The organism is Pseudomonas sp. xss_2 (assembly GCF_043104195.1).
Classification (GTDB): domain Bacteria; phylum Pseudomonadota; class Gammaproteobacteria; order Pseudomonadales; family Pseudomonadaceae; genus Aquipseudomonas; species Aquipseudomonas urmiensis.
Genome location: NZ_JBICKL010000043.1, coordinates 1 through 100,452 on the forward strand (window position 1 = coordinate 1; position 100,452 = coordinate 100,452).

The 100,452-nt window shown below is 61.5% G+C and carries 99 protein-coding genes, 4 tRNA genes and 1 pseudogene; 51 read left to right on the plus strand and 53 right to left on the minus strand.

Going from position 1 to position 100,452, the window contains the following annotated elements; all coding sequences use genetic code 11:
• Window positions 1–51: 51 nt before the first annotated feature.
• Window positions 52–1,026 (plus strand): 2-hydroxyacid dehydrogenase, encoded by a 975-nt coding sequence (locus ACF8K2_RS06780; protein ID WP_392464030.1) that lies wholly within the window; start codon window positions 52–54, stop codon window positions 1,024–1,026.
• Between the two features lie 98 nt (window positions 1,027–1,124).
• Here ACF8K2_RS06780 and ACF8K2_RS06785 read toward each other — a convergent pair whose 3' ends face one another.
• Window positions 1,125–2,027, minus strand: coding sequence for a DMT family transporter (locus ACF8K2_RS06785; RefSeq protein ID WP_186553796.1), 903 nt, complete (start codon window positions 2,025–2,027; stop codon window positions 1,125–1,127).
• A gap of 232 nt (window positions 2,028–2,259) precedes the next feature.
• Between ACF8K2_RS06785 and ACF8K2_RS06790 the strand changes: the two genes are divergently transcribed.
• Window positions 2,260–3,135, plus strand: coding sequence for a helix-turn-helix domain-containing protein (locus ACF8K2_RS06790; protein ID WP_186553795.1), 876 nt, complete (start codon window positions 2,260–2,262; stop codon window positions 3,133–3,135).
• Here the strand turns inward: ACF8K2_RS06790 and ACF8K2_RS06795 are convergent.
• From ACF8K2_RS06795 to ACF8K2_RS06820, 6 genes are all read right to left on the minus strand, one after another.
• Complete coding sequence (locus ACF8K2_RS06795; protein ID WP_392464031.1) at window positions 3,132–5,534, minus strand: TonB-dependent siderophore receptor; 2,403 nt, start codon at window positions 5,532–5,534, stop codon at window positions 3,132–3,134. The genes ACF8K2_RS06790 and ACF8K2_RS06795 overlap by 4 nt on opposite strands.
• A 134-nt stretch (window positions 5,535–5,668) precedes the next feature.
• Window positions 5,669–6,652, minus strand: a complete 984-nt coding sequence (locus tag ACF8K2_RS06800; protein WP_392464033.1) for a FecR family protein — start codon at window positions 6,650–6,652, stop codon at window positions 5,669–5,671.
• The gene (locus ACF8K2_RS06805; RefSeq protein WP_392464034.1) at window positions 6,652–7,224 is read right to left on the minus strand and encodes an RNA polymerase sigma factor; all 573 of its coding nucleotides are present in this window, start codon (window positions 7,222–7,224) and stop codon (window positions 6,652–6,654) included. The genes ACF8K2_RS06800 and ACF8K2_RS06805 overlap by 1 nt, the downstream gene beginning before the upstream one ends.
• A 4-nt stretch (window positions 7,225–7,228) precedes the next feature.
• Window positions 7,229–7,555 carry a DUF3325 domain-containing protein gene (locus tag ACF8K2_RS06810; RefSeq protein WP_392464035.1) on the minus strand — a complete coding sequence of 109 codons (327 nt, stop codon included), beginning with the start codon at window positions 7,553–7,555 and terminating at the stop codon, window positions 7,229–7,231.
• A complete protein-coding gene (locus tag ACF8K2_RS06815) occupies window positions 7,549–9,129 on the minus strand; it encodes a PepSY-associated TM helix domain-containing protein (RefSeq protein WP_392464036.1) in 1,581 nt (526 codons plus the stop codon). The genes ACF8K2_RS06810 and ACF8K2_RS06815 overlap by 7 nt, the downstream gene beginning before the upstream one ends.
• Window positions 9,126–9,431, minus strand: a complete 306-nt coding sequence (locus tag ACF8K2_RS06820) for a DUF3649 domain-containing protein (RefSeq protein ID WP_392464038.1) — start codon at window positions 9,429–9,431, stop codon at window positions 9,126–9,128. Before ACF8K2_RS06820 ends, ACF8K2_RS06815 begins: the two co-directional genes overlap by 4 nt.
• A 179-nt stretch (window positions 9,432–9,610) precedes the next feature.
• Between ACF8K2_RS06820 and ACF8K2_RS06825 the strand changes: the two genes are divergently transcribed.
• The 5 genes from ACF8K2_RS06825 (at window position 9,611) to ACF8K2_RS06845 (ending at window position 14,395) form a co-directional block, all read left to right on the plus strand.
• Window positions 9,611–10,105 (plus strand): sigma-70 family RNA polymerase sigma factor, encoded by a 495-nt coding sequence (locus tag ACF8K2_RS06825; protein WP_392464039.1) that lies wholly within the window; start codon window positions 9,611–9,613, stop codon window positions 10,103–10,105.
• A complete protein-coding gene (locus ACF8K2_RS06830) occupies window positions 10,102–11,031 on the plus strand; it encodes a FecR domain-containing protein (protein WP_392464040.1) in 930 nt (309 codons plus the stop codon). The genes ACF8K2_RS06825 and ACF8K2_RS06830 overlap by 4 nt, the downstream gene beginning before the upstream one ends.
• 88 nt (window positions 11,032–11,119) lie before the next feature.
• Entirely contained in the window at window positions 11,120–13,447 is a 2,328-nt protein-coding gene (gene fecA / locus ACF8K2_RS06835) for a TonB-dependent Fe(3+) dicitrate receptor FecA (protein WP_392464041.1), read from the plus strand.
• Between the two features lie 167 nt (window positions 13,448–13,614).
• Complete coding sequence (locus tag ACF8K2_RS06840; RefSeq protein WP_186553785.1) at window positions 13,615–13,962, plus strand: HPF/RaiA family ribosome-associated protein; 348 nt, start codon at window positions 13,615–13,617, stop codon at window positions 13,960–13,962.
• A 136-nt stretch (window positions 13,963–14,098) separates the two neighbouring features.
• A complete protein-coding gene (locus ACF8K2_RS06845) occupies window positions 14,099–14,395 on the plus strand; it encodes a DUF3509 domain-containing protein (RefSeq protein WP_392464042.1) in 297 nt (98 codons plus the stop codon).
• A 3-nt stretch (window positions 14,396–14,398) separates the two neighbouring features.
• Here ACF8K2_RS06845 and ACF8K2_RS06850 read toward each other — a convergent pair whose 3' ends face one another.
• Window positions 14,399–14,869, minus strand: a complete 471-nt coding sequence (locus ACF8K2_RS06850) for a phosphate-starvation-inducible protein PsiE (RefSeq protein WP_186553783.1) — start codon at window positions 14,867–14,869, stop codon at window positions 14,399–14,401.
• Between the two features lie 243 nt (window positions 14,870–15,112).
• Between ACF8K2_RS06850 and ACF8K2_RS06855 the strand changes: the two genes are divergently transcribed.
• Window positions 15,113–15,376, plus strand: a complete 264-nt coding sequence (locus ACF8K2_RS06855; RefSeq protein WP_264236419.1) for a YebG family protein — start codon at window positions 15,113–15,115, stop codon at window positions 15,374–15,376.
• Between the two features lie 137 nt (window positions 15,377–15,513).
• Here the strand turns inward: ACF8K2_RS06855 and ACF8K2_RS06860 are convergent, their stop codons facing one another.
• Complete coding sequence (locus ACF8K2_RS06860) at window positions 15,514–16,533, minus strand: Glu/Leu/Phe/Val dehydrogenase (RefSeq protein WP_186553750.1); 1,020 nt, start codon at window positions 16,531–16,533, stop codon at window positions 15,514–15,516.
• A gap of 123 nt (window positions 16,534–16,656) precedes the next feature.
• Here ACF8K2_RS06860 and ACF8K2_RS06865 point away from each other — a divergent pair, with 123 nt between their 5' ends.
• Window positions 16,657–17,463, plus strand: coding sequence for a SirB1 family protein (locus ACF8K2_RS06865; RefSeq protein WP_186553749.1), 807 nt, complete (start codon window positions 16,657–16,659; stop codon window positions 17,461–17,463).
• Here the strand turns inward: ACF8K2_RS06865 and maiA are convergent.
• Genes maiA through hmgA form a run of 3 tightly spaced genes read right to left on the minus strand, consistent with a single transcriptional unit; the run spans window position 17,457 to window position 20,699 of the window.
• Window positions 17,457–18,089, minus strand: a complete 633-nt coding sequence (gene maiA / locus ACF8K2_RS06870; RefSeq protein WP_392464043.1) for a maleylacetoacetate isomerase — start codon at window positions 18,087–18,089, stop codon at window positions 17,457–17,459. The genes ACF8K2_RS06865 and maiA overlap by 7 nt on opposite strands.
• Before the next feature lie 12 nt (window positions 18,090–18,101).
• Entirely contained in the window at window positions 18,102–19,394 is a 1,293-nt protein-coding gene (gene fahA / locus ACF8K2_RS06875; RefSeq protein ID WP_392464045.1) for a fumarylacetoacetase, read from the minus strand.
• A gap of 3 nt (window positions 19,395–19,397) precedes the next feature.
• A complete protein-coding gene (gene hmgA / locus ACF8K2_RS06880) occupies window positions 19,398–20,699 on the minus strand; it encodes a homogentisate 1,2-dioxygenase (RefSeq protein WP_392464046.1) in 1,302 nt (433 codons plus the stop codon).
• 184 nt (window positions 20,700–20,883) lie between these two features.
• Between hmgA and ACF8K2_RS06885 the strand changes: the two genes are divergently transcribed.
• Window positions 20,884–21,660: an IclR family transcriptional regulator gene (locus tag ACF8K2_RS06885; protein WP_392464047.1), complete on the plus strand. Its 777-nt coding sequence runs from the start codon at window positions 20,884–20,886 to the stop codon at window positions 21,658–21,660.
• A gap of 6 nt (window positions 21,661–21,666) precedes the next feature.
• Here ACF8K2_RS06885 and ACF8K2_RS06890 read toward each other — a convergent pair whose 3' ends face one another.
• From ACF8K2_RS06890 to ACF8K2_RS06910, 5 genes are all read right to left on the minus strand, one after another.
• Window positions 21,667–24,843 (minus strand): hypothetical protein, encoded by a 3,177-nt coding sequence (locus ACF8K2_RS06890; protein WP_392464048.1) that lies wholly within the window; start codon window positions 24,841–24,843, stop codon window positions 21,667–21,669.
• A 372-nt stretch (window positions 24,844–25,215) separates the two neighbouring features.
• Window positions 25,216–26,130, minus strand: coding sequence for an SDR family oxidoreductase (locus tag ACF8K2_RS06895; protein ID WP_392464050.1), 915 nt, complete (start codon window positions 26,128–26,130; stop codon window positions 25,216–25,218).
• A 133-nt stretch (window positions 26,131–26,263) separates the two neighbouring features.
• A complete protein-coding gene (locus ACF8K2_RS06900) occupies window positions 26,264–27,169 on the minus strand; it encodes an alpha/beta fold hydrolase (protein WP_186553743.1) in 906 nt (301 codons plus the stop codon).
• A 181-nt stretch (window positions 27,170–27,350) separates the two neighbouring features.
• Window positions 27,351–28,037 carry an LrgB family protein gene (locus ACF8K2_RS06905; RefSeq protein ID WP_392464051.1) on the minus strand — a complete coding sequence of 229 codons (687 nt, stop codon included), beginning with the start codon at window positions 28,035–28,037 and terminating at the stop codon, window positions 27,351–27,353.
• A complete protein-coding gene (locus ACF8K2_RS06910) occupies window positions 28,027–28,413 on the minus strand; it encodes a CidA/LrgA family protein (RefSeq protein ID WP_392464052.1) in 387 nt (128 codons plus the stop codon). Before ACF8K2_RS06910 ends, ACF8K2_RS06905 begins: the two co-directional genes overlap by 11 nt.
• 100 nt (window positions 28,414–28,513) lie before the next feature.
• Between ACF8K2_RS06910 and ACF8K2_RS06915 the strand changes: the two genes are divergently transcribed.
• Window positions 28,514–29,392: a LysR substrate-binding domain-containing protein gene (locus ACF8K2_RS06915; protein ID WP_392464054.1), complete on the plus strand. Its 879-nt coding sequence runs from the start codon at window positions 28,514–28,516 to the stop codon at window positions 29,390–29,392.
• A gap of 14 nt (window positions 29,393–29,406) precedes the next feature.
• Here ACF8K2_RS06915 and ACF8K2_RS06920 read toward each other — a convergent pair whose 3' ends face one another.
• Window positions 29,407–29,862, minus strand: a complete 456-nt coding sequence (locus ACF8K2_RS06920; RefSeq protein ID WP_264236406.1) for a flavodoxin — start codon at window positions 29,860–29,862, stop codon at window positions 29,407–29,409.
• A 105-nt stretch (window positions 29,863–29,967) separates the two neighbouring features.
• On the opposite strand from ACF8K2_RS06920, the gene ACF8K2_RS06925 reads away from it, so the two are divergent.
• Both ACF8K2_RS06925 and ACF8K2_RS06930 read left to right on the plus strand, forming a co-directional pair.
• The gene (locus ACF8K2_RS06925) at window positions 29,968–30,408 is read left to right on the plus strand and encodes a PAS domain S-box protein (RefSeq protein ID WP_392464056.1); all 441 of its coding nucleotides are present in this window, start codon (window positions 29,968–29,970) and stop codon (window positions 30,406–30,408) included.
• 59 nt (window positions 30,409–30,467) lie between these two features.
• On the plus strand, window positions 30,468–31,085 hold the full coding sequence (locus ACF8K2_RS06930; RefSeq protein ID WP_312153462.1) for a hypothetical protein: 618 nt from the start codon (window positions 30,468–30,470) through the stop codon (window positions 31,083–31,085).
• On the opposite strand, the gene ACF8K2_RS06935 is transcribed toward ACF8K2_RS06930, so the two are convergent.
• Window positions 31,070–32,011 carry a MerR family transcriptional regulator gene (locus tag ACF8K2_RS06935; protein WP_392464057.1) on the minus strand — a complete coding sequence of 314 codons (942 nt, stop codon included), beginning with the start codon at window positions 32,009–32,011 and terminating at the stop codon, window positions 31,070–31,072. The genes ACF8K2_RS06930 and ACF8K2_RS06935 overlap by 16 nt on opposite strands.
• A gap of 216 nt (window positions 32,012–32,227) precedes the next feature.
• Here ACF8K2_RS06935 and ACF8K2_RS06940 point away from each other — a divergent pair, with 216 nt between their 5' ends.
• From ACF8K2_RS06940 to ACF8K2_RS06955, 4 genes are all read left to right on the plus strand, one after another.
• Window positions 32,228–32,800 carry an antibiotic biosynthesis monooxygenase gene (locus tag ACF8K2_RS06940; RefSeq protein ID WP_264236401.1) on the plus strand — a complete coding sequence of 191 codons (573 nt, stop codon included), beginning with the start codon at window positions 32,228–32,230 and terminating at the stop codon, window positions 32,798–32,800.
• Between the two features lie 78 nt (window positions 32,801–32,878).
• Window positions 32,879–33,571 (plus strand): dihydromonapterin reductase, encoded by a 693-nt coding sequence (gene folM / locus ACF8K2_RS06945; protein ID WP_264236400.1) that lies wholly within the window; start codon window positions 32,879–32,881, stop codon window positions 33,569–33,571.
• Between the two features lie 11 nt (window positions 33,572–33,582).
• Window positions 33,583–33,879 carry a DUF1244 domain-containing protein gene (locus tag ACF8K2_RS06950; RefSeq protein ID WP_186553733.1) on the plus strand — a complete coding sequence of 99 codons (297 nt, stop codon included), beginning with the start codon at window positions 33,583–33,585 and terminating at the stop codon, window positions 33,877–33,879.
• Window positions 33,872–34,213 (plus strand): HopJ type III effector protein, encoded by a 342-nt coding sequence (locus ACF8K2_RS06955; RefSeq protein WP_392464058.1) that lies wholly within the window; start codon window positions 33,872–33,874, stop codon window positions 34,211–34,213. The genes ACF8K2_RS06950 and ACF8K2_RS06955 overlap by 8 nt, the downstream gene beginning before the upstream one ends.
• Window positions 34,214–34,306: 93 nt before the next feature.
• Here the strand turns inward: ACF8K2_RS06955 and ACF8K2_RS06960 are convergent, their stop codons facing one another.
• The 4 genes from ACF8K2_RS06960 to ACF8K2_RS06975 form a co-directional block, all read right to left on the minus strand.
• The gene (locus ACF8K2_RS06960; protein WP_392464059.1) at window positions 34,307–35,215 is read right to left on the minus strand and encodes an alpha/beta fold hydrolase; all 909 of its coding nucleotides are present in this window, start codon (window positions 35,213–35,215) and stop codon (window positions 34,307–34,309) included.
• Window positions 35,216–35,309: 94 nt separating this feature from the next.
• Complete coding sequence (locus ACF8K2_RS06965; protein ID WP_186553730.1) at window positions 35,310–35,996, minus strand: N-acetyltransferase; 687 nt, start codon at window positions 35,994–35,996, stop codon at window positions 35,310–35,312.
• 156 nt (window positions 35,997–36,152) lie between these two features.
• On the minus strand, window positions 36,153–37,352 hold the full coding sequence (gene fabV / locus ACF8K2_RS06970) for an enoyl-ACP reductase FabV (RefSeq protein WP_392464061.1): 1,200 nt from the start codon (window positions 37,350–37,352) through the stop codon (window positions 36,153–36,155).
• A gap of 213 nt (window positions 37,353–37,565) precedes the next feature.
• On the minus strand, window positions 37,566–38,414 hold the full coding sequence (locus ACF8K2_RS06975) for a LysR substrate-binding domain-containing protein (RefSeq protein WP_392464063.1): 849 nt from the start codon (window positions 38,412–38,414) through the stop codon (window positions 37,566–37,568).
• Between the two features lie 135 nt (window positions 38,415–38,549).
• Here ACF8K2_RS06975 and ACF8K2_RS06980 point away from each other — a divergent pair, with 135 nt between their 5' ends.
• The 4 genes from ACF8K2_RS06980 to ACF8K2_RS06995 are packed head-to-tail and all read left to right on the plus strand — an operon-like array spanning window position 38,550 to window position 42,702.
• Window positions 38,550–39,605, plus strand: coding sequence for an agmatine/peptidylarginine deiminase (locus ACF8K2_RS06980; RefSeq protein ID WP_392464064.1), 1,056 nt, complete (start codon window positions 38,550–38,552; stop codon window positions 39,603–39,605).
• Window positions 39,602–40,492 (plus strand): N-carbamoylputrescine amidase, encoded by an 891-nt coding sequence (gene aguB / locus ACF8K2_RS06985; RefSeq protein WP_392464065.1) that lies wholly within the window; start codon window positions 39,602–39,604, stop codon window positions 40,490–40,492. Before ACF8K2_RS06980 ends, aguB begins: the two co-directional genes overlap by 4 nt.
• A 2-nt stretch (window positions 40,493–40,494) precedes the next feature.
• Window positions 40,495–41,589, plus strand: a complete 1,095-nt coding sequence (locus ACF8K2_RS06990; protein ID WP_392464066.1) for an extracellular solute-binding protein — start codon at window positions 40,495–40,497, stop codon at window positions 41,587–41,589.
• Window positions 41,590–41,592: 3 nt separating this feature from the next.
• Window positions 41,593–42,702: an agmatine/peptidylarginine deiminase gene (locus ACF8K2_RS06995; protein WP_392464067.1), complete on the plus strand. Its 1,110-nt coding sequence runs from the start codon at window positions 41,593–41,595 to the stop codon at window positions 42,700–42,702.
• Window positions 42,703–42,816: 114 nt separating this feature from the next.
• On the opposite strand, the gene ACF8K2_RS07000 is transcribed toward ACF8K2_RS06995, so the two are convergent.
• Both ACF8K2_RS07000 and ACF8K2_RS07005 read right to left on the minus strand, forming a co-directional pair.
• Window positions 42,817–43,353 (minus strand): cytochrome b/b6 domain-containing protein, encoded by a 537-nt coding sequence (locus ACF8K2_RS07000; RefSeq protein ID WP_392464068.1) that lies wholly within the window; start codon window positions 43,351–43,353, stop codon window positions 42,817–42,819.
• Window positions 43,353–43,619 carry a PepSY domain-containing protein gene (locus ACF8K2_RS07005; RefSeq protein WP_186553722.1) on the minus strand — a complete coding sequence of 89 codons (267 nt, stop codon included), beginning with the start codon at window positions 43,617–43,619 and terminating at the stop codon, window positions 43,353–43,355. Before ACF8K2_RS07005 ends, ACF8K2_RS07000 begins: the two co-directional genes overlap by 1 nt.
• Before the next feature lie 228 nt (window positions 43,620–43,847).
• On the opposite strand from ACF8K2_RS07005, the gene ACF8K2_RS07010 reads away from it, so the two are divergent.
• Entirely contained in the window at window positions 43,848–45,029 is a 1,182-nt protein-coding gene (locus ACF8K2_RS07010) for an acetyl-CoA C-acetyltransferase (protein ID WP_312154971.1), read from the plus strand.
• Window positions 45,030–45,153: 124 nt separating this feature from the next.
• On the opposite strand, the gene metE is transcribed toward ACF8K2_RS07010, so the two are convergent.
• Complete coding sequence (metE, locus tag ACF8K2_RS07015) at window positions 45,154–47,463, minus strand: 5-methyltetrahydropteroyltriglutamate--homocysteine S-methyltransferase (RefSeq protein WP_392464069.1); 2,310 nt, start codon at window positions 47,461–47,463, stop codon at window positions 45,154–45,156.
• 327 nt (window positions 47,464–47,790) lie between these two features.
• On the opposite strand from metE, the gene ACF8K2_RS07020 reads away from it, so the two are divergent.
• From ACF8K2_RS07020 to ACF8K2_RS07040, 5 genes are all read left to right on the plus strand, one after another.
• Complete coding sequence (locus ACF8K2_RS07020) at window positions 47,791–49,368, plus strand: methylenetetrahydrofolate reductase C-terminal domain-containing protein (RefSeq protein ID WP_392464071.1); 1,578 nt, start codon at window positions 47,791–47,793, stop codon at window positions 49,366–49,368.
• Window positions 49,369–49,475: 107 nt separating this feature from the next.
• On the plus strand, window positions 49,476–50,072 hold the full coding sequence (locus ACF8K2_RS07025; protein ID WP_186553718.1) for a paraquat-inducible protein A: 597 nt from the start codon (window positions 49,476–49,478) through the stop codon (window positions 50,070–50,072).
• The gene (locus tag ACF8K2_RS07030) at window positions 50,069–50,710 is read left to right on the plus strand and encodes a paraquat-inducible protein A (RefSeq protein WP_368973376.1); all 642 of its coding nucleotides are present in this window, start codon (window positions 50,069–50,071) and stop codon (window positions 50,708–50,710) included. The genes ACF8K2_RS07025 and ACF8K2_RS07030 overlap by 4 nt, the downstream gene beginning before the upstream one ends.
• Window positions 50,694–52,349, plus strand: coding sequence for an intermembrane transport protein PqiB (locus ACF8K2_RS07035; protein WP_392464073.1), 1,656 nt, complete (start codon window positions 50,694–50,696; stop codon window positions 52,347–52,349). Before ACF8K2_RS07030 ends, ACF8K2_RS07035 begins: the two co-directional genes overlap by 17 nt.
• Before the next feature lie 17 nt (window positions 52,350–52,366).
• Window positions 52,367–52,921: a PqiC family protein gene (locus ACF8K2_RS07040; protein WP_392464074.1), complete on the plus strand. Its 555-nt coding sequence runs from the start codon at window positions 52,367–52,369 to the stop codon at window positions 52,919–52,921.
• Window position 52,922: 1 nt separating this feature from the next.
• On the opposite strand, the gene ACF8K2_RS07045 is transcribed toward ACF8K2_RS07040, so the two are convergent.
• Both ACF8K2_RS07045 and ACF8K2_RS07050 read right to left on the minus strand, forming a co-directional pair.
• The gene (locus tag ACF8K2_RS07045; RefSeq protein ID WP_186553714.1) at window positions 52,923–53,156 is read right to left on the minus strand and encodes a hypothetical protein; all 234 of its coding nucleotides are present in this window, start codon (window positions 53,154–53,156) and stop codon (window positions 52,923–52,925) included.
• A gap of 474 nt (window positions 53,157–53,630) precedes the next feature.
• Window positions 53,631–53,876: a hypothetical protein gene (locus ACF8K2_RS07050; RefSeq protein ID WP_392464075.1), complete on the minus strand. Its 246-nt coding sequence runs from the start codon at window positions 53,874–53,876 to the stop codon at window positions 53,631–53,633.
• A 368-nt stretch (window positions 53,877–54,244) separates the two neighbouring features.
• On the opposite strand from ACF8K2_RS07050, the gene ACF8K2_RS07055 reads away from it, so the two are divergent.
• From ACF8K2_RS07055 to ACF8K2_RS07075, 5 genes are all read left to right on the plus strand, one after another.
• Window positions 54,245–54,442, plus strand: a complete 198-nt coding sequence (locus ACF8K2_RS07055; RefSeq protein WP_392464076.1) for a hypothetical protein — start codon at window positions 54,245–54,247, stop codon at window positions 54,440–54,442.
• Between the two features lie 104 nt (window positions 54,443–54,546).
• Complete coding sequence (locus tag ACF8K2_RS07060; RefSeq protein ID WP_392464077.1) at window positions 54,547–55,191, plus strand: hypothetical protein; 645 nt, start codon at window positions 54,547–54,549, stop codon at window positions 55,189–55,191.
• A 305-nt stretch (window positions 55,192–55,496) separates the two neighbouring features.
• Window positions 55,497–56,759, plus strand: a complete 1,263-nt coding sequence (locus ACF8K2_RS07065) for a ComEC/Rec2 family competence protein (protein ID WP_392464078.1) — start codon at window positions 55,497–55,499, stop codon at window positions 56,757–56,759.
• 56 nt (window positions 56,760–56,815) lie between these two features.
• On the plus strand, window positions 56,816–58,213 hold the full coding sequence (locus ACF8K2_RS07070) for a Hachiman antiphage defense system protein HamA (RefSeq protein ID WP_392464079.1): 1,398 nt from the start codon (window positions 56,816–56,818) through the stop codon (window positions 58,211–58,213).
• Window positions 58,210–60,372, plus strand: coding sequence for a DEAD/DEAH box helicase (locus tag ACF8K2_RS07075; protein ID WP_392464080.1), 2,163 nt, complete (start codon window positions 58,210–58,212; stop codon window positions 60,370–60,372). Before ACF8K2_RS07070 ends, ACF8K2_RS07075 begins: the two co-directional genes overlap by 4 nt.
• A 423-nt stretch (window positions 60,373–60,795) precedes the next feature.
• Here ACF8K2_RS07075 and ACF8K2_RS07080 read toward each other — a convergent pair.
• The 3 genes and pseudogenes from ACF8K2_RS07080 to ACF8K2_RS07090 form a co-directional block, all read right to left on the minus strand.
• A pseudogene (locus tag ACF8K2_RS07080) lies at window positions 60,796–61,095 on the minus strand (integrase); the annotation flags it as partial.
• 545 nt (window positions 61,096–61,640) lie between these two features.
• A tRNA-Thr gene (locus ACF8K2_RS07085) sits at window positions 61,641–61,716 on the minus strand.
• A 126-nt stretch (window positions 61,717–61,842) separates the two neighbouring features.
• The gene (locus ACF8K2_RS07090; protein WP_368973385.1) at window positions 61,843–62,253 is read right to left on the minus strand and encodes a pilin; all 411 of its coding nucleotides are present in this window, start codon (window positions 62,251–62,253) and stop codon (window positions 61,843–61,845) included.
• Between the two features lie 217 nt (window positions 62,254–62,470).
• On the opposite strand from ACF8K2_RS07090, the gene ACF8K2_RS07095 reads away from it, so the two are divergent.
• Genes ACF8K2_RS07095 through yacG form a run of 4 tightly spaced genes read left to right on the plus strand, consistent with a single transcriptional unit; the run spans window position 62,471 to window position 65,368 of the window.
• On the plus strand, window positions 62,471–63,679 hold the full coding sequence (locus ACF8K2_RS07095) for a type II secretion system F family protein (RefSeq protein ID WP_392464081.1): 1,209 nt from the start codon (window positions 62,471–62,473) through the stop codon (window positions 63,677–63,679).
• Between the two features lie 2 nt (window positions 63,680–63,681).
• Window positions 63,682–64,548 (plus strand): prepilin peptidase, encoded by an 867-nt coding sequence (locus ACF8K2_RS07100; RefSeq protein ID WP_392464082.1) that lies wholly within the window; start codon window positions 63,682–63,684, stop codon window positions 64,546–64,548.
• The gene (coaE, locus tag ACF8K2_RS07105; protein ID WP_186553695.1) at window positions 64,548–65,171 is read left to right on the plus strand and encodes a dephospho-CoA kinase; all 624 of its coding nucleotides are present in this window, start codon (window positions 64,548–64,550) and stop codon (window positions 65,169–65,171) included. Before ACF8K2_RS07100 ends, coaE begins: the two co-directional genes overlap by 1 nt.
• Window positions 65,168–65,368: a DNA gyrase inhibitor YacG gene (gene yacG / locus ACF8K2_RS07110; protein ID WP_186553694.1), complete on the plus strand. Its 201-nt coding sequence runs from the start codon at window positions 65,168–65,170 to the stop codon at window positions 65,366–65,368. Before coaE ends, yacG begins: the two co-directional genes overlap by 4 nt.
• A gap of 186 nt (window positions 65,369–65,554) precedes the next feature.
• On the opposite strand, the gene ACF8K2_RS07115 is transcribed toward yacG, so the two are convergent.
• Window positions 65,555–66,235, minus strand: coding sequence for an energy-coupling factor ABC transporter permease (locus ACF8K2_RS07115; protein ID WP_392464084.1), 681 nt, complete (start codon window positions 66,233–66,235; stop codon window positions 65,555–65,557).
• Between the two features lie 105 nt (window positions 66,236–66,340).
• Here ACF8K2_RS07115 and ACF8K2_RS07120 point away from each other — a divergent pair, with 105 nt between their 5' ends.
• The 3 genes from ACF8K2_RS07120 to ACF8K2_RS07130 all read left to right on the plus strand — a co-directional run bounded on the left by ACF8K2_RS07120 (window position 66,341) and on the right by ACF8K2_RS07130 (window position 68,654).
• A complete protein-coding gene (locus tag ACF8K2_RS07120; protein ID WP_119138311.1) occupies window positions 66,341–66,970 on the plus strand; it encodes a DUF1780 domain-containing protein in 630 nt (209 codons plus the stop codon).
• Window positions 66,971–67,103: 133 nt separating this feature from the next.
• The gene (locus tag ACF8K2_RS07125) at window positions 67,104–67,277 is read left to right on the plus strand and encodes a DUF3094 family protein (RefSeq protein ID WP_186553692.1); all 174 of its coding nucleotides are present in this window, start codon (window positions 67,104–67,106) and stop codon (window positions 67,275–67,277) included.
• 81 nt (window positions 67,278–67,358) lie between these two features.
• A complete protein-coding gene (locus ACF8K2_RS07130) occupies window positions 67,359–68,654 on the plus strand; it encodes an NAD(P)/FAD-dependent oxidoreductase (RefSeq protein WP_312155790.1) in 1,296 nt (431 codons plus the stop codon).
• Window positions 68,655–68,789: 135 nt separating this feature from the next.
• On the opposite strand, the gene ACF8K2_RS07135 is transcribed toward ACF8K2_RS07130, so the two are convergent.
• The 7 genes from ACF8K2_RS07135 to rluD all read right to left on the minus strand — a co-directional run bounded on the left by ACF8K2_RS07135 (window position 68,790) and on the right by rluD (window position 74,599).
• Window positions 68,790–69,326, minus strand: coding sequence for a dihydrofolate reductase family protein (locus tag ACF8K2_RS07135; protein WP_392464086.1), 537 nt, complete (start codon window positions 69,324–69,326; stop codon window positions 68,790–68,792).
• A 99-nt stretch (window positions 69,327–69,425) separates the two neighbouring features.
• Window positions 69,426–69,501, minus strand: a tRNA-Lys gene (locus ACF8K2_RS07140).
• Window positions 69,502–69,507: 6 nt separating this feature from the next.
• Window positions 69,508–69,584 (minus strand) — tRNA-Pro (locus ACF8K2_RS07145).
• A gap of 4 nt (window positions 69,585–69,588) precedes the next feature.
• A tRNA-Asn gene (locus ACF8K2_RS07150) sits at window positions 69,589–69,664 on the minus strand.
• A gap of 487 nt (window positions 69,665–70,151) precedes the next feature.
• Window positions 70,152–72,716 carry an ATP-dependent chaperone ClpB gene (gene clpB / locus ACF8K2_RS07155; RefSeq protein WP_186553689.1) on the minus strand — a complete coding sequence of 855 codons (2,565 nt, stop codon included), beginning with the start codon at window positions 72,714–72,716 and terminating at the stop codon, window positions 70,152–70,154.
• Between the two features lie 180 nt (window positions 72,717–72,896).
• Window positions 72,897–73,640, minus strand: a complete 744-nt coding sequence (pgeF, locus tag ACF8K2_RS07160; RefSeq protein WP_312154298.1) for a peptidoglycan editing factor PgeF — start codon at window positions 73,638–73,640, stop codon at window positions 72,897–72,899.
• Window positions 73,637–74,599 carry a 23S rRNA pseudouridine(1911/1915/1917) synthase RluD gene (gene rluD, locus ACF8K2_RS07165; protein WP_264237183.1) on the minus strand — a complete coding sequence of 321 codons (963 nt, stop codon included), beginning with the start codon at window positions 74,597–74,599 and terminating at the stop codon, window positions 73,637–73,639. Before rluD ends, pgeF begins: the two co-directional genes overlap by 4 nt.
• A 148-nt stretch (window positions 74,600–74,747) precedes the next feature.
• Here rluD and ACF8K2_RS07170 point away from each other — a divergent pair, with 148 nt between their 5' ends.
• The 10 genes from ACF8K2_RS07170 to ACF8K2_RS07215 all read left to right on the plus strand — a co-directional run bounded on the left by ACF8K2_RS07170 (window position 74,748) and on the right by ACF8K2_RS07215 (window position 84,817).
• Complete coding sequence (locus ACF8K2_RS07170) at window positions 74,748–75,767, plus strand: outer membrane protein assembly factor BamD (protein WP_186553686.1); 1,020 nt, start codon at window positions 74,748–74,750, stop codon at window positions 75,765–75,767.
• A 285-nt stretch (window positions 75,768–76,052) separates the two neighbouring features.
• Complete coding sequence (locus ACF8K2_RS07175; protein ID WP_186553685.1) at window positions 76,053–76,283, plus strand: PP0621 family protein; 231 nt, start codon at window positions 76,053–76,055, stop codon at window positions 76,281–76,283.
• 233 nt (window positions 76,284–76,516) lie between these two features.
• Entirely contained in the window at window positions 76,517–77,281 is a 765-nt protein-coding gene (locus ACF8K2_RS07180) for a FadR/GntR family transcriptional regulator (protein WP_264237185.1), read from the plus strand.
• Window positions 77,282–77,371: 90 nt separating this feature from the next.
• Window positions 77,372–78,574: an ABC transporter substrate-binding protein gene (locus tag ACF8K2_RS07185; RefSeq protein WP_392464088.1), complete on the plus strand. Its 1,203-nt coding sequence runs from the start codon at window positions 77,372–77,374 to the stop codon at window positions 78,572–78,574.
• Window positions 78,575–78,639: 65 nt separating this feature from the next.
• Window positions 78,640–79,500: a branched-chain amino acid ABC transporter permease gene (locus tag ACF8K2_RS07190; RefSeq protein WP_264237187.1), complete on the plus strand. Its 861-nt coding sequence runs from the start codon at window positions 78,640–78,642 to the stop codon at window positions 79,498–79,500.
• A gap of 2 nt (window positions 79,501–79,502) precedes the next feature.
• Window positions 79,503–80,510: a branched-chain amino acid ABC transporter permease gene (locus ACF8K2_RS07195; RefSeq protein WP_264237188.1), complete on the plus strand. Its 1,008-nt coding sequence runs from the start codon at window positions 79,503–79,505 to the stop codon at window positions 80,508–80,510.
• A complete protein-coding gene (locus ACF8K2_RS07200) occupies window positions 80,510–81,262 on the plus strand; it encodes an ABC transporter ATP-binding protein (protein WP_312153423.1) in 753 nt (250 codons plus the stop codon). Before ACF8K2_RS07195 ends, ACF8K2_RS07200 begins: the two co-directional genes overlap by 1 nt.
• Window positions 81,262–81,957 carry an ABC transporter ATP-binding protein gene (locus tag ACF8K2_RS07205; RefSeq protein WP_186553679.1) on the plus strand — a complete coding sequence of 232 codons (696 nt, stop codon included), beginning with the start codon at window positions 81,262–81,264 and terminating at the stop codon, window positions 81,955–81,957. Before ACF8K2_RS07200 ends, ACF8K2_RS07205 begins: the two co-directional genes overlap by 1 nt.
• A 171-nt stretch (window positions 81,958–82,128) precedes the next feature.
• Complete coding sequence (locus ACF8K2_RS07210; protein ID WP_264237190.1) at window positions 82,129–83,406, plus strand: Zn-dependent hydrolase; 1,278 nt, start codon at window positions 82,129–82,131, stop codon at window positions 83,404–83,406.
• Window position 83,407: 1 nt separating this feature from the next.
• Window positions 83,408–84,817 carry an amidase gene (locus tag ACF8K2_RS07215; protein ID WP_392464091.1) on the plus strand — a complete coding sequence of 470 codons (1,410 nt, stop codon included), beginning with the start codon at window positions 83,408–83,410 and terminating at the stop codon, window positions 84,815–84,817.
• 178 nt (window positions 84,818–84,995) lie between these two features.
• On the opposite strand, the gene thiO is transcribed toward ACF8K2_RS07215, so the two are convergent.
• From thiO to pilV, 5 genes are read right to left on the minus strand one after another with little or no spacing between them, the layout of a single operon-like run.
• A complete protein-coding gene (gene thiO / locus ACF8K2_RS07220; RefSeq protein ID WP_392464092.1) occupies window positions 84,996–86,093 on the minus strand; it encodes a glycine oxidase ThiO in 1,098 nt (365 codons plus the stop codon).
• Window positions 86,094–86,132: 39 nt separating this feature from the next.
• Window positions 86,133–86,531 (minus strand): type IV pilin protein, encoded by a 399-nt coding sequence (locus ACF8K2_RS07225; RefSeq protein ID WP_186553676.1) that lies wholly within the window; start codon window positions 86,529–86,531, stop codon window positions 86,133–86,135.
• Between the two features lies 1 nt (window position 86,532).
• Window positions 86,533–87,015 (minus strand): hypothetical protein, encoded by a 483-nt coding sequence (locus ACF8K2_RS07230; RefSeq protein WP_392464094.1) that lies wholly within the window; start codon window positions 87,013–87,015, stop codon window positions 86,533–86,535.
• Window positions 87,012–87,665 (minus strand): PilW family protein, encoded by a 654-nt coding sequence (locus tag ACF8K2_RS07235; RefSeq protein WP_392464095.1) that lies wholly within the window; start codon window positions 87,663–87,665, stop codon window positions 87,012–87,014. Before ACF8K2_RS07235 ends, ACF8K2_RS07230 begins: the two co-directional genes overlap by 4 nt.
• A complete protein-coding gene (gene pilV, locus ACF8K2_RS07240; protein WP_392464097.1) occupies window positions 87,662–88,018 on the minus strand; it encodes a type IV pilus modification protein PilV in 357 nt (118 codons plus the stop codon). Before pilV ends, ACF8K2_RS07235 begins: the two co-directional genes overlap by 4 nt.
• A 110-nt stretch (window positions 88,019–88,128) precedes the next feature.
• On the opposite strand from pilV, the gene ACF8K2_RS07245 reads away from it, so the two are divergent.
• Window positions 88,129–88,620 (plus strand): GspH/FimT family pseudopilin, encoded by a 492-nt coding sequence (locus ACF8K2_RS07245; RefSeq protein WP_392464099.1) that lies wholly within the window; start codon window positions 88,129–88,131, stop codon window positions 88,618–88,620.
• Here the strand turns inward: ACF8K2_RS07245 and ispH are convergent, their stop codons facing one another.
• From ispH to murJ, 6 genes are all read right to left on the minus strand, one after another.
• Window positions 88,621–89,568 (minus strand): 4-hydroxy-3-methylbut-2-enyl diphosphate reductase, encoded by a 948-nt coding sequence (gene ispH / locus ACF8K2_RS07250; RefSeq protein WP_392464100.1) that lies wholly within the window; start codon window positions 89,566–89,568, stop codon window positions 88,621–88,623. It lies immediately after the preceding gene.
• A 14-nt stretch (window positions 89,569–89,582) separates the two neighbouring features.
• On the minus strand, window positions 89,583–90,020 hold the full coding sequence (gene fkpB / locus ACF8K2_RS07255) for an FKBP-type peptidyl-prolyl cis-trans isomerase (RefSeq protein WP_186553670.1): 438 nt from the start codon (window positions 90,018–90,020) through the stop codon (window positions 89,583–89,585).
• Window positions 90,013–90,528 carry a signal peptidase II gene (lspA, locus tag ACF8K2_RS07260; RefSeq protein WP_186553669.1) on the minus strand — a complete coding sequence of 172 codons (516 nt, stop codon included), beginning with the start codon at window positions 90,526–90,528 and terminating at the stop codon, window positions 90,013–90,015. Before lspA ends, fkpB begins: the two co-directional genes overlap by 8 nt.
• Window positions 90,521–93,352 carry an isoleucine--tRNA ligase gene (ileS, locus tag ACF8K2_RS07265; RefSeq protein WP_312153241.1) on the minus strand — a complete coding sequence of 944 codons (2,832 nt, stop codon included), beginning with the start codon at window positions 93,350–93,352 and terminating at the stop codon, window positions 90,521–90,523. Before ileS ends, lspA begins: the two co-directional genes overlap by 8 nt.
• Window positions 93,349–94,299, minus strand: a complete 951-nt coding sequence (ribF, locus tag ACF8K2_RS07270; protein WP_186553667.1) for a bifunctional riboflavin kinase/FAD synthetase — start codon at window positions 94,297–94,299, stop codon at window positions 93,349–93,351. Before ribF ends, ileS begins: the two co-directional genes overlap by 4 nt.
• 117 nt (window positions 94,300–94,416) lie before the next feature.
• Entirely contained in the window at window positions 94,417–95,955 is a 1,539-nt protein-coding gene (gene murJ, locus ACF8K2_RS07275) for a murein biosynthesis integral membrane protein MurJ (protein ID WP_392464102.1), read from the minus strand.
• Window positions 95,956–96,204: 249 nt separating this feature from the next.
• Here murJ and rpsT point away from each other — a divergent pair, with 249 nt between their 5' ends.
• A complete protein-coding gene (gene rpsT / locus ACF8K2_RS07280) occupies window positions 96,205–96,483 on the plus strand; it encodes a 30S ribosomal protein S20 (protein ID WP_010220592.1) in 279 nt (92 codons plus the stop codon).
• Between the two features lie 163 nt (window positions 96,484–96,646).
• Here the strand turns inward: rpsT and ACF8K2_RS07285 are convergent, their stop codons facing one another.
• From ACF8K2_RS07285 to ACF8K2_RS07295, 3 genes are read right to left on the minus strand one after another with little or no spacing between them, the layout of a single operon-like run.
• Window positions 96,647–98,947 (minus strand): MlaD family protein, encoded by a 2,301-nt coding sequence (locus ACF8K2_RS07285; protein ID WP_392464104.1) that lies wholly within the window; start codon window positions 98,945–98,947, stop codon window positions 96,647–96,649.
• Complete coding sequence (locus ACF8K2_RS07290) at window positions 98,940–99,563, minus strand: paraquat-inducible protein A (protein ID WP_186553664.1); 624 nt, start codon at window positions 99,561–99,563, stop codon at window positions 98,940–98,942. The genes ACF8K2_RS07285 and ACF8K2_RS07290 overlap by 8 nt, the downstream gene beginning before the upstream one ends.
• Entirely contained in the window at window positions 99,550–100,209 is a 660-nt protein-coding gene (locus ACF8K2_RS07295) for a paraquat-inducible protein A (protein ID WP_392464105.1), read from the minus strand. Before ACF8K2_RS07295 ends, ACF8K2_RS07290 begins: the two co-directional genes overlap by 14 nt.
• Window positions 100,210–100,452 lie beyond the last annotated feature (243 nt).

Sequence of the window (100,452 nt, forward strand, 5' to 3'; positions counted from 1 at the left end):
CGATGCGGTCGGCACTGACACTCCACCACCGCCTTGCAGAGAAGTAGCCCGATGAAAAAGACCGTCCTGGCCTTCAGCCGCATCACCCCGGCCATGGCCGAGCGCCTGCAGCACGACTTCAACGTGATCCTGCCCAACCCCAAGCTCGGCGACATCAATGCCCAGTTCAACGAAGCCCTGCCCGAGGCCCACGGCCTGATCGGCGTCGGCCGCAAGCTTGGCCGGGCGCAGCTCGAAGGCGCAGCCAAGCTGGAAGTCGTGTCGAGTGTGTCGGTCGGCTACGACAACTACGACCTGGACTACTTCAACGAGCGCGGCATCGCCCTGACCAACACCCCCGACGTGCTCACCGAAAGCACTGCCGACCTGGGGTTCTCGCTGATCATGGGCTGCGCCCGTCGCACCGCGGAGCTGGACGCCTGGACCAAGGCCGGCCAGTGGCAAGCCACTGTTGGCCCAGACCGCTTCGGCAGCGATGTGCACGGCAAGACGCTGGGCATCATCGGCCTGGGCAATATCGGCGCCGCCGTCGCCCGGCGTGGCCGCTTTGGTTTCAACATGTCGATCCTGTATGCCGGCAAAAGCCGCAAGCAGGCGCTGGAACAGGAGCTCGGCGCGCAGTACCGCAGCCTCGATCAGCTGTTGGCCGAGGCGGATTTCGTCTGCGTGGTAGTGCCGCTGTCTGATGCTACCCGCAAGCTGATCGGCGCTCGCGAACTGCAGCTGATGAAGCCCAGCGCGTTCCTGATCAACATCGCCCGTGGGCCGGTGGTAGATGAGGCCGCGCTGATCGAGGCGTTGCAGGCCGGCACCATTCGCGGCGCCGGACTGGATGTGTACGAGAAAGAACCGCTGGCCGATTCGCCGCTGTTCAAGCTGCCCAATGCCTTGACCCTGCCGCATATTGGCTCGGCCACTGCCGAGACCCGTGAAGCGATGGCCAACCGGGCGCTGGACAACCTGCGTGCGGCACTGCTCGGTGAGCGGCCTCGGGATCTGGTCAATCCGCAGGTGTGGAAGCACTGACAGGCCAGCCTCATCGCGGGATAAGCCCGCTCCCACGCCATTCTCGCAAGGCTAGGTTGGCGTGGGAGCGGGCTTGCCCCGCGATGAGGGCTAACCTGTCAGCGCACAACTACAGCCCCTTGCACTACTTTGACCTTCGGTTTACGAAACACCAACACGTTCCCCGCCATCACCGCCACCAGCCCCAACAGCGCTGGCGCCGTCCATTGATAACCCTCGGCAACCGCCGACACGTTCAGCGCCACCAACGGGAACAGCACCGTGCAATAGGCCGCGCGCTCCGGCCCCATGCGCCCGACCAGGGTCAGGTACGCGGTAAAGCCGATGACCGAGCCCGGGATCACCAGGTACAGCAACGAGCCGATATAGCGCGTGTTCCATTCCATGGCGAATGGCACCCCGTTGAGCAGGCAATACACCGCCAACATCGCCGCGCCGTAGACCATGCCCCAGGCGTTGGTGGTCATCGGCTTGAGCCCGGCTTTTTGCTGCATGCTCGAAAGCATGTTGCCGGCCGAGAAACACAGCGTGCCGAGCAGCGCCAGGCCCAGGCCGTAGAGGGTTTCGCGGCTGGCAGCGTGGCTGGACAGTTCCGGCCAGAACAATAACCCCAGCCCGAGCAAGCCCATCGCCCCACCGGCCAAAACATTGCTGGCGATCCGTTGGCCGAAGAACACCCGCGCATTGAGCGCATTCCACAGGGTCGCGGTGGAGAACACCACGGCGATCAGGCCGCTGGCGATCCATTGGCTGGCAGTCAGGAAGCACATGAAGTTGACGCAGAACAGGCACAGGCCCTGGGCCAGGCAGATCAAATGGCCGCGGCGGTTCATCGGTTGCAGGCGGCGGGTCAGCAGGAGGATGGCGAACAGGATCAGCCCAGCCAGGGCGAAGCGGTAGACGATCGAAACGGGGATGGCAACCACGCCCAGTTGTAGCTTGAGGGCAATCCAGGTGGTGCCCCAGATGAGCACGGTGAGCAGGTAGAGCGACAGGTTCATGGCTGGATCCTCAGGCAGGTATTGGTACCCATCGCGGGGCAAGCCCGCTCCCACGCAGATAGCCAGTGCTGGATAGGCAGCGTGGGAGCGGGCTTGCCCCGCGATGGGCATCACATGGAGCCAGTGTCGAGCCTCGGATGACCGGTGCGCTTGCACAAACTTGCGCTTTTCCATCGCCAGGCACTGCCAACCCCGCCATTGCGCAGTAGGATGGCACTCAGAGGAATCGCCCATGCCACCACTGACCCAGCTGCAAGTCTTCAACGCCATGCACGCCTCGCCCAACGCTCGCCTGGAACACAGCGCGCAACTGGGCGAGGGGCTGGCTGCTGCGTTATGGAGCAACCGCGACGATGCCCGTGACTACCAGGCGCCCAGCCATCACACCTTGTCCTGCTACATCGCCGACGGCACCGGCACGTTCCGCCGCCAGCGCCCGTCCGACAAAGGCGCGCCCGACAAGCTGTGCATCATGCCCGCCGGCCACGAGTCGAACTGGGTGGTCAACGGCGCCATTCGCCTGGCGCACCTGTACATCAGCGAGGAGCAGTTCGCCCTTGGCTGTATTCGCCTGCTCGATCGTGAGCCGCGCGAGATGCAGCTACAAGAAGCGACCTTCCTTGAAGATGCGCAGCAGGCCCGGCGTTTTCGCCAGCTGATCAGCTTGAACTGGGACGAGCCCGGCGAGCGCTTGCTGGCCAGCAGCCTGGCCCACGATATCGTCGACCACGCGGTGCTCAGCCAGGCCGGTCTACGCCAAGGCCTGCGCCTGAAGGGCGGCCTGGCACCGAGCCTGCGCCGGCAACTGGTCGAGTACATCGAAGCGCACCTAGATCAACCGATCACCCTGGCGGACCTGGCGCTGCGCTGCAACCTTTCCGAATACCACTTCGCCCGGATGTTTCGCGCAAGCTTCGGCCTGCCGCCGCACCAATACCTGCTGGCGCGGCGTCTGCAGCGGGCCTGCCAACTGTTGCGCCTGGGCGATCTGGCGCTGGTGCAGATCGCCCTGCTGTGTGGTTTTGCCAGCGCCAGCCACTTCAGCAATCGCTTTCGCCAGGCGCTCGGCGCGACCCCTGGCGAGTATCGTGCAGCGTTCGCCCATTAGAACTCGAAGGTGCTCGACAGGCTGACTTGACGTGCATCGCCGAGGGCGACGAAGTAACGGTTGACTGCCGAGGTGTAGTACACCTTGTCGAACAGGTTCTTCACGTTCAGTTGCAAGCGCACCTTGTGCTCATCCAATTGGGTTTCGTAACTGGCGAAAGCATCGGCGACGGTATAGGCCGGCAGGTCGAAATCGTTGCTCGCGTTGCCTGCGCGCTCGCCCACATAGCGAGCGCCCGCCCCCAGCCGCAGGCGGTCGCCACCGAACAGGCTGCCGTAGTCGTACACCGCCGACAGCGAGCCGCTGTGACGGGCGACGTTCTGCAGGCGCTTGCCCTTGAGTTCAGGGTCCTTGGTCACTTCGGCGTCGGTGAAGGCGTAGCTGCCGATCAGGCTCCAGCGCTCGCTGAGCTGGCCGGTCAGGTCCAGCTCCACCCCTCGTGAGCGCACTTGGCCTGCGTTGCTGTAGATGATCGTGCCGGGGTTGCTGTCGCCGTCGGCGACCAGCACGTTGCGCTTGGTGATATCGAACAAGGCCAGGTTGCCGGTGAGCTGGCCGGGGATGTCGAGCTTGGCGCCCAGCTCCCAGGATTTGCCTTCTTCCGGTGCAATACCGCCATCGAGCAGCAAGGTCTGGCCGCCGCCGATGCTCAGCGGAGCGATGCTCGAATTGGGCTTGAACGACTCGCTGTAGCTGCCATACAACGACAGTTGCTCATCGACCTTGTACACCACGCCCGCATTCGGCACCCAGGTCTGGCCACTGTTGTCAGTGTTGGCCTTGAACGGGCGGCCGCGTCCGGCGTATTGGTCGTACTGCTGAAAGCGCCCGCCGGCCACCAGGATCCAATGCTCATCCAGGTGCAGCGCATCCTGGATAAACAGTGAGTCCGTGCGCAGCTTGTCGGTCTGGTCGCTGTCGCTGGCACGCACGTTGCTGCCTTCCTGTTGCTGGCCGTAGAGCGGATTCTCATAGCTGAAGGTCGCGCTTGGGGTCTGGCGGATGAGGTCGCCACGAAACACCTTGCGGTCCTCGTGATCGACGCCCACCAGCAGATCATGGCGCATGCCCGCCACCACCACGTTGCCGTTCAGGCTGAAGGTGGCGAACTGATCGCGACTCATGGCGTTGTGGGTGCCGTCGATGCTGCGCGTCAGCGTGCCCTTGGCTTCATTGACGGCGGTGACTCGAACTTGGCTGGCATCGTAGGTTTCGCGGTTGAAGCTGTAGCCAAAGTGCGCTTTCCAGTCATCGCTGAGCTGATGATCGACCTCCAGGCGGTACAGGTCCGAGCGGCCTTCCATGTCGTTGAAGGGCTCGTCCAGACGGCGCGTGGCGGGGATGTTCAGCGGATGCCCGTCGCTGCCAAAGGCGGTGCCACGGTCGAACGGATAGAGAAACTCGCGGTGCTCGTAAGCCAGCACCACTTGCGTGTCCTCGCCCAGCCAGGCCAGCGACGGCGCCACCAGGGATTCGCGGTGCACGCCGTAGTTGCGCCAGTAGTCTTCGTCTTCATGATCGACGATCAAGCGATAGGCCAGTGGGCTGTCGCCCAACGCGCCGGTGCTGTCCAGGCCACCGCCACCGCCGTTCTTGCCGCTGCCGTAGGTCGAGCCGCGCAGGGTCAAGGCGTTGTACTGCTCAAGTTGCGGGCGCTTGCTGACCACGTTGATCACCCCGCCCGGGTCCTGGATGCCATACAGCAACGATGCCGGCCCCTTGAGCACTTCGACCCGCTCGGTGCTGGCATTGAGGCTGCGGCCCTGCACCAGCGGCATGCCGTCGCGCATGATCGAACCGTCGCGGTTGTCACCAAAACCGCGCTTCATCACCGTGTCGGAAGTGCCGCCGAAGTTGTTGCCCTGGGTGATGCCGCTGACATTGGCCAGGGCGTCGTCGAGGTTGCGCGGGGCCTGGTCGCGGATGACCTGGGCCGGGACCACGTTGATCGCCTGGGGAATGTCCTGGATCGGCCCCTGGCCACGCATGATCGAGGCGCTGGCCGGCGGCTGGTAGCTGTAGTCGTCCATCTGCGAATTGACGTTGGTGGCCTCAAGGTTCAGCGCGCCGGCGCTGTCGGCCAATTCCAGGGTCAGGGTACGTGCGTCGAGCCGGCGCCAGCTTAGGCCAGCATTGCCGAGCAACTGCTGCAAGGCTTGCTCGGCACTGAGCGAGCCGTTCAGCGCTGGCGCTTGCAGGTCGGCCAGTTCGAGGGTGTAGACCACACTCTGGCCGGTGGTGCGGCTGAACGCGTTGAGGGCTGCGGCCAGCGGCTGGCTGGGCTGGGCAAAGGCATACAGCTGGGTCTGCTGGGCAGCGCTGGCAACCGGCACCACGCCGACGGCGGACAGGGTGCCAAGACCGAGCCAGAGAGACACGCAACGCGGGGAGAACTTCATGGACGCTGACCTGTGAGAGGGTGATTACTTGCGAATGAATCGCACTTCCACTCACTACACGGATGCCACGTCCTGTTACCTCACCTGTGCTGTGAAAAAAGTTGAAAAATACATTGCCAGTGTCGGCGCTAACGCTACTTCAAAAGGGTCAACCGGCCTAACAAGGTGCTGCGCGAAAAGCCCATGACCTTGCCCAGCGAGTCCAACGCTAGCAGCGGTTCCTCGACCGGGAAACTTCCACTGACCTTACGCAGGCCTTGCTCGCCATCGAGCAGCACGATCCGCCCAGGGTAATAACGGCTGAGATCATCGATCACCTGCGCCAACGGCACCTGGTAATAATTCAACCAGCCCTGGCGCCAGGCCAGGCGGCTGTCACTGTCCACCGCCAACACCTGCCCGGCCACGCCATCGGCATAGGCCAGTTGTTGATTAGCGGTTAGCTCGCGAGGCTGCTGACCCTGCCCGGAGGTTACCGCGACCCGCCCGCTACGCACCGTGACCTGCGCCCCCGCGCCCTGCTCACGCACCTCGAACTGGGTGCCAAGCACCCGCACCTGGCCACCACCGGCATCCACCAGGAACGGCTGGCCGGTATGGGTCACCTCAAAGAACGCCGCACCGCGCAACAGCCGCACGCGCCGCTCGCCATGGGCAAAATCGATGGCTACTGCGCTGCCCGCATCCAGGGTCATGCGCGACTGGTCTGCCAGGGTGATCTGCTGCACCTGCCCAGCGCTGGTGTAGTCGGCCTGCACATCCTGCAACCAGAATTGCGGCTGCCAACCGCCCAGGGTGCCCAGTGCCAACACCAGGCACGCGGCAACCGCCAGGGCGCCAGCACGGCGTCGCCAGGGGTTGCGGGCTGGCGCCTGGCGGATGGCATCGAGGTAGTGCTGCAGGCTGTCCTGCTCCTCGCCAGCCAGTTTCGCTGCCGGCGCTTCACTCAGGCGCCACAGTGCCTGAGCCTGGGCATAGGCCTGGCGATGGGCGGGGTCGGCCAGCAGCCAACGCTTGAACGCAGCACTCTGTGCCTCGGCGGGATGCTGATTGATCCGGCTCAGCCAGCTCAGGGCCGCCTGGGCAGGGTCGGCGCAGATCGGGTCGGTACGGCTCATCAACGGGCGCTCCCTGGTCTGCGCACGGCGGATGCGGGCTCGGCAATACTCGCCTTGCACGCTTCGAGGGCGCGCATCATATGCTTTTCCACAGCGCTCTGGGACAGTTGCATGGCCTTGGCGATCTCGCCGTAAGTGCAACCGTGGATGCGGTTGAGCAGGAAAATCTGCCGGGTCCGTTCCGGCAGGGCGCGCAGCGCGGCCTCGATCCGTTGCAGGTCATGCTCGACTTGCAGCGCTTGCTCCATGGCTTGGCTGGGCGAGTCTTGATCCACTGCGGGCAGGCCTTCAACGATTCGCCCGCGGCTGCCTTCACTGCGCAGATGATCGATGGCCAGGTTGCCAGCACAGCGCAGCAGGTAGGTGTCCAGCGCCTCGACCTTGACCTCGGGGCGCCGCCAGAAACGCAGGAACAACTCCTGGACCAGATCAGCCGCGGTGGCACGACAGCCCACGCGGCGGCTGACCAACGCCTCCATGCGCGCACGTTGGGCGAGGAACACTTGCACGAAGCGCGCGCGGCCAGTGGCGCTGTCGGCTTCAGGCTTGCTGATGTCTAGCGGCTCGCTCAAGCGCTCACACGCCGATCACGGCCAGCAGTGGCCCAAGCACCACGCTTGCTGCGGCAAGGCCCAGCAGCAGGCGTGGCTGATAGGGCAAGCCGAACACCCACAGGGTCACGCCTGCCATCAGCACAGCGATCCACTCCACCAGACCCAACGCCCAACCGCGCAGTTGCACGGCAAGCACCAGCGACAGCGCCAACAGCAGCCAGCCGCCGATACGCAGCGCCCGCGCCTGGGCGCCGCGGGGCTTGCGCTTGAGCAGCTCGTTGAAGTGTTTTTCCATGCTCAGGCACAGGCCGGCAAACCCGGCATAACCGATCAAGGCAATGCTCAGCATCCGTTCACCTCGACCACTTCAGCGCTGGCCTTGGCCGTGCGCGGGGCGCGCTTGGCGACCGGCTTGGGCGCGCGCAGCATCTTGTTCGCCGCCCAGCCGAGGAACAGGCCGGTGCCTAGCGCAGTCAGGTCAAAGCCTGCCATGGCCCAATCACCGGCAGCGATCGACTGATCCAACCCCTGCCCAGTGGTCAGCGCATTGAGCAGGGGCAACAGGGCAAATGCCAGCGCGCCCAGCGCCAGTTGCTCGCCCCAGGCCTTACGCCCGGGTCGCAGCACGGCATGCACCAGCGACACTGCCCACGCCAGGAAGAAGGCGTTGACCTCCCAGTCGGCGCGGCCCTGCAGGGCAACCGGCAGCAGGCGGTTGGCCCAGAAGAAAGCCGCCACGCCCAGCAGCAGGCCGCTCATGCTGGCAATGTTCAACACTTCGACCAGGCGCAGTTCACCCGGCAGGCTGGCACTCTTGGCATGCTTGAGCTGGCGCTTGCCCAGCCACATCACCAGGCCGGTGCCAATCACCGCAGTGCCGGCGATACCAAAAGCAAAATACAGCCAGCGCAGCCAAGGGTCGGCAAAGTTACCCATGTGCAAACCGGCGAAACTGAAAGCGGTCATCATCGCCACGCTTTCCGGAGCGCCCTGGCGCAGCAGCTCGCCGCTGACGCCATCGAAGGTCCAGTTGGCGCTGCGTCTGTAGGCCACGTGATCGGCGGCGGCCTGGGTGAAGGTGACCCGGGCACTGCTGTCACCAGGGTTCTGAATCTGGATGTAGCCCATGCGCGCACCGGGGGCCAGGGTCTGGACCTTGGCATAAAGCTCGGGCAATGGCGCCATCGGCGCGGCGACGCCAGTCACTGCAGGTGGGTCGTCGCGGCCGAACAGATCGTTGAAATAACCGCCGCTATCGCCGTAGCTGGCAAGGATGCCGGCCGGCATCACCATGTACATGAAAAGCACCAGGCTGCTGTAGCTGATCATCAGGTGGAAGGGCAGCACCAACACACCGATCGCGTTGTGCCCATCCAGCCAGGAGCGCTGGCCCTTGCCCGGGCGGAAGGTGAAGAACTCCTTGAAGATCTTCTTGTGGGTGATGATCCCGGTCACCAGCCCAAGCAGCATGATGAAAGCGCACAAGGTCGATAGCCAGCGGCCCCACGGGTAGGGCATTTCGAGCTGGAAGTGGAAACGGTAGAAGAACTCGCCGCCGCGACTGTCACGGGCCTCGACCGGCTCGCCGCTGTGGGCGTCCAGCGCTTTGCTGGTGAAGCCGCGCCGGCCTTGGGCGTTGGGGTCGCGCCAGTTGACGCTCAATGCCGCCTCGCGCTCATTGGGCAGGCGGATGAACCAGCTGCTGGCGTTGCCGGCGTTGCTCTGCAGGTACTGCTGGGCCAAGCCCAGGCTTGCGACCGGGTCGAGCTGATGGCTGCGGATCTCAGGCTGGGTCCAGTGGCTGATCTCTTCCTTGAAGTACGACAGCGTGCCGGTCAGGAAGATGGCGAACAACAGCCAGCCGAAGATCAGGCCGGTCCAGGTGTGCAACCAGGCCATGGCCTGGCGGAAGCCCTCTTTCATGGGTTTTTCATCCAGTAGGCCAATCCATTGATCATCCCCAGCAGCAGGCTCGGCAGCAGCACGCCAAGCCAGGCGCGCCAAGCGCTGCGACAGGCAAAGCACCAGATGAAGGCCAGCAGGTAGAACACGAACGACGACAACAAGCCGGTCAGGGCCGCGTCCACTTGCGCCATCGGCGCCAGCAAGGCAATGCAGACACTGGTCATCGACGCCAGCAGGTAACCGCCCAGCAACGCGGCCAGGCTGCGTGAAGTCACGGCCAGTCGATAGCTCAGGGGCAGCCCGGCGGCTTTGCTTTTCATGACGCGGTCCGAGAAAACGGGGCTGCAATAATAATGATTTCAATTCTCATAAGCAAAGTTCAGTCGACACGTTTTGATGAAATCGGTCGCTCGGCAAGGATTGCCGTAGGTCGATCGCCTGAATACAATGCGAACAATTATTACTTCCAGTTGCGCAATCAGGCGCCGGAGTGTCGACGGTGTCCAGCGCCCTCTCTTCTACGGTCGAAGGCCTTTATCACGCCCACCACAGCTGGTTGACCGGCTGGCTGCGGCGGCGCCTGGGTTGTCCGCAAAACGCCGCGGACCTGGCCCATGACACCTACATCCGCCTGCTGCAGGCACGGGAAGTACCGCAGCTGGTAGAACCGCGGGCGTTTCTGACCACGGTGGCCAAGCGCGTGCTGTGCAACCACTTTCGCCGCCAGGAACTGGAGCGCGCCTACCTCGAGGCCTTGGCCCAGGTGCCCGAAGAGGTCGCGCCGTGCGAGGAGCAGAAGGCGATCATCTTCGAGACGTTGCTGGAGCTCGACCGCTTGCTCGACGGCCTGGCGCCCTTGGTCAAGCGGGCGTTCCTGCTGGCTCAGGTGGATGGCCTGGGCCAGGGCGAAATCGCACGGCAACTGGGCATTTCCCTGGCCACGGTCAAACGCTACCTGAACAAGGCGGCCATGCGCTGTTACTTCGCCCTGTGAACAGCACCTTCTGCGCGCAGGTGGCCGAGCAGGCCGTGCACTGGCTGATCGAGTCCCAGGACGAAACATTCGACGCTGCCCAGCAGCAGGCATTCGAGCGCTGGCTGGCCGCAGACAGCGAGCACCAGCGCGCCTGGAGCCATATTCAACAGGTCAACCAGCGCCTACGTGGCGTCGCCTCACCGGTGGTGCACGCCACCTTGCAGGCGCCGCCCTCCCCGGCCCGTCGCCGGGCACTCAAGGCGCTGCTGCTGGTGGGCATGGCCAGCGCCACCGGCTTCGGCCTGCAGCAGCACACAGCGCTGCCTGGGCTGATGGCCGATTACCGCAGTCCGGTGGGGCAGCGGCGGCGCATGACCCTCGGCGACGGCAGCGAGCTGCAGCTCAATACCCGCAGCGCCGCCGATGTGCGCTTCGACGGCCAACAACGGCTGGTGCGCCTGTTCGAAGGTGAACTGCAACTGCAAGTCGCCAAGGATCCACGGCCGTTGCTGCTGCGCAGTGCCGAAGGGGTGCTGCGCCTGGATCAGGGCCGGTTCAACGTGCGCCAGTTCAGTGGTTTTAGCCTGGTGTCGGTGTTCGACGGCAGCGCGAGCGCGGCTGGGCACGCCTTACTGGCGGGGCAGCAGGCCAGGTTCGCTGGCAGCGGGTGGCAGGCGATCGCCCCACTGCAGCGCAATGTTGGCGCCTGGGTCGACGGCATGCTGGTGGCCTCGCAGATGCGCCTGGCGGATTTTCTCGACGAGCTGGGGCGTTATCGACACGGCCAGTTGGGGTGCAGCGAGCAGGTCGCGGACCTGCGTATTTCCGGCTCGTACCCGTTGGATGACAGCGAGCGGATTCTGCAGATGCTGGAGGTGGCGCTGCCAGTGCGGGTGAGGCGCTTTACCCGGTACTGGGTGACGGTTGAATCCCGGACCGGTTAAAGAGTTTTGAAAAAATCGAAATAACCTGAGCCATTTAGCAACGCTCGCGTGACAGAGAAGGCAGACCCCCTTCTCAAGGACCACTCACATGCTGCTTCGCCCCAGCCCTCTCGTTCAGGCGCTCTTGCTCGCCACCACCCTCGGCCTCGCTGTGCCTGCCACCCAAGCGGCCGATGCCCGCGCCTACCACATCGTGGCCGGCTCGCTGGAAGATGCGCTCAACCAGTTTGGCCGCGAAAGCGGCGCACTGATCTCGTTCGGCTCGCAGTTGACCCAAGGCCTACAAAGCCCAGGGCTGGACGGTCAGTACGAGGTGAGCCAGGGCCTCGCTGCCTTGCTGCGCGGCAGCGGCCTGCAAGCCCGCCAGGAGGCCGACAATGCCTTCAGCCTGCAACCCATCGCCGCTCCTGCTGCAGGTGCGCCGGTGGAGTTGGGCGCCTCGACCGTGGTCGGCGACTGGCTGGCCGAAGCCCAGCAGGACAACGTTTTCGAGCACCCCGGCGCGCGTGACGTGATCCGCCGCGAAGCGTTCGAACGCAGCGGCGCCAGCAGCGCGCGCGAAGTGCTCAACCGCATCCCCGGGGTCAATGCCCCGGAAAACAACGGCACCGGCAGCCATGACCTGGCGCTGAACTTCGGCATCCGTGGCCTCAACCCACGCCTGGCCTCGCGCTCGACCGTGCTGATGGACGGCATCCCGGTGCCGTTCGCGCCCTATGGCCAGCCGCAGCTGTCGCTGGCCCCGCTGAGCCTGGGCAACATGGACGCGGTAGACGTGGTGCGCGGCGGCGGTGCGGTGCGCTACGGGCCGCAGAACGTCGGCGGCATCGTCAACTTCGTGACCCGCGCCATTCCTGAACAGGCGACCTTCAAGGCCGCCATGCAAAACCAGATCAGCCCCTCGTCCAGCCACGATGGCTTCAAGAACAGCGCCAACCTGCTGGTCGGTGGCACCAACGACAACGGCCTGGGCGGTGCATTGCTGTACTCCGGCACCCGTGGCGGCGACTGGCGCGAACACAGCGACACGCAGATCGACGACCTGATCCTCAAGGGCAAGCTGCAGCTCGACGAGGCCAACAGCCTGCACGCCATGGCCCAGTACTACGAGGGCGAGGCGCAAATGCCTGGCGGCCTGAGCAAGGCCGACTTCGATGCCGACCCGTATCAGTCAACCCGCTTGAAAGACAAGTTCTGGGGCCGTCGCACGCTGGTCAACGTCGGTTATGACTACAAACAGGATGACCGCCAGTTCAGCGTCAACAGCTTCTTCACCAAGACCCTGCGCAGCGGTTATCTGGACCAGGGCAGTTTCGTCTCGCTGTCGCCGCGCGAGTACTGGGTGCGTGGTATCGAAACGCGTTTCTCGCAAGGCCTGGCGCTGGGCGACAGCTGGCACGAACTGGGCGTTGGCTACCGCTACATCAACGAGGCCGGGCACGAACTGCGCTTCCGCGAGCCGGTCAATGGCGAGCTGCCCACCACCGCCAGTCGCAACGACCGCGACACCCGCGGCAGTACCGAAGCGCATGCCATCTACCTCGATGACCGCATCGACATCGGCCGCTGGACCATTACCCCGGGCGTGCGCTACGAGATGATCGACTCCGAGCAGAGCAACAAGCTCAACGGCCAGCGCTACCAGGGCAGCTACAACACCGCCCTGCCGGCGCTTAACGTGATGTACCACTTGACCGACAGCTGGAACCTCTACGCCAACACCGAAGGCTCGTTCGGCAGCGTGCAATACAGCCAGATGCCCAACCGAGTCAGCAGCGGTGAGGTGAAACCGGAGAAAGCGCGCACCTGGGAAGTGGGTAGCCGTTACGACAACGGCGATTTGCAGGCAGAAATCGGCGCGTTCCTGATCAACTTCGACAATCAGTATGAAAGCAACCAGACCAACGACTCGGTGATCGCCCGTGGCGAAACCCGTCACCAGGGCATCGAGACCAGCGTGCGTTATGCCCTGGATGGCTTGAGCCCTGCCCTGGCCGGCTTCGATGTGCATGCCAGCTACGCCTTCGTCGATGCCACTATCCGCGAAGATGGGCCGAACAAAGGTAACCAGGTGCCGTTCTCGTCCCGCCACAAGGGCACCCTGGGCGTGGGCTACACCGAAGGTCCGTGGCAGTTGGACCTGGACAGCAGCTTCCAGAGCAGCCAGTACGCCGACAACGCCAACACCGGCGAAGAGAGCGCTGATGGCAGCACCGGGCGGATTCCTGGCTACATGCTGGTCAGCACCCGCGCGGCCTACGATTTCGGCCCGCAGTTGTCCAACCTCAAGGTCGCGGTGGGGGTGAAGAACCTGTTCAATCGCGAGTACTACACCCGCTCGTTCGATGACAACAACAAGGGCAAGTACGTCGGCGAACCTCGGACTTTATACCTGCAAACATCGGTTGCGTTCTGACGGCCCTAGATGATTTCGAATTTATTGCAACAGGAAATTTTTCTTTCTCGGGGGGTTGAATTCGCCGCGCGGATGCCTGACCTTAGAGTCAAGAGGCGAAAAAATTCCACAGGCCTCAGTGGCCTAGGCACGTCTCTTTGCGAGCAAGCTGAATAAGGATTGAAGTCATGCAAATCCAGGTCAACAGCAGCAACCATATCGAAGGCAACATCCGGCTTAACGAGTGGGTCCGCAGTACGCTTGAAAGCACCCTCGAACGCTACGAGGACGACCTCACCCGCATCGAGGTCCACCTGCGCGACGAAAACGGCGCCAAGCCCGGACCGCATGACAAACGCTGCCAGATGGAGGCTCGCCCCAAAGGCCACCAACCGATTTCCGTGACCCACACCGCCACTTCGCTGGACCAGGCGGTCGATGGCGCCGCCAGCAAGCTGAACAACGCGCTGGAACACTTCTACGGCAAGCTGCGTAGTAAGCGCGTGATCCTTGAAGCGCATGACCCCGAGGAATGATCGAGGTTGCTTGAACACAAACGCCCGGTGCATTGCACCGGGCGTTTTGGTTTGTGCCTTGACCCGATCAGCGGCCCTGAACCAACCCGCCTGCACGTCGGTCAACCCCTGCATTGCCACTTACAGATGCGCGATCATGAACAATCCATTCGATCAAATCAGCGACGCCTTTGCCCAACGCTACCGTGTCAACCTGAGCATCGAACGCCTGGATGGCAGCATCATGCTGACCTTATCCGATGACAGCGGCATCGTCGCCAAGCGCCTGATCAGCCAAGCCCAGCGCAACGACCCCGTGCGCTTACAGCGGGTGATCGACAGCATCCGCCTGGGCCTTGCCATCGAACAGGGCGAGAACCCCCTTGAGGTGCTCGCAGCCCTCACCCGCGACCCACGCCAGCAGCATTTCAGCACCAGCCACATCGCCAACTGAGCGCTAGCGCCCTTCATCGACTTCCTTGCCGCTGGCATCCAGCACCCGGCTCGACGGATAGCGGTAGGAGGCATAGCGCACCACCAGGATCGCGAAGGCCAGCAGCAGGATGCCGCCGCACAGGTACAACAGGCCAACATCCGGCGCCTTGTGGTGCGACACATCGCCAATCAGCAAGCGGGTCAGCGCCGTGATCGCCACGTACAGCAAAAAGCGAATGGGCATGTGGTTGGTCTTGAAGTAGATCCCCACCATCGCCCCCAGCTCCAGGTAGATGAACAGCAGTAGGATGTCATCGACGCTGACCCCACCTTTGCTGAGCATGTCCAGGAAGGTCATCACAGCGGCCCAGGCCGTGATCCCGCCGATACCGAACAACGCCAGGTAGTGGAACGACTCGACGCACAGGTTGCCCAGCGAGTCGGCCGAGCCATGCAGGCCCTTGCGCAGTTTTTCTGCCCATTTGATGTTCACGATGTTCGATTCCCCGATACGAGCTGAAGGATGATGCGCCACGCCTGTGACGCTTGTGCCATGCAGTTAAAGGGCCAGGCCCTTGGCTTGGAAGGCGACCGATTGCCGCAAGGCACCTATGAGCTACGCTTTTCCCGGATATAAATGGCCACTATTGGGTTGCATTGAAGTGGCCAGAGCGATTACTGTATATCGATACAGTAATTGATCAATCCAACCAGCTAAAAGGCACAGAGGTGATGAATGGCCGTCGAAGTGGTGTACCGCAGCAGCCGCGACCCGGAGCGTTTGTTCATGGATAAAGCCGAAGCCGATCGTCACGACAAGATGCTCGAACTCGCCGAGCGCCTGGCTGAGGTGCTGCAAAAGGCGGTGCCTTCGTTGACTGAACAGCAGGTCGAGGAAGCCGGTATCTACATGGCCAAGAACCGCGATGTGTTTGCCCGGGCGTTCAAGAGCCAGCCGGATGCGTTGGCGGAGTTGCTTGAGGGTGGTGGCGAGGAATAAGTTTTTGGGGGCCTGTTCTGGCCTCTTCGCGGGCAAGCCCGCTCCCACAGGGATTGCGCTGTTCTCAGGTAAAGCGCTGTACCTGTGGGAGCGGGCTTGCCCGCGAAGGGGCCAGGACAGACAACATCAAACCCGGATCATCCGTAAAGCAACCGCTCCGCCAACATCTGCGCCACCCGCGCCGGTGAGCGTTTCTCCGCCTGAGCATGCGCGAACACTTCCGTCAGCCGCGTAGGAATGCGTGCCAGATGCGCAGTAATGGTGCCCAGGTCTTCGCCACGATGTCTCAGCGCCACATAGATCAAGCCACCGGCATTGATCACATAATCAGGCGCATACAGAATCCCGCGTTTTTCCAACTGGTCCGCCACCTGCAAGGTGGTCAACTGGTTGTTCGCCGCCCCCGCCACCGCTGCGCAACGCAGCTGCATCACGCTTTGGCCATTGAGTACCGGGCCAACACCACAAGGCGCGAAAATATCGCAGGGCGTGCTGATCAAGGCGTCATTGATCACCGGATGGGCATTGAACTGCTCCACCGCCAGGCGCACTTTGCCAGGGTCCAAGTCACTGACCAGTAATTCCGCACCCGCCGCATGCAGCTGCTCAGCCAATGCATAACCGACATTGCCCAACCCTTGTACCGCAACCCGCAAACCTTCGAGATTATCGCTACCTAGACGCGCCATCGAAGTCGCGCGAATCCCGGCAAATACGCCCATGGCAGCATGCGGTGAAGGATCTCCGGAGGCAGTGGTGCTGGTGACATGCGGGGTGGTTTGGGCAATGCAGTCCATGTCCAGGGTCGAGGTACCACTGTCGACGGCGGTAATGAAACGCCCTTGCAAGCTGTCGACAAATCGCCCGAATGCCTCGAACAGCGCCGCGCGGTTTTCCACATGCGGGTTACGCACGATGACTGCTTTACCGCCGCCCACCGGTAGCCCCGCCAACGCCGCTTTGTAGCTCATGCCTTGGGCCAGGCGAATAGCGTCGGTCATGGCGCTTTCGTCATCGGCGTACGGCAAGTAGCGGCAGCCGCCCAAAGCCGGGCCCAGCTGCTCGCTGTGGATGACCACCACCGCCTTGAGGCCGGTAGGTGGGTCAATGAACAGGTGCAGAGACTGAGTGCGGGTGCTTTGCATGAGCGCGAACATCAACGGGCTCCCCGAAGAGGTGCTCCACACAGTATAGGCAGCCCACAAGCCCATGTATCGCAGCCGGACCACTGGACGAAACCGCGCGCCAGAGCTAATAGTTAAGCGTGTTGGGAGATTTTCATGAAGCCACGTCAAGCCTGCCTGGCCTGCCTGGAACGCGAGCCGGTCGCCCTGCTGGAAGCCTCGTTATGGATTGCCGCCGAGCACGACCGCAGCGTCGAGCCCGCGGACAGCCTTGCCCGGCTCAATGACCTGCAACGGGAGATCAATGCCAGTCTGCCGATGCTGCCAGTCAGCGAACTGGCGCAACCGCTGCTGCGCCAGCTCACTGCATTGGGCTTTGCCCAGGACGAATACCACCCGCTGCGACCGCATGCGGCATTAATGGACAAGGTCTTGCTGCGCCGTCGTGGCCAACCGCTGGTGCTGGCGATTCTGGCGCTGGAGCTGGCCAGGCGTTTGTCGATCCCACTGGAAGGTGTGAACTTTCCCGGTCATTTCCTGCTGCGAGTACCCGGCGCCGACCACTTGCTCGACCCGTGTGGCGGACGCCGTCTGTATCCGGCTGAATGCCGCCAGCTGCTGGCCCGCCAGTTCGGCCCGCAAGTCGCGCTGAGCGCCGACCACATGCAAGTGGCCAGCCCTAGGCAGATGCTGCAACGGCTGTCGCGCAACCTGCGCCAGTTGCACATCAGCAACGACAACGACCTGGCGGCACTGATCGATGCCGAGCGGGTGATGCAGTTGGGGCCGGTGCTGGTCAGCGACTACCTGGCGCGGGCAACGCTGTATCAGCGCCTAGATTGCCCGCAGGCCGAACGCTTCGACCTGGAGCATGCCCTACTGCTGACCGACGACCCCGTGCAGCGGGTGAAACTGAGCGAGCGGCTGGGCCATCTACCCGCCAGCAACCAGTCGATTCACTGAGCCGGGGTGTCTGGCTGCTGGGCGGGATGCGCCTGGACGAAGGCCGGATGCTGCTGGGCCAGCGCCGCTACCCGGCGGATTCGTGGGTACGCAGTGAGCTCGACATTGAACCGTTCGGCCGCGTACAGCTGCGGGATCAGGTAGAGATCGGCCAACCCCGGCGTCTCGCCGAAGCAGAAGCCGTTATCACCGATCAACTGCTCCACAGCCGCCAAACCCTGGCCAATCCAGTGGCCAATCCACTGATTGACCTGCCCTTCATCATGGCCCAACTGACGCAGCTGGTTGAGCACACTGACGTTGTGCAGCGGGTGAATATCGCAGCCAATCAACGCCGCCACCCCGCGCACCTTGGCCCGTGCCTCAGGCGCAGCGGGCAACAGCGCCGGCTGCGGATAGACCTCTTCCAGGTACTCGATGATCGCTGGTGACTGCACCAGCACCTCCCCCCTGTCAGTCCGTAGCGCAGGCACTCGCCCTTGAGGGTTCACCGCCAGATAATCATCCGCGCGGTGCTCGCCCTTGAGCAGGTTGACTGGCAGGGCCTGGTAATCCAGACCCTTTAGCGCCAGGGCGATGCGCACCCGGTAGGAGGAGGTGGAACGGAAATAAGTGAACAGCTCCATCACCCTACCCTCTTAGTTGGCCGCGATGACCTTGCCGCGGCATTCGCCGAAGCCGATGCTGGCCACGCCATCCTTGCTGCAGCGCGCACGCAGGATGATCTCGTCACCATCTTCGAGGAACTTGCGCACCTCGCCGCTGGCCAATTCGATCGGCTGCTTGCCGCCTTCGGTGATCTCCAGCAGGCTGCCGAACGAGCCTGGCTGGGCTCCAGACAGGGTGCCCGAACCGAACAGGTCGCCCGGCTGCAACTGGCAACCGTTGACGCTGTGGTGCGCGACCATCTGCGCCACGGTCCAGTACATGCTGCGGGTGTTGCTCAGGGTCAGGCGATGCGCCGGCAAGCCTTGCTCGCGCATGCGCTCGGTGATCAGCAGCACTTCCAGTTCGATGTCGAAGGCGCCATTGGCCTGGTCGCGTTTATCCGAGAGGTACGACAGCGGCTGTGGATCGCCTTCAGGGCGTGCCGGCTGGGCGCAGCGGAACGGCTCCAGGGCTTCTGCGGTAATCACCCAAGGCGACAGGCTGGTGATGAAGCTCTTGGACAGAAATGGCCCCAGCGGCTGGTATTCCCAGGCCTGGATATCGCGCGCCGACCAGTCGTTGAGCAGGCAGTAGCCCGCCACGTGCTCGGCGGCATCGCCGATGGCGATCGACTCACCCATCGGGTTGCCCTGGCCGATCCAGATGCCCAGTTCCAGCTCGTAGTCCAGGCGTGCACAAGGGCCGAAAACGGGCTCAGTCTGGCCGGCTGGCAGGGTCTGGCCCTTGGGCCGACGCACCTCGGTGCCGGAGGGGCGCAGGGTCGAGGCGCGGCCGTGATAACCGATGGGGACGTACTTGTAGTTAGGCAGCAGCGGGTTGTCGGGGCGGAACAGCTTGCCAACGTTCTTGGCGTGTTCGATACCGACGTAGAAATCGGTGTAGTCGCCGACCTTGGCCGGCAGGTGCAGTTGGCACTCGCTGGCTGGATACAGCGCCGACGTGAGCGCAGCCTGGTGCTCGCTGTGCTCACCGAGCAGCGCCAGCAGGCGTTCACGCAAGGCCACCCGAGCGCTGCGGCCGAGCGCGAAATAGGCGTTCAGCGCACCACCCTGGGTTGCCTGTGCAGCTGCTTTGGCCTGACCCTCGAACAGTCCGGCAGCGAGCACCGCGTCCAGGTCGAGGATCGCATCACCAATGGCCACGCCGCAGCGCAAGGCTTCACCCGGGCGGCTGAAGATGCCCAGCGGCAGGTTTTGCAGAGGGAAATCGCGATGGCCGTTGGCGTGCTCGACCCAGCTACGGGCGATGGCGGTCTGGTTCATGGGTTATCTCCGGTTCGGGTTGAAGGTGCTCGGCAAGGTGGCCCAGCAACTATCGTAGTCGGCCTGCAATTGCGGGCATTCAAGGGCTTGCTGGCTCGGACGCAGTACTTGGCTGGTCTCGAACATGAAGGCCATGGTGTTGTCGATTTTCTGCGGGGCAAGCTCGGCGCTGATGGCTTTGCTGCAGGTCTCGGCGTCCGGGCCGTGGGCGCTCATCACCCCATGCAGCGAAGCGCCGCCGGGCAGGAAGCCTTCGGCCTTGGCATCGTAGGCACCCTGGATCAGGCCCATGAACTCGTTCATCAGGTTGCGGTGGAACCAAGGTGGACGGAAGGTATTCTCGGCCACCATCCAGCGCGGTGGGAAAATCACGAAGTCCATGTTGGCCAGACCGTGAACGCTGGTCGGCGAGGTCAATACCGTGAAGATCGAAGGGTCTGGGTGATCGAAGCTGACCGTGCCGATGGTGTTGAAACGGCGCAGGTCGTACTTGTACGGCACGTTGCTGCCATGCCAGGCGACCACGTCCAGCGGCGAGTGCTGTAGCTCGCAGGCCCAATGTTCGCCGAGGAACTTCTGCACCAATTGCACCGGGCCGCTGGTCTCTTCGTAGTATGCCACCGGGGTGAGGAAGTCACGCGGGTTGGCCAGGCCGTTGCTGCCAATCGGGCCGAGGTCGGGCAGGCGTAGCGGGGCGCCGTGGTTCTCGGCGATGTAGCCACGCGCTTGGCCATCGAGCAGTTCGACGCGAAACTTCATGCCTCGCGGGATTACCGCGATTTCCAGCGGTTCGATTTCCATCACGCCCAATTCAGTGGCGATACGCAGGCGGCCCTGCTCCGGCACCAGCAGCAGCTCGCCATCGGCGTTGAAGAACACCCGCTCCATCGAACGGTTGGCGCGGTAGATGTAGATGCTCACGCCCGCGGGTTTATCGGTCGCCGAGTTGGCCACCATCGGCAGCCAGCCCTCGATGAAATCGGTCGGCTCGCCGGGAATCGGCTGCGGGTTCCAGCGCAGGCGGTTAGGCGTAACCGCTCCAAGTGAGCCTGCCAGGGGCTGGCGTTCCAGGCGCTCGAAGCGCGGGTGCAGCGCCGATGGACGAATGCGGTACAGCCAGGTGCGGCGCAGCTCGCTGCGGGTCATGGTGAACGCGGTGCCCGACAACAGCTCGGCGTACAGGCCATAGGGTGCTTTCTGCGGCGAGTTCTGCCCGACCGGCAGAGCGCCAGGCAGCGCCTCGCTGGCGAATTCGTTGCCGAAGCCGCTCAGGTAGTCGATTGCGGGGGACGTGTCACGAGTCATCGATGCCTCCGGGCTCCAAGCGAGCCATGCTGGCAGCTGCTGCCAGCTCAATTGCCCATGCGGCAAGCACCGGTAGCGCGTCTGCATTGTTTTTATCGTAATCAGATTACGAATAACGTAATTTGATTGGATCAATGCGTCAAGCTATAAAGACGCCCTCAGTCTTCCCCGGATGCCCAGCCCCATGACCACCGCCCGCAACCCTGCCGACACCGGCAAGCAGAAGGTCCGCTCGGCGGAAGTCGGTACCGACATTCTCAAGGCGCTCGCCGAACTGTCGCCCTCGACCTCGCTGTCGCGCCTGGCCGAACACGTGCAGATGCCTGCCAGCAAGGTCCATCGCTACTTGCAGGCGCTGATCTCCAGCGGCTTTGCCGAGCAGGACCCAAGCACCAACCACTATGGGCTGGGACGTGAAGCACTGCGCGTGGGGATGGCGGCGCTGGGCAGCATCGATGTGCTCAAGGTGGCCGCACTGCCGCTGTCGCAATTGCGCGACGAGCTCAATGAGAGCTGCTTCATCGCGGTGTGGGGTAATCAGGGGGCGACGGTGGTCAGTATCGAGCCGGCGGTGCGTGCGGTAACGGTGGTGACCCAGATCGGCTCGGTGCTGCCGCTGCTCAGTTCATCGACCGGGCTGGTATTCGCCGCTCATCTACCGGCGCGCGAGACGCAAGATTTGCTGGAGCGGGAACTGGCGGTGCTCAAGCAGAGCGCCGGTGATTATGAACCCCTGCTGGAGGGGATACGCGAGCGTGGCCTGCATCATGTGCACGGCTTGCTGATGCCGGGGGTCGATGCCCTGTCAGCGCCGGTGTTCAACGCCATGGGCCAGATCGCTGCGGTGATGACGGTGGTCGGCCCGACTTCGATCTTCCACGCCGATGAGCAGGGCCCTGCGGCGCAGCGCCTGCTGGCTGCCGTGGAGGCAGTCAGCAGGCGGATGGGTTATCAGCGCTAGGCGGATTTACTTGGGCAGCAGCACTGACGGGGGCTCATTTTCAGCGAATATCGGCTTGATAAAGTCGAGAAGCTCATCAGTGAAGAGGCTGCTAGCTGCGCTCGCAGCCTTGGGACCGTATGGCAGCGCGAGCTCTTTGAACCATGCCTTCAGCAATTCAACCGCGGGTCCCGATGGGCCAGGGCGCAATTTACTCCAAGCGGCGGCAAGGCCAGCGCTGACCGCGCTCGTCAGGCCTGTCGCAGACGCGACGCCAGAAACCCCTAGCAGGAAGAAAAACGCACCGGTCAGTTTTTCCCCATCCCACCAGCTGGTGTAACCCTTGGAGAAGTCCCTGACTGCCTGAATCAGGCTTATAACCGCAGCGATTGGCGGAAAACCGAGAGACAATGCACTCGCCACTTTGCTGCCGATCAGGTCGACCGTTTCAAAAACCCGGTTCGCGACGCTAGTGGTCTGTGACCGCGCATCGGCAAGCAGATGCTCGGCACGCCTTTGGTGATCCTTTTCCCAGCTATCGATCCAGTCGACCAGATGGGGTAGCGTATCGAGCACCACGTGTTCACCGTTTGCCCAGCGATCGCTATCCAGTGCCCGCATGGCTGCCTTGTCGGAGTGAATAACCCGGCTGGTGAAGTACGGGCCGAGATTTTCCCTGTACCAGCTTGAGGCAATGTCTCTGAATGTGCGTACAGTCTGGCCGTTGGCCGGGTCAGTGAGGTAAACGAATCGTTCACCTGCCGCGTTTTCTAACAGATAGCAGCCATTGACCAAGCGATAATCACCACGGTGGAAAGCCAACCTGCCGAGCCGGGCGTTATCCAGAATGTCTGCGCCAACTGGCGTGCGAGCGAGTCCTTTCAACCAGCCTGCGTCGGTTTCATCAAGATAGCCCTGTAGACTTGCCGCCAAGAAATCGCGGCGCAGCTTCACGTTCATCACCAACCCATGCAACCTGAGCTGACGCTCGCGTTGGGGGCGGTCATCGGCCAGGTAGCGGTCTTCGAGACGTGTGCTGTATTGCTCCCGTACCTGGCCGCTGAAGCCACGGATGGCACTGGCCAGTATGGACAGGTTGAGGTGTGAGAGGTCTTGACCCCGGGTCGAACTCAGGGTGGAGAATTCGGCGAAATTGAAGCCTGTCGGATACCCCCACGCCATCCATTGGGTGAAGCTCAGCGCGCCCTCAGATGACTCGACCCTCACCGTGTCGGCGTCAATCCAGAATCCAGTGTTGCCGGGATACCCATTGATCCGCTCAGAGGCTTGATCATGGGCAAAATCCAACAGCGTCTGCATGCCATTACTGGCGATGTAATCCTCCTCCAGGGAAGCCAGTTGATTGTCCAGAAAGTCCAAGTGCCGCCGGTCTTCCTGGCTCGCCTCCAGATACCATTGAGGTGTGGCCTGAAGCCGATTGCTGTGATGGACTGAGAGCCGACCCTCAAGCAGCACCTGGTGCAAATTCTCCTCGAATGGCCGCAGGCGGATGATATCCGGGCGCCAGGTGATGGGTTCTACCCGATGAACGAACTCTTGAACCGGTTGCCGGTGCTGCACTGGGATACGCTCCAGCAGGTAGGCAATGCCAACTGGGTTATTGAGCATCTCGAAGACCGCCTCGATCAGTTCCCGCTCATTGGCGAAGCGCTGGAAGTGACCGCCTGGCGAGCCCGGTGCATAGAGAATGAAGGACTCGTCAGCGGCAAAGGCAACCACGCCATCTAAAAATTGTCCGCGCAGTTGCAGGCGGTGCACCTGCAGCTCATCAGTCGGCTGATCATCCCCAAGCAGAGCGATGAGTTTGGCATGGGTCGGCGCAGGCAACACCTCGGCGTGCAGCGCCGCCGATGCGGCAAACAGCATGTCGGCGCGGATAACCTTACCGAGCAGCGCCTGGGTTTGTGAGTCCTGATAAGCCGCGCTGACTTCGCGGTAGTAGCTCTCGCGCAGATTGAGTTGATTGATCATTCTCTGCAGCACAGCATGGGTCAAAACCCCTTCCAGATCCGGGGCCGAAGGCTCGACGAACAGGTCATAGCCGACGTAGCCGCCACTGATAACCCAGTCCAGCACGGTGGATTTACGCTGTCCTGCAGCGTTTCTGAAGAGTCGATGAATCGTCAGTTGGGTTTTTTCCGGGGCGATCCGCAAGCCGTCGGCATTTGCCTCCAGCCATGCCCTGATCCGCGCTGCGGCAAACGTCCGATAGTCCGCAAGACTGCCCAAATGGTCGTCGAACGTTGTCTGTGCATCGATTTTGGCTTGCTCCAGCGCCGCATAGTGAGCCAGCTCGTCACCTTCAAGCTCAGTCACCCACTGCACCTGGGTGCTGAGTCGGTAGGCTTTGAGAAAGCTGGCCACGCGGTCCTGTACCTGGCTAACCCAGCTATCCAGACGTATCGCGGCGTTGAGACTGCTGAGCGACAGCTGATAGTTGGAGGGGTGCCGGGATACCTCGCCCAGTAGCTGAATCTGCAAGTCCTGCAGGTCTTCGAGCATTCTGCGCGATACCGAGTAGTCAACCTCTTCGAAGCTCAACTCCAGCGCGGCGCCCTCCCGTACAGCAGTGCGTAGCGCAGCAGGGATCGTCAGCGTCCATGGCTCCCCCGCCAGCAGGGCTTGCTGCACCCGAGCCGCGAGTGTTACCGGCTCAGCGCTGAACCAGGCGCCCCACCCCAGACCATACACGAGGAAATCTTCACCACCGTGACTGGCAACGTCGAAATCAGCGGTATAAACGAAGCAACCCGGCAAACGCACCTTGATCTCGCCTACCATGGCAATGACCTGGCCAAGTTCGGTATCCGCCTGCGGCGCCAACAGCGCTTCCATCCGCTCCCGGATCGACGGCTCAGTTATTGCCAGTATCGCCACTTCCAGTTCGAACAAGTCCCTCAACTGGTTACGCAGACGGCCGGAGGATGAATGTGCTTGCTCCTTCCACCACTGGTCCTTGGCGTCTCGCCAGTCCCCCCAACGCTCGTCGAATTGCTCAACCGTAAGCAGCGCGGGCTCCGTAGATTCAGCCTGCGGCTCTGCGGCATAACGCGGTGCATCTGCAAGCTGCCCCTGAATGGCGACAGCAAGCAACGCCACTTGCGCCAGCATTTCTTCGTATGAGCTAGGAGAAGTAGCTTTTTTGAGGAACGACAGGTTGGGAAACAAAGACTCGGAAAGCATGGCGAACTCCGAAACATGTGTGGAGTTCCAGTCTGCGTTGGGCATTCAAAGAGACAGAAAAGGGAAGCCTTTCCAGCATCCACAAAGAAGCTGTTGGGCGATACGCGCCTGCGATAGTTGTCACAACAGGCGCAGAGGGGACAGAGCCGCGCGATTATCACCCACGATGTAATAGAGAATGTCAGAAGCGACTATTTTTCCCACAGGATCAAGCGCTTATTCTTATCTCACTGGTTAGCGCGAAGGGCACTCCCCCCCGCCTTTCGCGCCACCCCAGGTTCACCGACGTTGATTTTGAAGCTCCTTGATCTAACGTCTCGATTGGCCGCTGCGCTTGCAGCGGCCTTTTTTATGCCTGCAAGAATCTGCTGTTCAACTCAGCGGATACTTTTGCAGATTGGCCATCATCTGCTGCAACGCCTGCAAGCTGTCTTCGGGATGCAGCGCGCCTTCGAAATCACCAATCTGCGCCCAATGATCGGCCACCTGTTCCGGGGTGAAGCCTTCACGTGGATCAAACCCTACGCCTACACTGCGCTCCCAACGCAGCTTGCCTATCCAGCCGCCACCTACTTCGTACAGTTGGCCACTGTCCTGGCAGTGCTCGCTGCCCAGGTACACCACCAGCGGGCTGATCAGTTCGGGCTTCAAGCGCTCGAACACCTGCTGGGGAATCAGCCCTTCGGTCATCCGGGTACCACCGGTAGGGGCGATGGCATTGACCAGGATGCCGTGCTTGCGCCCTTCAATGGCCAAGGTTCGGGTCAGGCCATACAGACCGAGCTTGGCCATGCCGTAGTTAGCTTGGCCAAAATTGCCATAGATGCCCGAGGTCGAAGCGGTAAATATCACTCGCCCCCAGTTTTGCTCGCGCAGATGCGGCCAGGCGGCGTGAGTGACCTTGTAGGCGCCTTCGACATGAATCCGATAGACCTGGTCCCAATCGACGTCTTCCATCTTGTGAAAGGTCTTGTCGCGCAGGATGCCGGCGTTGTTCACCAGCACATCGACCCGGCCAAAGCTGTCCAAAGCCTGCTCGACGATGCGCCCGCCATCAGTGACCGAATCGTGGTTGGCCACCGCGGTGCCACCGGTGGCGCGAATCTCCTCGACCACCCGATCCGCCGCCGAGGCACTGGCGCCTTCGCCATGGGTGCTGCCGCCCAGGTCGTTGACCACCACCTTGGCGCCATGCGCGGCGAACAGCAGGGCATGAGCCCGGCCCAGACCACCACCGGCGCCGGTGACGATCACCACTCGATCTTGCAGACGTACGGGCTCGCTCATGCTCATGGCTCCACAGGGTGATTGGATTAAAGGCAGTGTCGGCCAGCCAAGTGCCCGGAACAATCAAGCGCACTGGGGCTGAATGATGGGCGATAAGACAGGCCGATGGTTGCCACCGGCCTGCACTCTGGCGCTACGACCAGGCGACCTTTTGCGGCAGATAGCTCATCGGCTGCTCACGAAAGGCCAGGTAGTGGCGCAGCACCTGTACCGGTGCTTCGATATGCGGGTAGTGGCCGATGCCCTGCAGCAGTACGGTGTCCGGGTCGGGCACCTGCTGGCGATAAGCCTCGACCATGTGCGCACCAGACAGCGGATCAACGGCACCGTTGATAAAGCGCAACGGCACCCCGTCATGTTGCAGCGCCCCCACCCAGCGCTCGCGGTAAAAGCGCCGCTCCGGGACGAAACTCATCAACTTGTGCAGGATCCGCGTGCCTCGGTTGGAAACAATCAAGCTCCAACTATCATCCAGTGCGCTCTCGCTGGGGTGGGTGCAAGGGCCATACACCTGGGTGACATTGCGCACCAGATCGTCGCGGCCAAACGAGCGCCCCACCAACCAGCCCAGGGGGCTGAGCAACAGCTTCTGCACCAGCAGCAACGGGCAGCGTTCGGGGAACAAGGCGCTGTTGAGGAACACGCAGCTGGCGATCTCGGCCCGCCCTTCGTGATGGCGCGCGAGCAGCTCCTGGGCCACGCTGCCACCGTAGTCGTGGGCCAACAGATGCGCGGGCTGATCGATCTTCAAATGAGCCAGCAACGCCAATTGCAGATCAGCCTGCTCCATCAGGCTGTAGCTGTGCCCCAGGGGCTTGGCGGAATCGCCGAAGCCGATCATGTCACAGGCGATAACGCGAAAACGCTGCGCAAGGGGCGCCCACAAGTAGTGCCAGTCCCAACTGGCGGTGGGGAAACCGTGGAGTAGTAGCAGTGGCTCTCCTTGCCCTGCTGTCCAGTAGCGGATGCTCTGGCCCCGGAATGAGAAACTCTGACCCCGGGTTCGCCAGACGCACAATGGAATTTCGGCCAAAGGCATCACAGTGGTCCCGGGAGGTAGGGGGTGAAGGAATACGGCAAGGCTGCGGTCATTGCATGTCACCTCGGCACTTACATGTGCTCTCTATGTCGCGTCGAGGCACAGTCTAGTCAGCGCGAGCAGTGGCGGAACTTACCTTGGCAGCCAGCTTGATGACCTAACAGGTCAGGTGTATGAACGGTCAGAGCAGCATCGCCAGCAAGGGCGCGGCAAACAGGTTGAGCAGCCCGGTCAAGACCATGACCAAGCCGGCCACAGAACCTTCTTCGCGGCCCACTTCCTGCGCCCGGCTGACCCCGGCGCCATGCGCACCGACCCCGAACAACGCACCACGCGCCAGGGGCGTACGCAGCGGCAGGTAGCGCAACAGGATGCCGCCGAACATGGCGCCGAGCACGCCGGTGAACATCACGAACACCGCAGTCAGTTCCGGCACCCCACCCAAGTCACGTGCCAAGGGCATGGCGAATGGCGTGGTGATAGAGCGCGGCAGCAACGACAGGCTGACCGAATCATCCAGCGCCAACCAATGGGCCAGGCCCCAGGAGCTGGCGATCGATGCGGCACTACCGGCCAACATCCCCACCAACAACGCCGGCCAGTGCCGCGCCAGCAATGCTTTCTGCTGCCAGATGGGGACGGCGAAGGCCACCGTCACCGGGCCCAGCACGCCCATCAGCCAGTGGGTATTGCGGGCATACTCGGCATAGGCGGTATGCAACGGCAGCGCCACCGCCAACAACAAAGCCGGTACCAGGATCAACGGCGACAGCAGATAGCGCCTGCTGCGCCGGTACAGCCAGCGGCTGCCCAGATAAGCCAGCAAGGTCAACGCGAGCCAGAACAGCGGCATGGGTTCAAGACTCATGGCGCAGGCTCCAGCGGCAGACCAGCTCGACCGTCACCGCCGTGACCACCATCACCAGCAGGGTACTCACGGCGATCACCAGCAGAATGCGCCAACCCTCGTCGCGCAGCAGGCTGCCGTAGTCGAGCAGGCTCATCAGTGCAGGGATGAAGAACAGCAGCATCTCGGCCATCAGCCAGCCGGCGCCCAGTTGCAGCATGGCCGGCTTGAGAATACCGCTGGCAAACAACACCAGCAGCAGCGCCAGCCCCATCACCCCTCCGGGGATGGGCCAGCCGAACCACACGGCGAGCTGGCCGCCGAGCAGAAACAAAACGAGCAGCACCGCCAGCTCAATCAGCAGGCGGCCGAATTTCTTCAACAACAGGGCGTTCATGGGGCGGGGTTCCTCGAGCAGGTGCCCATTGTAAAATTTGCCTGCCTAGGCCAGAAGCGAATTGTTAGACTTAAGCCCATTCCAAAATGGAATTCAGAGCATGGAATTCAAACAACTACGCAGCTTCATTGAAGTGGTGCACCGAGGTGGCTTCACCCAGGCTGCGCTGACCTTGCATATCAGCCAGTCCGCCGTGAGCAAGCAGGTCGCCCAGCTGGAGCAAGATGTGGGCCAGCCGCTGCTTGAGCGGCAGGGCTCGCAATTGCACCTGACAGCGGCTGGGCGGATTGTCCTGGAGCGCGGCGAGGCGCTGCTGCGCCAGCGTCAGGAGCTGCAAAGCGAGTTGGATGACCTGAGCCAGATGGCCCGTGGCGAACTGCGCCTGGGCTTGCCACTGCTGGGCAGCGATGCGCTGTTCGCCGGACTGTTCGCCGAATACCGGCACCGGCATCCAAACATCGCCATTCAACTGCTTGAAGGCGGCAGCCGCACGGTGGAGCAGGCGGTCAAAAGCGGCGAGCTGGAGCTGGGCGGTAGCCTGACGCCGAGCGATGGCGACTTTGAGTATCAGCCGTTCTGCAATGAACCGCTGGATGCCTTGCTGCCGGCGGATCATCCACTTGCCGGGCTGGCTCAGGTCGAGTTGCGCCAGCTGGCCGATACGCCGTTTTTGCTGTATCAGCGCAGTTTCGTGCTCAATGACCGCTTGCTGAGCGCCTGCCAGCAGGTGGGGTTCACCCCTAAAGAAGGCGGGCGCAGCGGCCAGGCGGACTTTCTTGCCGCGCTGGTTGCCGCTGGCCAGGGGGTGGTGTTGCTGCCCCGGGTGGTAGCACGGGCGTTGGAACGCCCTGGGGTGGTGCGCCTGCCGCTGTTGGCGCCGGACTATTTGCGTTGGGATATCGCTTTTATCTGGCGGCGCGGGGCGTACCTGTCACGGGCGGCGCAGGCCTGGTTGAAACTGTTGCGCGAGCAGGCTTGAGGCCAGCACCAGACTCAGCCCTTGAGGGCAGCGGCAAACTCCGCCAACCACGGCTCGGCATCGGTTTCCGGCGTCACGGTTTCGCTGGCATCCAAACGCAACATCGGCAGCACTTCACGCACGCCCAATTCAGCAAACAGCTCGCGCATCTGCTCGCCACCGCCGCAATAGGTGTCGCCATAGCTCGAATCACCCAGGCCGATCACCGCACCTGGCAAGCCGCGCCAGGCTGCCGGCAGGGTGTCGCGGAGGGTGCTGTACAGCGGCATCAGGTTATCCGGCAGCTCGCCCATGCCGGTGGTCGAGGTGACGGCCAAAAACGCCTCCGGGGCAAACCCTTGAATATCCTGCAGGGTAGCCCGCGCCGCGTGCCAGGCTTCATGGCCTGCCGCCTTGAGCAACGCTTGGGCATGACGAGCAACTTCTTCGGCGGTGCCATACACCGACCCGGAAATAATGGCGACTTTCATCTGAAAGAGGATTCCGAAACTGAGTGAAAACGTAGAATACTAGCATCCGGCGATAGCAAAAGGCCGCCTAAGCCGAAAGTCCCCTCCTCTGCCAATGGTCCGAAGATGATCAACGCGCAACTGCTGCAATCCATGATCGATGCCTCCAACGACGGGATCGTCGTCGCTGAACAAGAAGGCGATGAAGACACCATCCTGATCTACGTGAACGCGGCATTCGAACGCCTCACAGGCTTCGAACGCGATGAGATTCTCTACCAGGACTGCCGCTTCTTGCAGGGCGACGATCGCGATCAGCTTGCCCGCTCGCGCATTCGCAAAGCTTTGAAAGAAGGCCAGCCGTGCCGTGAAGTGCTGCGCAACTACCGCAAGGATGGCAGCGCGTTCTGGAACGAACTGTCGATCACCCCGGTGCACAACGCCGCTGAAAACCGTACCTATTTCATTGGTATCCAGAAGGACGTCAGCCGTCAGGTCGAGCTGCAACGTGAGCTGGATATAGTGCGCGCCCGCCTGGCTGAACTGGAATCTCAACTGCACGCTTGAACCAAGCGCCTCGGACGCGGTCAATCACGTTGAAGAAATCGCCACTCTCGAGCTCGATCATGCACGCAAACGCCCTCCTGACCCAGGACGAAATGGATTTCATCCAGGATATGCAGCATTCGCCGCAGTTGAACCTGGCCGACTCCATGTCGAGCCTACTGGTCAATGGCGACCGGCAGATCCAGCAGTTGCTGACCCGCCTGGTGGCCAATGAACAGGTCACCCTGCAGGCGCAGTTCAACAACCAGCAGATCAGCTTCCCGCTGCAATTGGTCGAGGACGAATTCCACGCTCTGCATTTGCAGGTAGGTTCGCCGGAAATCTACGAAGATGGCCCGATGCTGCGCCCTTGGCGGCTGTCGATGGAACAACCTTCGGCGCTGCTGGGCGAGCACGGCGAACACAGCGGCTTGTGGGTCAGGGACATCTCGTTCAAGGGCGCACTGGTGGAAATCCGCGGCGTGGCCCAAGCGCCATCACGTTTCGACCTGCGTTTTGCCCCCGAAGGCATCCCGGCGATCGGCCTGCATGGCGTACTGCGCCGACGCATTGGCCGTGACCTGGCCGCCTACGACCTCAGCCGCAGCCCAGCGCACGAGATCGAGCGCCTGCGGGAGTACATCCTCCAAGCCCACCGCCTGGCCCACCCCGAGCTGCATACTCAGGTATCGAGCTGACCTGCCAGGTACTGGCGTAGGCGCTTGCGCATCAGGCTGCCATCGGCGCCCAGGCAAGCCACTGGGCTGCCGGCCAGATGATCCTGGGCCATTTCTGCCGCTTCTCCAGCCAGCAATAGCGGACAGCCAAGGCCCAACACCCATCGCGCCAGTTGCTTGCCCAACTCAGCGGTAGGCTGTTGGTTAGAAAACAGCACCAATGCATCCGGGCTCAAGCGCTCGCAAACCAGCGTCAGCTCATCCAGTGGCTGCCCTGGCGCCAGCACCACCACGCTCACTTCATCACTGCTCAGCAGCAAGCCTGCGACCAGCAGCTCAAGCTCCAGCGCTCCGCTGCTCAGCGGCGCCAGCACTATGCGCCGATTACGCGGGCCACGTGCCAGTTGCAGGCGCATCAGCACCCGCCCCCGCAGAAACTGGTCGAGAAACGCCCACTCGCTCATTTGTCCAAAACTTGCGTGACCTGCACGCAGGCTGTGCCAGACCGGCATGAACACCTCATCGAACACCGGATCCAGGGCATTGCTGGCAAATACCTGGTCAAACAGCCGATCGAGGCTGGCGCCGTCAAAGCGCTGCACAGCTTCACGCACTTGGGTGCGCCAGCGCACGCGTTCATCGGCGTTGCTAGCAGCCCAGCCGTCCTGCGCCAACGCCTGACCGCGGGCCAGGATGCTGCCGACCTTGCTCACTGCCACACCGCGTTCCAGCCAACCTAGGATGCTGCGGATATCGTCGATGTCCGCTTGGGAATACAGGCGATGGCCGCTGTCGGTGCGAGTCGGCTGGATCAATCCGTAACGGCGCTCCCACGCGCGCAGGGTCACAGGGTTAACGCCAGTCAACTTCGCCACCTCGCGGATCGGATACAGCTGCTGGTAGTCCAGATCAGCTGCGCTGGTTGAGGCCGATAGCTGCTTGTTCATGCGCCCAGATGCCCTGTCTCAGGTAATTGAAAGGCATTTTACGCCCGCTTGCACACAGTGTTCAGTGTATCCCGTTCGCCGCCTGAAACTGACGGGTCATGAAATATCCGCGATAATCGCGCCCGATTCTTGCAAGCCTGCTTGCGTCGCCCACCACCCCGGGCGACGAAGCCAAGGGGCCAGCTACCCGCCAGCCCCGTCGCCAGGAGATACACGATGTCTACCCCACCCGTCACCTTGATGGTGTCGCGCCGCGCCGCCCATGGCCGCTACCAGGACCTACTGACCTGGCTGCATGAAGGCGAGCAGCTGGCCACCGACTTCCCCGGCTACCTGGGCTCGGGCATTCTCGCACCGCCCGCCGAGGGCGATGAATTCCAGATTATCTTCCGTTTCACCAACGAGCAGACCCTGCACAGCTGGGAGCATTCCGCGTCGCGGCGCGCCTGGCTGCAACGCGGTGATGGCTTGTTCGAACGCCCCAAAGAGACGCGCGTCAGCGGCATTGATGACTGGTTTGGCACTAATATGGTGCAAAAACCGCCGCGCTGGAAGCAAGCGGTCGCCATCTGGCTGGCGTTCTTTCCGGTCTCGCTGCTGTTCAACGTGGTCTTCGGCCACTGGCTGGCGCCACTCGACCTGGTGCCCAGAGTGCTGCTCAGCACCCTGGCCCTGACGCCGGTGATGGTCTACCTGTTCATCCCGTTGTCGACCCGTCTGCTGGCCCCCTGGCTGCACCCGACGCCGGCCAACGCCAGTCAACCGGCACGAGGGCTGCGCAGCCGCTGAGGCACGCCACGCAAGAGGCAGACAGTTCGGGTATGCTGGTGCATCACTGCACGCACAGACAAGTAGACTGCCCCGAACATGAATAGCCCTATCCTCGTAACCGGAGCCAGCCAACGCGTAGGGCTGGCCCTGGCGCTTGAACTGGCACAGGCCGGCCATACGGTGGTCAGTGCCAGTCGCAGCATTCTTGCGCAGTCGGCGCACCCGAACATCGTCCAGTTCCGCGCCGACCTCTGCCAGCAGGCCGACCGCCAGGCGCTGATCGAGCACCTGCATACCCACTACGACGGGCTGCGGGCGATCATCCACAACGCCTCGGTGTGGCTCGATGACGGCCTGGATAACCTCGACATGATGTTCCGCCTGCATGTCGAGGCGCCCTACCACCTCAACCTGGCCCTGGGTGAACTGCTGGCCAAGGTCGACAAGGCCGATATCATTCACATCTGCGACGAAACCTCGTCACGCGGCAGCAAGAGCCACATCGGCTACGCCGCGACCAAGGCCGCGCTGCAGAACATGGTGCTGTCGTTTGCCGAGAAATATGCGCCCAAGGTGCGCGTCAACGGTATCCTGCCGGGCTTGCTGATCCTCAAGGAAGGTGGCGACGAAGCCTACCGCCAGCAAACCTTGAAAAAAGCCCTGCTGGAGTTCGAACCCGGCGCCGGGCCGCTGATCGAGGCGGTTAAATACCTGCTCGACAGCCAGTACAGCACTGGCAGCCAGGTGGTCATCAATGGTGGCCGCCATCTGAAGAACCGCATGACCTGAGGGAAGCTCCCATGACCGCGCAACAACAACTCGAACTCGAAGCCGCCGCGTTCCGGCGCCTGGTCGAACACCTGCAAAAACGTACCGACGTGCAGAACATCGACCTGATGAACCTCTCCGGTTTCTGCCGTAACTGCCTGTCCAAGTGGTACAAGGCCGCAGCCGACGAGCAGCAGATCGAGCTGAGCATGGATGACGCCCGCGAAGCGGTGTACGGCATGCCCTATGCCCAGTGGAAAGCCCAATACCAGAAAGAAGCCAGCGCCGAGCAGCAAGCGGCGTTCGAACAAGGAAAACCTCGTGACTGATCTGAACACCCTGCGCGCCAGCCTTGCCAGCGGCGAACACGTTTTTGCCGATACCCTGGCGTTCATTGCCGAGCACTACAGCTACCAGCCTCAAGCGTTCAGCAATGGCGGCGTGGAGAACGCTGCCGGGCAAAACGAAGGCTCCTGCAAGACCCTGGGCCTGGCATTGCTCGAAGGCCTGAGCGACCAAGAGGCGCTGCTGGCGTTTGGTGAGCACTACCGCAGCGTAGTGGCCACGCCTGATGGCAGCGACCACGGCAATATCCGCGCGCTGATCGCCTATGGTCTGGCCGGGGTCAAGTTCGCTGAGCAGCCGCTCAAGCGTCTGGCCTGATTCGCTTCGCGGTAAATCCCGCTCCAACAGTGCTCTGGAGGAGCGGCGGTGCGCCGCTGCGACTTGCCCGCGAAGAGGCCAGACCTGCCTCCATCAGCTGATGATCTGCCCCGGCACCTCAGCCCCCAGCTCCCCCTGCCCTAACCACCTCAGGGCAATCGGCCACAGCGCCTCGCGAAAACGATCGTGAAAAAACGCAAAATGGCCGATCTCATCCACTGAGATATCCCCAGGCGCCACCCGCAGATGCAGCCGCTCGGCGTGGGTCAGGTACCCCAGCAGACGCTCAGTCGCCGCCACCGTACCAAACGGATCATCGGTCAGGCTGATTGCCAATGTCGCTGCCCGCACTTGGGCAAACGGCAAGCTATCCAGCGAGCGTCCACTGGGCCTGTGCTCAAAGCGCGGCGTGCGCGTGCTCCAGTCCTCCACCACCCCTGCCGGGGTATCCTCCAGCCAGCCCAGGCGCTTGCCCGGGAAATAGCCATAGACCCGCGTCAACAAGGGCATCAGCACATGCCACTTGCCAAACAACTGCCAGCGCTGCTGCGCCGCATAGTCGCGCCAGTAGGCAAACTGCGCGCCGACCATCACCACCCGCCGCACCCGCTCGGCAGACGGCGCCAGGCCAACCGCCCAGCCGCCAAAGCTATGCCCCACCACATCCACGGGCTGCCCTGCGAACTGCTCGGCTGCGCGCTGCAACATGGCTTCGAAATCCAACCGCCCCCAGTCGCACCAAGAAGCACTGAACCCGCGCAACGACGCCGGCCGCGACTCGCCGATACCACGGTAATCGTAGGTCAGCACATCGAAGCCCTGGGCAAACAGGTAGTCGGCAAAACGCGAGTAGTAACGACAGCGCACCGAGGTTGCGGCATTGATGATCACCAGCGGACGCTGGGGATCGGGTTGGGCATGACGCCACTGGAAACCGCCGAGGCTGTAACCATCGGCGGCTGGCTGGCGAAAGGCACTGGCGGGTTGAGTGAGGCTGCTCATGGCGCGCTCCCTGCGGCGTCGCGCCTACAGAAAGGGCGGACACACGAATTGTTGTCCGCCAACGCTAGCAAAAAATCAGCGCCAAGCCATCCCCTCAGGTCGTCGACAAGGCGCGAGCCACGCCTGGCTTGCGCAGCACTTCCAGGCGCGAACCGTGATAGCGGCTCTCGCGAAACAATTTGAAGCGGCCGAACAGGCCATACACATGCATCACCCGACCCTGCTCGTGGTAACCCATGCGCAGGTGCAGTTTCATCGCCGGTACGTTGTGCGTCTCGACCACATCCACCACCTTGTGGCAGCCCTTCTCGCGCATGGTGTTCCACAGTGCGACCTGGGCGGTCACCGATAGCTCACTGCCAAAGTAGCGGCGGATCATTTCACCGCCGAACTCGAAGAATTCCCCCGGTTTGACCGGGAAGGTGCAGCCGTAATAGTGCTTGTCGTGATAGTCGACCACGCTGGCCCAGATGAACGCCACGGCATCGCCCTGCTCGTCCAGGTACATGTGCCCGGTATGCCCGGCAGCCGCCAGTTCGCGCATGGTTTCAACACGGTCGCCAAAGTGGCGAGCGAAGGCATCGGCATTGTCGGTGGTGATTTCCACCAAGGTGACAGGCGGGTGCTCTTTAAGCTTGCAAGGGGGGACGGGGCTGATCAAATCGCGTTCCATCCACAGCAGTTCCCAGTGGAAAAACACATAACGTTCGAACAGCGTCTTGAAGGTGCGCTTGAGACCTTTTCGCCTTATGCGTTCTTGTAGTTTTTGCAGTGCACTCATACCGCCTCCCAGGCCACGGCGAAATTGCCCGGCCAATAACTGCGGTATAGATGGCGGCCATATCAAATGGCCAGCAGATAATGTGTTGCAAGATGTTAACAAGCCCAGGCGGGAACCGTACACCTGTGGAAAACAGGTGCACGGTCAATGGCTTGCTTACAGCTCGACGCAGTCAAACCGTACGTCGGTGGCTACGTCTTGATCATAGTCAACATCCTGACGCTCGAAACCGAACAGGTTGAGGAACTGCTTCTTGTAACCGGCATAGTCGGTCAGCTCGAACAGATTCTCGGTGCTCACTTGCGGCCACAGGGCCTTGCAAGCGTCCTGAACGTCGTCGCGCAGCTCCCAGTCGTCCAGGCGCAGGCGGCCTTCGCTGTCCAGCTCGGCCGGCTGGCCATCGGCGCGGTACATGCGATCACGGAACATGCGATCGAGCTGATCCTGAGTGCCTTCGTGGACGTTTTTCTCTTTCATGATCTTGAAGACCATCGACAGGTACAGCGGCATCACCGGGATGGCCGAGCTGGCCTGGGTCACTACCGACTTGAGCACGGCCACGTTGGCGCCGCCACCGACCTGCTTGTTCAGGCGCTTGGCGGTTTCGTCCAGGTCTTGCTTGGCCTTGCCCAGCGCACCGTGCCAGTAGATCGGCCAGGTGATTTCAGTGCCGATGTAGCTGAAGGCGACAGTGCGCGCATCGTCGGTCAGCACGTCGGCCTGCGACAGAGCGTCGATCCACAGCTGCCAGTCCTGGCCACCCATGACGGTCACGGTGTCGGCGATTTCCTGCTCGGTGGCAGGCTCGATGCTGGCTTCGATGATGGTGTCTTTGTTGGTGTCGATCGCGGTCGACTTGTACGGCTCGCCGATTGGCTTGAGCGCCGAGCGCACCAGCTCACCGGTCTGTGGCAGCTTGCGCACAGGCGAGGCCAGCGAGTAGATGACCAGGTCGACCTTGCCGCCCATTTCGTTCTTGATCAGCTCGATGACCTTGGCGCGGGCTTCGTCGGAGAAGGCATCACCATTGATCGACTTGCTGTACAGGCCTTCGGCCTTGGCGAAATTGTCGAACGCGGCGGCGTTGTACCAGCCGGCGGTGCCTGGCTTGGTTTCGGTGCCCGGCTTTTCGAAGAACACGCCCAGGGTGTCGGCCTTGAAGCCGAATGCGGCGGTGATGCGCGCTGCCAGGCCGTAGCCGCTGGAAGCACCGATCACCAAGACCTTCTTCGGACCATCCTCGCGCACGCCCAGCTTGCGGGTGGCTTCGATCTGGTCACGGACGTTGAGCTCGCAGCCCTTGGGGTGAGTCGTGGTGCAGATGAAACCGCGAACCTTGGGATGAATGATGGCCAATGTCTGTACCTCGTCAGGTTTATGCTGAGGAGCCGCGCCGCATGGGCCGGATCCGTTGATCAGAGGGTGAGACTACCCCCGCAGGTTATCCGACACATATTACGGGGTGATTGAGTGATGCAAAAGGCTGCCGGCCACATCGCGGGACATGTCGCAGCGGCGCAGCAACTGTGGGAGCGGGCTTGCCCCGCGATGAGGCCAGCCCAGACACCCTCAGCCCGCCAGCCCACCCCGCAACCACGCCATAAACTGCCGCGCCAGCGGATCATCCTGGCTATCGCGATGCACCAGGCAGGCCCAGGCAGGCCCCCGCACACGCTGCTGCGACAGCGCCTGCAACTGGCCCTCGGCCACCGCCCGCTGCGCCAGCAGCTGGCTCACCAGGGCAATCCCCAGCCCCTCGCAAGCCGCTTCGAGCAGCAACCCCGGGTCAGAAAAATTCAGCCCCCGCCCCTGCTGGCCGACATCCTCGCCGCCCTCCACCTGCCAGTGGCTCCAGTCCATCTCCCGCTCGCCGTGCAAGGTCGTGCGGCCGCTTTCTGGCAACCCCGGATGGCACGCCGGGTACAGTCGATCCTGATGCAGCACGCTGAAGCTGCATTCGGCCTGGGCGCTGAGGTCGTCACGGATGGCCAGGTCGATGGTCTGGGTAGCCATGTCTGGCACATCGAAGCTGGTGAACAGCCACAGGTCGACCTGCGGGCAACGCTGACGAAAGTCTGCCAGACGCGGCAGCAACCAATGCCGGGCAAACGCCGGGGTGGTGTTGACCACCAACTGGTTGGGCTTGCGGTACTGATCGAGCCGCCGAATTCCCACCGCCAATTGCTGCAGCATCGATTGCGTTGTGCTGAGTAGATCGTGGCCGGCATCGGTCAGGCTGACACTGCGCCCAGTGCGGTGAAACAGCGGCTGCTCCAGATAACTTTCCAGGCTGCGAATCTGCTGGCTGATCGCCGATTGGGTGAGGTTCAGCGCCTCGGCAGCCTTGTGAAAACTGCCGAGCCGGGCAGCAGCCTCGAAACCGCGCAGGGCATTGAGCGGGGGCCAGTGTTTGAGCATATCGATAAGCCTGACTGATCAGATGTGCGCTAAATCTATCGTTTGTCGCTGCACCTTCCTAGCCCTAGCATTGACCTCAACACCCGCGACGGCGGGCTTCGTTGATAAATAATTCTTAACTGATCGGAGTTCTCTATGCACCTGTCCAACGACAGCGGCTGGCGCATGCCTGCCGAATGGGCCCGCCACGCCGCCACCTGGATGATCTGGCCGCACAACCAAAGCCTGTGGGAAGCCGGCTGGCGCGTGACCCTGGCCGATGTGCAGCGCGACTATGCCCGCGTGGCCAGCGCCATCGCCCGCTTCGAGCCGGTGAAGATGGTGGTCGATCCTTCCGCCATCGCCAGCGCCCGAGCCCTGTGCGGCCCAGGCATCGAGCTGGTGGAGCTGGCGGTGGACGACAGCTGGTGCCGCGACAGCGGGCCGAGCTTTATCTGCCATCCGCAGCATGGCCTGGCAGGCCTGAGCTGGCGCTTCAACGCCTGGGGCAACAAGTCGGCGCACAGCCAGGATCGCAGCCTCGGCCGGCGTATCCTCGACCACCTGGGCCTGGAGGGTTTCAGCACGCCGCTGTGCAACGAAGGCGGTGCGATTCATGTCGATGGCCAAGGCACGCTGATCACCACCGAATCGGTACTGCTCAAACGCAATCGCAATCCAGGGCTGACCAAGGCCGATTTCGAAGACTGCTTCGCCCGCCTGCTGGGCATTAGCAAGACCATCTGGCTGCCGGGCGATCCGCAGTACGTCACCGGCGACATGACCGATGGCCACGTCGATGGCGTGTGCGCCTTCGCCCGCCCCGGCGTGCTGTTGGTCGACGCCACCCACGAGCACAACTCGGTGTACGCCGAGGTCGCCCGGGAAAACCGCCGCGCCCTGGAGCTGGCGAGCGATGCCCAAGGCCGCCCATTCGAGCTGCTCGACCTGTACGAAGCCAGCGCCGCCGTCGACCCTGAGGCCGAGGTGTTCTGCGCCTCCTACACCAACTTCTACATCGCCAACGACGCGATCATCATGCCCGCCTACGGCATCGACGCCGACCAGGCCGCCGCGCGCCAGCTGGCCGTGGCCTTCCCTGGGCGCGAGATCGTCCCGGTGCGCATCGACAACATTGCCCACGGCGGTGGCGGTATCCACTGCATCACCCAGCAGCAGCCGGCCTGGCCCCTGCGCGAGGCACGCCCATGAGCCAGTTGCGCATCGCCACCACCCAAATGCCCTGCAGCTGGGATCTGCCGGCCAACCTGGAGCGCGCCGAACAACTGGTACGCCAGGCGGCCGCCCAGGGTGCCCAGGTGATCCTGTTGCAGGAGCTGTTCGCCACCCCGTACTTCTGCATCGAGCAATGCCACAGCCACCAGGCGCTGGCCGAGACGTACCAGCACAGCCCGCTGCTCAAGCGCTTCGCCGCCCTGGCCGGCGAGCTGGGCGTGGTACTGCCGCTGAGCTGGTACGAACGGGCCGGCAACGCCTTCTTCAACTCGCTGAGCGTGGCCGATGCCGACGGGCGCCTGCTCGGGGTCTATCGCAAGACCCACATCCCCAACGCCATCGGCTACCAGGAGAAGGAATACTTCAGCCCCGGTGACACCGGCTTCAAGGTCTGGGACACCGCCTTCGGCCGCCTGGGCATCGGTATCTGCTGGGACCAGTGGTTCCCCGAGACAGCCCGCTGCCTGGCGTTGATGGGCGCCGAAGTGTTGCTGTTTCCCACCGCCATCGGCTCGGAACCCGGCGCCGCCGAACTGGACTCACGCGACCATTGGCAGATGGCCATGCGCGGTCACGCCGCCGCCAACCTGCTGCCGGTCGTGGCCGCCAACCGCGTTGGCAGGGAAGTGGCACGCAGCGATGACAGCCTGGCCATGCGCTTCTACGGCTCGTCGTTCATCTGCGACCACAAGGGCGCCGTGCTCGCCGAAGCCGACCGCGACAGCACAGGCGTCTGGCTGCACGACCTGGACCTGGCGCGCATGCGCGAAGAGCGCTTGAGCTGGGGCATCTACCGCGACCGCCGCCCCGAGATGTACGCGCCCCTGATGACGCTCGACGGCCACCCCACCCGGAGGATCTGACCATGCCCCTGCGCCCTTGCCACCTGCTGGCCGCCCTGGGCCTGGCGCTTTGCGCCAGCCAGGCCCAGGCCGAACAACCGACCCTGCGCCTGTACAACTGGGCGGACTATTTTGCCGAAGACACCCTCAAGCGTTTTACCGCCGAGACGGGTATCCAGGTGATCTACGACGTCATGGACGGCAGCGAAGTGCTCGAAGCCAAGCTGATGTCCGGGCGCAGCGGCTACGACCTGGTATTCCCCGGCGACACCGTAGCCGAACGGCTGATGCGCGCCGGCAGCCTGCAACCACTCGATCGCAGCCAACTGCCCGCGCTGGACGATCTCGACCCCGGCCTGCGCACGCTGCACGACCAATACCCCAAGGCGCGCCAGGCGACCGTACCCTACACCTGGGGCACCATCGGCCTGACAGTCAATGCCGACAAGATCCGCCAGCGCATGCCCGATGCACCACTCAATAGCCTCGATTTGCTGCTCAAGCCAGAGTTGGCCGCCAAGTTCGCCGACTGCGGTATCTCGATCATCGACTCGCCCGACGAAGCCCTGGCCGTGGTGCTCAACTACCTCGGCCGCGAGCCGCGCAGCGCCAAGCGCGAAGACCTGGCCGCCGCCAGCGCACTGCTCAGCGCCATCCGCCCCTACGTGCGCAAGTTCCAGTCGCAGCCGGTGACCGAACTGGTCAACGAAAACCTGTGCCTGTCGCTGGGCTACAGCGGCGATGTGATCCAGGCCCAGCGCACCGCCGAGGCTGCCGGCAAAGCCATCGACTTTCAGTACCGCGTGCCGCGCGAAGGCACCACGGTGTGGATGGACACCATGGCCATCCCCGCCGATGCGCGTCACCCGGAGTATGCCTATCGTTTCATCAACTTCGTCATGCGCCCGGAAAACATGGCCGCGATCAGCAACTTCACCGGCTACCCGACCGCCAGCGCCAAGGCGCGCCCGGCGGTGGATGCACGCATGCGCGACAACCCCGATATCTACCTAGACCCAGCGACCTACGCCCGGTTGATCCCAGGCAAGGACATCCCCCAGGCCGACATGCGTGCGCGCATGCGCGTCTGGACCCGCTTCAAGACTGCACAGGACTGACCCATGCCGACCCGTCGAACCTTCCTGCAACTGTCCCTGGCCGCCGGCCTTGGCGCCGGCCTCGGGCTGCCACTGGGCAGCGCCCGCGCCGCTGAGCTGGGGCGCTGGTTCATGCCTGACGAAGGCGAAGCGCAGCAGCGCGCGTACCTCGCCTTTGGCGCCCAGGACGCCATCTGGGAAGACTTCACCACTGACGTGCAAGCCGCCCTCGGACGCATCGCCCAGGCCATTGCCCGCTTCCAGCCGCTGACGGTGTTTTGCCGCCCGACCGAGCGCGACCTGGCTGAAGACTATTGTGGTCGCCACAACACCACCTACGTCACCTGCGAGCTGGACGACATCTGGATGCGCGACATCGGCGCCAACTTCGTCGTCGACGATGACGGCGCACTGGCCGCCGTCGATTTCAACTTCAACGGCTGGGGTGGCAAGCAGCGCCACCGCAACGATGCCAAGCTGGCTGCGCGGGTGGCCAAGCTGGCCGGCGCGCAGTATCAGCGCAGCGAGCTGGTTGGCGAAGGGGGTGGGATCGAGGTGGATGGCCATGGCACCGGGATCATGACCGAGAGCTGCTGGGTCAACGGCAACCGCAACCCTGGCTGGAGCAAGGCCCAGGTCGAAGAAGAGCTCAAGACGCGCTTGGGCTTGCGCAAGATCATCTGGCTGCCGGGGATCAAGGGCAAGGACATCACCGATGCGCATGTGGATTTCTATGCGCGCTTCGTCCGCCCTGGGGTGGTGATCGCCAATCTGGATAACGACCCGGACTCGTATGATCACGCCGTGACCAAGCGGCACCTGGAGATACTCAAGGGCGCGACCGATGCCGATGGCCGCCCGCTTGAAATTCACACCGTGTCGCCGCCGCTGGAGCCCAGGCGCAGCACGTTCAGCCGCGGCAATCCGGATTTTGCCGCGGGGTATATCAACTACTTCGTGATCAACGGGGCGGTGATTGCGCCGCAGTTTGGCGACAAGCATGCGGACGGCAAGGCGCGTGACTTGCTGGTAAAGCTGTATCCAGGGCGCGAAGTGGTGCAGCTGGATATCGATGCGATTGCGGCTGGGGGTGGCGGGATTCACTGCGTTCCCCATCAGTGTCCTGCGGTGTAGCACAGGGCCGCGTGCGCCTTAATCGCGGGGCAAGCCCGCTCCCACGCAACCTGTCAGCACACTATCTGCGTGGGAGCGGGCTTGCCCCGCGATTGGGCCGCAACGCGGCCCCATTCACCGATCTCCAGGCCCCCGCCGCCACCCGGTAATCATCGACCAGGGCAAGTTCTCACCCAGCCGCACACTCTCGACCAGCGCCGCCAACACATGCACGCACACCAGCGCCAACAAGGCATTGGCCAGCACACTGTGCACATCCACCGGCCAATCCGCGCCCCATAGCGCGTCGACTTCCTGCGACAACCACCCAGTCAGCCCAAGCCCGGCGATGCAGCCAAGCATCGCCAGCATCACCAACGCGCCAATCGGCGAATGCCCCAACCGGTGATACGGCTCGCCCCGGAGCAGCGCCCGAGCGTGCGCCGCCAAGCGCGCACGGGTCGGCCAAAAGTCCACCCAACGGGCACTGCGCGGGCCAACGAAACCCCATAGCAGCCGCAGCAACAGGCAGCTCAGCGCGTAATAACCCAGCCACTGATGCCAATCGTCGCCTTCTTCATTGAAGAAATAATTGGTGAAGAACACCACGGCAAACGACAGGTGACAAACGCGCAACAGCGGATCCCACAGCCGCACCCTGGCGGCTGGCATCAGTCTTCGATCTCGGTTTTCACCGCCTTGCCAGTGACCGGGTCATGATAGATCTCGACCTTGCGGCCATCCTTGTCGAAGCCATAGATCTCGTAGCAGTTGCCTTTGGTGACCTTGAACTTGTTGATCTTGTAGCCCTGCTCCTTGAGCTGGGTCTGGAATTTCTCTGGGTCTTGCCAGGTACTTTTCTCGGCGGTGGTGCATTGCGGCGAGGCGAGGGAAAGGCCACTGACAAGCAGCAACGTGAGCAGGATCAGGGTACGCATGACGATAAGCTCCAGTGAGAGTGAAACACGCGGCGCGGCCAAGCTCATCTAGCGTAGCTGCGAATGCCTGGCGATGCTGGCTGCCACGGCTGCTGCCCCCGGGGACCATTCATTTGCATTTCAGATCAATCACAAAGAAAAACAAACTTAACAAATCAACCAATCCCGCCGATGCTGGTGGGAATGCGCCGCTGTCCTGGCGCCCCACCCTTCATGGAGAACAACAAAATGAATGAAGTCGTCATCGTCGCCGCCACCCGTACGGCCATTGGCAGTTTCCAGGGGGCGCTGGCCAGCGTGCCAGCGGTCGAGCTGGGCGCTGCGGTGATCAAGCGCCTGCTGGAGCAAACCGGGCTGGACCCAGCCCAGGTCGATGAAGTGATCCTCGGCCAAGTGCTGACCGCCGGCGCCGGGCAGAACCCCGCACGCCAGGCGGCGGTCAAGGCCGGCCTGCCGTTCGCAGTACCGGCGCTGACCCTGAACAAGGTCTGCGGCTCGGGCCTCAAAGCACTGCACCTGGCCACCCAGGCGATTCGCTGTGGCGATGCCGAGGTGGTGATTGCGGGCGGCCAGGAAAACATGAGCCTGTCGCCCTACGTCATGCCATCGGCGCGCAGCGGCCAGCGCATGGGCCATGGGCAGTTGATCGACAGCATGATCAGCGATGGCCTGTGGGATGCGTTCAACGATTACCACATGGGCATCACGGCCGAGAACCTGGTGGACAAGTTCGACATCAGCCGCGAGCAGCAGGACGCCTTTGCCGCTGAATCCCAGCGCAAGGCGATTGCCGCCATCGAGGCTGGGCGCTTCAAAGATGAAATTACCCCGATCGTGCTGGCGCAGAAAAAGGGCGAGCCGAAAGTGGTCGAGCGTGATGAACAGCCGCGCGCTGACACCACGGCCGAGTCGCTGGCCAAACTGCGCCCGGCATTCAAGAAGGACGGCAGCGTGACCGCGGGCAATGCCTCCAGCCTCAACGATGGCGCTGCGGCGGTGTTGCTGATGAGTGCGGACAAAGCCAAGGCGCTGGGCCTGCCGGTGCTGGCGAAGATTGCCGGTTATGCCAGTGCCGGGGTCGATCCGGCGATCATGGGCATCGGGCCGGTATCGGCGACCCAGCGTTGCCTGGACAAGGCAGGTTGGACGCTGGGCGATCTGGATTTGATCGAAGCCAACGAGGCGTTTGCCGCTCAGGCGCTGGCGGTAGGTAAATCGCTGGAGTGGGATGCCGCGCGGGTCAACGTCAACGGCGGGGCGATTGCGCTGGGGCATCCGATTGGGGCCTCGGGGTGCCGGGTGCTGGTGACGCTGTTGCACGAGATGATCAAGCGCGATGCCAAGAAGGGGCTGGCGACCTTGTGCATTGGCGGCGGGCAAGGCGTGGCGTTGGCGATCGAGCGCGAGTGATTTTTCGTCAGTGAGATGTTGGGGCTGCGTTGCAGCCCCACCAAACCCCAGTTCAGAATCGATCTAAGCCCGCACAACGCAAAACGGGACGCAGTGCGTCCCGTTGTTTTGCTCAACTAACCGCTCAAGCCACCGCCGCACCACGCAGCTCGCGGGCAGCGGCGACCATGTTCACCAGCGCCGCCTCGGTCTCAGGCCAGCCACGGGTCTTCAGGCCGCAGTCGGGGTTGACCCACAGACGCTCAGCGGGAATGCGCTGCGCGGCCTTGCGCAGCAACTTGACCATCTCCTCACGGCTCGGCACCCGCGGCGAGTGAATGTCGTACACGCCAGGGCCGATCTCGTTCGGGTAGTCGAACTTCTCGAACGCCTCCAGCAGCTCCATGTCCGAGCGCGAAGTCTCGATGGTGATTACGTCAGCGTCCATCGCCGCGATCGACTCGATCACATCGTTGAACTCGCTGTAGCACATGTGGGTGTGGATCTGGGTTTCGTCACGCACCCCCGAGGCGCACAAGCGGAAGGCTTCGGTGGCCCACTCCAGGTAATTGGCCCAAGCGCTCTTGCGCAGCGGCAGGCCTTCGCGGAAGGCTGCTTCGTCGATCTGCACGATCTTGATGCCCGCCGCTTCCAGGTCCACCACCTCGTCACGAATCGCCAGCGCCAGCTGCCGGGCCTGCACTTCGCGGCTGACGTCTTCACGCGGGAACGACCACATCAGCATGGTGACCGGGCCAGTCAGCATGCCCTTCATGACCTTGCAGGTCAGGCCCTGGGCGTACTTGATCCACTCTACGGTCATGGCTTTGGGGCGGCTCAGGTCACCGAAGATCACCGCCGGCTTGACGCAGCGCGAGCCGTAGCTCTGCACCCAGCCGAAGCGGGTGAATACATAGCCGTCGAGCTGCTCGGCGAAGTACTCGACCATGTCGTTGCGCTCGGCCTCGCCGTGTACCAGCACGTCCAACCCCAGTTGCTCCTGGATTTGCACCGCGTGGCGGATCTCGCTGTGCATGGCCTCGACGTACTCGGCCTCGGTCAACTTGCCCTGCTTGAACGACTGACGCGCCAGACGGATCGCCGAAGTCTGTGGGAACGAGCCAATGGTAGTGGTCGGATACGCCGGCAGGTCCAGCCCCGCCCGCTGCTTGACGATGCGCTGCTCAAAGGCCGACAGACGCTGGCTGTCGGCGGGCTTGATCGCCGCCAGACGGGCCTGCACAGCGGGTTTGTGAATGCGCGGCGAGGCAGCGCGGCTGGCCTGTACGGCGCGGCTGTCTTCCAGTGCGGCGTGCACGTCGGCGGCGCCTGGCTGGTTGATGGCCTTGGTCAGCACAGCGACTTCCTGGCACTTCTGCACGGCAAAGGCCAACCAGCTTCTCAGCTCGGCATCGAGCTGGTCTTCCCTGGCCAGGTCTACCGGGCTGTGCAGCAGCGAGCACGACGGCGCGACCCATAGCCGATCACCCAAACGCCCGGCGGCATGGCGCAGCACGTCGAGGGCTTTTTCCAGATCGCAGCGCCAGACGTTGCGGCCATTGACCACGCCCAGCGACAGCACCTTGTAGGCCGGCAGGCGGTCGAGGATGGTCGGGTACTGCTCGGGGGCGCGCACCAGGTCGATGTGCAGGCCATCGACCGGCAGATTCGCCGCCAGGCCGAGGTTGTCTTCCAGGCCACCGAAGTAAGTCGCGACCAGCTTTTTCAGCGGCGCACGCTGAAGGATGTTGTAGACCCGCTCGTAGGCGTTTTTCCAGCTTTGTGGCAGATCCAGCACCAGGATCGGCTCATCGATCTGTACCCACTCCACGCCCTGCGCAGCCAGGCGGTTGAAGATCTCGTCGTACAGCGGCAGCAGGCGGTCGACCAATTCCAGCTTGTCGAATTCAGCGCCCTTGGTCTTGCCCAGCCACAGGTAAGTCAGCGGACCGATCACCACCGGCTTGACCGCATGGCCCAACGCTTTGGCTTCGGCGACCTCCTCGAACAACTGCTCCCAGCTCAGGGCAAACTGTTGCTCGGCGGTGAATTCCGGGACCAGGTAGTGGTAGTTGGTGTCGAACCACTTGGTCATCTCCTGGGCGTGGGCGCCGCCGCAGCAGCTGTCGCTGCGGTCCGTCGCCACGGCGCCACGGGCCATGTTGAACAGGGTGTGCAGGGTCGGCTTGGCGCCGTTATGGCCACGAAAGCGCTCCGGGATCACGCCGAAGGTCAGCGAGTGGGTCAGGACCTGGTCGTACCAGGCGAAGTCGCCGACCGGCAGCAGCTCGATGCCAGCGTCTTTCTGCGCCTGCCAGTGGGCGGCACGCAGCTCGCGGCCTACGGCGCGCAGGCCGGTTTCGTCGAGTTCGCCTTTCCAGAAAGCTTCCTGGGCTTTTTTCAGCTCACGATCGCGGCCGATGCGTGGAAAACCCAGGTTGTGTGCCAGTGCCATGTGCCTTGTCCCTTAGAGTGGAAATTCAATGAGGGAAGTTTGGCGGCACGGGCATCGTGAGACAAACTCATATAATTTGAGATGATCACGAGATTTATTCATGAGGCGGAGGTATTGGGGCTGCTGCGCAGCCCATCGCAGGCTGCGCCAGCTCCTACAGGAAAGTGCGCGCCCTTGTAGGAGCTGGCGGAGCCTGCGATGGGCTGCAAAGCGGCCCCCGACAATCTCAATGTCTCAACCAAATCACTAAGCTGCGCATCCAGACAAGTACCCACCCCGCACATCGCGCAAAATGCCAGCCTACCCCAGCCAGGTACCCAGCCCGCCATGAGCCAGCTGAAAGACGCCCTGCACGAACACACCTTCGTCTGCGTCATGGAGTTCGTCCCCAAGCCCAGCGCCGAGCGCTTCGCCGCCCTCGAAGCGATCATGGCCCGCAAGCAGCTGTGCGGCTGGCCGCTGACCGTGGCCATCGGCGACCGGGTCGGCAGCCCGCTGGACATGTCGCCCCTGGACGCTTTCACCTCCCTCGACACGCCCGTTCCCGCCCTGTTGCACTTCTCCGGCAAGGACCGCGAACGCCAAGACCTGCTCGCCCAGCTCAAACGCATGGACAACGCCGGCCTCGACCAGCTGCTGATCCTCACCGGCGACCGCCTCCCCGGCCACCAGCCCGGCCAACGCCCGGTGCGCTACCTCGAATCGGTCGCGGCGCTACAAATCACCCGCCAAGCCCGCCCCGACTGGCTGCTCGGCGCCGCACTCAACCCGTTCAAGTACCACGAGGAAGAAGGCGCCGCGCAATACTTCAAAGCCGAGAAAAAACTCAGCGCCGGAGCGGATTTTCTCACCCTGCAAATGGGCTATGACGACCGCAAGCACCAGGAAGCGCTGCGCTGGATGCGCCGCCAGCGCACACCCAAGCCGCTGATCGCCTGCCTGATGGCCCTGACCCACGGCCGCGCCAAGATGCTCGAACACGTGGCAGGCGCGGTGGTCAGCCCAGCGATGCGCGACATCCTCGCGGCCGAACTGGACGTGTCCAAGGCCTTCGCCCAGGCCCGCAGCATCGAGCGCCTGGCGCTGCAGGTGATCGGCTTGAAGTTGATGGGCTATGCGGGCGTGCACCTTTCCGGCATCCATGACCTGGCCCAGTTCCAAGCGCTGGAGCAGGCGCTACACACCCAGCAAGGCGAAATCCACACCCTAGAGCAATGGGCACCCGCCTGGGCTGCCAGCTGGCAAATGCCCGGCTTGCCCGCTGTCACCTTCAACCCACCCGGCGCCAACTGGCGGTTGGGCGAGTCGCGCGTCAGCGCCAGCCGCACAGAGCAGGCCCGCTACCACGTGCTGTCTGGCTTGCACTCACTGTTGTTCGACCGCAGCAACTGGCTCAGCCGCAGCTTCGGCTGGGCCGTCACCCGCCCGGTTTGGCGCACAGCCCAAGGCGCGCGCCTGCTGCACCAGCTGGAACGCAGCATCAAACGCCCCCTGCTCGGCTGCGACACCTGCGGGCGTTGCCGCCTCGAAGACACCCTCTACATCTGCCCGGAAAGCTGCCCAAAAGGGCTGGCCAACGGCCCCTGCGGTGGCACCTCGCTCAACCGCTGCGAGTTCGGCGACCGCGAGTGCGTGCACAGCGTCAAATACCGCACCGCCAAATCCGTCCAGCAAACCGCAGTCCTCACCGACCGCCTGATCCCCTGCATCGAACTCCCCACCCGCCACCAAAGCTCCTGGCCAACCTGGTTCGACCCCACCCTTACAACCACCCCTGAACCCTGTGGGAGCGGCGGTGCGCCGCTGCGACTTGCCCGCGAAGAGGCCCGCACAGCCAGCCCAAAACCCTCAGCCCACCACCCCTGGCCGGCCCACACCAAGCAACCCGCCGAAATCGACAGCTAACCCGCCCTCCCCCCATCAACGATAAACGGCCCCTGAAAAAGTTGCCGTTTATCCCAGCGCTCCTATATTCACTGAGTCCCTGCCAAGCGGCCCCTTCGAGCGTGAACATGGCCCATGCTGCCCAGTTCATCATTTGCGAGCACTGCGACTGCGTCTACGAAAAGGTCCCGCTCGCCAAGCACCAGAAAACCGTCTGCAGCCGCTGCGCCGGCGTGCTCCAGCGCTACAACGGCCTCACGGTGCAACAGCGCCTGGCGTTGAGCATCACCGCCGCCATGCTCTGGCTGTTCGCCAACTTCTACCCGGTGATGAGCATCAGCATGCAGGGCCTGAAAAACAGCGCAACCCTGTGGGATTCGGTCCTGGCCTTGAGCCAAGGCCCGATCACCTTCATGGCCATGGTCGCCGCCATCGCCATCATCATCGCCCCGGCCTTCCAGCTGGTGCTGCTGACCTGGGTGCTGACCTTCGCCCTCGCCCAACGCCGCGCCCCCGGCTTCAAGCTGGCCATGCGCTGGCTGGAAACCCTACGCCCCTGGAGCATGCTCGAAGTGTGCCTGCTCGGCGCCATGGTCGCGGTGTTCAAGCTGGCCGGCATGCTCGACGTACTGCCCGGCATCGGCCTGTTCGCCCTGGCCGCGCTGAGCCTGTTGCTGATCCGCATTGCCGGGCGCGATGTGCGCGACCTGTGGGACCTGCTATGAACCGCCCGCCGACCGCCAGCGAACTCAACCTGTGCCTGTGCCACAGCTGCGGCCTGGCCTGCGACATGAGCAACGAGCCGCACCGCTGCCCACGCTGCGACGCGCCTCTACACCGACGCAAGACCAACTCACTGGCGCGCACCTGGGCCTACATGCTCGCCGCCCTGGCCTTCTACGTGCCAGCCAACCTGCTGCCAGTGATGAACACCACCCTGCTCGGCGACGGCGCCGACAGCACCATCATGAGCGGCGTGCTGGAGTTCTGGGAGCACGGCGCGTGGGACATCGCCCTGATCATCTTCATCGCCAGCATCGCCGTGCCCGGGGTCAAGTTCGTCGCCCTGTCGCTGCTGCTGATCACCGTCCAGCGCGGCAGCGACTGGGCGCGCAAGGAGCGCTCCAAGCTGTACCGCTTCGTCGAGCTGATCGGCTACTGGTCGATGCTCGACGTGCTGGTGGTGGCACTGGTCGCCGCCCTCGTGCAATTCCAAGCGCTGGGCACCATCGAGCCACGCCCGGGCATTCTATTCTTCGGCTTGGTGGTGGTGTTCACCATGCTTTCGGCCATGAGCTTCGACCCCCGCCTGATCTGGGAACCACCCGCCACCAAGGAGCGCACGGATGTCGTCACCCACTGATCAAGCCCCCCGCGAGCCCGCCCGGCCCGAGGTGAAAACCCGCCGCTTCAGCGTCTCGCTGGTGTGGATCGTGCCCATCGTCGCGGTGCTGGTCGGCCTGTCGCTGGTGATCCACCGCACAATGCAGGAAGGCCCGACCATCACCCTCACCTTCAAGACCGGCGCCGGCCTCACCGCCAACAAGACCGAAGTCAAATACCGCAGCGTAGTCATCGGCCACGTATCGGAAGTAGCCCTGAGCGATGATCAGAAAAGCGTCAACGCCACGGTGAAACTGGACAAACAGGCCGAAGGTTTCACCCGCGAAGATTCGCAATTCTGGGTAGTCCGCCCGCGCATTGGCGCCGGGGGCGTGTCCGGCATCGACACCCTGCTGTCGGGCGACTACGTCGGCGCCGACATCGGCCAGTCCAACACCCGCGCCAAGCACTTCACCGGCCTGGAAAACCCACCCCCGATCACCTACGGCGAACCCGGCAAACGCTTCACCCTGCACGCGCCCGACTTGGGCTCGGTGGATATCGGCTCGCCGGTCTACTACCGCAAGATCCCGGTCGGCCAAGTGGTCGCCTACGCCCTGGATGCCGATGGCAAAGGGGTGAACATCGAAGTGTTCATCCACGCCCCCAACGATGCCTACGTCACCGAAAACACCCGTTTCTGGAACGCCAGCGGCGTCGATGTGAATGTCGGCGCCAATGGCGTCTCGGTGAAGACCGAATCGCTGTCCACCCTGATCGTCGGCGGCATCGCCTTCCGCGCCCCCGAGTACAGCCCCAACGACAGCCCCGCCGCCGAAGACAAGACCTACGAGCTGTTCGCCGACCAGCAAACCGCCCTCGCCCCGCCCAACGGCAAGGCGCAGTACTTCACCCTGCGCTTCGACCAGGCCCTGCGCGGCCTCAAGGTCGACGCCCCGGTGGAATTTCTCGGCGTCGAAATTGGCCGCGTGGTGTCGGTGAACCTCGACTTCGACGAAGTCAAACGCAGCTTCCCGGTCAACGTCGGCATCGTTATTTACCCGCAACGGCTCGGCCAGGCCCACGTGAAGATGCTCAAAGTGCTCAAGCACAACCCCGAAGACCTCAGTGCTTCGGTCAAACTGTTCAGCACCTTCGTCGACAACGGCCTGCGTGCCCAGGCCCGCAGCGGCAACCTGCTCACCGGCCAGTTGTACATTGCCCTGGACTTCTTCCCCAAGGCACCGAAAGTCGCCTTCGACCTCAATGCCCGGCCCATCGCCATCCCAACCATCCCCGGCAGCCTGGAAGTGCTGCAGGAGCAATTGCAGGCCATGGTCGAGAAGATCAATAAACTGCCGGTCGAACGCATCGCCAGCAACCTCGACAGCAACCTGGTCGAGCTGCGCAAAAGCCTCGCCCAGTTCAACAGCAAGACCCTGCCCCGCGTGCAAGACACCCTCGCCCACGTCAGCCAGACCCTGCAATCGGCCAACTCGACCCTGGCCGAAGACTCGCCGCAGCGGGAAAAACTCACCGAAACCCTGGACGAACTCGCGCGCATGTCGCGCTCGCTGCGCGAGCTCTCCGACTACCTCGGACGCAACCCCGAATCGCTGATCCGCGGCCGCCCCGCCAACGCCGCGCCCCTGGACCTGCAAGGCCCACCGCGCAACTGACCGCAGGAGCGAAACCCATGACCCCACGGCACACCCTCCCGCTGCTCTGCACCCTGGCCCTGCTCGCCGCGTGCCGCAGCGACCCGATTGCCTTTCACACCCTGACCCCAGTGCACGCCCCCACCCAGGCCAGCAGCAACGCCGCCGAAGTGGTGATCGAAGGCATCAGCGTGCCGCCGCAGGTCGACCGGGCGCAGATCGTCATTCGCCAAGGCAGCAACGGCCTGGCCATTCTTGAAACCCAGTGGTGGGGCGCAAGCCTCAGTGAAGAGCTGCGCAGTGCCCTGGTGGTGCAACTGGGCAACGGCAGCGCGGCGCGCAAAGTGGCGGTGAAGATCAACGTGCAGCGCTTTGACTCGATCCCCGGGCAGTACGCACTGATCGATGCCCGCTGGCGCCTGCGCGGGGCTGAGGGTGGGGACACGCTCAACTGCCACAGCCTGCTGCAAACGCCCGCCGGGCCGGAGATCGAGGACTTGGTCCGTGCGCAACAGAACAACGTGCAAGGGCTGGCCACGCAGATTCGTCAGGCGGCTGGGAATCTGCGCGGGGGGTGCCCTGGCAATGGTTGAGTCAGCTGCTGTCGGCTAGGGCGTTGTCGCCGGTATCGAGGAGTTTTCCACATTGCTCGCTGGCCAGGCGGCTGATGATACGGATCGCCTGGTGGATGCCCGCGGTGTTGCGAAAGCTCAGGCGCGGGTTGTGTTCGCACTCGAGCATGTCGTCGTGCTGGACCAGGGCTTCGGCTAGGAGCTCCAGGGTCCAGGTGTAGCTTTGCAGGGTGGAGAGGCGTTCTTGGTCAGGCATGGGGGGCCTGCCTTGGGTTTTCGGTGGGTTGGGTGTGAATGGGATAGAAGCGAAGGCTTCGAGATGCCGGCCGCAGTGGACGGCGGAGAACGAATGCGAGGATTTTGCTCGGTATGCGAGTAGGCATGCATGAGACTCCAAGTTTGATTGGAGCTGCCACGCATCGTCGCCAAACAATTGGGTGGCAGCTGTACGCAGGTTGGCGAACCGGGAACTTGGAACCCGGCAGACCCGAAGGTCTCCCACGCACAGCCGCCATGGCACGAGGCTGCGGGCACAAAAAAAGCGCCTGCAATCGTGTGGGGCGCTGTTGCGCCAAGTTATCCGAGTCGCCAAACCCGGTCGCGGAATTTGCCGCGACCTCGCCAATTTAGACCTTGAGGCTTGGCGGGGCAAGGGGCAGTGAAGACAGAATTCTCCTCCAATGACGAAGGAAATGGTGATCAGCCTTCCAACGCATAAGTCGCCATGTTTTCAGCGGACTAAGCTGCGAACCACCACAAACAGAACCGTTAGGCCCACGACCCCGGAAGCGATAAGCCAGCCTGAGGAAGCCATCGCGTGGAAGAAATTAGGGAAGAACGGAATTTTCTCTAGTTTGACGAGTGCCAGGCAAAGCCATGGCATAAGGATGATGTAAAGCAGAGGGATATAGACGACTGCCTGAAGGACTAGGGTCAGTCCGCCAGCCCAGTCATTCCAGTGACGGGGGTTAGACATGGTGTGCTTCCTTTTCTTAACTAGGACTTGTGAATCGTCCGCTTCCTGAATGCCTCAGGCCCCGATGAATGAGGCCGTGGCGTGAAGGCGGAACGAGCCTAGCAGAAACGGCAAGGCTGCTCAAAATGGGGGTGGGGGGGACATCGGCAGATGGTGTGCGTTTCTGAAAATTCTAAAGCTGGTGCGGAGACAGGAATCGAATGAGCAGAAAACACTCTAAATTTATTAGATATTATCAACTAGGATAATGTTCTTTATCTCAAAAATTACCCCGTGAGTATCATTTTGATCGCGTTTGCGAAGAGCATGCCATCACACCGAGATTGAAGAAGGCCCACCGCCCTAGCACCAATGGCCAGGTCGAGCGCATGAACCGCATGATCAAGGACGCCGCGATCAAGAACTTCCACTATCTTAAGGCCAGCATGCTCGCCTTCATGACGGCTAACAACTTCGCCAGACATCTCCAGGCCCTGCGATGGAGCACTCGCGCCAAGATTCTCAGGGGGGGATGGACGAAAAGTCAAGAGCGATTCACGATAAATCTGTATCATTTCATTCCATGACCGTACACCAATGATGCCGTAAGAGGGGTTTTCGTACGGCTTGTGGAAAAGGCAATTAGCCACTACCGTAGACAGCCACAAATTTCCTAAACAAGGACAGCATAGTGAAATCTAGAAATCTATACACAATCCATGACGTGATCGTCCGAGACTATACGGTTAGCCAGCTTCCAACCGGAAAATTCCTTCACCAGTTTAAGCCGCAGACGACAGATACTCTTTACCAGTTTGAAACCAACAGCAGCAATGTCGAACTGATCAATGGCGACCGCTACAATATTGGATTCACCACTGGCGCTGATGGAAAAAATATCATCGAACCTTCTGCCCTCGGAAGAGCGGATACCGTGAACAAGCTACTTAGCTATTCAGCGGCCAAACACTTTTCGCAAGATAAGTTGGTAGAAAACAAAGGTAAGAATGATGATCGCGTAAGATATAGTGCAACCGATGGATATTATTGGGGGCGAAAGTACGCTTGGCGACGATTCGGGCTGGTCATAGCCAAAGGCGCGTTCTATAGCTACTTAGAAGAGATTGCCCATCCGTTCGTACCGTGCAGGACCATCAACAAAGATATCGGCATTCACTCTAACGAAGAATCGATTGCGTACAAGGAAGAGGGCCTAGAGGAAGCAATGGATGCTTTGATCGATACAGCAGTAAAGGTTGGTCGTTATTTTGAATCTCCGCGCTACAGCAAGAAGTTCCAAATTCGTCCGATTAATGCAATATCTGACAAAAAGTAACTAATGCGCCCTCATGAGGTCATGTCGCCGCATACCAAGTGGGGGCGTCACGAGCATTCATTGGAATAATTGACTGCACTGCTATAAACATATAACAACAGCGCTACACTGACAAAATTTTCAAGTACACAATTAGTTTCTCTCGATTACGCCTCTATTCCACCTTCAGCAGTACATCGATGGCCAAGCCGCTTGCAACTTACGGTTTCAAATTGACGCGAAAAACAATATTTCTACCATAGCCCCCCTCAAGCGTTCTAGTCTAGGTGATCTCGGTACCCTTTTTAGGTCGCCGCTACCGGGTCGTGACCATAACTCTGATCAACCTCAACGGGATCATCACAGATTTTGCGGCATCCAGAAATGTCTCGTCATCACAACAAATCCAATGCCTGCAGTGCTACAATGATGGCACCAAGGCATCACGAATAGCAAAAATGTTAAAGCTAAGAATGCATAAGGCTGGAAATGGAGACTGCATCTCTATAGTTACCGAGTCTGAATTTATTTTGATTGATGGCGGCACAGCACAATCATTTGACAACTGGAAAGATCAAGTCATAGGACAAACAAGCAAACTAACAAAGATAATTGTTACGCACATAGATAACGACCATGCAAATGGAATCATCAAACTTCTCGAGCATGCGAAATGCCCTGAAATTGAAAGTATTTTATTCAACGGCGCCGAGCAATTAATCGGCAATCTGGAAATTGATAACTCCACAAACCCTCATATAGACCGCAAGCTGCAAGCTTTAGCTAGTGAATTTTCTGTATCCGATAACAATACAAAAATAGGGTATGCTGAAGGAACCTCACTCTCGTATCTGCTTAATTCCAAAAACCTAAAGTGCAATCGCATAATCGGAGGACAAGCCATTTACAGGGAGGGGCTGAAAAGCTTCGAAGCAGGCGAAATTAAATTCACCATTATCGGCCCAGAAAAATCTTCGCTAACTGAAATTACAGAAAACTGGGAAAGCAAACTAAACGAAAAGCGAATCAAACCAAAAATCATAAACAAAGCATATTATGACGCATTTGAAACATATATTTCCAACATTAAAGACCTGGCACCCACAAACAAAATATCAAATACAGCTTTATACACCATCGAATCGTTAGCCAATGAGCCATTTGTAGAAGATGCTTCAGCGACCAACCGAAGCAGCTTTTCCTTTTTAATAGAGTACCGAGACAAAAGAATCTTATATCTTGGAGACTGCCATGCAGAGACTGTTATTTCTTGGCTAGACAGTTGCGGAATAGACACCATAGAAGTAGATGCTGTCAAAATATCTCATCATGGAAGTAAGAACAACACCAGCAGGACGCTACTAAAAAGAATCGACAGCCCCAGGTACATGATTAGTACAAACGGTAAGTCACATGGGCACCCAAATTTAGAAACCTTAGCTAGAATTGCTGTAGAAAATAGATCAAGAAAAACAACAATCTTGGTCAATTACAATCTTGACAACATCCCAGCATGGTTCACAGAACAGCTCAAGACGAAATATCCAAATATAACCTTTGAAATGGACATCTACGAGACTGAGTTATGAGCACCGGAATCCCTAGCGAATATAACTTAAGTTCAATTTATATCATCGAATCAATCGTGAACGATGAAGAGCAAACAAGAAAAGCAACTCGAGGAACTTGCTTCTCGATCTCTCCCAACTTACTTCTTACTGCCTACCATGTCATTTCCAACGGAGGAAAGATAAAAGTATATTTCTCAAGTGATGAGTATGATCGCGGACAATACATTTACGCAAAATGCATACATTGGAACACGGATAGTGACTTTGCCATTCTGGAAATAGAGAGTTCTGCAGGGAATTTTATTGATCTATATTCAACCGGCATTAGTTTGGATGCCGAAGTCAAATCTTGTGGATACCCAATTGAGAAAGAACACTATCACGCACCAATTAACGTTAGAGTTACCAATTCATTTGAAAACATGACTAGCAGGGAGTATAGCTTTGAGGTCTCTCAGTCCGATACCATTAGCGCGTATCAAGGAATGTCGGGATCACCTGTACTATACCATGGATTATGTATTGGCGTTTTGTTAGTGCAGCAAGGCACCAACACGTTGTACGCAGTATCACTTAAAGATATCCTTAGCGATACTCTTGCAAACAAAATAATAACAGATTCAATACCCAACATAAAAATCCAAGACGGCATAAATTATGAGCCGCCGAAACACCCTCCCTCTCCATTTAAATACTGCATAAATTGCAATATAGATCAGCCAAATATCAAAGGAATTGATATTGGATTTACTATGAAAATCTGGAACATAAACAACCTTACAGAAACAGTATACGAATGGATTATAGACTACTGCTTATCACACAAAGAGAGAGCCAATTTCACTGGAGTGCAGAGAAGTCTATTTAAGTATGCAAGAGCCAACTACCCCGGCAACGACATAAATGCACTTGGCGATTTTTTTTTACACATTGCTATCCGGGATTCGTATAACACCATCCCTGTAATGAATAAAGTTTTTGACGCCAATAATAAAACTTTCTCATGCACCCATGCAATATTAAACCTTGACACCATAGAGCTATGGATTGGTGCATCATCAGTTAGTACGAACATTGAAGATGCAGTGAAGGCTGCTATTGATAATATAGAATACATTGCAAGCATAACAACTTTAAAACATCGGCTATATACACTTACAGCAGAAATTGATGGTTCATGGCCGCACGTAGACAAGCTGAAAAGACTGGCAGACTCAAATCTAAGTTTAGATGACCGGTTCGATAAAATAATAATACCGGTCTTCATCATGCATGATAGCGCGATAATTAAAGAATACGACAAAAATTCATTTATCGAACTATTTAAAGAAAAAATACAGTATTGCAGAAGTATTTTTTCCGGCAGTATAAAACCCAACTTAATAGACCTGATAGATCTGAGGGTTTTCTATTTTCCTGTGTCAGATATTTCTTTCGTGCATTCCGCGCTGTTGCAGGAGTTAAATTCATGAGCACTTGGTACCAAGAATCAAAATCTAAAATCGACGACCCAAATTACAACCAGTGGGAAAGCTTCCTTACATCTCTTGTAAATGAATACAATAGCCACAAGCATAACCATCTTGTGCAAGATATTGTCATCAGAGCTTTAGGGAGGAAAAATGAAATCGAAAACGCCTTCATCCTAGATCACCTATTAGGTGAGTTAGGGCTCTACCCGTACATTGACGACATAAAAAACTCTAGCAAAGATAATCTGCGACGCCTTCTGTTTACTACACCTCAAGATGAACGCAAGACGTTTCATATTCGTCAGGCCGAGGTGTTTCACAGAATAATCAATGGCGAGAACATTATTCTGAGTGCGCCCACCAGCTTTGGGAAAAGCTTAATCATTGAAGCTTTGGTTGCCACTCGCGAATTCAATAATATTGTAGTTGTCGTACCTACCATCGCATTAATGGATGAGCTAAAGAAAAAGTTACACGCATACTGCGACTATTACAAAATTATCACTCAAGTAGCACAACAACCAAGCATAAAAAATATTTATATCCTTACTCAGGAACGAGTGCTTGAACATAACGATTTAAGCTCGATTGATTTCTTCATCGTAGACGAATTTTACAAACTAGCCCCCGCTAGTAAAAATGATGAAAGATGTGATAGTTTAAACCTGGCATTCAAAAAGCTTTACGCTAGATGCAAGCGTTTCTACATGCTTGGGCCTAGGATAAATGGCTTGGCATCTGGGATTGAAGAGGAACTTAGATGCACATTCTTGAAGTTTGACTCGTATGCTACGGTAGCAACCAACGAGTTTTTCTATCCACTGAATACCAAGGGCAAAGACTCGGACGTAGACCTCGAAAGAGACGAAATTCTCATAAGTATTCTAAATTCAAAAGCGAGGACTGAGCAAACTGTAATTTATTGCAAGTCACCAAAAAGGGCGAGCTCCTTGTTGGTGAAGCTGCTCGATTCCGACTTGTTAGCACCCACCCCAAGTAACAAAGTTTTGTCAACTTGGCTTGCAGAAAACTTTCATCATGAATGGTCGCTGATTGAAGGGCTTAACCATGGCGTTGCTTACCACCATGCTCAATTACCTAGGGCGGTAGCAGCTCTGATAGTTGATTATTTCAACCAATCAAAAATCAACATCCTTATCTGCACATCCACACTAATTGAAGGGGTGAATACCAATGCAAAAAATATCATAATATATGATGACTGTATAACGAGAAGAACCAAGCTTGACATGTTCACATTCAACAACATATCCGGAAGATCCGGCAGAATGTTCGAGCATTTTGTAGGAAACGTATACATTCTTGGCGACAAACCTCAAACTGAATTGCCATTTATCGACATGCCTATTGTCACGCAAAGTGATAATGCATCTGACTCCCTCTTGCTCCACATGGGAACAGAAGTAAACGAGCCAAACAAAGAAAAAATTAGAAGATATTATGAACAGGATGTTATTCCAGTCTCATTGCTTCTTAAGCATCAAGGAATAAATCCAAGCAGGCTAATTGACTTTGCAAGCACCCTGATTGAAAAATGTGGTGCTTGGAACAGACTTATGTGCTGGGACGGTATCTATCCCGACCAATATCAATTGCAGCATTTGTCGATGATACTGTTTGATTACTTCAACGTATCTTCAATGGGAGGCGGGACTGTACGCACTCATAAACAACTTAACAGAAAACTGATTGACGTCATAAACAAGGTAGACGACAAAGCCCTGATCCTTCAGGATTATGAGTTCTGGCGTAAAGGTAACAGCAATTACAGCATTGATGATGCAATTCAGTCTGTATTCAATTTCAAAAAAAATTTGGTGAACTACAATCTACCAAAACTGATTTATGCAATTAGCGACGTGCAGGAACTAATATTTAAACGGTTTTCTTATCCTTTTGGCGACTATAAGTCCTTCGCCTCAACATTAGAGAACTTTTACTTCCCCGCGCCCGTAAGCTCTTTGGAAGAATTTGGGATTCCAAATCAGATCACAAAGAAATTATTAATGCACAATGACTTTGAAGGCATGACCATAGATCAGTACTTAGAAGAAATTAAAACTATTTTAAGAGAGCGACAGCCTTATCTGACGGAATTTGAGACGGCGCTAGTTAAGAGTGCTCTGTATTTTTCTTAGCATTAACGTGTTTATGTTTATCGCTAGGAGCCAACATGTTCCATACTCGCTTTAAAGCAACCGCAGAGGACTGCGAGAAGGAACTCGTAAACCAGAAATTTCTCAGCCCGTTCGGCTCTGACTGAGGTCATGAAGGAGCCGCTCGTGCCTCCTCAATACAAACATGAGATTTTTTTGTACTGGGCAGGCAGATCTCAAAAAACTGAAGCGAAGAGTAACTATCAAAACTGGGTGACATCGATGGGAGTGATGTGCGGGAAGAATCGCCTCCAGTTGCCAAACTTTTGGCCGATTACTGCCAGATCGCAAGCGATGGCTAGGAGTCGGAGGCTGTCGTTCGTGACTATCAAATTAGATTTTTGCTATGCCACTTGAAAACCCATGGCTTGTCTAAACGACGAGCAAGCAGTCACACGGTCAGCAATTAACGCTCGATAACCGATTTTGTGCGGGGCTTACAGCGAGATCACCGCGCCTACCCATGTCGTGCAGTTACGCCGCATAGTCGGCCAACACCTTCCGATCAATCTGCCGCGCATCATTAATACCGGGTCCCTGTTCGGAACGGCACCACTTCACGAATGCCTGCCACCGATCACTGTGCGCCTTGAGCGTGCCGTAGTGGCCGCCACCGAACATGTCTTTCAGCGCTTGTGGCCCTGCGTAGCTCAATTGTCTGCCGTAACCGAAATCGCGGCCATCACGTCTACCCACCAATGTCATGTCAGTCACCTCATCATCCGCTCTCCGATCCTCGCCCCACGTCATCCCGTCAAGAATGCTGAGTGTTATCAGGGGTTAAGGCCCCTGCGACCTGTGGGGATGTCCACTACGCGGGACTGGCGGCTCCTTACGTCCGGGAGCAAGGGCATCTCATGATCTGGCCTCCTGAGCACCGTTACCGGTAGACGGGTGAAGGCTGCATTGGCTGACGAGACCAGTGCCGCGAGATCCTGAGCCAGGTATACGCAGCAATGCGATGACCGGGGCACGCCTGACTGTCAGTCAGGTGCAGTCCATTCCTTGGTCTGCCGCACCATCAGCTGCATGGCTGTTGCTGGTGACATCGGCGTTGGTCGCGCCGATTGTCACGAGGGGAATTGCCGCAAAGCCTGTGCGACCTGGGCTGCTGCGATGTTAGAAGTGGCCGGTTGACCTAGAGAGTAACCAAGACGGTGTTTGGCTCACGTCAGAAACAACAAAGCCCGCACAAGGCGGGCTTTGTTGAGGGTTCCGTATACAAACAGAGTCGTGACGGAACAGCTAGATGGTGCCGGAGACAGGAATCGAACCTGCGACCTTCGCGTTACGAGTGCGCTGCTCTACCGACTGAGCTACACCGGCGTGTTGCGCAACGTACCACTGCCGTGGCGGTTTCGCAAACTGCTGGTTTTTAGTCAGATCTTGCTGGGTGCTGAGGGCCTCATCGCGGGGCAAGCCCGCTCCTACAGCGGGCTCGATGGCCGGGGCTTAGCCGGCTTTGCAGCCGCTCGGGGCCAGGTCTTCTTCGATGTTGGTGGTGCAGGTCCAGCCGCTGGCGGCGCGGGTCAGGGTCAGGGTTTTGCCCATCACGCTGGCCGGGCCGTCGGCCAGGGTGCAGGTGATGGCGCCGGTGCCGTTCGCGGCTGTGCCTTGGGCGGTAATTGCGCAGTGCGCGGTGGCGGGTTGGCCGCCGAGGGCCGCGACATCCGTCACGTCCTTGCCTTCGTTCAGGCGCAGGTCCATCGCGGTCTTGAGGGCTGAAATTTCTAGCAGCCCGGCGGCGGCTTTGGTCCGCGATTGGTGGTTGGTGTACATCGGCACGGCGATGGTGGCGAGGATGCCGATGATCGCGACGACGATCATCAGTTCGATCAGGGTGATGCCTTGTTGGCCTTTCATGAACGCGTTTCCTTGTTGATTCGGCTGAGCCTTCATCCACTGTTGGACGCCAGGCTGGCAGGCGCGCAGTAGGCCTCATCAGACACCTTTTGTCACCCCTGCCCGGCTGGACGTCATGTTCGCTGAACTACTCTAGTGACCATCAGGGAAACCCGCCCACGCAGGGGCACGGCAAGCTGTTACCGGGCTTGTCGCACGTACAGCAAGGAGCTTAGCTATGCGCCAAACAACACGGCTTTACGCCTGGCAAGGCATCGATGCCAACGGCGCGCGGGTCGCGGGCCAAAGTGAGGGGCGCAGCCCGGCGTTGGTGCGGGCGGGGTTGCTGCGTCAGGGCATCAGTAATGCGCGCTTGCGCCCGGCGGGCGGGCTTGGCTGGCGGTGGCCGGCACGGCGGGAGAAGGCGGATGCGGCGGGGTTCAGTCGGCAGTTGGCGACCTTGCTCAAGGCGGGGGTGCCGCTGCTTCAGGCGTTCGAGGTGATGGGGCGCAGTGGGGGCGATGAGAGTCTGGGCAAGCTGCTGACGCGATTGAAACAGGATGTGGCGGCGGGCATGGGGCTGGCCGATGCGTTGCAGCGCCAGCCGGGGTGGTTCGATCGGTTGTACTGCAATCTGGTGCGGGTGGGTGAGCAGTCGGGCACGCTCGATGGCCAGCTGGAACAGCTGGCAGACATGCTGGAGCAGCGCCAGGCGCTGCAGCGGCGGGTGCGTAAGGCGATGCTCTATCCGGCGCTGCTGTTGCTGACGGGCTTGGGCGTGTCGGCGCTGTTGCTGCTGGAGGTGGTGCCGCGCTTTGAGGGGCTGTTTGCCAGTTTCGGCAAGGCGCTGCCGGCGTTTACCCAGTGGGTGATCGATTTATCCACAGGCTTTGGGCTGCATGGGCCTTGGCTGTTGGTGGTGTTGCTTTTGCTCGGTGTGGGTGGGCGCCAGCTGTATCGGCGCCATGCCGGGGCGCGCTTGTGGATATCTCGCCGGGCGCTGGGTATTCCGGTGCTTGGGCGGTTGCTGGGGCATGCGGCGATGGCGCGGTTTGCGCGCAGTTTGGGCACCGCTTATGCGGCGGGGGTGCCGCTGTTGGATGCGTTGGGCACGGTGGCGGCGGCGAGTGGCGCCAGCGTGCATGAGCAGGCGATTTTGCGGCTGCGCCAGGGCATGGCCAATGGGCAGGGGCTGCATCAGGCGATGGCGGGGGAGCGGTTATTTGCGCCGCTGTTGGTGCAGCTGACGATGATTGGTGAGTCCAGCGGCACGCTCGACCAAATGCTGGGCAAAGCGGCCAGCCATTATGAGGAACAGGTCAGCCAGGCGCTCGACCAGTTGACCGGCCTGCTGGAGCCAGCCATCGTGCTGATCCTTGGCCTCCTGGTGGGTGGCCTGGTGGTTGCCATGTACCTGCCAATCTTCCAGTTGGGTAGTTTGATCTGAACATGAATCTGTGGACTTTCCTGGCTGTGCAGCCGGTTTACTTCTTGGTGTTGGCCACGGTGCTGGGGCTGCTGGTGGGCAGCTTTCTCAATGTGCTGGTGCATCGTTTGCCGATCATGCTGGAGCGCCAGTGGCAGCGTGAGGCGCAGGAGGTGCTCGACCTGCCCTTGGTCGAGCACGAGCGCTTCAACCTGTCTTTGCCCGCTTCGCACTGCCCGCACTGTGGGCATCGGATTCGGCCGTGGGAGAACATTCCGCTGTTGAGTTACCTGTTGCTGCGCGGGCGTTGCTCGGCGTGCAAGGGGGCGATCAGTGCGCGCTATCCGTTGGTGGAGCTGGCGTGTGCGGGGCTTTCGCTGGTGGTGGCGTGGCACTTTGGGCCGGGGGTGCAGGCGCTGGCGGCGCTGCTGCTGACCTGGTGTTTGCTGGCGTTGAGTTTGATCGATGCTGAGCAGCAGATCCTGCCGGATGTACTGGTGCTGCCCATGGTGTGGGTCGGGCTGATCGTCAACGCTTTCGGCGTGTTTGTGACGCTGGATGCGGCACTGTGGGGCGCGGTGCTGGGGTATCTGAGCCTGTGGAGCGTTTACTGGCTGTTCAAGCTGGTGACCGGCAAGGAGGGCATGGGCTATGGCGACTTCAAGCTGCTGGCGCTGATCGGCGCCTGGGGTGGCTGGCAGGTGTTGCCGGTGACACTGGTGCTGTCGTCGGTGGTGGGGGCGCTGATTGGCCTGTGTTTGCTGCGTTGGCGTAAGGCTTCGTTGGGCACGGCGATGCCTTTTGGTCCGTATCTGGCCATTGCGGGGTGGATTGCCGTGCTCTGGGGTGATGAAATGTACGCCTCATACCTGCAACTGCTTGGATTCTGATGACCACTGCGGCATTTACCCCTTGGATACTGGGCCTGACCGGCGGCATCGGCAGTGGCAAGAGCGCCGCTGCCGAGCGCTTCGTGGAGCTGGGTGTGCACCTGGTCGACGCCGATCAGGCGGCGCGCTGGGTGGTCGAGCCGGGCCGGCCGGCGTTGGCCAGCATCGTCGAGCGCTTTGGCGCGGGGGTGTTGCTGGACGACGGGCAACTGGATCGCTCGGCCTTGCGGCAGCTGATCTTTGCCGACCCAAGCCAGCGGCGCTGGCTTGAACAGCTGCTGCATCCGCTGATTGGCCAGGAGATTTTCAGTTACCTGGCCAAGGCCGAATCGCCGTATGCGGTGTATGTGTCGCCGCTACTGATCGAGTCGGGGCAGTACCAGAAGACCCAGCGCGTGCTGGTGATCGATGCGCCGCCAGAATTGCAGGTGCAGCGTACCTTGCTGCGCGATAACACCAGCGCTGAACAGGTGCAGGCGATTCTGGCGGCGCAGTTGGCGCGCGAGGAACGTTTGCGCCATGCCGATGATGTGGTGGTCAATGACCGCGACCTGGCCGGGTTGCACGAGCAGATTGACCGCCTGCACCACTTTTACCTGACTTTACGAGGAGGCCAGCCATGAGCCAGCCGTTGTCCGTTGATTGCCCGACCTGTGGCGCACCTGTGGAATGGAGCGCGAAGAGCCCCAATAGGCCGTTTTGCTCGGACCGTTGCAAGCTGATCGACCTGGGGGCGTGGGCGGCTGAGGAGCATAAGATCCCGGTGGCGCCTGAGGCTGAGGATGACTTGTATTCGGGGGATCTGGAACCGCGGCATTGATGGGTGGTGGGTCAGTTATGGCCCTATCGCGGGGCAAGCCCGCTCCCACGATAAGCCAAGCGCGCAATGCGTGGGAGAGGGCTCCCACGATGAGCCAAGCGCGTAATGCGTGGGAGCGGGCTCCCACGATGAGCCAAGCGCGTAATGCGTGGGAGCGGGCTTGCCCCGCGATAGGGCCGGCACGTCTCAGGCGTCATCCTTCCACGGCGCCTGCAGATAACGGGTACGGTTAAAGGTCTCCAACCACTCAGGGCAAAATACCACCAAGGCGCTGACCACCATCCCATTGATAAACGCCTCGGGAAAGATGATCAGCCACAGGTAACCGACAAAGTCCGTCAGCCACTCGGGCATGGCAAACCGCCCATCCAGCCACAACAACCCCATCGCCGCCAGCAGGCACAGCAGCGCCGACAACGCCGCGGCAAAGAACCCCGAACAGAAGATATAAACGAACAGGTTACGCGGCTGCGCGCGCTCGACCAGGATGGCGCACACCTCGGTGATCAACACCGGCAGGCCAATGATCAACAGGCCGTTGACCCCAAGTGCCGCCAGATCCTGGCGCCCCAGCGCCATCAGCCCGAGCTGGGCGAAAAACCCTCCAAGAATCGCCAGCGGCCAATCCAGCAACAGGGTCACCGCCGTCATGCCAATAAAGTGATAAGACACCCCGGTATCGAAATCGCGCCTGACCAGCCACAAGGCAAACAGGGCGAACACCGTGCCAAACAATAGATGCTGGCGGCGCCGATCGGTGAACAGCTCGACCCAGCGCGTGCGCGACACCGCCCAGAGCAGTAGCGGAACGTAAGCCACCCAGCCCAGGGTCAGGCTGGTGGTGGACAGGACTTGTGCGCTGATCACCTTGACCTCACTCCCCTTTCAGACAGCTTCGAGTCTACACCCTGGGCCGATTCCTACCGGCAAACAACACCTTACCGTCACAGATTAGCGGCTAAGCTTGTGCACATGGATGACTCAGACTACCTGCGCCTGCTTACCATCCAGGCCGAACAAGCCAATGCGTTCCTGTCCAATGCCCGCAAATGGGAACGCGAGCGTTGGGTGTGCCAGCGCCTGCTGCAAGGACTGAACATTCCCTACCGCAACGAAGACTTCACCCCGGCCGGGCAAGAGCCACCCGATGTGCTGTTTCGCGATGCGGCGTTCGAGGTGTTTTTCGTGCTCGATGAAGGCCGCCGGCTCAATGACGAATGGCGCGAGGAGCTGCAGCGCCGGCGCAGTGCGTTTTCCCTGAGCCAGCTGGTGCGCCGCGAGGCGCGGCCCCGGCGAATCAGCGCCCAGGAGTTGCTGGTACGCCTGGCGCCGACCTTGCGCAAGAAGGCGCACAACTACCGGGAACGGGGCCTGGAGCTGAACGAGCTGGATATCATCGCTTTTGCCAGCCTCAAGCGTGAGGTGCTGGATTTGAACAGCCACTTTCCGCCGCCCACCGAATATTTGCGCCAGGGCTGGCGTTCGTTGTCGTTGGTCGGGCCGACCTTCGCCCGGGTGCTGTTCGCCCACCCGGATGCGCCGGATTTCCTGCGCGGCAACTTGGGGCGCAGTATTGTGTTCGATGTCGGTATCAGTCTTTGATCCAGTGCCGAGAGTCTTTGCAATGGCGTACACTCGGCGCCAGAGATAGAAAGCATTATCATTCGTTATCAAGACCCTGCGCGAACCCTGTAGCCTTTGCGCAGTCACATGCGTCTACCTGACGAGGCCCACCATGACCAGCCGCCTGAATCCTGAAGATCAGCGTCGCGTCGATGAGTATCTCAAAGCCCCTCAGCATCAAGTTGAGCGCAAGCCGTTTCGGCCATTGCTGCTCCTGGCGCTGGTGGTTGGGGTGACCATTGGTCTGGGCCTGTTGAGCCGCCTGCTGAGTGGACTGGTGCTATGAGCTGCCTTGCGCTCGCCCTCCGCTCGCCGACGGCGCCGCCCCTTGGGGGCACGAATTCGTTAAACCTTATGAGATATTTCCATGACTCATCGCATCGTGATTGTCGGCGGCGGCGCCGGCGGCCTGGAACTGGCGACCCGCCTGGGTAAAAGCCTGGGCAAGCGCAACAAGGCCGAGATCACCCTGGTCGACGCCAACCTGACGCACATCTGGAAGCCGCTGCTGCACGAAGTGGCCGCCGGCTCGCTGAACTCCTCGGAAGACGAACTGAACTACGTGGCCCAGGCCAAGTGGAACCACTTCAATTTCCAGTTGGGGCGCATGAGCGGCCTGGACCGCGAGAGCAAGCAAATCCAATTGGCGGCGACCCTCGATGAAGACGGCCGCGAGCTGCTGCCTGCGCGCACCCTGGGCTACGACAGCCTGGTGATCGCCGTGGGCAGCAACACCAACGACTTCGGCACCCTGGGCGCGGCGCAGCATTGCTTGTTCCTGGATACCCGCAAGCAGGCCGAGCGCTTCCATCAGCAGTTGCTCAATCACTACCTGCGCGCTCATGCCGGCGACGTGGCGAGCGAGAAGATCAGCGTGGCGATCGTCGGCGCTGGCGCCACCGGTGTCGAGCTGGCGGCAGAGCTGCATCACGCTGCGCACGAGCTGGCGGCGTATGGCCTGGACAAGATTCAGCCCAAGGACATGCACATCACCATCATCGAGGCGGGCCCACGGGTGCTGCCGGCATTGCCTGAGCGGATCAGCGTGCCGGTGCACAAGACCCTGGAGAAACTGGGCATCACCGTGATGACCAATTCTTCGGTCAGTGAAGTGACTGAAGATGGTTTGAAAACCGCCAGTGGCGATGTGATCCAGGCCAGCCTCAAGGTGTGGGCGGCGGGCATTCGCGCGCCGGGCTTCTTGAAGGATATCGATGGGCTGGAGACCAATCGGATCAATCAGCTGGTGGTACGCCCTACGCTGCAGACCACGCTGGATGACGATATCTTCGCCTTTGGCGATTGTGCCGCCTGCCCGCAGCCGGGCAGCGATCGCAACGTGCCGCCACGTGCGCAGGCGGCGCACCAGCAGGCTTCGATGTTGGTGAAGAGCTTCCAGGCGCGGCTTGAGGGTAAGGCGCTGCCGACTTATGCGTACAAGGATTACGGCTCGCTGGTGTCGCTGTCGCGGTTCTCGGCGGTGGGTAACCTGATGGGCAACCTGACCGGTAGCGTGATGCTCGAAGGCTGGTTGGCGCGGATGTTCTATGTGTCGCTGTATCGGATGCACCAGATGGCGCTGTATGGGACGTTCCGTACCTTGATGCTGATGCTCGGCAGCCGGATTGGGCGTGGGACTGAGCCGCGTCTGAAGTTGCACTGATCGTTTGAGATTTTGGGGCCGCTGTGCGGCCCTTCGCGGGCAAGCCCGCTCCCACAGGGATTTGCGCTGTACCTGTGGGAGCGGGCTTGTCGGGGCGCCGAACCGCCGCGATGGGCCGCTGTGCGGCCCCAAAATCTATCTAACGACGCGATAGGTGCTCTGCACAAAGCCACTCTCAAAACTGGTCGTACGCAGGTGCTGCAACTGCACATCCCGCGCCAGCTCGCCAAACAGCGCAATGCCGCGCCCAAGCAACACCGGGATATGGGTAATGGTCAGCTCATCCACCCGCCCCTCGCGCAAAAAGCCCTGAATCAACTTTCCGCCATCCAGGTACAGGCTCTTCGCCCCAGTAGCCGTCAGATGCTCGAGCAAGGCTGGAATCGGCCCCGGATGCAGCTCGATGCCCTCCCCCAACCCAGCAGGCAGCGCCTTGAGCGTTTCGCTCAGCACCACCACACGCTTGTTCGGATAAGGCCACTCGCCAAACGTCAGCACCTTGTCGAACGTGCCACGCCCCATCACCAGGGTGTCGACGCTGGCCATGAACGCCCCATAGCCATGATCATCACTGGAGCTGGTAGCGCCCATCAGCCAGTCGAGGCTGCCGTCTTCGCGGGCAATGAAGCCATCCAGGCTGGTGGCGATGAAAACGCTGGCTTTCAATGGCATGGGCTCGCTCCTTCGGTTGAATACGAAGGCTAGCAAGAGAGGCGGGATAAAATCGAGGCAAAAGAAAAAGGGCATCTCAGTCGAGATGCCCTTTTTACATGGTGGGTCGTGTAGGATTCGAACCTACGACCAATTGGTTAAAAGCCAACTGCTCTACCAACTGAGCTAACGACCCTGAAAATGGTCGGGGTGAGGGGATTCGAACTCCTGACATCCTGCTCCCAAAGCAGGCGCGCTACCGGACTGCGCTACACCCCGAGATTGGCTCCGCGACCTGGACTCGAACCAGGGACCCAATGATTAACAGTCATTTGCTCTACCGACTGAGCTATCGCGGAACTGAACTTCGGTACATCTTTACAGCTTCGAAGTCTGTGTTAGCTTCGATCTCTTTGGCTATCCGCTTTCGCGTTGTCGCTGCTGAGGCCGGCTATTCTACATTCTTCGTTTTGCTTGTCAACCACTTTTTTTCATTCAACTTACTGATTTCTAAGTTGTTTTGCGATCACCGATGTTGCTGGTGATTCGCTTAGTGCCTGACAGCGGGGCGTATATTAGGGGCACTCGAATTTTGATGCAAGCAAAAATTTCAAAATTTTCAGCAAGTTATCAAGAAAGGTGGTGAGGCCCAGGTTTTTCGGGGGTTGGGCGGGCTTCATCGCGGGGCAAGCCCGCTCCCACGCACCCCAGACACGCGCACAGACACGCGCCGTAAATGGCTGTGAGAAGCTTCGTGGGAGCGGGCTTGCCCCGCGATGAGGCCGGCAAAGGCACAAAATATTTTCCAAAACACAAAAAAAAACCCCGCTTTCGCGGGGCTTTTTTTTAGGCAAAGACGATTTCGTCGCCTTCGACCTTGGCGGTAATCGCCGAACCTGGCAAAAACTCGCCTGCCAGGATCAACTGCGCCAGCGGGTTTTCGATCCAGCGCTGGATCGCACGCTTCAGTGGCCGTGCGCCGTACACCGGGTCGTAACCGACGGCGATCAGCTTGTCGGTCGCCTCTGGGCTCAGGCTCAAGCTCAACTCGCGTTCGGCCAGGCGGCTGCGCAGGCGGCCGAGCTGGATTTCGGTAATGCCGGCGATCTGTTCGCGGCCCAACGGCTCGAACACCACCACTTCGTCGATGCGGTTGATGAACTCCGGACGGAAGTGGTTACCCACCGCATCCATCACCGCCGCACGCTGCGCCTCACGATCACCGACCAGTTCCTGGATCTGCGCCGAGCCCAGGTTGGAGGTCATCACGATCACCGTATTGCGGAAGTCCACCGTGCGGCCGTGGCTGTCGGTCAGGCGACCGTCTTCAAGCACTTGCAACAGCACGTTGAATACATCCGGGTGAGCCTTCTCGACCTCATCCAGCAGCACCACCGCATACGGCTTGCGGCGCACGGCTTCGGTCAGGTAGCCGCCCTCTTCGTAACCGACGTAGCCTGGTGGTGCACCGATCAGGCGAGCCACGGAGTGTTTCTCCATGAACTCGGACATGTCGATACGCACCATCGCCTCTTCAGTGTCGAACAGGAACTCGGCCAAGGCCTTGCACAGTTCGGTCTTACCAACACCGGTCGGGCCAAGGAACAGGAACGAGCCACTTGGCCGGTTCGGGTCGGACAGCCCGGCACGCGAACGGCGCACCGCGTTGGCCACGGCAGTGACCGCTTCGTTCTGGCCGATCACCCGTTGGTGCAGCAGCTCTTCCATCTTCAGCAGCTTCTCGCGCTCGCCTTCGAGCATTTTCGCGACGGGGATGCCGGTCCACTTGGAGACCACTTCGGCGATCTCTTCTTCAGTCACCTTGTTACGCAGCAGCTGGTTCTCGGTCTTGCCGTGCTGGTCGACCATCTGCAGGCTGCGCTCCAGGTCCGGGATCACCCCGTACTGCAGTTCGGCCATGCGGCTCAGGTCGCCTTTGCGGCGAGCGGCTTCCAGCTCCTGACGGGCCTGCTCGATCTTTTGCTGAATCTGCGCAGAGCCCTGTACTTCGGCTTTCTCCGAAGCCCAGATCTCTTCGAGGTCGGAGTATTCGCGCTCCAGGCGCTCGATTTCTTCGGTGAGCTTCTCGAGGCGTTTCTTGGCGGCCTCGTCTTCTTCTTTCTTCAGCGCCTGCGATTCGACCTTGAGCTGGATCAGGCGACGGTCGAGGCGATCGAGCACTTCCGGCTTGGAGTCGATTTCCATGCGGATGCGGCTGGCCGCTTCGTCGATCAGGTCGATGGCCTTGTCCGGCAGCTGGCGGTCGGTGATGTAGCGGTGGCTGAGCTTGGCCGCTGCGATGATCGCGCCATCGGTGATGGCCACCTTGTGGTGCACTTCATAACGCTCTTTCAGGCCGCGCAGGATGGCGATGGTGTCTTCCTCGCTCGGCTCTTCGACCAGCACCTTCTGGAAGCGCCGCTCAAGGGCTGCGTCCTTCTCGATGAACTGGCGGTACTCGTTGAGCGTGGTAGCACCCACGCAGTGCAGCTCGCCACGGGCCAGGGCCGGCTTGAGCATGTTGCCAGCATCCATGGCGCCCTCGCCTTTACCGGCGCCGACCATGGTGTGCAGCTCGTCGATGAACAGGATGATCTGGCCTTCCTGCTTGGACAGCTCGTTGAGCAGGCCTTTGAGGCGCTCTTCGAACTCACCGCGGTACTTGGCACCAGCGATCAGCGCACCCATATCCAGGGCCAGCAGGCGTTTGCCTTTGAGGCCGTCGGGCACTTCGCCGTTGATGATGCGCTGGGCCAGGCCTTCGGCGATGGCGGTTTTACCCACGCCAGGCTCACCGATCAGCACTGGGTTGTTCTTGGTGCGGCGTTGCAGCACCTGCACGGTACGGCGGATCTCGTCGTCACGGCCAATCACCGGGTCGAGCTTGCCTTCTTCGGCGCGCTTGGTCAGGTCGACGGTGTACTTGTCCAGGGCCTGGCGCGACTCTTCGGCGTTGGCGTCATTGACCGCCGCGCCGCCGCGCAGGTTGTTGATGGCGTTCTCCAGAGCTTTTTTGCTCACGCCCTGGCCGAGCAGCAGTTTGCCGACCTTGCTGTTTTCATCCATGGCGGCGAGCAGCACCAGCTCGCTGGAGATGAACTGGTCGCCCTTCTGCTGGGCCAGGCGGTCAGCCTGGTTGAGCAGGCGCGCCAGGTCCTGCGACATGTTCACGTCGCCGGTGGGGTTCTGGATTTTCGGCAGTTGGTCGAGCTCTTTGCTCAACGCCGTGCGCAGGCTGTTGACGTCGAAGCCAACCTGCATCAGCAGCGGCTTGATCGAGCCGCCTTGCTGGTCGATCAGCGCCTGCAACAGGTGCAGAGGCTCGATGGCCGGATGGTCCATGCCAACGGCCAGGGATTGGGAATCAGATAACGCTAATTGCAGCTTGCTGGTTAAACGGTCTATTCGCATGGGGATACCTTCCTATAAGGGCAGGCCGGAGCGATGGATACACCTGATGAAGAAACCTGCCTGAGATAACCAGTAGATTGGGCTGATTGTGCAAGATTCAAGCGTAGCGGGATTGACTGGAGTCAGTCAGGACGTTTCCACGGGCACCGCACAGATGCACAAATGCCGTAGGCGCGGCGTTCAGGAGGTTGCGCCGGCGAGCCACACCAGAGAAGCGAAACGCCCGCCTTGCGGCGTACGTCGATAAGAGAAGAAACGCGGATCGCTGACCGTGCAGAAACCACCGCCATAAACAGCAGTGACTCCACGCGTCGCTAGGCGAATACGCGCCAGCTCATAGATGTCGGCCATCAACTTGCCAGGACGCTCACCTGGCACGAAGGCCCGCGCTGCCTCGGGATGCACCGCAGTGAAGGCATCACGCACTTCCAGCCCGACCTCGAACGCCTGCGGGCCAATCGCCGGGCCGAGCCAGACCAGCACCTGGTCAGCAGGCACTTGCAGGCGATCGAGCGTAGCTTCCAGCACGCCCCCGGCCAATCCGCGCCAGCCAGCATGGGCCGCGGCCACGCGGGTGCCGGCGCGATCGCAGAACAACGCAGGCAGGCAATCGGCAGTCATCACGGTGCAGGCGATACCGGCTTGATCGGTCCAGCTGGCATCGGCTTCGGCAACTATCGCCGGATCGGCATCCGCCACCACCAATCCATGTACCTGCTTGAGCCAGGCCGGCTGGATGGCGAATTGATCGCTCAGGCGACGACGGTTCTTGGCAACCGCTGCCGGGTCATCGCCCACATGGTCGCCAAGATTGAGGCTTTCATAAGGAGGCAGGCTCACCCCGCCCTCACGGGTAGTGACGCAGGCGTGCACCGTGGCCGGGGCCGGCCAGTCGGGGCGCAACAACTGCGTCAGACCGTTCATCCGATAAAGCTGCCGCGGTCGTCTTGCAGCAGGGTCAGCAGCTCGACGAAGTCATCCGGCAGCGGCGACTCCCACTTCATCACCTGCCCGGTGGTGGGGTGCTTCAAGGCCAGGAAGCGTGCATGCAGGGCCTGACGCGGGAAGTGCTTGAGCGCTTGGACCATGTCCTGGTCGGCCGCCGGTGGAATGCGGAAGCGTCCGCCGTAAGTCTGGTCACCGACCAGCGGGAAGCCGACGTGGGCCATGTGCACACGAATCTGGTGGGTACGGCCGGTTTCCAGCTTGACCCGCACATGGGTGTGCGAACGGAAACGCTCAAGCACGCGATAGTGGCTGACCGCAGGCTTGCCGCCTTCGGTGACCGCCATGCGCTGGCGCGCGCCGCCGTGGCGACCGATCGGGGCGTCGATCTTGCCACCGGAGGTGACCACGCCAATCACGATGCACTCATAAATGCGGCTGACGGTACGGCTCTGCAGCTGCTCGACCAGTTTGGTCTGCGCTTGCAGGGTCTTGGCTACCACCATCAGGCCGGTGGTGTCTTTGTCCAGGCGGTGGACAATGCCCGCACGCGGCACGTTGACGATATCCGGCACGTGGTGCAGCAGGGCATTGAGCAGGGTGCCATCGGCGTGGCCTGCCGCTGGGTGCACCACCAAGCCTGCAGGCTTGTTGATTACCAGGATCTGGTCGTCTTCGTAAACGATGTCCAGTTCGATGTCCTGGGCGATCCACTCGCCCTGGGCTTCCTGTTCGGCTTCAAGGGCCAGAACGGAGCCACCATGGACGATGTCGCGGGGACGAACGACCTGGCCATCGACCGTCAGGCGGCCATCTTTGATCCAGGAGGACAGGCGCGAACGCGAGTACTCGGCGAACAGTTGGGCGGCGACCTGGTCGAGGCGTTGACCGCCCAGTTCGGACGGCACCTCTGCGCTAAGTTGAATGATCTCGGACATGCTCGATTCGGCGGGCGCACAGCCTTTGGTTTCAACTGCGCGCTTGTGGTTAAATACGGCTTCTTTTGCCCCGGGGTTAGGCCGGGGGCGCTCATCATAACAGGACGGCACCGCCCAAGACAGCGGCCGTCAAAGGACGCAAGCCGCCATGCAAGTGAAACACCTGCTGCTGATCGCCATCCTCGGGCTCACCGCTGCCTGTTCCTCGAACAAGGAAGTGATTGACGAGAACCTCAGCGAAGCCGAGTTGTACCAGCAGGCGCAGGCCGACCTGGACAACAAGAGCTACACCAGCGCCGTGAACAAACTCAAGGCCCTGGAATCGCGCTACCCGTTCGGCCGCTACGCCGACCAGGCCCAGCTCGAGCTGATCTACGCCAACTACAAGAACTCGGAGCCAGAGGCGGCCAAGTCGTCTGCCGAGCGCTTCATTCGTCTGCACCCGCAGCACCCGAACGTCGACTACGCCTATTATCTGAAAGGCCTGACCTCGTTCGACCAGGACCGCGGCCTGCTGGCGCGCTTCCTGCCGCTGGACATGACCAAGCGTGACCCAGGCGCTGCCCGCGACTCGTACAACGAGTTCGCCCAGCTCACCAGCCGCTTCCCCAACAGCCGCTACGCGCCGGACGCCAAGCAGCGCATGATCTACCTGCGCAACCTGCTGGCCTCCTACGAAATCCACGTTGCCGACTACTACCTGAGCCGCCAGGCATATGTAGCCGCCGCCAACCGTGGCCGCTACGTGGTCGAGAACTTCCAGGAAACCCCATCGGTCGGCGACGGCCTGGCGGTGATGGTCGAGTCTTACCAGCGCCTGCACCTGGACGAGCTGGCTGCCACCAGCCTGGAAACCCTCAAGCTCAACTACCCGAACCACCCAAGCCTGGTCGATGGCAACTTCGAGCCTAAGCAGGACGAGGCTGATGGCCGTTCGTGGCTGTCCAAGGCCACCCTGGGCCTGATCGAGACCGAAACCCCGCTGCCGCCGGGTGAAACCCGCGCCAACCAGGACGTGGTCCGTCAGTTTAAGGATGCCCGTTCGGAAATGCCGCAAGACTTGCTGCCCAAAGACGAGAACGGCGACCCGATCCTGCCGGAAGGTCCGAAAGAAGCCGAGAAAGGCCGCTCCTGGTTCAGCTACGCGACCTTTGGTCTGTTCGACTGATTCAGTGCAGCAGCAGAAAGGGAGGCCCAGGCCTAATGCTGTTCACTTAAGGCCCTTGTCGCCTGCTTTGGGGCCGCTTTGCGCCCCTTCGCGGCGGTTCGGCGCTCCGACAAGCCCGCTCCCACAGGTAAAGCGCTTAACTTGAGAGCGGCGCTACACCTGTGGGAGCGGGCTTGCCCGCGAAGGGGCCCCAAAATCTTTAGTGAACAGCATTAGTCCCAGGCCTCCCTTTTTTCATGCCCGCGTCCTAGACTGTGGCCTCTATTTCTCGACAAGCTGGACACCATGGTTCGCCTACTCTTCTGGATCGCCCTGATTGCCGCCGCGTTCTGGCTGTGGCGCAAATTCAAGCTCAGCCAGCAATCACGCCCTGAGCAGAAGCTCGATGACCCGCTGAAGATGGTGCGTTGTGCGCATTGTGGCGTGCATCTGCCCAATGACCGGGCTTTGCAGCAGGGTAGCCAGTGGTATTGCAGCCAGGCGCATCTGGAGCAGGGGCCTGAGCAGAAGCACTAATCCGGCCGGCCACTCGCGGGGCAAGCCCGCTCCCACGCCAGATCAATGATCTGTGAGCAAACGGGGGAGCGGGCTTGCCCCGCGATTGCATTCTGACGGCACAGACTTCGGCACATATCTCTCCCCGACCCTTCCACACTATTTACGACCCCTCCCCCGCCGCCACCATTGACCCACCCGAGCAAAATTCGCTAAATCCTATTTATCCGCATAAATATGAAAAATTAGCAGCCATGCTCAAACCCAAGCGCAAACGCCAGAAGCTCTCCGACATGATCGTCGAATCGGTGAAGCGCTCGATCGTCACTGAGGCCTTGCACCCGGGTGACCGCCTGCCCACCGAGCGCGAGCTGATGGAGCACTTCGAATGCTCCAAGGGCACCGCCCGTGAAGCTCTCAAGGCCCTGGAAGTCGAAGGCCTGGTCAGCACCCGCACCGGGCCCAGCGGCGGCGCCTACCTCAATGAAGTCGGTACTGAACCGGCCAGCCGCGCCCTGCGCAACTACCTGCACTTCCAGCACCTGGACGGCGAGCAGGTCTACCAGTTGCGCAAGGTCATCGAAGTCGAGCTGGCGGTGTCGGTCATGGGCAAGCTGAGCGAAGACGACTACGCCGCCCTGCAAGCCAATATCGATTTCTGCAGCGCCCCGGAAGACAGCGAAGAGGGCCAGCGCGAACAACGCCTGGCCGAGCTTGAGTTCCACACCCTGCTCGCACGCCGCTGCCCCAACCCGCTGTTGAGCTTCATGGCGGTGTTTCTCAACGACCTGCTACGCGACCTGGTGGTGCTGAAAAAAGCCTACCTGCCCAAGCGCCAGCAGTTCGCCGCAGCCAACATCGACTACCACAAGCAACTGTTGCTGGCATTACGCGCCAGCGACGAACAGGCCGTGCGGCGGCTGATGCACGAGCACATGTGCGACGCCGAACACCACATGACCGCGCTCGAAGGCGAGGTCGCCCGCAACTTCCTGCTGGAGTTCGATCACCACCACTGATCCGCCTGGACAGAGGCCTGCGCACAGGCCCAGCCGTACCCGCTTTGTCATTGCCACTCCTGCCTAATAACCACAACCAAGGAGTTACTCATGCAAAGACGTACCCTGCTCAAGGCAGGCCTTGCCCTGGGTGCCCTCGGTAGCCTCCCCCTCGGAGCGCACCGGGCATTCGCCGAAGAGCCGCTGACCTTCTACGGACTGAAGTCGATGTCCGGGGCGTTTGCCAGTTATGGCAAATACGCCGACATGGGTTCGCGCCTGGCCATTGCCGAACACCCGCAATTGCTCGGCCGACCGTTGAAGTACAAGGTCATCGACACCGAGGGCAACGCCGGTAAAGCGGTACGCAAGGTTCAGGAAGCCATCGGCCAGGATGGCGCGCGCTTCTTCCAGGGCTGCACCCTGTCCTCCTCGGCGCTGGCGGTGTCCAAGGAGATTCACAAGGCCGGCGGCGTGTTCATGACCCCGGTCGGCGCCGACGAGATCACCGGCAAGGACTGCAACAGCTCGACCTTCCGCTGGTCGGTGCCGACCTACGGCGCCATTCGCGAAACCCTGGTGCCGATGATCAAGCTGCTGCCCGAGGCCAAGCGCTGGTACACCATCACCCCGCAATACGTGTTCGGCGATGCCCTGCTGGACAATGCGCGCAAGGTGTTCGCCGAGCACGGCATCGAACACATCGGCAACAGCTACCACTCGCTGCAGGAGCAGGAGTTCTCCGGCTACCTGACCAACGCCATCGCCTCCAAGCCCGACGTACTGGTGTTGCTCAACTTCGGCAGCCAGTCATCCAACGCCCTGCGCCAGGCGGTCAATTTCGGCATCAAGGAGCGGATGAAAGTGCTGCTGGTGTGGTCGGCCGGCCTGGATCAGTTCCAGGAGCTGGGCAGCGATGTACTCGAAGGCGTCTACCTCGGCGCGCAGTACTGGCACCAGGTCGACACCCCGCTGAACCGCGAGCTGGTCGCAGCCACGCGCAAGGCCTACGGCATCAACCCCAACTACCCGCTGGCCGCCGACTACATCGGCACCAAGGTCATGCTCGAGGCCATCGTCAAAGCCGGCAGCCTCGACGGCGCGGCGGTATCCCAGGCGCTACAGGGCATGCGCTTTCAGGGGCCGACCGGCGAGGAGCTGATCCGCCCCGGCGATCACCAGGTGCTCAAGGACTACTACCTGCTGCGGGGCAAGCCGCAGGCGCAGATGCGCGATGAAGACGATTTGGCCGAGGTGCTCAGTGCCTGCCGCTCGTTCGTCGAGGTCGATCACACCGGTTGCGCCCTGGCCTGAGCCGCGGCGCTGGTCCCATTTTTTGCACAGATGCAGGCGCTCGGCGCGCTGCAGAGGGCACTTCCATGCTCGATTTGTACCTGTTCCAGCTGCTCAACGGCCTAGGGCTGGGGATGATCTACTTCCTCATCGCCGTGGGCCTGACGATCATTTTCGGCCTGCTCAACTTCGTCAACTTCGCCCATGGCGCGTTCTTCCTGCTCGGCGCCTACCTGTGCTACACCGCCGTGGCCCTGACCGGTAACTTCTGGCTGGCGCTGCTGATCGCGCCATTGGCGGTGGCGGCCTTGGCCTGGGCGGTCGAGCGCGTGCTGATCAAGCGCATCTACCACCTGCCACATACCTTCCAGATCCTCGTCACCCTCGGCATCGCGCTGATCATCCAGGAAGCCTCGGTGCTGATCTGGGGCCCGGTCGGCAAGCACATCGCGGTGCCGCCCGAGCTGCGCGGGGTGCTGATCGTCGGCGACTTCATCTACCCCTACTACCGCCTGTTCCTGATCGGCTTCGCTGCGCTGATCGGCCTGGGCCTGTGGCTGTTGCTGGAGCGCACCCGCTTCGGCGCCCTGGTGCGCGCCGGCAGTGAAAGCACCGAAACCGTGTCGCTGCTGGGCACCAACATCTTCCGCCTGTTCTCCCTGACCTTCGCCCTCGGCGTGGGCCTGGCCGGTGTCGCCGGGGTGCTGTTCGCGCCGCTGCGCGGTGCCCAGCCGTTCGTTGGACCGGAGATCCTCGGTATCGCCTTCGTGGTGGTGGTGATCGGTGGCATGGGCTCGTTCGGCGGCGCGCTGGTGGGCGGGCTGCTGGTGGGTGTGGTGCAAAGCATGATGACCAGCCTCTGGCCGCAAGGCGCCAGCCTGATGATCTACGGCGCGATGGCGGCGGTGATCCTGGTTCGTCCCTACGGCCTGTTCGGGAGAGCATGAACATGACTGACAAGAATCCACTGGCAGTGGCCAAGGGGCACGGCCCTGCCCTGCTGTTGCTGCTGATCGTCAGCCTGATCGGCCTGCCGCTGATCTTGCCGTCGGCGACCCTGGCTACCGAGATCCTGATCTTCGGCCTCGCGGCGCTGGCCTGTAACCTGCTGCTGGGCTACACCGGGCTGCTGTCGTTCGGCCAGGGCATCTTCTTCGGCGCCGGTGCCTATGGCGCGGCGCTGCTGATGATCCACCTGCACTGGGGCATGCTCGGCGCGCTGGTCGGCGCGGCGCTGTTCGGTGCCCTGTTGGCGTTGCTGGTGGGCGCTTTGGCGATCCGCCGCAAGGGCATCTACTTCGTCATGCTGACCTTGGCCTTCAGCCAGATGGCGTATTTCCTCGCCTACACCCTGAGCGGCTGGACCGGCGGCGACAACGGCCTGCTCGATGTGCCGCGGCCGAACATCGAAATCGCTGGCCACGTGCTGGTCGACCTGGCTGACCCACGGCACTTCTATGCCTTCGTCGCCGTGTTGTTCTTGCTGATCTTCGCTGGCGCCCTGCGGGTGATCCGCTCGCCCTTTGGCAGCACCTTGCTGGCGATCCGCGAGAACGAGACCCGCGCCGCGGCGATTGGCTACGACATCCGCCACTTCAAGATCCTGGTGTTCATGTTGTCTGGCGCCATCACCGGCATCGCCGGGGCGCTGTACGCGATGCTGCTGCACTTCGCGCCGCTGTCGAACATCGACCTGATGATGAGCGAAAACATCCTGATCATGACCATCGTCGGCGGCACCGGCTCACTGTTCGGCTCGCTGCTGGGCGCCGGCGCCATCGTCGTGCTTGGCGATGTGCTGTCGGAGCTATGGCCGCGCTGGCTGATGCTGCTGGGGGCGATTCTGATCCTGGTGGTGGTGTTCATGCGTGGCGGCTTGTGGGGCGGCCTGGCCGACCTGGTCAAGCGCCTGCAACCCTCGCGCACCCTCGATGCCAAGACCAAGGAGACCCTGTGATGAGTGAATTTCTCCTGGAAACCCGCAATCTGCAGTTGGCCTATGGGCCGTTCCGCGCCGTCGATGGGGTTGACCTGAAGGTCCGCGCGGGCACCATCCACACGGTGATCGGCCCCAACGGCGCCGGCAAGACCAGCCTGTTCCACTGCCTGACCGGCGAGCGCCAGGCCACCGCTGGCAAGATCCTGTTCAACGACCAGGACATCATCCGCAAACCCTCCCACGGCCGGGTGGCGCTGGGCATGGCGCGCTCGTTCCAGCTCACCAGCCTGTTCCAGAACCTCAGCGTGCGCGAGAACCTGCGCCTGGCCGCGCAAGGCCGCGATGGGCTCGGTGCGCTGAACTTCTGGCGCAGTGTCGAGCACAAGCGCAGCCACTGGGACACCGCCGACCAGGTGCTGGAGCGGCTCAAGCTCAACGGCCGCGCCGAAACCCTGGCGGGCGAGCTGTCGCACGGCCAGCAGCGGGTGCTGGAAGTGGGCATGTCGATCTGCGCCAAACCGACCTTGCTGATGCTCGATGAGCCCACCTCGGGCATGGGCATCGATGACATTCCGGTGATGACCGAGCTGATCAGCGACCTGGGTCGCGACCACACCGTGCTGCTGATCGAGCACAACATGAGCATCGTCATGTCGATCAGCCAGCGCATCACTGTCATGAGCCACGGCCAGATCCTGGTCGAGGGCACCCCGGACCAGGTGCGCAACGACGAGCGTGTGCGCACCGCCTACCTTGGAGAGGCCGCCTGATGCTCAGCGTCGATTCGATCCATTCCTACTACGACAAGAGCCATGTGCTCGAAGGGGTCTCACTTAAAGTCGAGGCCGGTGAACTGGTGACCCTGCTCGGACGCAACGGCGCCGGCAAGACCACCACCCTGCGCAGCATTCTCGGCATCGTCCGGCCACGGCAGGGACAGATCCAGTTCAACGGCCAGGCGTTGGTCGGGCGCGAGATCTTCGACATCGCTCGCCAGGGCATCGCACTGGTGCCCGAGCATCGCGGGATCTTCCGCCAGCTCAACGTCGAGGAGAACCTGAAGATTGCTGCGCGCAAGGACAGCCGCTGGCAGCTGGAGGATGTCTACGCGATGTTCCCACGGCTCAAGGAGCGCCGGCGCAACAATGGCTTTGCCCTGTCTGGTGGTGAACAGCAGATGCTGGCCATCGCCCGCGCGCTACTCAACGATCCGAAACTGCTGATTCTCGATGAGCCGACCGAGGGCCTGGCGCCGGTGATCGTCGATGAGCTGGTGAAAATCCTGCGGCGGATCAAGGACGAAGGCCTGTCGATCCTGCTGGTGGAGCAGAACCTCAAGGTCTGCGACGCCCTCGCCGACCGCCACTACGTACTCGAACAAGGCCGGGTGGCGTACCAGGGCAGCGCCGAGCAGTTTCGCGCCGACCCGAGCATCAAGAACCGCTACCTGGCCCTGAGCGCCTAGCCCCGGACGCTGTGCAGACACTACAAAACCCTGTGGGAGCGGGCTTGCCCGCGAACAAGGGCGCAGCCCTTGCCATCCACCGATGAGGCCTGAACTGGCCTCTTCGCGGGCAAGCCCGCTCCGACAGGGTCCCTGCTAAATCCATGAGATTTGCATTAGGAGAGATGGACCATGAATACCCGCATCGATCCCTCGCAACACCTGCTTGGCCAAGGCGCGCTGGTCAGCCGCGAACGCCTGTGGCAATCGTTGATGGACCTGGCCCGCCTGGGTGCCACGCAAAAGGGTGGCGTGTGCCGCCTGGCCCTGACCGACCTCGACCGCCAGGCACGCGACCTGTTCGTGCAGTGGTGCACGGATGCCGGGTGTACGGTGAGCGTTGACGCCATTGGCAATATTTTCGCCCGTCGGCCGGGGCGTAATCCTGACTTGCCACCGGTGATGACCGGCAGCCATATCGACACCCAGCCCACCGGCGGCAAGTTCGACGGCTGCTATGGGGTGATGGCCGGGCTGGAGGTGATCCGCACCCTCAATGACCTTGGCCTGAGCACCGAAGCGCCACTGGAAGTGGTGGTGTGGACCAACGAGGAGGGCTCGCGCTTCCCGCCGTGCATGATGGGTTCAGGCGTGTTTGCCGGCAAGTTCGGCCTGCAGGAGACCTTGGACAAGGTCGACGATCAGGGGCTGTCGGTGGGGGCTGAGTTGCAGCGCATCGGCTATGCCGGCCCACGCGTGCCGACCGGGCATGCGGTGGGCGCCTATTTCGAGGCGCATATCGAGCAGGGGCCGGTGCTCGAAGACCTGCGTACCACGATCGGCGTGGTGCAGGGCTGCCTGGGGCAGAAGTGGTTCGACCTGGTGCTGACCGGCGTCGAAGCCCACGCCGGCCCTACCCCAATGCGCCTGCGTAAAGACGCCTTGGTCGGCGCCGCCGAAGTGGTCGCGGCGGTCAACCGCATCGCCCACGCTCACCAACCGCACGCCTGTGGCACGGTCGGTTGCCTGAACGTGCACCCTGGCTCGCGCAACGTTATTCCTGGGCAGGTGCAGATGACCATCGACCTGCGCCACCTCGACCCTGGCCACCTCGACGCGATGGTCGCCGAGGTGCGCGAAGTGATCGAGGCGAGCGCGGCCAAGCATGGCCTGAGCGTCGAACTCACGCCGACTGCCGACTTCCCCCCGCTGTACTTCGCCGAGCAGTGCGTCGATGCCGTGCGCCAGGGCGCCCGCGAGCTGGGCCTGAGTCATATGGATATCGTCAGCGGCGCTGGCCACGATGCGATCTTCGTCGCCGAGCTGGGCCCTGCCGGGATGATCTTCGTGCCGTGCGAAGGTGGTATCAGCCATAACGAGATCGAGAACGCCGCGCCACAGGATCTGGCCGACGGCTGCGACGTGCTACTGCGCGCCATGTTCCAGGCCGCCAATCAGGGAGCCCATTGAGATGACTGGCAAGACCGCTATCGGCGAACTCACCGCCGTCGAACTGCTTGAGCTGTTCCGCCAGCGCCAGCTGTCACCTGTCGAGGTAGTTGACGATGTACTGGCGCGCATCGATCGCCACAATCCGGCGGTGAACGCCTATTGCCATGTCGACGGCGAAGGCGCTCGCGCTGCCGCCCGCGCCAGCGAACAACGCTGGCAGCGCGGCGAACCCTGTGGCCGGCTGGATGGTGTGCCTGCCTCGATCAAAGACCTGACCCTGACCCGTGGCATGCCTACGCGCAAGGGCTCGCTGACCACCTCGGCGGCTGGCCCTTGGGAGGTGGACGCGCCCTTCTCTGCCTTCATGCTTGAGGCCGGGGCGGTACTGGTGGGCAAGACCACCACGCCGGAGTTCGGCTGGAAAGGCGTTACTGACAATCCGCTGTATGGCATTACCCGCAACCCCTGGGACACGCGCCTGACCGCAGGTGGCTCGTCGGGCGGTGCGGCGGCGGCGGCAGCGCTCAACCTTGGCGTGTTGCATCAGGGCAGCGATGCCGGTGGTTCGATCCGCATTCCCTGTGCCTTCACTGGCACCTTCGGGATCAAACCGACCTTTGGTTATGTGCCGCAGTGGCCGGCCAGCGCCATGACCCTGCTGTCGCACCTGGGGCCGATGACCCGAACGGTCGATGATGCGGTGCTGATGCTCGATTGCGTAGCCCGGCCCGATCCACGCGACGGCCTGGCCGGGGCGCGGCGGCAGGTGCCGTGGTTGAGTGACGATCAAGATCTGAGCGGCCTGCGCATCGCCTACAGCGCCGATTTTGGCTACGTGAAGGTCGATCCGCAGATCCAGGCGCTGACCGCGCAAGCAGTGCAACGCCTGGCGCGGTTGGGCGCGCAGGTGGAGGAAGTCGATCCGGGCTTTGCCGATCCGCTCGAAACCTTCAACACCTTGTGGTTCGCCGGGGCGGCGCGGCTGGCCAGCCAATTGTCGCCGGCGCAGCGTGACCTGCTCGACCCAGGGTTGCGCTGGATTGCCGAGCGCGGTGCGGATATCAGCCTGAGTCAGTACACCGAGGCACTGGAAGCACGGGCTGAGTTGGTGGCGCGGATGAATGCCTTCCATCAGCGCTATGACGTGCTGGTGTCGCCGATGATGCCGCTGGTGGCGTTCGAGGCCGGGCACAACGTGCCGCCAGGGTCAGGCATGGGCCAGTGGATGGAGTGGACGCCGTTCAGCTACCCGTTCAACTTGACCCAGCAGCCAGCGGCGTCGGTGCCTTGCGGGTTTACTCGCGAGGGGTTGCCGGTGGGGCTGCAGGTGGTGGCTGGGCGATTTGCCGATGAGCAGGTGCTGCGGGTGTGCAAGGTGTATGAGCAGCATTATCCGAGTCGGCATTTGCAGGCGCCAGTCGAGGGTTAAGCGGTGCCTTCGCCATCGCTATCGCGGGGCAAGCCCGCTCCCACGCCAGGCAGCGCGCGAGCAAAGCCGCTCCCACGCCGAGTTGAGCTGCGCCCCAGATGTTGGACACCCATCCATCATCTGGGGCGCAGCTCAAGTTGGCTCTGCGTGGGAGCGGGCTTGCCCCGCGATAACGATTTCAGCCCAAACGCCCAGCCGGGGCATACGGCGCTGGATCGATGATCGGCTCGGCACCGGTCAACAGATCGCAAAACAGCTGGCACGACGCCGGCGCCAGCACCAACCCATTGCGGTAATGCCCGCAGTTCAACCACAACCCCTGATGCCCCGGCACCGGCCCGATATACGGAACGCCCTCAGGCGAGCCTGGCCGCAACCCCGCCCAATGCCCCACCACAGTGGCATCAGCCAACGCCGGCAACAGCTCCACCGCCGAGGCTTTCAAGCTTTCAAGCGCATCCTCGGTCGGCGTCTTGTCATAGCCTGCATGCTCCAGGGTACTGCCCACCAGAATATGCCCATCGCGCCGCGGGATCGCATAACGCCCTTTGGCCAGGACCATGCTCGGCAAGAAATCTTCCGCGCACTTGAACAGGATCATCTGCCCTTTGACCGGCTCGACCGGCAACTCCAGGCCCAGCGTGCGCAGCAGATCGCCACTCCAGGCGCCAGCGCTGAGCACCACCTCATCAGCACTGAGCACACCTTCGGCAGTCTGCACGCCAGTGATGCGTCCAGCGTGCTGAGAGAAACCTGTGATCTGGCAATGCTCGCGCACGCTCACGTTCGGCAGCGCCAGCAACGCGGCCTTGAGCGATTTGACCAAGCGCGGATTACGCACGTTGGCCACGCCCTCCATGAAAATCGCCCGCTTGAAACCGGCACCCAGCACGGGCACGGCGTCGTACGCGGCCGAGATATCCACAGCGCTCAGCGGACGCTGCTCGCGCTCGGCCCAGGCCAGCGCATCTGCTTGGTCATCAAGGTCGAGCCAGTACAGGCCGGTGGTGTGCACTTCAGGATCGACACCTGTGCTGGCGAACAGGCGCTCGCCCAGCTGTGGATAAAAATCCTGCGACCAGTGCGCCAGGGCTGTCACGGCGGGGCTATAACGCCAGGGATAGAGCGGCGAGACGATGCCGCCACCGGCCCAGGACGATTCGCGACCCACTTCGCCTTGATCACATACCACCACCTGGTCGACCTTTGCCGCCAGGTTGAACGCAGTCAGCAGGCCGATCACCCCACCGCCGACAATCACTACTTGCTTGCTCATCTGTCGATCCAACACCTGAAAAAACCGAGATATCCCCGTTCAACCGCCCCAGCAGTCGCGCTCATCGCCCTGGCTGTTGAGGTTGCTGCGCACACCCGCCTGGTCGAGCTGAAAATCGCCACAGCGGTCATGCTCCATCAAGCTACCCGGCAAGCGCCTGGCCAGCAGCCGAAAGCGCTCGTCGTCACGTTGCGCGTGCAGGCTGTAATAGCGGCTGCCGGCGGGCAAGGAAACTAGCTGATGGTCGCTGTCGACGTACTGTCCGCTTTGCGCATGGTGGCGCTCCAGGCGCAAGGCGGCGTCGTGCAGCAGGCCGACCACTTCGCTGCGCGCGGCGCGGCGCAGCTGGTCGCTGTAACTGGGGTAGGCAATGGCTGCCAGAATGCCGGTGACGGCCACGACAATCAACAACTCGATCAGGCTCAGGCCTTGCTGCATGTCAGGGCTCCCTCAATCTCTGCCGCCAGAGGATTCTGTGCAGCGCAGCGGGTTGACCGGCTTCCATGGCGTACACCGCTTCCAGCACCTGCCGCGCGCGGGTCTGCTGGCTTACCGCGGTGACCCGATACAAGGTCACCGGCAAGCCTGCCGGCAGGTGCGCGGCGCGGGTGCTCTCGCCCAGATTCTGCAAAAAGAAAAAGCCGCTGTTGCCAGCTTGCCAGCCGCCCTGGCTGCCTTGTACGTCGAACGCATCCGCTGGGGGCATGCACGGCTGGCAGGCTGGCGGCGAAGCAACCACCAGCCGCGCCGCGCCCTCCAGCAGGGCTGCTTCGGCTTGCTCCAGGGCGCGCGCGTTGGCCAGCAACTGACTGGCCAGGCGTGTCTGCAGCAAGCCATCGCTTAACGCCGAGGCCGCGAGCAAGCCGAGCAGTAAACAGAGCACCAGGCTGATCAGCAGCACCATGCCGCGCTGGCGCTTCATGACTCGGGCAGCCGGTTTCTTAGCGCCACGCTGATGCCATGGCGTTGCTCAATGGAAAACTGCCGGTCGAACAGGGTCAATTGCACATCGACACGCTCGCCTTCGTCGCTCGCCACCAGCGTTGCACGCAGGTCTCGGACATTGTCGATCAACGGCTGCGAAGCGCCGTTACGCATCAGGGTCAGGCGCGAATCGCGCAGCAGATAGGTATGTCGACTGATGGCAAATGCCAGGGTCTGCTCGCTGCCTGGCTGTGGGCCATTTCTCACCTGCGCCCAGCTTCGGCAGTCGGTCAGCACGGTCCAGGCGGGGCGGCTGCCGCTGCCAGGTAATTGCGCGACTATCAGGCTCAGGCCCTGTCCGCCTTGGATGACCTGCACAGGGCTAGCGAAGGCCGTGGCGAGTGCAGGGTTTTCGAAATGACTCGGTTGCAGGCGCAGGCAGCCGAACATGCCCGCCATGCGAATATCCTGCGCCATGCGCTGCAAGGCCAAGCGGGCATCGTCCTGCAATTGCGCTACAGCGTTTTGCAGCCGCCAGCTCTGCACACTCGCGACGAATACCTGGCTTGCTGCGGCCAAAAGGATAAGGCCCAGGGCCAATGCCAGCAGCCCTTCGAGCAGGCTGAAACCGTGCTGACGGGCGCTCATAGCTGGCCTTGCAAATTGATGCCCTGGCGCTCGGCCGTGCCTGCGCCAGGCCAGTGGATATCCACCACCAGCATGTCGCCGGTGTGCACTACCCTGCCCTGCGCCTGTGCGCCCAAGGACGCTTTGACCTGGGCCTGCCACCGCGACAGCGCGCTAGCCTCAAGCCGACCTGCAGCCCTGGCGTTTTCCAACATGCCTTGCGCCAGGTACACCGCTTGGGTGTCGCGGCGGGCGCTATCGGTGGCCTGCAGTGCACGCAGTTGCAACCCAGCGCTGGCAATCAAGCCCAACGCCAGCACCACTACCGCAATCATGACCTCGAGCAAGGTCATCCCACGCTGCCTCATACGCATTGGTGTGCTCCTTGGGAAATTTCCCGCTAGCTGCCAGCGATCCGGCCGACTAGACCCGTTGGCCGTCGTCCGCAAAGCTAAAGCGAAGCAGTTCCAGGGAGGAATGCAGCGTGAAGCAACAGGGCGTAACACTGATACAAATGATGTTTGCGCTGGCCCTGGCCGGGGTTCTGACCCAGCTTGCGGCGCCGGCCTACAACGCAATCAGCAAAGACCTGCAACGGGCAACCGCCGCCCGCGAACTGGCGCAGGCACTGCGCAGTGCGCGCGGCCAAGCCTTGCTGCTGCAACAAGCGGTGGCAGTGCAACCCTTGCAGGGTGACTGGGGGATGGGTTGGCGGGTGCTGCGCGTGCACAGCGGTGAATTGCTGCGCGAGCAACGTCTTGGCACACACCTGAAGATCGTCGGCAGCTTGGGTAATGAAGTGCGGTTCAGTGCGCAGGGCATCCCGTTGCGGGGCAATGGCGGTTTCTTGGGGGGGACGCTGGAGGTCTGCGGCCCGCCCGGCAATGCCGAGCGGCGCCAAGTGGTGCTGGCGCCTAGCGGCAGGGTGAGCCTGCGCACAGACGCGGCCGCAAGGCCACTGTGCGCAGGCGACTGATCAGATCAGCGAACGCACCCGCAGCTCCTTGGGCATGGAGAAGGTGATGTTCTCCTCACGTCCATCGAGCTCTTCGGCGCCAGTGGCGCCCCACGCCTTGAGCTGGTCGATCACCCCGCGCACCAGCACCTCGGGTGCCGACGCGCCAGCAGTGATGCCGATGCGGCCGATACCGTCGAACCAGCCTTGCTGCAGGTCTTCGGCACCGTCGATCAGGTAGGCCGGGGTGCCCATGCGCTTGGCCAGCTCACGCAGGCGGTTGGAGTTGGAGCTGTTCGGGCTACCGACCACCAACACCACATCGCACTCGTCCGCCAGTTGCTTGACCGCGTCCTGGCGGTTCTGGGTGGCGTAGCAGATGTCGTCCTTGCGCGGGCCGCCGATATTCGGGAAGCGTGCGCGCAGGGCATCGATGACGCGACTGGTGTCGTCCATCGACAGCGTGGTCTGGGTGACGAAGGCCAGGTGGTCAGGGTCGCGCACTTGCAGGCTGGCCACGTCCTTCTCGTCTTCGACGAGGTAGATCGAGCCGCCGTTGCTGGCGTCGTACTGGCCCATGGTGCCTTCGACTTCCGGGTGCCCGGCGTGGCCGATGAGGATGCATTCACGACCGTCGCGGCTGTACTTGGCCACTTCGATATGCACCTTGGTCACCAGCGGACAGGTCGCGTCGAACACCTTCAGGCCGCGCCCGGCCGCTTCCTGGCGCACGGCCTGGGAAACGCCATGGGCGCTGAAGATGACGATGACATCGTCCGGCACCTGGTCGAGCTCCTCGACGAAGATCGCGCCGCGGTTGCGCAGGTCTTCGACCACGAACTTGTTGTGCACCACTTCGTGACGCACATAGATCGGCGGGCCGAAGACTTCCAGAGCGCGGTTGACGATCTCGATCGCCCGGTCGACCCCCGCGCAGAAGCCGCGAGGGTTGGCGAGTTTGATTTGCATGCTCAGCTCCTGGCTTACAGGGCCTTCACCGCGAGGATCTCCACCTCGAAGCTCAGGGTCTTGCCAGCCAATGGGTGATTGAAATCGATGGTCACCTGGGCATCGTCGAAGGCTTTGACCACCCCCGGCAGCTCAGCGTTGGCGGCATCGTTGAAGATCACCAGCAGGCCTTCGGAGAGTTCCATGTCAGCGAACTGCGAACGCGGCATCACTTGCACGTTCTGCGGGTTCGGCTGGCCGAAGGCGTTTTCTGGGGCGACAGTGACGGTACGCTTGTCACCGGCCTTGAAGCCGAACAACGCGGCTTCGAAACCAGGCAGCAAGTTGCCATCGCCCACTTTGAACACGGCCGGGGCCTTGTCGAACGTGCTGTCGACGGTGTCGCCGTTTTCCAGGTGCAACGCGAAGTGCAGGGTGACTTCGGTGTTCTGGCCAATACGGGTCTCAGTCATGCACAGGCTCCTCGGACTTCTTGCTCTTGAACATATCCAGCGCCAGCATCACCGCACCGACGGTAATGGCGCTGTCGGCCACGTTGAAGGCCGGGAAATACCAGCGGTTCTGCCAGTGCACCAGGATGAAGTCGACCACGTGACCGAGCACGATGCGGTCGTACAGGTTGCCCAGCGCACCGCCCAGTACCAGGGCCAGCGCCACTGCCAGCCAGGTCTCGTTGCGCCCCAGGCGCTTGAGCCAGACCACCAGTACGGCGCTGACCACCAGGGCGATCAGGGCGAACAGCCAGCGCTGCCAGCCAGAGCTGTCAGCCAGGAAGCTGAACGCCGCGCCGGTGTTGTAGGCCAGGGTCCAGCTGAAGTAGTCGGGAATCACCACGATCTGCTGGTACAGGCTCAAGGCACCTTCGAAATAGACCTTGGTGGCCTGGTCGATGACCAGCACCACCAGGCTCAGCCAGAGCCAGGCAAGGCGCCCGAAGCGCCCCGCAACAGGGTTAGGCATAGTGGCGCACCTCACCGGAACCGCTCAGGTTGTCGACGCAACGCGAGCAGATTTCTGGATGCTCAGGATTAGCCCCGACGTCGGCGCGGAAGTGCCAGCAACGGCCGCACTTGGCGTGACCGGACTTGACCACTTTGAGCTTCAGGCCTTCGACTTCGGTAGCCACGGCATCGGCCGGCGCCTGCACGAACGGCACCACGCTGGCGGCGGAGGTGATCAGCACGAAGCGCAGCTCGTCGCCCAGCTTGGCCAGATCGGCGCTCAGGCCTTCTTCGGCGAACAGGGTGACTTCTGCCTGCAGGTTGCCACCGATGGCTTTGGCCGCGCGCTGGTTCTCCAGCTCTTTGTTGACCGCTGCCTTGACCGCCATGACGCGGTCCCAGTAGGCGCGATCCAGCTCGAAGCCTTCTGGCAGCTCGGACAACCCTTCATACCAGGTGTTGAGCATCACCGATTCGTTGCGCTCGCCCGGCAGGTACTGCCACAGCTCATCGGCGGTGAACGCCAGGATCGGCGCGATCCAGCGCACCAGGGCCTCGCTGATGTGGTACAGCGCGGTCTGGCAGGAACGGCGGGCGACACTGTTGGCGCCGGTGGTGTACTGGCGGTCCTTGATGATGTCGAGGTAGAAGCCGCCCAGCTCCTGCACGCAGAAGTTATGGATCTTCGAGTAGACGTTCCAGAAACGGTACTCGCTGTAGTGCTCTTCCAGCTCGCGTTGCAGCAGCAGGGTGCGGTCCACTGCCCAGCGATCCAGCGCCAGCATGTCTTCGGCCGGCAGCAGGTCGCGGGCCGGGTCGAAGCCGGACAGGTTCGACAGTAGGAAGCGCGCGGTGTTACGGATCCGCCGGTAGGCGTCGGCGCTGCGCTGCAAGATCTGGTCGGAGACCGCCATCTCGCCGGAATAGTCAGTGGCCGAAACCCACAGGCGCATGATGTCGGCACCCAGGGTGTCGTTGACCTTCTGCGGCTCGATGGTGTTGCCCAGCGACTTGGACATCTTGCGGCCGTTTTCATCGACGGTGAAGCCGTGCGTCAGCAGCTCGCGGTACGGCGCGTGGTTGTCGATGGCGCAGCCGGTCAGCAACGAGGAGTGGAACCAACCACGGTGCTGGTCGGAACCTTCCAGGTACAGGTCGGCACGCGGGCCGGTGGCATGGCCGATGTCGTGCGAGCCGCGCAGCACGTGCCAGTGGGTGGTACCGGAGTCGAACCAGACGTCGAGGGTGTCGGTGATCTTGTCGTACTGGTCGGCTTCGGCGCCGAGCAGTTCGGCGGCGTCCAGCTTGAACCAGGCTTCGATGCCCTCTTGCTCGACGCGCTTGGCGACTTCTTCCATCAGTTCAGCGGTACGCGGGTGCAGCTCACCGCTTTGCTTGTCGAGGAAGAACGGGATCGGTACGCCCCAGTTACGCTGACGCGAGATGCACCAGTCGGGACGGTTGGCGATCATCGCGTGCAGGCGGGCCTGGCCCCAGGCCGGAACGAACTTGGTCTCTTCGATGGCCTTGAGCGCGCGCTCACGCAGGGTGTCGCCGGTGTTTGGCTTGCGGTCCATGCCGATGAACCACTGCGCGGTGGCGCGGTAGATCAGCGGCGATTTGTGGCGCCAGCAGTGCATGTAGCTGTGGCTGATGGTCTCGGTGTGCAGCAGCGCACCGACTTCCTGCAGCTTGTCGACGATTGCCGGGTTGGCTTTCCAGATGAACTGGCCGCCGAAGAATTCCAGGCTCGGCACGTACACGCCGTTGCTTTGTACCGGAGTGAGGATGTCGTCGTTGACCATGCCATAGCGCTTGCAGGTGACGAAGTCGTCTTCACCATAGGCAGGCGAGGAGTGAACCACACCGGTGCCGGCGCCCAGCTCGACGTAGTCGGCCAGGTAGATCGGCGACAGGCGGTCGTAGAACGGGTGACGGAAGTTGATCAATTCCAATGCCGAACCTGGCGCGGTAGCGATGACCGAGCCTTCCAGGTTGTAGCGCTTGAGGCACGCTTCGACCAGCTCTTCAGCCAGCACCAGCAGACGCTCGCCGGTATCGACCAGGGCGTAGTTGAACTCCGGGTGGATGTTCAGCGCCTGGTTGGCCGGGATGGTCCACGGGGTGGTGGTCCAGATCACGATGGCAGTGGGCTTGGCCAGGCTGGCCAGGCCGAAGGCGGCGGCCAGCTTGTCAGCGTCGGCGACCGGGAAGGCGACGTCGATGGTCTGCGACTTCTTGTCGGCGTACTCGACTTCGGCTTCGGCCAGCGCCGAGCCACAGTCGAAGCACCAGTTCACAGGCTTGAGACCCTTGAACACGAAGCCTTGCTTGACGATTTCGGCCAGCGCGCGGATCTCGCCCGCTTCGTTGGCGAAGTTCATGGTCTTGTAGGGGTTGTCCCAGTCACCCAGCACACCCAGGCGGATGAACTCGGTCTTCTGCCCTTCGATCTGCTCGGCAGCATAGGCGCGGCACAGCTCGCGGGTCTGGTCGGCGCTCAGGTGCTTGCCGTGGGTGACTTCGACCTTGTGTTCGATCGGCAGGCCGTGGCAGTCCCAGCCTGGGACGTACGGCGCGTCGAAACCGGACAGGGTCTTGGAGCGGACAATCATGTCCTTGAGAATCTTGTTCAGCGCATGACCGATGTGAATCTTGCCGTTGGCATAGGGTGGGCCGTCGTGCAGGACGAACTTGGGACGATCCTTGCCAATTTCGCGCAACTTCCGGTACAGGCCAATGCTGTCCCAGCGCTGCAGGATCTGCGGTTCGCGCTGGGGCAGGCCGGCCTTCATCGGGAAGGCGGTGTCCGGAAGGTTAAGCGTGGCTTTGTAGTCGGTCATTTCAGGCTCTTCGTTAGCGGTTGAGCGTGCCAGTGGGCACGTGCGGCGGCGATGTCCGCGTCGATCGCCGACTTCAGCGCCTCCAGGGAGGCGAATCGCTGCTCTTCGCGCAGCTTTTGGTGGAATTCCACCGTCAGACGCCGGCCATACAGGTCGCCGGCAAAATCCAATAGATGAATCTCGAGGTGAGGACGCCCGTCACCTGCGACAGTGGGGCGTACTCCGATATTGGCCACACCCGGCCAGACCTTGCCGTCGATCTCGGCGCTGGTCAGGTAGACCCCGCTGAGCGGGACCCGGCGGCGCTTGAGCTGGATGTTGGCGGTCGGCGTACCGAGTTGGCGGGCCAGCTTCTGGCCATGCAGCACACGCCCGGTAATGGTGTAGCGCCGGCCGAGCAGGTGCGCGGCAAGCTCGAAGTCGGCGTTGGCCAGCGCGGTGCGCACTTTGGTGCTGCTCACGCGCAGGCCGTCCTGGACCACGGTATTGGCCGCTTCGACGCTAAAGCCATACTGTTTGCCGGCTTCGACCAGGAAAGCGAAGTCGCCAGCGCGGTCGCAGCCGAAGCGGAAGTCGTCGCCGACTTCCAGGTGGCGCACACCCAGGCCATCGACCAGGATCGCCTTGACGAAGGCATCGGCACTGAGCTTGCTCAGGCGCTGGTTGAAGGCCAGGCACAGCACCCGGTCGATACCCTCGCCGGCCAACAGCTCGACCTTGTCGCGCAAACGGGCCAGGCGCGCAGGGGCGGTCTCGGGCGCGAAGTACTCGCGGGGCTGCGGCTCGAAGATCACCACGCAGGTGGGCAGGCCCAGCTCCTGGCCGCGCTCACGCAGGCGCGCCAGGATTGCCTGGTGGCCACGGTGAACCCCGTCGAAGTTGCCAATGGTGGCGACACAGCCCCGATGCTCGGGGCGCAGGTTGTGAAGACCTCGAACCAGCTGCATAACGCGCTTCTTGCTCATAAAGTGGTCGATTATAACCACACCCGGGCGCTGGTGACAGGCAGCAGCGCCATGGGGTGGCGTGGAATGTGAAAAACCGACGCTTGGCCGGTCAGCGCCTCAGTGCAGGGCCTTGCGGGCAAAATGCCGGGGGCGGAAACCGCACAGGTACAGGCAACCAAAATAGGTCACCACGCCCGCTGCGATCAACGCGCCCAAACGCAGGAAACGCTCGAGCATCCCGCCCAGCTCCCAGGCTGGCATGTAGTGCATGCCAGCCAGCAACACCGCTGACATCAAGCCCACCGCCAGCACCAGCTTGAGCAGGAACAGCGTCCAGCCCGGTTGCGGCTGGAACAGATCCTGGCTGCGCAGTTTCCAGAACAGCAAGCCGGCGTTGAGGCAGGCACCAATGCTGATCGCCAGGGCCAGGCCGGCGTGGGCAAGCGGGCCGATCAGCACCAGGTTGAGCAGCTGGGTGGAAATCAGGGTGAAGATCGCGATCTTTACCGGCGTGCGAATATTTTGCTGGGCATAGAAGCCTGGGGCCAGCACCTTGACCAGGATGATCGCCAGCAGGCCGACCGAATAAGCGATCAGCGCGCGTTGGGTCATGGCCGCGTCGAAGGCGGTGAACTTGCCGTACTGGAACAGCGCCACGGTCAATGGCTCGGCCAGAATCGCCAGGGCCAGGGTACACGGCAGCACCAGCAAGAAGCACAGGCGCAGGCCCCAGTCGAGAATCCGCGAGTACTCATCGCGGTCGCGGTTGGCATAGGTCTTGGCCAGGGTTGGCAGCAAAATCGTGCCCAGGGCCACGCCCAGCACCCCGGAAGGCAGCTCCATCAGACGATCGGCGTAGTACATCCACGACACCGAACCCGCCACCAGGAACGAGGCGAAAATGGTGTTGATGATCAGCGAGATCTGGCTGACCGAGACGCCAAGGATTGCCGGCAGCATCTGCTTGAGCACGCGCCACACCCCGGTATCGCGCAGGTTCAGGCGTGGCAGCACGAGCATGCCGATCTTCTTCAGCGCTGGCAGCTGATACAGCAGCTGGGCCAGGCCGCCGGCCAGCACCCCCCAGGCCAGGGCCATGATGGGTGGATCGAAGTACGGGGTAAGCAGCAGGGCGAAGGCGATCATCGCCACGTTGAGCAGGGTCGGGGTGAACGCCGGGACCGAGAAGCGGTTCCAGGTGTTGAGGATCGCGCCTACCAGCGACGACAGTGAGATCAGCAATATATAGGGGAAGGTCACCCGCAGCAGGTCGGTGGTCAGCGCGTATTTTTCCGCGTCATCGACAAATCCAGGCGCGGTGATCCAGACCACCCACGGCGCGGCAAGGATGCCCAGCGCGGTGACCAACGCCAGGACCAGGGTCAACAAGCCACTTATATAGGCGACGAAAGTACGGGTCGCCTCCTCGCCTTGCTGGGTCTTGTATTCGGCCAGAATCGGCACGAAAGCCTGGGAGAAAGCACCTTCGGCGAAGATCCGGCGCAGCAGGTTGGGCAGCTTGAAGGCGATGAAAAAGGCGTCGGTAGCAACGCCTGCGCCAAAAACACGCGCCAGGATGGTGTCGCGGACGAAGCCCAACACCCGCGAAATCATGGTGATGGAACTGACTGCAGCCAGGGATTTGAGCAGGTTCATCGAAAAATTTTCACGCCGGGGACGGAGGACGCTACTAATGACGTCCAGATGTGCGATACTCCCGCGCCTTCGCAGGGGAGCCAAAATTCCCGAGTTTACAGGTCGCGGCGCAGAAAGGAATATTTCCCTCTCGCGGACCCACCACTCGGCGGAACCCTGCAGGTGGCCTTGACATCCGTCGTATGCATCGGCATGATTCGCGGCCTATTTTGTTTGCTATTTTCCTAAAGTCTTTCAAGGAGCTCGACGGTGGCCAACTCACCTTCCGCCAAGAAACGCGCAAAACAGGCTGAGAAGCGTCGCAGCCACAACGCCAGCCTGCGTTCCATGGTCCGCACCTACATCAAGAATGTAGTTAAAGCCATTGACGCAAAAGACGCCGAAAAAGCGCAAGCCGCCTACACCCTGGCTGTGCCTGTAATCGACCGTATGGCCGACAAAGGCATCATCCACAAGAACAAGGCTGCTCGCCACAAAGGCCGTCTGAATGGCCACATCAAGGCGCTGAAAGAAGCTGCAGCTGCCTAAGCGACGCGCTTGTCCAAAAACCGACCCTAGGGTCGGTTTTTTATTGCCTGTGATTTGAGTCTGGGTCGGCGTCGACCTCTTCGCAGGCAAGCCCGCTCCCACAGGGGCTGCGCTGTTGTTGAGTCAGCGCAGATCTTGTGGGAGCGAATGGACGCCGGTGGCTCTATTTGCCTAGCTGAATCTTTGGCGCCCACTGCAGCCAGGCATCTTCGGGCTTGTCGAACAAGGCGAAGGTCTGCTGCGGCCGCGCCGGGTTGCCCATCTGCTCGCCATCAGGGGTGGCAAAGGCGATGCCGCCGTCTATCAGGGTCTCCAGCGACTCGGTACGTACCGTAGCGCCTTTGAACAGGCCCCAGTCGAAGCCAAAGCCGCTGCTGTTCCAGAACCGGCTGCCGCCGCGCACCAGCGCCGCATAGCGTGGCTCGATGAGGATATGGATCAGTACACGATCGGCACTCTGGCCCAGCTCGAAACCTGTCACCTTACCCACCGCCACTTCTCGATAAGTCACCGGCACGCCTGGCTTGATCGACCCTCGGCGCGGCGCGCTGAGGGTCAGAGGCAGTCCGATCTCCTGGCCGACCACCTCAGGTGCTTGGCCTAGGGCGATGAAATCGCGCTGAGGGCCCTGGTTCTTCAGAGCAGGCTGCACTTCCAGATACTGACCGCCGATGAGGGTATCGAGGTTTTCAGTGCGTACCAGGCCCAACGCGGGCTTGACCACCCAGAACTGCGTGCCGACTCGGGTAATGCGCTCGGCGGCTTCGGTAATCCGCGCCCTGAGCAGCACCGCCTGTAGATCATCGGTCAGATCCGTACTTTCGATACTGCCGACATCCAGGCCACGGAAGCGAATCGGCGTACCGGGCTTCAAGCCGTCAGCGCGATCGACTCGAATGGTGATCAGGGTGCCTGCGCGATTCACCGCTTCTTCGCTGTCATGCAGACGGAAACGTGGAATATGCCGCTTGAGCTTCACATCCGGCCTTGGCGTATCGAAGGCGATACCGCCCGCCATGAGGGTCTGCAGCGACTCGCTTTTGACCTTGATCCCCGAAAGCCCGCCGGTGAGGGTAATGCCGCTGGCATTCCAGAAGCGGCTCGAACCATTGACCAGGTTGGCGTACTCCTTCTCGATGTGCACACCGATCAGGATGCGTTTGCTGTTGCGCGCGAACTGGTAGCTCTGCACGCTACCTACTTTGACTTGGCGGTACATCACCGGGCTGCCAACCTCGAGCGAGCCGAGCGTGTCAGCGAACAGCACCATGTGCAAACCTGGGGCTTTCAAGTCCAGTGGCGGCGCTTTGGGCCGGGCTTCGAACTCGCGTTGCGGGCGTGCGCCCTTCTCACCTGGGCGAATGGCGATGTAGTTACCTTTGACCAAGGCTTCCAGACCGGTGATACCGGCCAGGGAAATGGACGGCTTGACCACCCAGAACTGCGTCCCTTCGACCAGATAGTCTTCAGCGAGCGGATCGAGGGTCAGCTCAGCCATTGCGCTGGTCAGGTCATCTTCTATTTTCAGGGTCTTCAGCGAGCCAACCTGAATGCCTTTGTACAGCACAGGCGTACGCCCGGCTTGCAAGCCTTCAAAGTCGCTCAGCCGAACCTTGATGCGGATGCCCGCCTGCGCTGCGTCGAAGTCCTCATAGAGGCGAAATGGCAGGCTTGGGTCGGTGGGTGGGCTGTCCTTGCGATGTTCAGGGGTGGCGAATGCGATACCGCCGGCAACGATGCTGCTCAGCGACTCGCTGCGCACTTTGACCCCAGACAAGTCGGCATCGATGCTGATGCCGCTGGCGTTCCAGAAACGCGTGTGTTTGCGCACCAGGCTGGCATAGGCAGGCTGGATGAAGACTTTGACCTCGACGGTGTCCTGGTCATCGGACAGGCGATAGCTCTTCACCCGACCGACCTGGATCTGCTTGTAGAACACCGGGCTGTCGCGGTTGAGCGAGCCGAGTCGGTCGGCCTTCAGGGTCAGGTGCAGTCCAGGCTCGGCATCAGACAGCGGCGGCGCTGCCGACAAGGCCTTGAAGCGCTTGGTCGGCTCGCCCTTGCCAGGGTCGACGGCAATGTAATTACCCGATACCAGTGTTTCCAGGCCCGAGATACCGGCGAGGGTGACACTCGGCTTGACCAGCCAGAAGCGGGTTCCGGTGGTCAGGTGCTCGTCTGCCGCCTTGTTCATTTCAATGGTGGCGATCACCCCGGTATTGCTGCCCTTGGCATCGAGCACCAAGGCGGTGACCTTACCCACCGGCATACCTTTGTAGATGACTTCGGTCTTGTTGGCGACAATCCCCTCACCCGATTCGAAACGCACTTGAATCTCGACGCCGGCATCGCGATAGGCCTGCCAGCCGAGCCAGCCACCGATGATCAAGGCGATCAGCGGCAGGATCCAGATGGCCGACCAATTCGAAGCTGGGCGGGTTTTAGCCGTAGGCACATCACTCATGGTCGTCATCCGACTCCGTGTTATCCCAGATCAGTCGGGGATCAAAAGTTAAAGCAGCGAGCATCGTCAGAATCACCACAGAGGCGAAGGCGATGGCCCCCAGGTTGGCTTCGACACTGGCGATGCGGCCGAAATTCACCACTGCCACCAAGATGGCAATGACGAAGATATCCAGCATCGACCAGCGTCCGATGAATTCAATGAAGCGGTACATCCATATGCGCTGGCGCGCCGAGAGGGGCTGATGGCGCTGCACCGAGTACAGCAACAGGCCAATGCCAACCAGCTTGAAGGTGGGCACCAGGATACTGGCGATGAACACCACCGCAGCGATAGGCAGCATGCCGTGCTTCATCAACGTGATAACCCCGGACATGATGGTGTCCGGACTGCCCTGGCCCAGCGAGCTGACGGTCATGATTGGCAGCACATTGGCTGGGATGTACAGCACCAATGCCGTGATCAGCAGCGCCCAGGTGCGCACGATGCTGTTAGGGCGGCGGGCATGTACGATGGCGCCACAGCGGGTACAGGTCTGCGAAGTCGCATCCGCTTGCTGTCTGTTCAGCTCATGGCATTCATTGCACACCAAAATACCTGCATCAATCGCCCGCATGCAGGTCCTCCCCCGACAAGGCCACCCAGATCTGGTGGGGTGACATCACCACTTCCAGCCAGACCTGAACCAGTAACAGGCTAATGAAGCAGAACAGACCCAGGCCGATTGTCAGTTGCGCAAGGTCGACCAATTTGACGATGGCCACCAGAACGCCCATGAAGTACACCTCAAGCATGCCCCACTCTTTCAGGTGGTGGTAAATGCGGTAGATCAGCAAGCCATAACTGCGCCCGATGTTCAGGCGGATGCTCAGCAACACAGCCAATTGGCAGAGCAGCTTGAGCAATGGGATGGCCATGCTGCACAGGAACACCACCACAGCGATCAGCTGCATTTGTGAGTTGTACAGGCCCAGTACGCCACTCCAGACAGTGTCATCGGAGGTCTGGCCGAGTAGGTGCAGTTGCATGATCGGCAGGAAGTTCGCCGGTATATAAAGCAGCAAGGCCGTCAGTACCAGGGCCAGGCTACGATTGACCACGTTATAGCGGTGAGCGTAGAGCTCGTAGCCGCAACGCGGACACAGTGCCTTTTCACCATGCTGCAAGGGCGGCTTGCGCAGCAGCAGGTCGCACTCGTGACAGGCTACGAGTTCGTCCAGGGGTAATTGGGCCAGCACTTCGGGGTCGACAGGGTTGGGCATAAGGGGATCTGAATGGAAGCGTGGGCTCTATTCTAGTGCTCTGACTCCAATTGTGGGAGCAGACGTTTGGCGCTGATGTGTGTCATGGCCTTTACACCGATCTCGTTGTTGAGGGATAGAGGCGCGAGGGGTGATGTCAGGGGTTGAGCGGGGGGCAGTTGCTATCGCGGGGCAAGCCCGCTCCCACGCATGCTTCGTCTCAACTGAATGAGGTATCGATTAGGCTGATTTGGCGGAAGGCAG

What these genes read in the sequence shown, in the direction of transcription:
- ACF8K2_RS06780 (WP_392464030.1), top strand. Translation starts at nt 52, where the DNA reads ATGAAAAAGACCGTCCTGGCCTTCAGCCGCATCACCCCGGCCATGGCC.
- ACF8K2_RS06785 (WP_186553796.1), bottom strand. Translation starts at nt 2,027, where the DNA reads ATGAACCTGTCGCTCTACCTGCTCACCGTGCTCATCTGGGGCACCACC.
- ACF8K2_RS06790 (WP_186553795.1), top strand. Translation starts at nt 2,260, where the DNA reads ATGCCACCACTGACCCAGCTGCAAGTCTTCAACGCCATGCACGCCTCG.
- ACF8K2_RS06795 (WP_392464031.1), bottom strand. Translation starts at nt 5,534, where the DNA reads ATGAAGTTCTCCCCGCGTTGCGTGTCTCTCTGGCTCGGTCTTGGCACC.
- ACF8K2_RS06800 (WP_392464033.1), bottom strand. Translation starts at nt 6,652, where the DNA reads ATGAGCCGTACCGACCCGATCTGCGCCGACCCTGCCCAGGCGGCCCTG.
- ACF8K2_RS06810 (WP_392464035.1), bottom strand. Translation starts at nt 7,555, where the DNA reads ATGCTGAGCATTGCCTTGATCGGTTATGCCGGGTTTGCCGGCCTGTGC.
- ACF8K2_RS06815 (WP_392464036.1), bottom strand. Translation starts at nt 9,129, where the DNA reads ATGAAAGAGGGCTTCCGCCAGGCCATGGCCTGGTTGCACACCTGGACC.
- ACF8K2_RS06820 (WP_392464038.1), bottom strand. Translation starts at nt 9,431, where the DNA reads ATGAAAAGCAAAGCCGCCGGGCTGCCCCTGAGCTATCGACTGGCCGTG.
- fecA (WP_392464041.1), top strand. Translation starts at nt 11,120, where the DNA reads ATGCTGCTTCGCCCCAGCCCTCTCGTTCAGGCGCTCTTGCTCGCCACC.
- ACF8K2_RS06840 (WP_186553785.1), top strand. Translation starts at nt 13,615, where the DNA reads ATGCAAATCCAGGTCAACAGCAGCAACCATATCGAAGGCAACATCCGG.
- ACF8K2_RS06845 (WP_392464042.1), top strand. Translation starts at nt 14,099, where the DNA reads ATGAACAATCCATTCGATCAAATCAGCGACGCCTTTGCCCAACGCTAC.
- ACF8K2_RS06855 (WP_264236419.1), top strand. Translation starts at nt 15,113, where the DNA reads ATGGCCGTCGAAGTGGTGTACCGCAGCAGCCGCGACCCGGAGCGTTTG.
- ACF8K2_RS06860 (WP_186553750.1), bottom strand. Translation starts at nt 16,533, where the DNA reads ATGTTCGCGCTCATGCAAAGCACCCGCACTCAGTCTCTGCACCTGTTC.
- ACF8K2_RS06865 (WP_186553749.1), top strand. Translation starts at nt 16,657, where the DNA reads ATGAAGCCACGTCAAGCCTGCCTGGCCTGCCTGGAACGCGAGCCGGTC.
- maiA (WP_392464043.1), bottom strand. Translation starts at nt 18,089, where the DNA reads ATGGAGCTGTTCACTTATTTCCGTTCCACCTCCTCCTACCGGGTGCGC.
- fahA (WP_392464045.1), bottom strand. Translation starts at nt 19,394, where the DNA reads ATGAACCAGACCGCCATCGCCCGTAGCTGGGTCGAGCACGCCAACGGC.
- hmgA (WP_392464046.1), bottom strand. Translation starts at nt 20,699, where the DNA reads ATGACTCGTGACACGTCCCCCGCAATCGACTACCTGAGCGGCTTCGGC.
- ACF8K2_RS06885 (WP_392464047.1), top strand. Translation starts at nt 20,884, where the DNA reads ATGACCACCGCCCGCAACCCTGCCGACACCGGCAAGCAGAAGGTCCGC.
- ACF8K2_RS06890 (WP_392464048.1), bottom strand. Translation starts at nt 24,843, where the DNA reads ATGCTTTCCGAGTCTTTGTTTCCCAACCTGTCGTTCCTCAAAAAAGCT.
- ACF8K2_RS06895 (WP_392464050.1), bottom strand. Translation starts at nt 26,130, where the DNA reads ATGAGCGAGCCCGTACGTCTGCAAGATCGAGTGGTGATCGTCACCGGC.
- ACF8K2_RS06900 (WP_186553743.1), bottom strand. Translation starts at nt 27,169, where the DNA reads ATGCCTTTGGCCGAAATTCCATTGTGCGTCTGGCGAACCCGGGGTCAG.
- ACF8K2_RS06905 (WP_392464051.1), bottom strand. Translation starts at nt 28,037, where the DNA reads ATGAGTCTTGAACCCATGCCGCTGTTCTGGCTCGCGTTGACCTTGCTG.
- ACF8K2_RS06910 (WP_392464052.1), bottom strand. Translation starts at nt 28,413, where the DNA reads ATGAACGCCCTGTTGTTGAAGAAATTCGGCCGCCTGCTGATTGAGCTG.
- ACF8K2_RS06915 (WP_392464054.1), top strand. Translation starts at nt 28,514, where the DNA reads ATGGAATTCAAACAACTACGCAGCTTCATTGAAGTGGTGCACCGAGGT.
- ACF8K2_RS06920 (WP_264236406.1), bottom strand. Translation starts at nt 29,862, where the DNA reads ATGAAAGTCGCCATTATTTCCGGGTCGGTGTATGGCACCGCCGAAGAA.
- ACF8K2_RS06925 (WP_392464056.1), top strand. Translation starts at nt 29,968, where the DNA reads ATGATCAACGCGCAACTGCTGCAATCCATGATCGATGCCTCCAACGAC.
- ACF8K2_RS06930 (WP_312153462.1), top strand. Translation starts at nt 30,468, where the DNA reads ATGCACGCAAACGCCCTCCTGACCCAGGACGAAATGGATTTCATCCAG.
- ACF8K2_RS06935 (WP_392464057.1), bottom strand. Translation starts at nt 32,011, where the DNA reads ATGAACAAGCAGCTATCGGCCTCAACCAGCGCAGCTGATCTGGACTAC.
- ACF8K2_RS06940 (WP_264236401.1), top strand. Translation starts at nt 32,228, where the DNA reads ATGTCTACCCCACCCGTCACCTTGATGGTGTCGCGCCGCGCCGCCCAT.
- folM (WP_264236400.1), top strand. Translation starts at nt 32,879, where the DNA reads ATGAATAGCCCTATCCTCGTAACCGGAGCCAGCCAACGCGTAGGGCTG.
- ACF8K2_RS06950 (WP_186553733.1), top strand. Translation starts at nt 33,583, where the DNA reads ATGACCGCGCAACAACAACTCGAACTCGAAGCCGCCGCGTTCCGGCGC.
- ACF8K2_RS06960 (WP_392464059.1), bottom strand. Translation starts at nt 35,215, where the DNA reads ATGAGCAGCCTCACTCAACCCGCCAGTGCCTTTCGCCAGCCAGCCGCC.
- ACF8K2_RS06965 (WP_186553730.1), bottom strand. Translation starts at nt 35,996, where the DNA reads ATGAGTGCACTGCAAAAACTACAAGAACGCATAAGGCGAAAAGGTCTC.
- ACF8K2_RS06975 (WP_392464063.1), bottom strand. Translation starts at nt 38,414, where the DNA reads ATGCTCAAACACTGGCCCCCGCTCAATGCCCTGCGCGGTTTCGAGGCT.
- ACF8K2_RS06980 (WP_392464064.1), top strand. Translation starts at nt 38,550, where the DNA reads ATGCACCTGTCCAACGACAGCGGCTGGCGCATGCCTGCCGAATGGGCC.
- aguB (WP_392464065.1), top strand. Translation starts at nt 39,602, where the DNA reads ATGAGCCAGTTGCGCATCGCCACCACCCAAATGCCCTGCAGCTGGGAT.
- ACF8K2_RS06990 (WP_392464066.1), top strand. Translation starts at nt 40,495, where the DNA reads ATGCCCCTGCGCCCTTGCCACCTGCTGGCCGCCCTGGGCCTGGCGCTT.
- ACF8K2_RS06995 (WP_392464067.1), top strand. Translation starts at nt 41,593, where the DNA reads ATGCCGACCCGTCGAACCTTCCTGCAACTGTCCCTGGCCGCCGGCCTT.
- ACF8K2_RS07000 (WP_392464068.1), bottom strand. Translation starts at nt 43,353, where the DNA reads ATGCCAGCCGCCAGGGTGCGGCTGTGGGATCCGCTGTTGCGCGTTTGT.
- ACF8K2_RS07005 (WP_186553722.1), bottom strand. Translation starts at nt 43,619, where the DNA reads ATGCGTACCCTGATCCTGCTCACGTTGCTGCTTGTCAGTGGCCTTTCC.
- ACF8K2_RS07010 (WP_312154971.1), top strand. Translation starts at nt 43,848, where the DNA reads ATGAATGAAGTCGTCATCGTCGCCGCCACCCGTACGGCCATTGGCAGT.
- metE (WP_392464069.1), bottom strand. Translation starts at nt 47,463, where the DNA reads ATGGCACTGGCACACAACCTGGGTTTTCCACGCATCGGCCGCGATCGT.
- ACF8K2_RS07020 (WP_392464071.1), top strand. Translation starts at nt 47,791, where the DNA reads ATGAGCCAGCTGAAAGACGCCCTGCACGAACACACCTTCGTCTGCGTC.
- ACF8K2_RS07025 (WP_186553718.1), top strand. Translation starts at nt 49,476, where the DNA reads ATGGCCCATGCTGCCCAGTTCATCATTTGCGAGCACTGCGACTGCGTC.
- ACF8K2_RS07030 (WP_368973376.1), top strand. Translation starts at nt 50,069, where the DNA reads ATGAACCGCCCGCCGACCGCCAGCGAACTCAACCTGTGCCTGTGCCAC.
- ACF8K2_RS07035 (WP_392464073.1), top strand. Translation starts at nt 50,694, where the DNA reads ATGTCGTCACCCACTGATCAAGCCCCCCGCGAGCCCGCCCGGCCCGAG.
- ACF8K2_RS07040 (WP_392464074.1), top strand. Translation starts at nt 52,367, where the DNA reads ATGACCCCACGGCACACCCTCCCGCTGCTCTGCACCCTGGCCCTGCTC.
- ACF8K2_RS07045 (WP_186553714.1), bottom strand. Translation starts at nt 53,156, where the DNA reads ATGCCTGACCAAGAACGCCTCTCCACCCTGCAAAGCTACACCTGGACC.
- ACF8K2_RS07050 (WP_392464075.1), bottom strand. Translation starts at nt 53,876, where the DNA reads ATGTCTAACCCCCGTCACTGGAATGACTGGGCTGGCGGACTGACCCTA.
- ACF8K2_RS07055 (WP_392464076.1), top strand. Translation starts at nt 54,245, where the DNA reads ATGAACCGCATGATCAAGGACGCCGCGATCAAGAACTTCCACTATCTT.
- ACF8K2_RS07075 (WP_392464080.1), top strand. Translation starts at nt 58,210, where the DNA reads ATGAGCACTTGGTACCAAGAATCAAAATCTAAAATCGACGACCCAAAT.
- ACF8K2_RS07090 (WP_368973385.1), bottom strand. Translation starts at nt 62,253, where the DNA reads ATGAAAGGCCAACAAGGCATCACCCTGATCGAACTGATGATCGTCGTC.
- ACF8K2_RS07095 (WP_392464081.1), top strand. Translation starts at nt 62,471, where the DNA reads ATGCGCCAAACAACACGGCTTTACGCCTGGCAAGGCATCGATGCCAAC.
- ACF8K2_RS07100 (WP_392464082.1), top strand. Translation starts at nt 63,682, where the DNA reads ATGAATCTGTGGACTTTCCTGGCTGTGCAGCCGGTTTACTTCTTGGTG.
- coaE (WP_186553695.1), top strand. Translation starts at nt 64,548, where the DNA reads ATGACCACTGCGGCATTTACCCCTTGGATACTGGGCCTGACCGGCGGC.
- yacG (WP_186553694.1), top strand. Translation starts at nt 65,168, where the DNA reads ATGAGCCAGCCGTTGTCCGTTGATTGCCCGACCTGTGGCGCACCTGTG.
- ACF8K2_RS07120 (WP_119138311.1), top strand. Translation starts at nt 66,341, where the DNA reads ATGGATGACTCAGACTACCTGCGCCTGCTTACCATCCAGGCCGAACAA.
- ACF8K2_RS07125 (WP_186553692.1), top strand. Translation starts at nt 67,104, where the DNA reads ATGACCAGCCGCCTGAATCCTGAAGATCAGCGTCGCGTCGATGAGTAT.
- ACF8K2_RS07130 (WP_312155790.1), top strand. Translation starts at nt 67,359, where the DNA reads ATGACTCATCGCATCGTGATTGTCGGCGGCGGCGCCGGCGGCCTGGAA.
- ACF8K2_RS07135 (WP_392464086.1), bottom strand. Translation starts at nt 69,326, where the DNA reads ATGCCATTGAAAGCCAGCGTTTTCATCGCCACCAGCCTGGATGGCTTC.
- clpB (WP_186553689.1), bottom strand. Translation starts at nt 72,716, where the DNA reads ATGCGAATAGACCGTTTAACCAGCAAGCTGCAATTAGCGTTATCTGAT.
- pgeF (WP_312154298.1), bottom strand. Translation starts at nt 73,640, where the DNA reads ATGAACGGTCTGACGCAGTTGTTGCGCCCCGACTGGCCGGCCCCGGCC.
- rluD (WP_264237183.1), bottom strand. Translation starts at nt 74,599, where the DNA reads ATGTCCGAGATCATTCAACTTAGCGCAGAGGTGCCGTCCGAACTGGGC.
- ACF8K2_RS07170 (WP_186553686.1), top strand. Translation starts at nt 74,748, where the DNA reads ATGCAAGTGAAACACCTGCTGCTGATCGCCATCCTCGGGCTCACCGCT.
- ACF8K2_RS07175 (WP_186553685.1), top strand. Translation starts at nt 76,053, where the DNA reads ATGGTTCGCCTACTCTTCTGGATCGCCCTGATTGCCGCCGCGTTCTGG.
- ACF8K2_RS07180 (WP_264237185.1), top strand. Translation starts at nt 76,517, where the DNA reads ATGCTCAAACCCAAGCGCAAACGCCAGAAGCTCTCCGACATGATCGTC.
- ACF8K2_RS07185 (WP_392464088.1), top strand. Translation starts at nt 77,372, where the DNA reads ATGCAAAGACGTACCCTGCTCAAGGCAGGCCTTGCCCTGGGTGCCCTC.
- ACF8K2_RS07190 (WP_264237187.1), top strand. Translation starts at nt 78,640, where the DNA reads ATGCTCGATTTGTACCTGTTCCAGCTGCTCAACGGCCTAGGGCTGGGG.
- ACF8K2_RS07195 (WP_264237188.1), top strand. Translation starts at nt 79,503, where the DNA reads ATGACTGACAAGAATCCACTGGCAGTGGCCAAGGGGCACGGCCCTGCC.
- ACF8K2_RS07200 (WP_312153423.1), top strand. Translation starts at nt 80,510, where the DNA reads ATGAGTGAATTTCTCCTGGAAACCCGCAATCTGCAGTTGGCCTATGGG.
- ACF8K2_RS07205 (WP_186553679.1), top strand. Translation starts at nt 81,262, where the DNA reads ATGCTCAGCGTCGATTCGATCCATTCCTACTACGACAAGAGCCATGTG.
- ACF8K2_RS07210 (WP_264237190.1), top strand. Translation starts at nt 82,129, where the DNA reads ATGAATACCCGCATCGATCCCTCGCAACACCTGCTTGGCCAAGGCGCG.
- ACF8K2_RS07215 (WP_392464091.1), top strand. Translation starts at nt 83,408, where the DNA reads ATGACTGGCAAGACCGCTATCGGCGAACTCACCGCCGTCGAACTGCTT.
- thiO (WP_392464092.1), bottom strand. Translation starts at nt 86,093, where the DNA reads ATGAGCAAGCAAGTAGTGATTGTCGGCGGTGGGGTGATCGGCCTGCTG.
- ACF8K2_RS07225 (WP_186553676.1), bottom strand. Translation starts at nt 86,531, where the DNA reads ATGCAGCAAGGCCTGAGCCTGATCGAGTTGTTGATTGTCGTGGCCGTC.
- ACF8K2_RS07230 (WP_392464094.1), bottom strand. Translation starts at nt 87,015, where the DNA reads ATGAAGCGCCAGCGCGGCATGGTGCTGCTGATCAGCCTGGTGCTCTGT.
- ACF8K2_RS07235 (WP_392464095.1), bottom strand. Translation starts at nt 87,665, where the DNA reads ATGAGCGCCCGTCAGCACGGTTTCAGCCTGCTCGAAGGGCTGCTGGCA.
- pilV (WP_392464097.1), bottom strand. Translation starts at nt 88,018, where the DNA reads ATGCGTATGAGGCAGCGTGGGATGACCTTGCTCGAGGTCATGATTGCG.
- ispH (WP_392464100.1), bottom strand. Translation starts at nt 89,568, where the DNA reads ATGCAAATCAAACTCGCCAACCCTCGCGGCTTCTGCGCGGGGGTCGAC.
- fkpB (WP_186553670.1), bottom strand. Translation starts at nt 90,020, where the DNA reads ATGACTGAGACCCGTATTGGCCAGAACACCGAAGTCACCCTGCACTTC.
- lspA (WP_186553669.1), bottom strand. Translation starts at nt 90,528, where the DNA reads ATGCCTAACCCTGTTGCGGGGCGCTTCGGGCGCCTTGCCTGGCTCTGG.
- ileS (WP_312153241.1), bottom strand. Translation starts at nt 93,352, where the DNA reads ATGACCGACTACAAAGCCACGCTTAACCTTCCGGACACCGCCTTCCCG.
- ribF (WP_186553667.1), bottom strand. Translation starts at nt 94,299, where the DNA reads ATGCAGCTGGTTCGAGGTCTTCACAACCTGCGCCCCGAGCATCGGGGC.
- murJ (WP_392464102.1), bottom strand. Translation starts at nt 95,955, where the DNA reads ATGAACCTGCTCAAATCCCTGGCTGCAGTCAGTTCCATCACCATGATT.
- ACF8K2_RS07285 (WP_392464104.1), bottom strand. Translation starts at nt 98,947, where the DNA reads ATGAGTGATGTGCCTACGGCTAAAACCCGCCCAGCTTCGAATTGGTCG.
- ACF8K2_RS07290 (WP_186553664.1), bottom strand. Translation starts at nt 99,563, where the DNA reads ATGCGGGCGATTGATGCAGGTATTTTGGTGTGCAATGAATGCCATGAG.
- ACF8K2_RS07295 (WP_392464105.1), bottom strand. Translation starts at nt 100,209, where the DNA reads ATGCCCAACCCTGTCGACCCCGAAGTGCTGGCCCAATTACCCCTGGAC.